Origin of the sequence: Haladaptatus salinisoli (assembly GCF_020614375.1) — an archaeon.
GTDB classification, from domain to species: domain Archaea; phylum Halobacteriota; class Halobacteria; order Halobacteriales; family Haladaptataceae; genus Haladaptatus; species Haladaptatus salinisoli.
The window spans coordinates 285,815-401,157 of record NZ_CP085328.1 but is presented as its reverse complement, the minus strand read 5'-3'; the positions used below and the strand labels follow the sequence as shown (position 1 = coordinate 401,157).

Sequence of the window (115,343 nt, the reverse complement as noted above, 5' to 3'; positions counted from 1 at the left end):
TCTCGATGAGGGTGGTGTGGCTCTCACCGCACCGCGGTTCACCGTCGACTACCAAGAACGATTTCGCACGACAGACACCGCACCGACGCAGGCAGCACTTCTCGACGACCGTCTCATCGAGGCGTGCGAGCGACTCTCGGAGGTCTTCGCTCACGTTGGTGCGACAATACTCCACGTACCGTGCCATGTCACCCCGTTTCTCGGCATCCACAATCAATGTGTGCAAACGAGCGACGTGGTGCGGTCGTAACTCCGTACGACCGCACCTACGACGACGGTGCTATCGCCCTCCGTCTCGCTCCGTGCGCGCTCGGCGAGTCGATTCGCGGTAAGAGAGTTTGCTTTCCGCTCCGGTCGCCGTTTGCTCGGAACGTTTTCCGTCTCGGACTTCCCCTTGCTGAATTCCACAAATGAGTTCTTCATTCAAGAATCGTACGAAAAAACACCAATTTTACGGCGTAATTAGCTCGCCGATGAGTTATTTCATTGATGGTAGATCGATAAGAACAACGCGACGCGTGCTTGCTACTGTTCAGACTAGGTGAACGACTGTTATGGCTGTCTGACTGCTCTGGGAGCTGAATTCCCACGATGATTACAGTTCTATATTTGTAATGGCACTCCGTTTAGTCTTCGAATCTCCCTCGTAGAGCGAACCCGTGACAAACGCTAGCTTGCCGCGGAATCGAGATTGCGAAGCTATTACAGATTTAGGACTGTAATCGGTTCCTTCGACGGTCGCTATCATCGGTGCGATATCCGAAATATCGTCACGTACGGAAGCTCCCGATAGTGACGACGAGGGAGTGTTCATTTAGTCTGAACGCAAGACAACGTCGACCATTGCTATGAAAATCAAGAAAACGGACTGATGAACGATTCTTGCCCCTCTCCGCGTGGAACTCAGGTTTACATTCGAATTTGCTGATAGTGAACGAGAACCGGATATCGGTCGTTAGACTAGGATCAATTATAAGCTGGCGCCGAACCGCTTCCGTGACGGTGGTCCTCGACTAACGCGGTGGCGTTCTTCTCTCCGTCAGGGTTAGCGATGCCGTTTTCAAAACGGCAGTCGTCGCTCACTCTTTTATACAGAAATGCGGTATGCTTCAGAACTTTCCATCGAACCTCAGGCCGATCCTCTTCCGATACTCCGACCGACCCGCAACCAGAGACGCGACGAGACGATCAGGCAGGCGCCGACGAGCCCAATAAGGGCGAATATCACCGCCCATGCGCCAAGCAGGCCCGCCGCGATGTCAGAGATATCGTCGCCGCTCTTGGTCAGAACGAACGACACCCACGTGTCGAGGTACCAGGCGCTGAACACGAGAAGCGCCTCAATTACGACGAAGTAGGTTAACAGACGGTGATTGTCGATGTAATTCCGGACGCTGTCGCCGATTCCGGAACGAGTCGGTTCGTTTCCTGTGTCCATCTCTGTCATACCCGTTTGTGCTGGATCGAATTAAACCTATGTGCCTCGGTCGAATTATCGGGAGGGATCACCCAAGACTCATCCCTGTAACCGGAAGACTGCGGCGAATCCACCGTTCTCCGAGACGTCGATCGAGAACGTGTCCTCGTGCGATAGCTCGCGCTCGTCGTAGGCGAGCGATTCCCCAGTGTCGTCGTCCCGGAACACTTCGACGCGGTACGTCCCGTTCTCGTCGAGGAAGTTGCACGCCACGTCGACGGTGGATGGTTCACCGGCCGTGATGGTTCCGAGGAACCAGCTGTCGCCGCGCCGTCGCGCGACGGTGGCTTCGGTACCGGGGTAGCCTCCTACGAACCGAGTTTCGTCCCACGCGACGGGAACGGCTTCGAGGAACTCCTCGGCCAGTGGTTGGGCCGCGTAACTCTCCACGCTGTCGGCGAAGTGCTGGAGACCGGTTTCGAAGACGGTCGAAAGCGCGAGTTCGTGGCCGACCGTCGTGGTTCGCGTCTCCGCGGAGAACGTAACGGGCGTGTAATCCATCGGTCCGAGCACGTTTCGAGTGAATGGGAGGATGACGTTGTGCTCTGGCGGCACCGTCTTCGGCACCGGGTGATAATTCTCCGCGCCGAAGACCCCTTCGTAGGTGAGCAAGTGCGGCCACCGTCGGCGCAGTCCCTTCGGGGTGATAGAGCCGTGGACGTTTAAGAGTAGCTCGTGATCGGCGGTCGCCGCGGCCAGGTCGTCGTAGAACCGCATCATCTCCTGCGTGTCGGAGTTCATGAAGTCCACTTTGACGCCGGCGACGCCCCAGGCCTTCCACCTCGAAAGACGCACGTCGCGCTTGGCCGGGGTGTCGAGGTCGGACCACCGCGACCAGACCAGTACGTCGACATCTCGTTCGTTCGCGTACTCGACGAGACCGGACAACCATTCTCGTTCCCATCCCTCGTCGACGAGAACGTACTCCCAACCGCGTTCGCTCGCGTAGTCGACGTACTCGCGTTGGGTCTCGCGGTCACCCGGACTGCCGCCGTCGGACCACCACGACCACGCGACGCGCCCCGGTTCGATCCATGACGTGTCCGCGATTCGGCATGGGTCGTTCCCGTAGGACGGCGCGTCGATGACGTCAGTTACGAGATCTGATTCCACGACTGTCGCGAGATCGCCCACGATCGCGACGCGCCACGGCGTCGCGAGTGGTCGCGTCGTGCTCACGTCCTGCGTCTCGGTCGTCATTCGGTGGTTTTCCGAATCCGGGAAGCGAACACGAAACAGCGATTCTTCCGTCTCAGTCTCGAACCGGGACGCGACGTATCGTCCGTCGACGCCCGCCTCGGTCAGGAGCACCCACCGGTCGTCTACTTCGAATAGCGACGGGAAACTGTACTGGCCGTCCGCCTCTGTTGGCGCGGTGGATCGCCATACGTCTTCGTGCTTCTTCTCGAACGGCATCAGCCAACCCCTCGCACCCTCAGGGAGGCGAAAAGCGCTCTCCTCGTCGGTTACCAGAACGGAGTTACAGCCGGGAAGCCGATACCGGTAGGCCGCCCCGTCGGTGGAAACTCGAAGATCAACGCGGATAACCGCGTCGTTGGTGTTGACGAGCATTACAGTTGCCTCGTTCGCCAGCGAATGGTGCATTCGTCGCTTGCCTGCGGGCGTCTCGTACTTCGTCTCCACCATCCGCCGCTCTCGGTGCTTGATCGAAAGACCGTCAACGAACGATTCCTCGAACGTCCGAAGGCCGAGCGGCGACCGCTCGACTACGGTCGTTTCGGCCGAGTGGACGACGAGCGTTGGTTGCCCTTGGTCGGTTAATCCGAACTCGGTCACGACCGAACCGTCGGGGCTCTCGACGCGCATTGAATCAGTGTCCTCCGCCGCGTTCTCGGCGGAGTCGCGTCCGTACAGTTCTCGCTCCGCGATTACGACTGTTGGGCGTGCTGTGGGGCATGTTTACTTGAGTCGTACCGCAGGTTGGCAAAGGACGGTCAAAAATCATACGATACGGAAGCAGCGGCGGCGGTCGTACCCTCTATCAGCGATATCACAACATATACGTGTGTGTGTCCAAATACGTCAGATGTTGAAATGGGAGACAGTACCAAGCTAGTTGATGTCGGTATCGTCGGACTCGGTTCGATGGGCCACTGGCACACGGAACTCGTCCAGAACGCCGGTTGCGAAGTCGTCGCGGGTGCCGACGTGTCACAGGACGCACGGGAGCACTACGAGGAGAAGTGGGGTATCGACACTCACGGTTCGCACGAGGCACTGTTCGAGACCGAAGATCTCGATGCCGTTATCGTATCGACTCCGAACAAGTTCCACGAGTCGGCCGCCGTGGCCGCGTTCGAGGCAGACATCGACTTATTACTGGAGAAACCGCTCGCGCATTCGTTGGAGAGCGCAGAGCGCATCGCAGAGGCGGCCGAATCGTCCAACGCCTTCGGGATGGTCGGATTCCATAACCGGTTCATGAACGCTGCCACCGCGCTCCGGGCGTACGTCGAACGCGGCGATTTGGGCGACGTGACTAGCGTCGAAACGAACTATATCCGCCGACGCGGCGTTCCGGGTCGCGGGTCGTGGTTCACGTCGAAGAACGTCGCGGGCGGGGGAGCGCTCATCGACATCGGTGTCCACATCATCGACCTGACGCTCTACGTCCTCGGCGACCCGGAGGTGACACAAGTCTCCGGCGTCACGCGACGGGAGTTCGGCCATCGCGATGACTACAAGTACCTCGAGATGTGGGGCGAAGATTCCGATGATACTCCGAGTTTCGACGTCGAGGACTCAGCAACGGCGATGATTCAAACGGCTGAGGGTCAAACGATCACCTTCGACATCGCGTGGGCGACGAACGGTAACGAAGAGGAGACCATCGCATTACGCGGCACCGACGCTGGTGCCGAACTCGACAAGCCGGAGAACGCGCTGACGCTTCACGAGACGCGGAACGTCGGCGTCGAACAGCACGTCGACTCGACGGTGACCGTCCCCGACCAAAATCGCAAGGAAGCACAGACCGAGTGCTTCCTCGGTGCCGTGACGTCAGGCACTCCGCCGAGCATCAGCACCATCGAAGAGGCGCTCACGGTCCAACGCGTCATCGAGGGTATCTACCGGTCGAGCGAACACGGTGGTCGGCCTGTCCGGTTCGATTCGAACGATATCGCGGTCGAAGAACCGCTCTCACAGGACTGAGATGCACACTGCTATCCAGTTGTTCACCGTACGAAACGTCGACGAACCGTTCCCTGAACTCGCAGAACGCGTCGCCGACGCGGGTTACGACGGTGTCGAACTCGCGGGGCTTCCCGACGACCCTGCCGCATTTGCGGACGTACTCGACGACTATGGGATTGCTTGTGCCGGTGTCCACGTCAGTCACGAGCGCCTCGATGAGGACGTTAACGCGGTGACCGACGCGGTCGAGAGCCTCGGCTGTGAATCGGTCATCATTCCGTATCTCGACGACGCCCACTTCGAGTCCGTCGACACGGTCGAGTCGACGGCGTTGTATCTCGCGGAGATCGCCGCCCGACTTAGGGCCGACGACTGCCGATTGTTCTATCACAATCACGCTCACGAATTCGTCGATGTCGACAGCCGAACCGCATTCGACCGTCTGATCGATCTCACGCCCTTGTCCGTTAATTACGAGCTCGATGTTGGCTGGGCTCGTGAGGGTGGACGGGACCCCGTCGACCTCCTATCGACGCTCGAGGGTCAATGTCCGCTCGTCCACATCAAGGACGTCCACCTCAACGACGGGTGTCCCGCGGAGATTGGCGAGGGCGACGTAGATCTCGCCGCGTGCATCGACGCCGCCGTCGAGGCAGGGACGGAGTGGTTCATTTACGAGCACGACGAGCCCGACGACCCATTCGACTCACTTCGCACCGGTGCTGAGCAGTTGGACAACTTCCTGAGCCGGTGAAACAGCCTTCCCTCATCTGATAACTCGGCTTCTCGAAGCGAAACCGACTATTCACAAGGATAGATCTGGCACAGCGCTGCGCTGTGCCCTTCCTACCGGTGTTCGGGCGGAAGTCCGTCCTCGATATCCTCGAGCGGATCGCGCTGATCGGCGAACTCCGGATTTGGACCGTCGTCGGGAGCTGCCCAATTGACCGCGTTAGCGATGACCGTGCGGACGTCATCTTGTTTGTATACCGGATACGTCTCGTGGCCCGGCCGGAAGTAGAACACGCGGCCTTCGCCGCGTTGGTAGCAACAACCAGAGCGGAATACCTCGCCGCCTTCAAACCAACTGATGGTGACGAGTGTGTCTGGCGCCGGGATGTCGAAGCGCTCCCCGTACATCTCCGCTTGCGGAATCTCGATATACTCATCGTCGAGCCCGTCGGCGATGGGATGCCCCGGCTCGACGAACCAGACACGTTCGCGCTCGCCGTCCGTTAGGCTCGTGTCGCGCCACTTCAGCGAACCGGTCGTTCCCATGAGTTCCCTGAATATTTTCGCGTAATGGCCAGAATGCAGCACCAAGAGACCCATCCCGTCAAGTACTCGTTCCTTCACTTTCTCGACGATGGCGTCGTCGACCTCGTTGTGAGCCTCGTGGCCCCACCAAAGCATGACGTCTGTCGTTTCGAGAACCTCGTCCGTCAATCCGTGTTCGGGTTCGTCGAGCGTTGCCGTGCGCACGTCGTGACCTTCGTCTTCGAGGATCGCGGCGAGTTCGGCGTGAATCCCGTCCGGGTAGAGTTCGCGTCCGCGTTCATGTTTCGTCTCGCTACGATGTTCGTTCCATACGGTAACCTGAACCATCGTACCCCAACAGGGTTCGTCGGCATGCAAAAAGATATCTATCACCGAGTGATGTGTATACGCGATCCACCTCATTGCGTAATCGCTCATTCGGCAAGAAATAAGTGCGGACACGCTAGAGCGGAGATATGGAACGAGCACTAGCGGTCGTCGATCTGGACGAGCGCTCGAAGGAGATGGTTCGAGAAGCGGGCGAACTCGCGGCTGGCGTCGACGCCGAAGTTGTAATCCTGCACGTAACGACTGAAGAGGAATTCAACGACAATCAAGACCAGCTCGCTGAAGTGACTGAAACATCGGTGTACGGCGTCGAGACGGCCCTCGAGGGTGCGCGGCAGTACGCGGCCAATCTCGCTCAGGAACTGCTGAGCGATCTGGACGTGTCTGTCACGTCAGTCGGTGCTCTCGGAGAGAAGCGCGACGAGATACTGTCGACGGCGCGCAAGCACGACTGCGACTACGTGTTCGTCACCGGTCGGGAGCGGTCACCAACGGGGAAGGCGCTTTTCGGCGACGACACGCAGTCGATCATTCTCAATTTCGACGGTTCCGTCGTCGTTCGAACTGGATGAGGTGAGTTAGTCGACCGTTTGCTGCAGAGTAAAAACGTTTAACACACCGTACGATATTGGTGAACTGTAGCATGGAGAGCACGTACTCAGCCGACGTACCGTTTCGTGCGGGAATTATCGGAACTGGCTTTCTCGGAAAGGCGATGGGACGAGAGTTCCTCCGCCACGACCGGGCGACGGTTAGCGCAATCGCCGAGCTAAATCCGGATATCCTTGCCGAGGCGGGGGACGAACTTGATGTTTCCGAAGGATCGCAGTACGAGGACTACGAGCTAATGTTAGAGGACGAGGATCTCGACGGGTTGGTGATAACGACGCCACACGGCCTCCACCACGAACAGATCGTCGCCGGATTGGAATACGACCTCCACGTCCTCTGTGAGAAGCCGCTGTGTACGTCGCTCGACGACGCGAAGGATCTCGCCCATCGGGTCGAACAGTCGGATCGAACCGTGATGCTCGGTTATCAACGACACCTCGACACTTCCTTCCGGACAGCCCGCGAATACTGGAATGAGCGCGATACGAGTCCTGAGTTCGTCACCGCCGAAATCACCCAAGACTGGATCAACGCCGTCGGCGGGTCCTGGAAGGCCAACCCGGAATTGAGCGGCGGCGGGCAGTTGTACGATTCGGGGAGTCACGTCGTCGACGCGGTGCTGTGGGTGATGGACGAGACGCCGTCTTCGGTAACCGCACAGATGACGTTCCACGACGACGAGGAACGGGTCGATATCCAAGCGGGGCTTACCGTCCAGTTCGAGAACGATAGCGTCGCGTCCATCGCCGTCTCGGGGGACGCGCCGCGCGTGAGCGAGACGTACCGGTTCTGGGGCGATGACGGCGCGACGCTCATCGATGGTCACGAGTGGAACCCGCGGAGGTTCCGCACGGTCGATACCGATGGCGACATCCACACGCCGAACATCAATCTCGGTTCGGAACTCCCGAAAGCTGATGCCTTCATCGAAGCTATCGAAACCGACAGCGAACCGCCGGCCACCGTTCACGATGGCCTGCTGTCGACGGCGGTGACCGAAGCGGCCTACGAGTCCGCCTGGTCCGGAGAACTGGTTGATGTCGACCTTGACTACTGACACTGGAAGACGATGAGCAAGTACAGACACTTCTCCGAAGCGGAGGCGGAGGTGCTCGCCGAGCGTATCGGGATGGAACTCACCGAGGGCGAGGCGAAGTCCGCCGCCGGATACTCAGACGTGGACATCTACGAGACGCTGGAAACGACCCCGATAGATTCGCTCAGAGACCGGGGTGGAGACGGTGACACGTTCATCACATCACCGTACCGCCCGCCGACCGACGATAACCCGTACAATGCTTGGATAACGAGGTTCGAACTGGAGCGCGACGATGCGAGCGGAGTCCTCGCCGGCGTTCGCGTCGGAGTGAAAGATAACATCGCCGTCCACGGCGTCGAGACGACGAACGCCTCGCACGGGTTCGAAGGAATCGTCCCCGGCGAACACGCGACGGTCGTCGACCGACTCCTCGAGGCGGGGGCGCGTCTGCGGGGAAAGACGAACCTCGACGAGATGGCGATGGGACCGACCTCGGAGAGCAGCGCGTACGGTCCGTCGACCAATCCCGTCGATCCGAATCACGTGGCAGGCGGCTCGTCGGGCGGAAGCGGAGCCGCCGTCGCTGCGGGCGATGTGGACTTCGCCCTCGGCTCCGACACGGGCGGCAGTATCCGTATCCCGGCGAGTTACTGCGGCGTCGTTGGCTTGAAACCCACGCACGGACGCGTCCCGAAGCGCGGATTCTTTACGCAGGGCGACTCGCTCGAAGACATCGGCCCGATGGCCGTGGACGTCGAGACGGCGGCGAAGGCGATGGACGTCATCGCTGATGCTCCAGGCGGTAAACGGATAACGAACGAGGGGAATCGGTCGTTTGCGACCGATATCGGAACCGACCTCGGCGACGTGACCGTGGGCGTCCTCGAGAACTATTTCGAAGGGTTTGCGACCGACGCGGTCGCCGCGACGGTGCGCGATGCGGTCGCCGACCTTGAATCGCTCGGCGCTAGCGTGACGTCGGTCGAGATTCCTGAACTCGAACACGTCGGGGCAGCGTGGTGGGGTATCGGGCCCGTGGAGTTTGCCGCCGCGTACCTGACCAACGACGTCGGACTCTGGCGACGCCGCGCCAGCATCGAGAGCCTGACCGCCGGGTTCGAGCGGGTTCGTCGCGGGTCGAGCGCCGACATCGGGACGGTTCCGAAGGAGGTCATCCTCCTCGGTGCGCACCTGCTGTACAACCATGGCGCGCGCCACTACGCCCGAGCACAGAACCTTCGAACCGCTCTCACCGAGGTCGTCGACGAGGTGTTTACTGAGGTGGACGTGCTGGTCGCGCCCTCGACGCCGACAACGGCGCTCGAACTCGGAGCGTTCGGTAACGAGGATATGCCCTCGCCGAACGGCTCGCTCACGCCCGCGAACGTAACCGGTCATCCGGCACTGAGCGTTCCTTGTGGGGAAGTGGAAAACCTCCCCGTCGGGATGCAACTCGTGGGCGCCTGGCACGACGACGGGACACTCCTCGATGTGGCGTACGAGTACAAGCGGAACGCGTGAACTACCCCACCCTACCGCTCGGGCTGACGCCCTCGCGTTTGAGGGTGGGCTTCCTGCTACAACAACGTGCTTTGCAGAAACGGGCGTATCCACAGGGTCACGCGGAGTCCGTACTAGTTAGAAGGCGGTAGACGATTCGGCAGGCGTCACCCCGTGAGAGCTCGTCCGCACCACTCAGACCACAATCGTCCGCCGCGGTGCGAGGCGAGCAGTCATCGGAAATAATCCGCATTCCTCTTCCCTTACACGCTTGTCGAACGTCGTCGATGAATTCTCGGGCGCTCTCGACGTTATTACCGGGCGTCGAAGGGAGAACGCGTGCACGTTCGGTCGCATCTCGAGTGGAGTCGTCCGGGGCGTTCGCGAGAAGCGTAGCGGTCGAACGTGCCCATACTTCGGCCGTGTTCTCGTCCAGTGGGGCCTCCGGTCGGGCTTCGTATCCACGGAAGAACCCTTTCGTGGCGAGGAACTGGACGGCCGGCACCCACGCTTCATCGGTTTTCGCGTCGAAGTCGGCGAAGAACGCGAGCGTGTTCCCGACCTCCACGAGCCGACGCTGTAAGTCGGTCGGATCGAGCGTGCCTGGGACGGTACCGCGTTCGAGCGACTCGGCCGCGGCGATGCCTGCCACCTCTCCGAGTTGGATCCACGTCGGCTCCAGCCGAATTGTCTGAAAGCCGACGTGACTCGCGGATATCGCCATAGGGACGAGGAGGTTGTCGGCGTCTTCGGGGACAATGCATCCGTAGGGAATCTGGGAAGGAACCGTCAGCTCGGTCAGGAAGAATCGACCGTCTGCGGTCGTACCGGTTCGACGAACCGGTCGAACGTCGTGAGCGTCAAGCGGATACTCGGCGATGGCGACCGCGGTCTCGTTGATCGGCGCGCGGTCAAGCCCCTCCGCCAGGAGGGCGTCATGCTCTGTGAAGGTTTCCCGCCCTTTGATCCGGCGCGCTTCGCGGACGTAGAGCTGGAACGGAACGTTATCGTTGTCCTCAAACTCGTCTGCCGCCAGCCCCCACTTGCGAGCTCGTTCCTGCAATCGCGAGGGAACCGCGTCGTCGTTCTGGAGGAAGTAGAGGAACCCGATGACGTAGTCGCGGTGGCGCTTTGCAATCTCTTCGCGCTCGTCCCAATCGGCCTCGGGGTAAGCGTCGGATTCTCCCACGAGGTCGCAGGTGTTCAGATCGTGTTTGTCGTTCGGAAGCTTCCCCCATTCGAAGTCGCCGCCCTGAAACAGCCCCAGCAGTTCTGTTCCAGAACGCTCGAGTAGCGACGTCTGGGCCGGGCAGGGGAGCGATTCGGTCTCGATTGGGTCGACGGGACGATAGGGATCGTCTTCCAGCCGCGTCCACCGGTTCTCGTCGCCGACATCCGGCGGCCCATCGCCTTCCATCCACCGTGTCATGGCGTCTGCTAGGGCGTCCGACGTCCGAGAGCGGAGGCCCGCCGCCATTCCGTCTTCGATACCTCGTTCGTCGAGGTACGCCACCATCTCCTCCCACGATTTTACGATCCAGAGGTACTCCCGTCGGTCGTAGCCGTCCGGCTTCTCGGGATTGCGCCGGTTGTCCGGGTCGCTACACAGGCACAATCGGTAGTTGTACGATTGAACCGCGTCGTCGCCCTCGCCGGTGGTTCCCGGTCGCAGCGAGGCGTCGTTTTCGGTGTCGACGAAGACCCGTCCAGCGAAGCGTTCACCGTACTCCTCGCGGGACTCCCGACCCACCCGGTAGGGGATGCCAGCGATGGCGGCGAGGTCTCCCTCGTAGGTCGCATCGATGAACACCGACGCATCGACCAGCACGGACGGCTCGTCGGCGAATGATTCGAGGGTGACACACCGGACGCGCGAGCCCTCTCGTTCGGCGCTCACCGGATACCGTCGTCGCCGAACCGTGAGTGCCGGCACGTCGACCATCTCCTCGAAGATCCCTTCGGCGACGTGGGGTTCGAAGAACAGTCCCGCATTGCAGTTTCGGTACTGCTCCGACGTGTCACCATAGGTTTCCCGGTAATGCGTTCGAACCCACTCGAAGAACTCGTCCAATAGCGGAGCCCGCGCTTTCCGCGGACTGAGCAGCGTGTCGGTTACGCCTAGCCCGCTGGCCATCATACCGCCGAGGTGGTCGTTAAGCGCCACGAGACACGTCTCCCGACCGGCGCGGGCGGCGTGAACGGCCGCCATTACGCCACCAGGCGTCGCACCGATGACAGCAACGTCGTACGATACCATGTAACATTAACTCGCAGTCTAGATGAGCGTATAAACCTTCTCCTCAAATCGATTTCGCATGCTTCTCGACACCGAAAACGGGTCGACCGGACACCGTTCCGGCGGACGTGAGCTCACCTTCTATGGTATCTTTCGAACCTCAAACTGCCGCCGCCTCGTCGACGGAGCACTTGAGGGCGTCGACGGCGACGTCTCGGTGGTCGGGATTGGTCAGTGCAGGGGTTTGCCATCGGAAACCCCGTCGCGGCGACGTCGAGACCCGCACCGCGGAACGTCTCGACCGCGACATCCGCCGGCTCCGTCTGTCAGTCGAAGTATTCGACGGTAGCCACATCCGTCTCAGCAAGTCCAGTAGTGGTCTCTTCAACGTCGCTGTCCGGGAAGAGAATCGCAAGCGGTACACTCAGTTCGAAAATAGTAATTGCTCACGTGAAGCAGGAATGTAGATTCTGACGGAGTGTTTCTCGGTTTTCCGTACACCACAACCGATAGAGGGAGGAAACGAAGCAGGTGAGAGACGGAACGTCAACGGTGGCGGAGAGAATCGAAGAGGTGCCCGCCCGACACGACGGCGATGAGAGAGAATCTATAAAACCTTGCCCTTAGATAACACGAATCGTTCAGATGAATACTATCGACGAGATATTCGTCGTCCACCACTGTCACACGGACATCGGATACACGCATGACCAGCCCGTCGTCTGGGATCTCCAGCGACGGTTCATCGACAAGGCGATCGATTTGGCGGAACGGAATATCGACCGCCCACAACCCGAAGCGTTTCGATGGACGGTCGAGACGACGGCACCGCTGTTGCGTTGGCTTCGAACTGCGTCAGACGAGAATGTCGCGCGGTTTCGTGCGTTGGAGGAGCGCGGCCGAATCGAGGTGGCGGGGATGTTCGGGAACCTCACACCACTGTACGACCAGTCGGAACTTCTCGAATCACTCCGCCCGGTGCGTCACCTGCGCGAGGAGTACGGGTTCGAGATCCGCACCGGGATGAACGGCGACGTAAACGGTCACAACTGGCCACTGGTCGACCGTCTGCTCGATGCGGGCATCGACGGGTTCTCCATGGCCGTGAACCGCCATTGGGGCGGTGCCCCGTTAGAGCGACCGCTCGCCTTCCGCTGGGAAGGTCCGAGCGGTCGAACCCTGCGAACCTACAACGGGTTCCAATACGGTGGCGGTTACAACATGGGCATCGGTCGAGACGCCGATGATCTTCGTACCCGGTGGCTGCCGCGACTCGAGGACCACTTAGACCGCATCGACTACGACCTGCCAATCCTCATGATCCAGACCACCCATCCGTTTTTCGACAACAACCCGCCGTTCGACACCCTCCCCTCGTTCGTCGCCAAGTGGAACGACGACCCCGCCGTCGCGGGCGGCGACCTCCCGTCGCTGCGACTTGCGACGCCATCCGAGTGGTGGGACGCCGTCGACGACTCCGACGTGACGCTCCCGGTCCACCGTGGCGACTGGACCGACTACTGGAACTTCGGCTCTATTACCAGCGCACGCGAGACGGCGATCAACCGCGAGAGCCGACGCCGACTCGGTACCGCGGATGCTCTGGAGGCCGCACTGACCGCGGCCGGGCGTGGCAAAGGCGAACGGTCTCCCATCCGGCGGAGCGCCCCAGGACGACGCGAACAGGCATGGTGGAGCATTGCAATGTACGACGAGCACACGTGGGGCGCGGACGTCTCAGTCGAACACGCCGAGTCGGACGACACGCGCAGTCAGTGGACTCACAAAGCGAAGCAGGCCTACGACGCTCGAAGTGCGAGTCTCCTACTGCGGCGCGACGCCATCGCCGAACTTACCCGGCACGTGGCCGAGGAGGTGGACGAATGACCGACTACTCGGGGGTTCTCGTCGCGAATCCGCTTCCGTGGGATCGGACGGTCTCCGGCCCCGTCTCGAAGTACGCCATCAACGCTCGGGGACAGCCTGATGACGAACTTTCTGCCCGACACTGGCAAGACCGGGCGTTCAACGACAATGCGTACCTGCTTCCCCGAACCGAAGTCCCAGGGAACGGATACACCGTCGTCCCTGTCGACGAATTACTGTCGAACGAAGGGTGGCCGTCCGACGAACGGCGAACCGTCGAGACCGATGCGTTCCGAATTACGTTCGACCGGGAGCGCGGCGGCATCGGCGGATGGTGGGATAAACACCTTGACTGCGAGTGGGTCGACGAGACGGCCGAGTACCCGGTGGCCGGCGTCGTCCGAGAGCGCTTGGCAGATGAGAACCACGAGGCACCACGGGATCAACTATTTCGCGCTCCGGAGGCTGGGGACGCCAATCCGAACGGTCTCTGGAATGCGGCTCCGGGGCTCGTGGAGGATCGGGGGTTAGAACCGTGGGAGTCCCCTCGATTGGGCTATCAGCCTGACTGGCGAGCGGAGCGGTACGGCCCAGAGCGCGTCACCGCCCACCGAGTCTACCGGACGCCACTAGGGTACGATGTCCGGCAGTCGTTGACGGTATCCGGCCTCGACAGTGCCGTTGATCTCCGGGTGTTCGTTCCCGACGAAGGTCGCAACGTCGTGGTCGAGGCGACCTGGGAGGAGGGTCGGTGCACGCATCCGTCCTCAACGTACCTCGCGTTTCCTCTTTCGCTCTCAGACCCAGAAGCGCACGTTGACGTCGGCGGGCAGGCGATGCGGCCCGGGCGAGACCAGCTTTCGGGTTGTAACCGCGACTTCTACACCGTCCAGCGCTGGACGGAACTGTCGAACGACGAGCGAGGGATGACGGTGGGATGTCCGCTGAATCCCCTCATTCAGTTCGGTGATTTCCACTTCGGGAAGAATCGAGAGGAGTTCTCGCTTGACCAGGCGCTGGTGCTCGGGTGGGTTGCGACGAACTACTATAATACGAACTTCCGCGCACACCAACCGGGCGTCGTCAGGGCGCGGTACCACCTCCGGCCTCACGAGGGTGGCTTCGACGAGGCGCGTGCCCACCGTGCGGGCGCGGAGGCGGATCACTGGAACGTGTTCGCCCAGCCGCTCGTGGAGGGGGGAGCATCGCCGAAGTTCCCTCGTTCCGGCCACTGGTTTGACCTTCCCGAGCCGCCCGTGCTGGTGCTCTTCGTCCGACCAGCGGGGAGGGCGGACGCCTTCCTCGACCCGGACGCGGTCGCCGACGAGACTACCCTCGATGGCCAGGTCGAGGTCGGTCTATTGAACGCGAGCGACGACGCCCGAACCGCGACGGTCGCCTCCGGCGTGCTCGAAATTACGGGCGCGCGAGCAGTGGGGGTGCTAGGCGAAGAGATGGACGGTCCGGCACTCGACGTGGACGACGACTGCGTTGTAGTCGATATCGACCCGCGGACGGTGCGCGTCGTTCGTCTCACCTTTAGGGGGCGAACATGAAGGCGAGCGAGATTCGCGACTACCTGCGGTCGCTCGACGGGGGATGGGTGGACTGGGACGACACGGTTGATACGTTCAAGGCAGGCGACCCGAACGCAGAGGTTGAAGGCGTCGCGGTCGGCTGGATGAGTTACGCGTGGGCCCTCGAACGCTCCGTCGAACTCGGCTGCAACCTCTTCGTCACCCACGAGGGCACGTACTACGATCACGAAGCGGAGCCGATTCGAGAGAACCATCCGCCAAGCGTCGTCGAGTTGATCGACGAGAAGCAAGCGTTCATCGAGAAACACGACCTCGTGATCCTCCGGTGCCACGACCTCTGGGATCAATACCCGAAGATCGGCGTTCCGGACGCATGGGGACACCACCTCGACTTCACGGAAGCCGATGAAGTGACTGCAGGAGAGATGCCGGTGCCGCCCGCAGCGTTTGGGAGCGGCGACTATTACCGCGTTTACGAAGTCGACGAGCGAACCGCCAGAGAGGCGGCTCGCGGAATCGCCAGTTCGGTTCAGGACGTCGGTCAGAATGCGGTAGAACTGCTCGGCGACAGGGAAACTCCCGTCTCGCGAATCGTCGTCGGCACTGGTGCTATCACGCCCTTCCGACACATGTTCGACGCGTACGACCCGGACATGGTCGTCTGCTCCGACGACGGGTTCACCTACTGGCGGGACGGGCACGTCGCGGTCGACGCGGACGTGCCGGTCGTCGTCGTCAATCACGCGACCAGTGAGGTGCGGAGCATCGAATTGCTCGCCGAACACCTCGACGATGCATTCCCCGGTACGCCGGTTCATCACGTCGAGCAGGGCTGCATGTTCGAACTGGTGGAGGGTAGCGAAAGTACTTCGAACGACTGAGACGGCGGTCGGAAGAACTCGTGGAACGCCGCCAATCAAACCGCGGTGGGTGGCGGTCGCCGAGTCGGAGTGGTCGAACCGAGGCGCTTTGAACGGGCCGACCGGAAGTCGGAATCGGCAAGCGCTTTTCGCATTGGAGCGACCGTCTGCGGGAACTACGACAGACCGTGTTCGGCCATCTTCTCGCGGAGGAATCGCGCAGAACGATCAAGATGCTCTTTCCCTTTCTTGGCGTTGTACCCGTCTTCGATGGAAATCCAGCCGTCGAAGCCCGCCTCGTCGAGGAGCGAGAACACGGCGTCATAGTCGATCATCCCCTCGCCGACGACGCCGTGCTGGAGGATGTCGGCGTATCCCTCCCCGCCTTCGGCTTCCATCTCGCGGAGATCCTCGACCGTTCCGCCTTCGAGATATCGGTCGCTAGCGTGCATCGTGACGACGCGTTCTTTGACAGCATCGAGTAGTTCAATCGGATCATCACCGGCGATGATGGCGTTCGAAGGGTCGTAGTTGACACCGAACCATGGGCTCTCGTCGATGCGATCGAGCAGGTCGAGGAACACGTTCATCTGCTGGGCGAACTCGGGGTGGTTCCAGTAGTCGTCTTTGTAGTGATTCTCGAGGACGAGCGTTACCTCGTGGTCGGCAGCGTGAGAGAGCAGTTCGTCGATGCAGTCGCTCACCCACGTCAATCCTTCTTCTCGGGAAACATCGGGTCGTCGCTGCCCCGAGAGCACGCGACAGTAACCGCCACCGAGACGGGCGGTTGCTTCGATGGCTCGTCTTTCTTGTTTGACCTCCTCCCGTCGCACTTCCGGGTCGGGATGTGTGAAGTCCGGAGAGTAGCACATCATCGGAATCGAAAGTCCTCGCTCGCTTGCGGCTGATCTGAGGCGATCGAGTTCTTCACGGTCGTCCGCCGGTGTGATGCCCCAGTAGAACTCGACTCCGTCAACGTCGATGTCGGCGGCGACGTCGAACCATTCCTCGAGACTCATCTCTCCGTCCACCAGCCGGCCGAGGTAGCACTTCGGGAACGCGGCGAGGGGCATGTCAGGCGGGCACCTCCATCGACTCGATTCGTGATTGAGTTCGGCTCATCGGTTCGGGGTCAGGACGCATTTGATGTACTGTCGGTCGTGCATCCCCTCGAAGCACTCGTGCCACTCCTCCAGCGGTGCGACGCGATCGACGATCGGTTCGACATCGAGTTGGCCCGTGTTGAGCAGCGTGAGCACTTTCTCCCACGTCGGCCACGTATGCGAGAAGCTCCCTTGTACCGTGACCGCCTTCTGAACCACCGGGTCCATACTGTACTCCATGGGTTGGGGCCCCCAACCGACCTTCGTGATGTGGCCGTCGGGGCGAACGGCGTCCATCGCCGTCTCGAAGGTTGCGGAGTGACCCGAGGCATCGATCACGGTATCGACGCCGAGACCGTCACCGATACCGGCTATCAGCTCAGACGGGTCGTCGGTTACGGTGTCCGTCGCGCCGAGTTCTTCGGCGACGTCGAGGCGGTCTTCGTCGACCGGCAGGCCGTTGGCGATGACGTGGCTCGCGCCGGAAAGCGATGCCATCTGAACGCAGAGCAGACCGATCGTTCCCGGACCGAGGACGAGGACGCTGTCGCCAGGGTCGATTTCGGCGTTCTGGCAGACGGCGTTGTAGGCGACGCTACACGGTTCGGTCAGTGCGGCTCGTTCGAACGCCAGTCCGTCCGGGACGTGGTGGAGACACCGCACGGGAACCGCGACGTAGCGCGCCATCGCACCGTCATCGCCGTAGCCGAAGCCCAGGCGGTCGGGGTCGAGATTGTACTTCCCCTGACGGCTGAGCGGCGATTTTTCGTCGATGACGGCGGCCGTCTCGCAGACGACCCGATCGCCGAGTTCGAACTCACCGTCGCCGTTTATCTCCTCGATGACGCCGCCGAACTCGTGGCCGAGGGTGACCGGATAGTTGACCCCCCAGCTGTGACTGCCGTGCCACTGGTGGATGTCGCTACCGCAGATTCCCACCGCCTCGACGCGAATTAGCGCCTCGGCTTCGCCGAGGTCGGGCACTTCGACCTCGCGGAGTTCGACCCCCTCCGGTTCGTAATTGACCAGCGCCTGCATCCGATCGGCGCGCTCCTCGACCTGTACGGTCGTTGCTTGCTCACTCATGTCTAGGCCGACAGTTGCTCGCCACAAATAGCTGCTGATTCGAGGGAAGCGTTTCGGTGCTACAGCACGTCTTCGACGGTGGCGTCCTCGAACACCAGTCGTTCGAGTTTGTCCAGCGTTGCAGTCGGGTTCGCCCGCTGCCAGATGTTTCGCCCGACCGTCAGCCCCTTTCCACCGCCGGCCATGAACGTCGCTACGTCGCGGAGAAATGCCTCTTCGCTGACCGACGCACCGCCGCTCATCAGCACCGGAAGTTCGCCCGCGACGCGGACGGCCCACTCGACACCTTCGCGCGTGCCGGGATACTTTATCTTCGCCATATCCGCACCAAGTTCGAGTCCAATCCGCGCTGCGTAGGCGACGGTGTCAGGGGCATTGTGGTCGTTGACGCCTTGTCCGCGCGGGTATGACCAGAGGACGACCGGTAAATCAGCGTCACGAGCGTCTTCGCGGGCGGCGGCGAACTCCGAGAACATGTCCGCCTCGCGGTTCGACCCGGTGTAGACTGTGTAGCCGATCGCGTCGGCGCCCAATTCCGCGGCACTCTCGACCGACCAAATCGGCGGCGAGTAGCGATCGCCCATTACCATACTTGTCTTCCCGTTCAGTTTTGCGACCAGGTTCACCGAGTCGTCGTAAGAGGGATAGTACGTCTCGGCGACCCCCTGATGGACGGCGAGTCCAGTGACGGCGTCGTGGGTCGCGATATCGAACACGGCCGACGGATCAGCACGCTCCGGATTATCTTCGAATACGATCGGTCCTCGTTCGAGACCGTGATCCATTGCAATAATAATTGACCGCCCGTCTCGGCTGATCGGAGTATCGACTACTGAACGCATCTGACGGATGAGCGTTTTGAAGGCAATACTAAAGCCGTTTGGGTTAGTCCCTACCTCACAGTTCGGGGCCCCGACCGGGACGAAGGCGACATTCCCTTTTGTTAGCCGATTGGGGTAGGGATTTCTAGCTTCTTGTCGACATCACCCTTTATATCAAACAGATGAACTTTTGGACGAGAAGGCAACATTGCTGCGAGAGAGCAATAGTTTTGTTACCGCGGCACGATTTCATAGTACCGACTAGTCACTATGGGTATCGATACCGAAACCCGAAATTATATTGACGCCTGTCGTCAGGCTCTGCCGCCATCGTTAGCAGAACAGAAAGTCGCGTTCGGCTTCGATGGTGTCGTCGACCGCATCCGAACGGCGGTGGCAACGCGCTTCGATCCCGACGATTACGAACGAATGGACACGCTCGAGGAATTCGGGACGCGGATCGTCGACGCCGCATCCCTAGATACCTCCTGTAGCATCGAATGGTTCTGCGAGCGCAAACGCGCGGGCGGCCACACAGCGCATCTCGGTCGGGCGATGGAACGCCTCGGCCACCGACCGACGATCATCGGAACGTACGGCGAGCCGCCACGAGAGACGTTCACCCGGGAGTACGAACAGACGAAATTGATCTCGCTCGGCTCGGCTCCGATCACCGACGCCGTCGAGTTCAACGACGGGAAAGTGCTCCTGAGCGACACGCGGCGATTGGCAAAACTCGACTGGGAACACATCTGCTCAGCAGTCGAACTGAACTCGCTGGCCGCGTCGATCGACAGAACGGAACTGCTCGGCCTCGGCTACTGGGCGACGATTCCGAAGATGCCCTCTATATGGGAGGGTCTCCGCCGTGACCTCTGGCCTCGTCTCCGTGATCCGCCGAATCGCATCTTGGTCGACCCGGCGGACGTGCGGCGCCTCTCGTCGGAGACGTTGATTCGAGGCGTGGAGCCGCTATCCGCACTCGACGACGTCGTTCCGGTGACGGTGAGCGCGAACCGCGCCGAGGCGCTTCGGCTTGCGAACGAACTCGACGCTGACGGTGACGCGCTGGTCGACGTCGCCGCCGCACTCCAAGACCGACTCGGGGTCTCGGAAATCATCGTTCACACGGTGTCGGAGTCGGTTCTGGCGACCGCTGACGACCGACATCGCGTCGCGGTTCCGCGCGTCTCAGAACCCGAGATTACGACCAGCGCCGGTGACCATTTCAACGCCGGGTTGGCCATCGCCGAGCTCGCCGACATCGACGGTGGTGCTCGACTCGTTGCCGGGAGCGCCGTCGCCGGGTGGTTCGTACGAAACGGCCACCCGCCAACGTACGATGAATTCCTTGGATTCGTCGACCGCTACGAGGAGCTATTCGGATGGTCGACGCTCTCATAACCAACCGAAAGGAGACCGAACCCGGTACCGCCGTCCCGCGGAACACTGATGATTTTGTCGCCATACATCCGCGATGACTCCTACATCTTGTTCTAAGGGGGTTCAGCGGAACCTGTCGAGGAACTCGGCACCGGTGCGGAGTGATTCGACCGGGTCATCGGGCTCGTCGTGCTCGTAAATGAACCACTCCACTCCCTCGGCGCGGGCAGCGTCGATGCACGCGGCGAGATTCACGTCGCCCGCACCGACCTCGACAGACTTCTTTTCGGCCGTGTCGACGTCCTTAACATGAAGTATCGATAACTCGTCGGCGTGGCGGTGGATGCGTTCGACGGGGTCGTCACCGGCGGCGGCGACCCACCCGACGTCGAGTTCAAGGCCGATCCGATCGTCGAGCGCGTTAAATAGAAGGTCGAACGGCGTTGATTCGTCAAGCGACCGAAACTCCCAGTGATGGTTGTGGTAGAGGACGTCGATATTATATTCCCTGGCTCGATCTGCCAGCGATTCGAGTTGTGAGGCAGTCTTTCGAACCTCCGTCCATGAGTCCAGATGCTCTTCGTCGATGGAGATGGAGAGTGTTGCGCAATCCACGGCATCGTAAATATTTATCGTCGCTTCAAGTTCGTCCGGAAGTCCCGATAGTGGCGTGAACGGGCCAAGGTGAGCACCGGGGACAGCGAGTTCCTGCTCGCCGAGCGTCTGAACGACGGTTTCGGTATCCGCCTCGGGGAGGCGATGAAGGAACTCGACGCCGTCATAGCCCGCATCGGCGACGCGTTCGAGTACGCGAGGGAGTGGTTCGTCGATATCTCTGAGTGTGAAGAGATTTATAGCAGTTCGCATAGGGGAACGATAGCGGCCGGGGCTAATAGTTTTTACCTGGGAACGGCGGTGATCGAACTTCGTACTCCATGTTTAATTCAATGACATTTGCGGTGCTGAGCACAGCTTCGGGGAGATCTGTTCGGTAGCGATCTTCTCGTGTGCGACCGAGTGGGGCCGCGACGCTGACGGCACCGATGGCATTGTTGTCCATGTCTCGAATCGGTGCGGCGACGCCGCGGAGGCCACGGTGCCACTCTTCGTCGTCGTATGAATATCCGTGTTCTCGGACGGCCTCTAGCTCCTCCTCGAGTTCGTCCCTATCTGTGATCGTCTCTCGGGTTTTACTCTCTAACCCATGACTGTTAAGTATCTCGTCGAGTTCGCCGTCGGGAGTATGTGCGAGGATTGCTTTGCCGGCCGACGTTTGGTGTAAGTGAACGCGCTTTCCGACGTGGATGCTTGTGTTCACCGCGTCAGTACCCTTCGCCTGCGAGACATAAACGCCACGCCCGTGCTCTTCAATCATCAGGTGAGCAAGTTCTCTGGTTTCCTCGGCGAGTTTGTCGAGTTCATCCGCCGCGGCTTCGAGTAGCGGAATCCGCTCACGAACGAACTCGCCGAAGTCGAGAAACCGCAGACCGACACGATACTTCTCGCCATCGAAAACGATGAACTCTGACTGTAACAGTGTTTGGAGGTGGTTGTGTACCGTGCTTTTCGGGAGCCCGAGATGTGCCGCCAGTTTCGTTACACCCGCTCCTTCGAGATGTTTGAGCGCCACCACGATTTGAAGAGTGGTAGTCGAGGCCTGGACGATGTTTTTCTGTTCCCCCATGACTGGCGCAGGAGTACACAGGGGAGAAGCAAATATCTGTTCATACGTGGCGAACACAAACCCGGCGATGAATGTCAATCGTTAACAACGGAATACAACTAACTCTCAGAATATTTTTCTTGGTACGTGACCGTCACGCGGACGAGATTCGACCGATAAAACCGAATCTTACATGATAGTTTACCTGTATTATATTTTATACTACCAGTGGAAGTAATCGGTAGACCGCTGAACAGTACTCGTGATCTGCACTAAGTAAACACGTCGTCGTACCGTTATCTGCCTTTCTGACTACGTATTCAGCTAGGGTGAACAAAAACGTTTGAATTCATGATAAATTGTCCCGATATGAAGAAAACCAACTAGACCGAACCGCACTCGTTCTCTGATCGGATACATTGAACCGATCTGGTAACCCGAATACATATGGGACTCTGCTGTGGTAGTTCGTATCAAGAGAGTAATCTACATCGACTGTGATCCACTTCGAGCAGACCACCTAGGATGTTACGGTTACGATCGAGACATATCGCCACACATTGATTCGCTCGCCGCCGAGGGAATGCGGCTCACTAATTACTACGCCTCGGATTTGCCTTGTCTCCCTTCGCGGACGGCGTTGTTCACGGGGCGATTCGGCATTCATACCGGTGTTGTCAATCACGGCGACCTGAACGCCGACATCCGGCCGACCGGTCAGACGCGAGGATTTTCGGGTACAGAGACTTTTCGAACCCTCCCGGCTATCCTCCAAGACGCCGGGCACTACACCGCCCTGATCAGTTCGTTCCCGACGAGACACAGTGCATGGCACGTCCTTGACGAATTTCAGGACTGGCAGGATACCGACCGCCGCGGTTTCGAGCGGGTGGACGACGTCTCCACGTACGCGGAGGCGTGGCTCGAAGACCATGCCACCGAGGAGGACTGGTCGCTCGCTTCTTTCGTGCCGATGATCTCATTCTCGTAGCCAGAGCGATCCCCAGTAAACGGATTGGCCTCAGTGATATCGATTGCGACGATTTCCGCTCGATGGAATTCCTTCGTGTCGGCTACTCGTTCTAACAGTCGGTCGAGGGACTGGTGATACATCTCACGAATCCGGTCAACGGAGAAATTCCGAAGATGTTCGCGGTGAGTGTGTCCCAGCGGTGTCCGGTCACGCTGTGACTCATAGACAAAGCTACGTGCGCCTTCATTCGCTGCCAGATTTTCTCGGAGATCGAGATAGGTCTGGAGGTCCCAGAATGCGTGCTCGTGAATCTCACAGGCTTCGCCCCGATCCAACGAATAGCCCGGAAAGACGATTTGGCCGATGTGTTCTGTGATCTTCTGAACTTGATCGAGAACTGTTCGTCCATCAAGTGTTGGTTCTTCATCTGATTCGTGACGTGTATGGGTATCCGGTGGCTCTCGCGGGATTGTTACGCCCGCTTGGTCGGCCTTGATTAGGATCGTCTTCGCGGCTGTCTTGATCGTGGCTTTGAGGTCCGTGGTAAATCGATACTGCCAGCTTCGCCACAGCGTCGATTGGTCGGGTATCGATTCAAGATTGAGACGATGGCACAGCGATGGTCGCTGCTGGAGATACTCGACGAGTGCTGTCTCGTGATTCCAGCCATGGAGTTCTTTGAGGAGAAATAGCCGCATCAGTAAGACCATGTTGTACTGTGTCGATCCAGTATACCGATCATGGGGCCGGAACTTGACGTACGCCAATGGAAGATCAGACACGAAGCGCTCGATTGCTTTGTGAGCGTCGTGCTCAAACCAGACCTTCGCGACGGTTCGAACGTCCTCTTTGAGAGCACCAAGCGAACTTCGGTCGTACAATGGTGTCAAATCGTAGGCTGGCCACTCACGGTACGATGTCATCGCGATTGTTCGGAAAACCTCACGCCGTGACAATCGTGTCGAGACCATTCGCCCGAAATACGGTTTTGAGGGCTCAAAAATACACTATTCATCCGCAGTCAGACACTCGATCTAGATGCAATGACTCATTTATCTTCGTCACTCGCCTACCGAGATTCGACGCGCATGAAGTTGCGTACCAAGAAGAGGGTGGCTTACCGAAAAAAGCGGTGTACTGAACTCGTGCAAATCTCTTGAGTACTATTCGAAGAGCGTTATCCCTCAAACAACGGATAGAATCAGAAGAGGGCAAAAAAGTATGCCTTGCAAACACTACCGCGAAGAGAACGGGTATTATCTCGACCCGAATTCGTTCGACAGTGCCTCGGCATTTTGCGATATTTCAGTCGATAGCCGCTTGTCAATCGCGTTTTTATCGACACCGGATACATGCCTACAGACGATGTTTCGAAGCCCAACACGACCGCCCGCCGTTCGCGGATCCGCGCTGGTTTCGTACTGGGCGACCTGTTCACCCTCGCACATAACCGTATACTTGCACGGCTTTGAATTCCCCGTCGTCATTTCAACGGAAATGGATTCCTCCAACTCGATGACAACCATGGCTACCACCGAACCTCGTCATCGATGGCGATCGGACCAGACTCGACGACAGTCGCATTAAGCCCACCACGGTGGACGAGCGCTTTCGAGAGTCCCTCCTCTCCGACGAGCGACTGCATATACCCACACGGTTCACACAGCTGGATTCCCTCACAGATGGCGTCACCGACCGTGAATGTTTGGTCCACGAGGTGGTTGAGCGGGACATTTTGTGTCGTCACGTTTCGACGGTGTGCGCCCATCGGAATCTCAATTCCGGCATCCTGTTCGACTGCTGCCAGCGCTTCGGCTTCGATGAAGGTGATATCGCTCGCTTCCTGTACCTCTCGGTTCGGATCCTCGTCGAGAAAGTTCCACAAACCACGCCCCTCGAAATACCGGTCGCCACGGAGTCCGCGTTCGGCGACCGCGTCGACGGTTTCTCGTGCTTGCATCGGTTCACCACTATCGGGAGCAATGTGGAGCTGCGTAACTCTACCAGTTCCCATGAATTTGCTTCGTGAACATAGATGTTATATATTTTGAAAGGAAAAATGAGACATCCGTGATTCGCGAAGCCGATTCAAACCACAGTTGACTCCAGCGAACAAGAGCTAATCTACCACTATCGTATGCAATGAGATTCGCGGTCTCATCTATTGCCGCAGATTGTACTTGTACAGTTCGTGCTTTGCCGACCAAATTGTGGTTTCACCCGCTCGTACTTCTCGTCCAGGACCGCAGCGGCCTCTGGCAGTAGCGCGGCGATGAGATAATCCGCGCGCTCGCTAAAATAGTCGGCGAGCGTCGCGATCCGATGGACGTGATTTCTTCTTCCACGTTCTCAAGATCTGACTCGAACCGTCCGAGTTCGAACTCCAACTGATTCTTCTTCTTATAGATATCTAAGACGACCATCGAATTAATACATTAAACCGACACCTGAAAAGTGCCGTCATTGGCTGTACTGATAGTTAATCGATATCGTACTTGAGGCCTCGCGAACCCTCTGTTGGAGTTGCTCCTGATACGGTTCGTTCTGGACACGGTCGCTCGGCGCAACTATGCTGATGGCGCCCAGAATATCGCCATCGACGAGAATCGGAGCAGCTATAGTACCCATGCCGCTGACTTGTTGATTCCAGTCCATAGCAAATCCATCTGTCCGTATTTCTTCGAGTTCATCCTTGAGGGTTTTAACGCTGGTAATTGTCTGGTCAGTCATTGACTCGAGTCCGTGCCTATCGATAATATCATCAACACGGACTTCGGGGAGGTGCGCCAGGATCACTTTCCCAGCGGCGTGAGTGTGAAGCGGTGTCCGCATTCCAGGATACATACCGAGATCGAGCGATTGTTCGCCACGTTCGTAGTGGAGAATAACTGCCTGTCCGTTATCCTCAACGTTGATGTCCGCCACTTCACCGGTCTCTGCGACTACTTGTTGGAGTTCGCTTTGCGCAACCCTAAACAAACGGCTCCGATACTTGATTCGTCCTCCGATAGTGAGCGGCTTATAGCTCAACCGATATTCTCCATCGACCCGTTTGACGTACCCCATCGACTGAAGAGTTTGAAGATAATCGTAGATGGTGCTTTGTGGCACATCCAACTGTATTGCCAGTTCCGACGGGGTAGCACCGGACTGCCCCCAGAGGATTTCAATGATCTCGAACGCTCTTTGGACTGTTTTGAGCGGTGGAGCGTTGTGCGGCATATGATGATACTATTGAAAAGGTTACTTGTAGTTTGCGATTATTCCGCAATAGGTGGCGTTCTATTCCACCTCAAGCTGGTTTGTATGGCAACAGCACACAAATTTGACGATTTCGACATTACTGGCCACGCTGTAGTACAATGGCGATAAATACGTTAGTGAGTATCACCTCATAAAAGACATAGGTTGCGATTATACCGAAAATTAAGAGAGCGCAACTCCAAGGTCGGAGACTATTGGTTTCTACTGTTTTGATGTTTACAAAGCAGCTTCTGAGTACCATCTTTTGTTTCTAGTAAGTATCCACCAGAAACCATGAATATATGTCGCCATGAAACTATCCTAATAATGATTGATATTTTTATAATTATTTAATTGGAGTGTAAGATAATATCGCTTACAGCACAGTCGCATTACAAACCTATTACTGTAATGCTGGATTTCTAATGACCATAACAAATAGGAAATTTTGTCTTTATCAGATTACGCAGCCGTGTGCTTGCTACCACTGACTTCGATTATCTCGCAAATAGCTTAGAAAAGCAAGAGCAACAGGGAAAGTTCCACCAATCTGGACAGGATTCTGCCCACTCCAAGACAGAATCCTATTGATAGAAGCCCTCGACTGAGATATCGGCGTACCAGGCTCACTGTCGATCAGCCGATGGATCGAAAATAGGACTAACAGATGAAACCGGTTGGTACGGGAAGGCTCCGGAATAGGGCTGTTTCCTGACCGTTAACCTTGCGAAGGGCGGGCGGACAGCAAACACCGTGACGGGCGTCGCCGTCTGTTCTCGCTGCTAAAATTCCTTAGCCGTAGTATTTCTCTAAGCGGGTCGGCGGGTTTCATTCCAGCCATCCGCATGACCGCCTCACTTCTTAAACTGTACTAACTAGTTTTCTGAAATCGAGTCGATGAGCGCTGCAACAGCCTGCGCTCCGCGCTCAGGCGCGTTGAACGTCGGGATTCCGGCGTTCTCCATCTGTCGCCGTTCGTCCTCGAGAGCATGGTCGGGGCCGGCGACCGTGAAAAGAATCGGCTTGCCGACCTCCGTCGAGAGTATCTCTAGCTCGTCTACAGGGTAGCCCAGCGAGTCCTCGTATATCTCGTAGACGAGGACGATATCGACATTGCCGTCGCGCGCGACGGCGTCAACGACCTTTCCGAACTCGGGCATCGGTCTGCCAGTGTCGACAGGGTTCTCTGTGTACGTAATTCCGGGTAAGAGGTTGTTCAGCCGTTCTTGTGTCTCGCTCGTCAGCTCTGGAAAGGTCGCTTCTGTTCCTTTGAGGAAATCCGTAATAATGATCCCTGGCCCAGCCTGGGCCGTCACGATCCCGACGTTCGGGCCGTCAGGCGTTGGCGAGTCGGCCAAGGCTCTACCGGCGTCGATCAATTCAGTCATCGAGGACACAGTCACCAAGCCAGGCTCGTTAAATCCATCCTCGTAGATGGCATTCTCTTGTGCCGGAGCCGCTGTGTGTGCCTGAGCGAAGTCAGCAATGTCGTGTTCGCCGACTTTGAACGCGACAATGGGAGTGTCGGCCGCTTGGCAGACGTCGAAGAGTTCGTCAACGTCCTCCGTCCCCTCAACGTGTATGACGATTGAATCGGTTCGCGAATCGGTATCGAGCATCGGAATTATGTCGGCGAATCCCGTGTTCATCCGATTTCCAAGTCCGAACATCGCCGAGATACCGTAGCCTTCGCGGGTCAGTTGGAAGGACATAGTGATGCCGACGCCGGCACTCTGGGTAACGACGCCGATATTTCCGGTTTGAACCTCGCGAATACGAGGAACGAATGACCCGTATAGATCGAGATGTGGAATCGCGTACCCCGCCGTATTCGGTCCGAGCACGGTAATCTCGTACTCGTTCGCGATCTTCTCGATCGCATCTTGGAGTTCTCGCCCATCGTTACCGGCCTCTGCGAACCCGCCAGCGAAGATCACGGCGGCACTGACGCCCGCTTCGCCGCATTCTTCGAGCACGTCCGGCTGTAGGTGTCCCGGAACGCAACAGAGCGCTAGATCTGCGTCAGTTTCGTGAACTGAGTCGACGAATTCGTACCCGAAAACGGTTCCAGAACTTGAGGGATTTACGGGGTAGATCTCGGTGTCACAAGCTTCGACGTTGGACATCGCATCGTTCCCAAGTTTCCCCGGTGTTTTCGACGCTCCGATGACGGCAATGCCGTCTGGGTCGAATAGAGCTGATACGCTCATGTGAGGAGAGACTGACTGTTGTACTATAAGATTCGGGGTTTTGTATGCCCTCGCCAGTTGAATGTGATTTGGCTAACACAATTCTCGTGGCGATCACCGTGGAAGTGCGTGCGCGAGCAACTCGATCGGGGTCGGGGGTTCATCACGATCGAGTGAGGTACCAGTGAGAGAACTATCAGAGGAGATAGGATCGATCGAACTATCGCCAAGCTGGGTTCGGCAGGACGTACCTGGCGCAGTGACGAAGCTCGTCTTCAAACGTCAACTTGACTACCAATGATGACGATACTACTATGCGCCGACACCAACGTCGAACGAGTATCGAACCAAGTAGCGTCAATCACTACATTGCCGCTCAAAACGGATGACGTTCGAATTCTCGTCTACCACGTCTCCGTGCCGACGGGGACGATTTAGACGCCAGTAGCCTCAAATCTGTTACCCACGCAACTGAGGAACTAGCGGAGGCGGGATTCGACGTCGAGGTAATCCAGTCAAGCGGCGATCCCGTACGGAACGTCCTCGATACGGCTGCCGACGTCGACGCCGACATGATTAGTATCGCCGGTCGAAAACGATCGCCGACGGGGAAAGTCCTTTTCGGTAGCATTGCTCAGCAAGTTACGCTCCGTTCGAAGCTGCCAGTACTGTTCTGCTCTGCGAACGGATAGATCGAACAAGTCAGTTCTTCACCGGCATCTCCTGTACTCGGATAGTCGCTCATGTGGTTGACTCGGAGTACGTTCGACCGAAAGTGAGGCGTTATTTCGAATTATATGAGTCCGACGAATACCGCAGCATGAACTAGGGCTGCAGCGATTGGGATGAGAAGAGCAGTCCGCATCACAAATAATACGAAGAGATCTCGGAATCGAATCGGGATATCGTCGAACATATCCACCATCATCGGAGCCGACGCGGCGAAGAAGATCGCTTGCGCACTCACCACGATTACGACGTAGACCCTCGTAATTAGGGCAGTTCCGACTGCGAACGTTGCGCCGATGAACATCTCCGCACCGCCGAGGATCAGCGACGTAGCGGCCATCTGTGGGTCTGGAATACCGAACGCAGACAGAACGGGAACAAGCGGTGTCGCCAGTACCTCGAATACCGACGTATACTCGTTGAGAACTACGGCAGTCATCCCGACCGTGAGAATCGTACCGAGCATCATCCCGGTCAGTTTTAGCCCGTCAATGAGACCTTCAATCGCAGATCGTGGTATTGAGGCGCCTTCTTCGGCAGTTCTGACGGCCTCGTTGAATGCAAATCGGACGTAGTCAACGACAGGTCCGTTAAATTCCGGTTCCGGATCGGGTTCCGCGACAAATTCATCGGGAACGGTCGAAAGCGGTGGGACTCGAACGAGAATGATCGCCGTAAAGATCACGCTGAGCAGGTACAGGAGGACGACGATCGGAAAGACGTGAAGAATCTCAAGTACAGCGGCGATCGCTCCGATCGTTCCTAAGTTCGCGGTAGCGAAGCAGGTGCAGATGACGAAGACCTCTTGTTTGTTGTATCCGCCGCGGTCGAACACGTTTCGCGTGAGGTAGTAGCCGATACTGAACGAGCCGAGCCACGATGCCGCACTGTCAAGCGCTGCACGGCCGGGCAAATTGAACACCGGCTTCATCACAGGCTGGGAGAGCGTGCCGACGAATTGTAGTCCGCCGAGTTCGGCGAGTAAGTTGACGAACACGGCGCCGATCGGAATCACGAGCGCAATCGTCAACAGGAGACCTCCCCAGACAATACCTGATGTCTTCTCGCTGAGTAGCCATTCAGGACCGCTCCCGACAAGGATAGGTATCGCGAGGAAAACTCCGAGAATCCGGAACGCCCAAAAAATATTCGACGTCTGCCAGTAATCCAGCTCGAATCGATCGACTGTTCCTTCGCCAATCGACACGATCCCGTGATAGTCGACCATCGAGACGGTCGTCAGAACACTGCCAGCGAGTATCAGACCGAACGTAAAGTACTCGATGAGGGTTGGGAACGTTTCCAGAATGATGCTGACTACCACGTCGAGTGGAATCGTAGTTTGACCGTTCCACTGTACCGGGAATAGGAAGAAGAACGAGCCGATGCCGAATGCGAGCACGAATTTCAATACCGGCTTCGGCCGCTTTTTTACGAGGCTAACATCCTTGATGGTTTTCGTGCCTGCTTCAGCGCTATCGCCGGATGCGTGCTCGTCATTCTCCCACGCGGTGCTACCGAACATGATTTGACCGTATTTTTCATGGGCAATAAAAATACCGGTCAAATAGCTAGTTTAGCCTCTGATAGGTACGTTTTAAGGCCTATCATATAAATACATAAAATAAGCATGCCATGTTATCTAACCCTATCTAATGTAATAAAGACGCATCTTCACGAGACGGGTTGGCCTGAAAAGCCACGCTCGCGTGCGTTTTGGAACGGAACCTTTACCGGAAAGCGGGAGACCCGACGGATGTTGTGACCACAACTGTTATGGCTATTTACTCCAACGGTACGCCTATGAGCGGTGAGACGACAGCTGAGCCCGTACTGATAGCCGGTGCTGGCCCGGTTGGGATGACAACGGCATTAGCATTGCACGCGCGCGGAGTGGAGGCGACGATCCTCGAAGCCGAGTCTGAAGATCGTGACCGATCCGGAAGTCGCGCCATATACGTTCATGGGTCAACGCTCCGAACGCTCGAGCGAATTCATCCAGGGCTCGGAACCGACCTCGTCGACGAAGGACTCGTCTGGCCGACGCGACGGACGCTTTTCCGCGGGAAGGAAGTGTTCGATCGGACATACAGCTCACCCGGCGGCTCAGGCGACATCCCTCACTTCACCAGTGTCCCGCAAGTCGTGACCGAAGAGTACATGCATGACGCGCTAAACGAGGCTGGGATCGATATCTACTGGGATGCCGAGGTCGACACGGTGGAGACATCTCCCACCGGCGTCCATGTGGAAACGGTTGACGGTCGCAAGTGGGCGGGCGAATTCTTGGTCGGTGCCGATGGTGGTGGATCAACCGTCCGCAATGAAATTGGCGCAAACTTCGAAGGAGATCAATCCGAGAACGCATTCATCATTGCAGACGTCGGGGAAGTCGACGATGACCCGCTGCCACTCGAGCGAGTGTTCCACTACGATGCCCCGGAGGCCGACGGTCGGAACGTGCTGCTCGTTCCGTTCACCGGCGGCTGGAGGCTCGACATTCAGTGTATCGAAGGTGACGACCCCGAAGAACTCAGCAACGACGAACGGATGCGTAAGTTCGTCCGCGACATCATGGGCGAGCGCTATGAGGATAACCTGCAGTGGGTCTCGAGCTATTACTTCCTCCAGGTGATGGCGGATACCTTCGTGGATGAACACCGCCGTGTCTTACTCGCCGGAGAGGCGGCCCATCTGCTAGCACCGTTCGGCGCTCGCGGTATGAACTCCGGTATTGCCGATGCGGACGAGGCGGCCTCGGCTATTGCGGCCGCGATCAACGCTACAACCGACGCCGTCATCCGTGACGAGGTAGAGCTGTACGCGGCTCGCCGCGAAAAGGCCGCCGAGTTCAATCTCAACGCGGCCGGTCAGGCGCTGGAGTACCTCCAAGGCGACAGCCCGGTGACGATACTGCGGAAGGAAGCAGCCGCCTCGCTGGCGGATCACTTCGAGACCGCCGGCGAGTGGCTTGACGATGCGCCGTACGGTCCTCACGGAACCCCGCCAATCGTTTCGACCGGGAACTACTGAATTACATCCGGTGACGGCTTTTTCTCGCGCTTAAGATAGTGAACCGATCGGTTCGTCAACGAAGACACGACGAATAGAGTAACCAGTTCAGACCAGATCCAATTTCTTGCTAACCCAGTGATCTCGGGCAGCCATCACTAGCGCTTCTTCGTCCTCGAAGTCGGTTGTTTGGGCAACGAACTCGTCCCATGCCTTGTGGGGAACCGTTTCGAGTTCGTCGGCAGAATTGGCATTACTGGGACTCGCTGCGACCAGTTCGTCGAACGATTCGAACTGGGTGTGGCTCTGTACGAACACCGCGTCAAACAGTTCGGTGATGGGAATCTCCTCATTGCGATCGTACACGTCGTCAGCGTCTGGGAGGTCGTTACGCTGCTCGGCGGCCGCTTCGATGTCTGTCTCTGACACCATGAACTCATTCGATGTCGAGACCTTGTAAATCCACCCTCTTCCCGATCGTCAGGACTGTGACGAGGCGAGAGTTTCCCGATGAGAAGATGCATTTCCCCGATCGCACTCCCTCGTTTGTTGGGTGCAGTAGTCGTATCGTTCGCGGGCCACTGTTGAAACGTACTACGGTAGTTTGGGAGTTCTCACCGATTCAGTAGTGACCGTCATAACCTCGGGCATCATCGAATCGACCGTCGAATATTCGTCGCCGACGAAGACTAAAGCCGCGGACTTTCGCCCCATGCTTTTGTAAGCCTTTTTAGGAAGTTATTGAGATTGACTGATAATTACGATTTGAACCGCTGACCGAGATCGACGTAGTGTTCGTGAGTACGCGATATTTGTTCCAATTGATCTTCGGTAAGTGGCTTAGTTTCCGCGGGCGTCCCATACGCCAGATGTCCCTCTGGGATAATTTGATCCTGCAAAACGACGGTGTTCGCAGCGACGATGCAGTTGGATTCCACAATCGCCCCTCGAAGAATGGCGCTCTGCATTCCGACGAGCGAATGGTGCTGAACCGTTGCAAAGTCTACGACCGCGCCGTGACCGACCGTGACTTCGTCTCCCAACTCCGCTCCGTGGAGCATAGTGAACTCTTGGACGTTCGTCTCTTTTCCGACGTGGACGGGAGCACGGTCACCGCGTAAGCAGACGAAGGGCCAGAGGCTAGCTCGGTCGGCGACCGATACCTCGCCGACGAGGTAACCCATCTTCGAAACGAACGCGCTCTCGGCAATCGTCGGGGCCATCCCTTCGAATTCCTCTTGCATGGTCGTCCACATAACTATCCAACGACCTAACTTCACCGACTGCGTCTATATTTCACCGAAACCACCCTCACAGTCGTGACTAAATCGAAGGAGGTGGTCGCAAAAGCGGAGATCGAGGCGGATGCGGCACAATGCGAGAAGGGGTGAAGTGAAACAAAACGCCGCGGGACCGAGCTTCAACTGTCTTTAGGGACACTGTCAGATCGCCAAGACCAAAAAATGGCTTGCGGCGAAGACTACTAACTGGTGGAAGCCCGCGGGCGAGTAGCTCGACACGGCATCCTACAAACCGCCAATTGCGACCGGTGTGAAGTACCGATGAACGGTCGAGTCCTCGATTACTTGTCGAAGGAAATCACGGACGGACCTCGACGCGGTCGTACCGCGTACGGAAGGCGAAGAACAGGCCGTGCCGTCCAGGAATTCGCTCGCACTCCCCGCGTTTCGGGCACTTCCCTTCGTCCCACTGGTTCCATCGGACACCGTTCCGACAGCTCCCCGTAAAATGTTGCATGAGAACATACAACATTTTTCTACGCCCGCTGCGATACCCGACCATGTTCAGTCAGAAGCCATGGCAGACCACCGGCCAGCGAACGTGGAACCGAGACGAAGATCGAGAGGAAGAGAAGACGATTCACGACATCGACGCGACGGAATTCGAGTGGGTTCCCGCGTTGCGATTCCTGTTCGCCTTCGGACTCGGAGTGTTCTTCTTTCTCGTACCCGTCTCGTGGGAGGGTCAGATCACCGTCCCGTTCGACATCGCCGCCGGATTGATCACCGACGCCTTCCCCACCCTCACTGGCGTCGCCGGTCTCATACTAATAACGGCCGGCGGGGTTCTGTCGGCTGTCGCGGAACTACGAAGTCGAGGCGTTATCTCGCTGGACGACCGGTTTGCCGAACGAATCGATCTCCAGTACTGGAAGACGACGCCGCTTTTCTTACTGCTCCGAATACTCGGGGTCTTCTTCGCAGCGCTCCTGTTCTTCGAACTCGGTCCGGCCGTCCTGCACGCTAAACTCGTCGGCGGTCTCGTGTGGGGGACGATCGTCCTGAGTATCGTTGTCATCATCCCGCTCGGGGCGGTGTTCGTGAACCTGCTCGTCGAACTTGGAGGGCTCGAATTCATCGGCACGCTGGCCCGTCCCTTCATGCGCCCGCTGTTCCGACTCCCCGGCCGCGCGGCGCTCGACTCTCTCGCATCCTGGATCGGCGCGTTCACGGTCGGTTACTACGTGACGTACAACGTCTTCCACCGCGGCGGCTACCACAAACGCGACGTGTTCATCATCGCAACCTGCTTCGCGCCGGTGAGTATCGGATTCGTCGGGGTCATCGTCTCGACGGTCGGTCTCCTCCAGATATTCCCGCTCATCCTCCTTTCGTGGGCCGTCGCCGTGATCCTCTGCGGAATCGTCCTCGTCCGCGTTCCGCCACTCAACAACATTCCCGATGAGTACATCGTCGAACCGTCGCCGGAAGACTCCTTCACCGGTTCCCCGACCGACTACGTCCGATTTGCCGTCAGACAGGCGTTGGATGAGGCGGAGGACGAAGGGATCGGTTCGACGGCGATGATAGGACTGATAGACGGGCTGAAGGTTACGGCGATCACCCTCGGCACCGTCGTCGCGATCAGCACCGTTACGCTCCTCCTCGTCGCCCAAACCGACGTGTTCCAGCTCATTGCGATGCCGCTTTCTCCCGTCATCGCCGCCTTCGGGATTCCGGATTCGAACTTAGTCGCGTCCGCGATACTCATCAGCGGCATCGAGCAGGTCTCCGCGGCGGCGGTCGTCGCGAAAACGAGCCCGATAGCCAGATTTTTCGTCACCATCGTGGCGATCTCACAGATAATCTTCTTCGCCGCGTCGGCTCCGATGATGATGGACATGTTCAACGATATTCCCATCCGCTTCCGCGATCTCATCGTCATATTCGCGCTCCGTACGGCGCTCTTGATCCCCATCGCCGCGGTGCTCGCACACACTGCGAACTATCTCGGTCTCCTTCCTTAGAGTAAAGTCGAAATCTAATTCTCCGCCTGACCTCAGTGATCGAGAACTCTACGAATCCCTTCTTCGATGCGAGGCGGATTGGGGAGGTAGTAGTCCTCCATCGAGAGTAGGGGGACAGGGATGTCGAAGCCGGCGATGCGTTCAACGGGCGCTTCAAGGTAGTACAGCGCATCGTCGTTGATGCGAGCGACGAGTTCGGAGCCGAATCCGCCCGTCCGCGCCGCTTCGTGCACCACCAACGCTCGTCCCGTCCGCTTCACCGACTCGACGACCGTTTCGTGGTCGAGCGGCGAGACGGTACGGAGGTCGATCACTTCGGCGTCGACGCCGAGATTCTCCACGGCCGCCATCGTCGGTTCCATCATGGCTCCCCACGACACCACGGTCAGTTCTGTTCCCTCGCGTCGGACCGCAGCCTCTCCAATCGGTTCTTCGTAGGACTCCTCGGGGAGTTCCCCGCTGAACGACCGGTAGATGTACTTGGGTTCCAAGAAGAGTACCGGATCGGGATCGCGGATGGCCGCGATCAGGAGTCCCTTCGCGTCGTGCGGCGTGCTCGGGACGACCACCTTCAATCCGGGAATGTGTCCATACGCTCCCTCTAGGCTTTCTGAGTGGTGTTCGAGCGCCTTGACCCCTGCGCCGTAGGGTGTCCGAACGACGAGCGGTGCGGTCCATTCGCCGCGCGTCCGCCAGCGAATTCGGCTCGCCTGCGTGACGAGTTGGTCGAACGCCGGGGGGAGGAATCCCGAGAACTGGATCTCGGCCACGGGGCGATAGCCGTACATTGCGAGGCCGACCGCGCCGCCGACGATGGCGATCTCCGAGAGGGGCGTGTCGGTGACTCGTTCCTTGCCGAATCGGTCCTTCAGCCCGTCGGTCGCCCGGAAAACGCCGCCGCTTTCGGCGACGTCCTCGCCGAAGACAACCACCCTGTCGTCCGCGGCCATTTCGGCGTGCAGTGCGTCGTTGATCGCGCCGACGATGGTCTCTTGCACAGTTACGTCACCCCTTCACCCGCTGTTGGATGTGGTCGTACGCGTCCGGTCGTTCCTCGAGAAACGCCTTGAACTCGACCAGTTGCCGCCGGAGGTACGGCGGCAGTTCGTCGTACAAGTACTCGAACATCTCGTCGACGCTCCGCTCCTGGAACTCGTCTGCGGCCGCTAGTGCGTCGTCGAACTCCTCGTTTATCTCTTCGACGAGCGCCTCCGGATCGATTTCACTCCACAGTCCCTCCGAGCGGAGGAACGATTCGTACCGCGCTATCGGGTCGCGTTCCTGCCACCGCTCCACCTCAGAGTCGTCGCGATACCGACTCGGGTCGTCGCTGGTCGTGTGGGCGTCGCGACGGTACGTCACCGACTCCACGAGCGTCGGATTCCCGGCGCGGGCGGCCTCGCGCGCTTCGGAGACGGCCTCGTACACGGCCAGCACGTCGTTTCCGTCGACGCGGATGCCATCGATTCCGTATCCGACCGCCCGCTGCGCTATCGAGTAGGCGTTCGTCTGCTTCTCGAATGGGGTCGAGATGGCGTACTGGTTGTTCTGACAGAAGAACACCGCCGGCGCGTCGAGGACACCGGCGAAGTTCACCGCCTCGTGCACCGCGCCGGTACTGCTCGCTCCATCGCCGAAGTACGCCGCCACGACGGAATCGGCGTCGGCGAGCTTCATTCCCCACGCGGCGCCGGTCACGAGCGGGAGGTGCGACCCGATGGAGATGGCTATCATCTGATCACGTTTGGCCATCTCCCGGTTCGCGTCCTCAACACCGCGCCAGAACAGTATCAAATCTCGCATCGGCAGCCCCTGGAGGAACATCGCGCCGGCTTCGCGCCCCATCCCGAGGAGCCAGTCGCCGTCCGCGAGCGCGTACCCGGATCCGATAATGCTCGCCTCTTGCCCGCGGCCGGATCCGAAGGTTCCAATCTGGCCGCGTCGCTGAAGTTTCACCATCCGTTCGTCGAACGTTCGCTCCAAGAGCATCCAGCGGTAGAGCTCTTGGAACGCGTCATCGTCGAGGTTCGGAACCGCCCCGCTGTCGTACGAGCCGTCAGGGTCCAGAATCTGGAACAGTCCCACGTCGAGATCGTTCTGCGAGACTCGCCCTCGTTTCGTTCCAGCCGATACTTCGAATCTACTGTCGTCACCCATGGCTTGTCGATCACCTTTGTTCGGGAATCAAGTGGTCGAGAGATAAATCCATCGGGAACTCCCCTAAACTCGACACGCTCGAACTCGGCGACCGTCCTGAACCGATCACCGTGCTTCGCCGCCGAGGCACCGATTCGCCTTTCGAAGCAGAGACGAACGGGCGACGGACGGCGCGTACCGCCAAGATTTATAACAGTGCTATACACACGGATAACTATGCGATTCGTTCGATTCGACGAGAACAGGCTAGGACTGCTGACCGAGGACAACACCGGAGTCGTCGACCTTACTGACAGGCTGGAACTCGATGCCCGCGACCCACTCTTGGAGTACATCCGCGGCGACTACGATGCGAGCGAGTATACCGACGCAGATCCCGACTACGGGCTGGAAGACGTTTCCGTCGAGGCCCCCGTAAAGCGACCAGGGAAGGTCATCGCCGCACCCCTCAACTACGAAAACCATATCGAGGAGGCCATCGCCGACAAGGACATCACGACGGAGGAGTGGTTCTCTATCGAGGATAAAGGATATTTCCTGAAAGCACCCTCTAGCGTCGTCGGTCCCGACCACGGCGTCGAACTCCCGTTCTCGGATCGACGCGTGGATCACGAGATCGAATTGGCGTTCGTGATGGGAGCAGACGTCAAGGACGTGGACGCCGACGAAGCCTGGGACGAGATCTTTGGATACACCATCCTGCTCGACATCTCGGTTCGCGGCGATCAAGACCGCTCCAACCGGAAGTCCTACGACACGTTCACGGTCATCGGTCCGTGCGTCGTGACGCCGGATGAGGTCGGCGACCCGCAGAGCCTCGACATGGAACTCCAACTCAACGGCGAAACCAAACAGCAGGACAGCACCAGCGACATGGTGTACACCTGTGCCGACATCGTGCAGTACGCCTCGCTCGGAACCACCATCGAGGCCGGAGACGTGATCACGACGGGAACACCCGAAGGCGTGAGCGCCTTGTCGGACGGCGACACCATCGACGCTGAGATCGAGAACGTCGGCTCCATGACCGTCGATGTGACGGCGCGCGACGTTCACTTCGAGGACGTGAATGTCCAGAAGGGCGGTCAGCGCTAGCGCGTCGCTCGTCAGGATTCGTTCGAGGTCCGACTCCTCACAGTTCGCGTTCCTGGCTCGGAAGGTAGGCTTATACGACAGAACCTACATACTACTACCAATCGATGTCACTCCTCGAAATCAACGCTATCGACGTCGCGTACGGAAACATACAGGTACTTTGGGACGTGAGCCTCTCCGTCGAGGAAGGCGAGACGGTCGCCTTACTCGGTGCAAACGGCGCCGGCAAAACGACAGTGTTGAAGACCATCTGCGGTGACCGCTCGCCGTCGTCCGGCGAAGTGCGATTCGAAGGTGAGTCGATCGGCCACCTTTCTCAGGAAGCGGTCGTTCCGAAAGGAGTCGCCCACGTTCCAGAGGGTCGCGAGATCTTCGACGACAGTACCGTCGAAGAGAACCTCAACCTCGGCGCGTACGTCGACCGAGACGACACGGTCGAGCGACGTAAACGAGTCTACGATATCTTCCCCCGGCTAGAAGAACGCTCAAATCAACGCGCTGGAACCCTCTCCGGCGGCGAACAACAGATGCTCGCTATCGGTCGTGGACTGATGAGTGATCCGAAGCTGCTCCTATTAGACGAGGCGAGTTTGGGTCTCGCACCGGTACTCGTGGATAACGTGTTCAACGCAATCGAGCGCATCAACGACGAAGGAACCACCGTATTGCTCGTCGAACAGGATCTCTACAACGCGCTCCGTGTCGCGGACAGGGGGTACGTCCTTGAATCGGGACGTAATTCGCTATCTGGAACCGCGGAGGAGCTCGCCACCGACGAGCGCGTTGAAACCTCGTACTTAGGCGCCTGACTCATCACCGATCAGTACTCGCTCGGGGATTCACAGAGCCGAGTTGGAAAGAAGCTACCGCGATTTCGCAAGCGGTTATCGTTCGTCCGAACCTCCTACGGTCGGTTGTTCAGAACCGACGGGTGGCGACTCGCTTGACTTCTCAAGGAGTCGCTCGCGAACGATCCCATAGAGTCCGTTCGGGAGGAAGATGATGAACAGGATGATTAGGAGTCCTTCCACAGTGGTCGCGAGCGCGCCAACGACTGGGGTCAGGAAGTTGTCGAGACCCAGGAACAGCATTGCACCGAAGATCGGCCCCGCCATCGTCCCCATTCCGCCGAGGATGACGATCAACAGCGTATCGATCGTCCAGACGACACCGAGGGTTGATTCGGCGTTGACGTACAGCGTGTACTGCGCGTAGAGAGCACCCGTGAGGCCGGCAAAGAACGACGATATCACGAATGCGTACATCTTGTACTTGAGCGGATTGACGCCGAGACTGCTCGCTGCCGACTCGTCACTGTGGATCGCCTTCATCCCGAGTCCAAGGGGACTTCGAACAATACGGTAAGTGACAGCCACGGTCAGAACGGTCGCGAGTAGCGCCACGAGAAACATCACCTCCTTGAGCACGTCGCTCTGAACGAAGTAGCCGGTCGATCCACCTGTGAACTGACGTTGGTCGAGCATAACGAGCTGTATAATGGCGGCGAGTGCGAGCGTGCCGATTGCGAAGTAGTGACCGCGTAGTCGGAACATGATAGGCCCGACGACGAGCGCGATGAGCGCCGCCACGAGCGCACCGACTAGCAACGAGACAAGAATCGGCATCTCAAGACTCGCCGGAAGCCCCACTCGCGTGGGCGTCGTTACCCAGGCCGAGGCGAACGCACCCACGCCGAAGAATGCTGCATGACCCAGCGAAATCTGTCCCGCATAACCGGCGAGGAGATTCCACGAAACACCAAGCATGACGAATACCAGTCCGGTGAACGCGATTTCGGTGATTGCGGCGTTCGTCACGAACGGCACGGCGGCGTACAGTAACACGACGACTACGCTCACCGCAACGACTCGGCGACCGCCGAACCGTTGGCCGTTGAAACGATGTTCGGAGTCGCTCATGCGTCACCCCCGCCCGAACCGAACAATCCTTGCGGCCGCAGGAGGAGCACCGCGAGAAAGATGGAAAAGCTGATGACGTCCCGATAGCCACCGCCGAGGTAGAGCGCGCCGAGATTCTCCGAGATCCCCAGCGTCAGCCCCCCGACTAGCGTTCCGATGATGCTCCCGACGCCGCCGAGGACGACGACGGCGAACGCCTTCAACAAGTACGACCAGCCGACGTACGGGTCGATGGGGAATAGCATCGAGAGCAGCGCTCCGGCCGCGCCGGCGAGCGCCGTCCCGATTCCTAGCGTGACGATGTAGATCCGGTCGGTGTCGATGCCCATGTACCGTGCAGCAGTGCGATTCTGTGCGGTCGCTCGGATCGCCGCCCCAGTCGTCGTGTATCGAAGGAAGCCCCACGTCCCGACGATAAGAACCAGCGCGATGACGAAGGTCACCGTCCGCGGAAACGAGAAGAATACGGATCCAACCTTGAAGCCGCTTCCGGGGATCCCAATGTTCGTCGACTGAGAATCACCGCCCAAGAAATACTCCCCGAGGTTCTGCAACACGAGGGCCAGGCCGAACAGCACGATGATCGGCTGTTCGAGTCCTTCGTCGACGACGTGATCGAGCAGAACTTTTTGAAGTGCCATTCCAAAGAGGAACATGAGACCTATCGCGGCGACCATCCCGATGAGCGGCGTAATTCCAACCGCCGTAAAGAGGATGACCGCGACGTAGCCTCCGACCATGAGCATGTGTCCGTGAGCGAGGTTCACGATATCCATGATGCCGAACACAAGTGACAGGCCGAGGGCCGCGACGGCGTAGATTCCTCCGAGGAGGAGCCCGTCGATGAACGTCTGTAGTATCAGTTGATTCGTCGGCATGGTTTGGAAGTTAGGTTGTGGGGAATGTGATTGGAGAGTGAGTTCATCGCTGGTTCCAAGATGGAATTGGATATTTGAAATCGACGGCCCGATTCGAGTCTGCTTGGGGATACGCTAGATGCTGGCCGCCTTGCCACCACTGTCCCGTCGGTGCGGTGAGTTCGCCCTCCGTCGGAAGGCCGTTTTTCTCGAAGCTGAACTGGCCAATGACCGTCTTGAACGTTTCCTGTCGCAGCGCGTTCCGGATGTCTTTTGGGGCGGTGGAACTGGCGGCCTGAACCGCTTGAGTGGCAACCTGGGCGACGTTGTACGAACCGCCGACTGCCACGGGGATGAGGTCGTTCTTGCCGAGGTTGTGTGCTTCGCTGTACGAGTTCCACAGTTCCTTGTTGCCGTTACCCGTCAATCCTGGTACCCAACCGGGACACATCAGTGCGTAGGCTCCGTCCTGTCCAAGAGACGACCACCAGGCCGATGGATCCGCGCCGCGGACAAATTTCAGAACCTTCGGCGACCATCCGTTATCCCGCATCTGTTTGACGGCCGTGATACCGCCTGGAGGCGTCGGGACGGAGAGCAGAATCTCGACTCCGTTGCTCTTCGATTGAGAGATCAACGTCGAGAAGTCCTTCGCCCCAATCTCGAACTTTTTCCGAAGGACAACCTCGTAGCCCTCCTTGGTGAGCGTCTCTTCCCAGGCGTTGGACTGCTCGTTCCCCCACCCCGAGTTAGGCTCCCAGATGCCGACTTTGGTCGGCCGCTCGTTCTCTGGGATGAGTCCGAGGACTCCCTTCGTCGACCGCGCCACGTCGCGCGATTTCGGAAACGGGGAGAACGTCCACTCGTAACCTTCGTTGCGGTGCGGTTGCTCGTAGGCGAAGAACGCGCCGAGGAAAGGGAGGTTCTGATTCTCGGCGTATGCACTCCCGGCGGTCACGAGCAGGCTCGAGAAGCTTCCCCAGATCATCGTCACATCATTGTTACTCGTAATCTGCTGGAGCTGCTTGCGAACCTCCTTAGGGTCGCTTTTGTCATCTTTGAGAATGAGTTTGACTTCCTGATCTAACTGTTCGTTCATCCGCTTGACACCGAGGTTATAGCCACGCTTGAGATCTTGACCAAGCGACGAGAATTGGCCGCTCTCGGGGATGGTGCCTGCGATGACGATCGAATTAGAGCCGCCCTGGCCGCCGCCACCGTTGCCGATACTTTCGAGACACCCTGCGAGGCCACCGAATGCAACAGCCCCAGTAGCGGTGGTCACTTTGAGATAGTTCCGTCTACTCTGCCTGCTACCGTCTGTCATGCTATACTGTTCCAATATGAGCAGCTGATTATAAATGTATGTGAATATCTCGCGAAGGAGCGACGAGTAAAATGATCCGTGGAGCCGCTTCAGTCACGTCCTAAGTTACCCGCCGCGCAAACCAGTAGATGTAGAGAAGAGCGATTCTCTCACAACGGGGGTTTTCAGGACGGTTGGGCCTCGGCGTAGAAGTTGAACGCCTCGAACACCGGACGGTCACTCATACCGAGGAGGATCGCTTCATCTTCGGGTTCGTGATGGTGGATCTCGTCCGGTGGCACGACGAAGATATCCCACTTCCCCCACTCCAACGCCTCGTCACCGACGTGGGTTGCACCTTCCCCTTCGATGACGAAGTACACTTCTGTGGCGTTGTGGAAGTGCGGATCTGTCGGTCCCTCGTTCAACAGTTGCGCACGGAACGACATGGTCGGGAACAGCGGCTCCTTCCCGGTGGCAGGATTGACGTATGCGAGGCTGTACCCGTCGTGCGGGTCGGGGTCGTCATTGTCCGCTCGCTGGCGGAGCGTCTCAAGCATCTCGTCCCAGCCGAAGCGGTACGGCGGTGTCGCCTCGCGGATGCCCTCGAACGGCCCCGGAATTGAACCGTCCGTCTTTTCATTTGCGGGACGGCCGCGACCGTACTGGGAGTCCCAGTAGCCCTGGGTCTTCGTGACGGGTTGGCGTTCGAGTTCGTGGTTCTCGAAGGCCTGTCGCTTGTTCAGCGAGTCCAAGAAGAGCGGTAGGTCGAGGACGTCAAGCCATGCGGCCGTTTCGTCGGAGTCATTGACGTGGTCGTGCCACTCCCACTGGGGCGTCGTGATGAGGTCGTTGTCCTCCATCGGAAACTCCTCGCCCGCAACGACTGTCTTCATCTCCTCGTTTCCGTCGATGGTGAACCGCAGGGCGTTGGCCGAGTGCCGATGAGAGGGAGCGGTTTCCCCCGGAGAGACCGTCTGGACGCCGACGTAGATCGTGTTCGAGATCGCGTTCCCGATTGCAGTATTGATCGGGACTGCGACACGCCGCTGAAAGCCCGGCGGCAGGTCGGCGATCGGGACGTCCTCCTCGATGCTGTCGATGGCGGTCTGGATGTCCTCCCACTTCCAGATGTCCGCTTCGAGGTCGTCGAAGACGTTTCCGAAGTCGTCCTCCACCTCCCAGAGCGGACGTAGACCGTGGTCTTCTAGGATGTTCCGTGTGTCGGAACTCAGCTCCAAGAGTTCTTCTGGTTCTTGCTGAGCCATAGTCAATTATTATCCAGATTCACCATAAGTGTAGTGGACGCGTCTACCCGATCGGGATACGCATCTGCCTACGGGGCCGACGGTCGGCAGGTTGAAAGTGGTCTCCCCGCAGAGCTACGTCTGTGCGTCGAAAATTTCCTTGGAAGGGAAGACAGCTCGACAATCCTCGCAAACCATCTGTCCCTGAATCGCGTACTCCCAGAGCTTCCCTCCGCAGCTCAAGCAGTCAAAGTGTGCTTGGACGAACGGATCTTCCTCGGCATAGATGTTGTCGAATTCGGCCATGTGCATACATTATGATGGAAGTCCTAAAAGCGCATCGTCCACGGCTGTGACTGTCCCCGCCGTCTGACGTGACTAGAGAAGAGCCCAAGCGGTCAACACGGTGATTAGTTGTCGGTGTACGCCTCCATCGCTTTACGGAGATCATCAGGAAGTTCGATCGCACCCTCGCCGCCGGTGCGAGCGCAGACGCGCTGTTCATACCCGGAGAACGCCACCTCTCCGCCGCAACGCGCGACGTATTCGAATTTCACGCTCCGGTTTCCGAGCGTCGGCGTCAGTTCGATGGTGACGTCATCGCCGGCTTCGACAGGACTCTCGAATTCAAAGTTCATCTCTACGAGCGGGAGGCCGAACCCGCGCTCCTGGGATATCTCCCAGAACGGCCAGCCGATCGCTTCCATGAACATGTCGGATGTCTCGTGGATGGCGTCGACGATGCGGGGGTAGTGGGCGATGCCGAAGGGATCGGTGTCCGAAAATCGCACCGTCCAAGTTCGCTCGTACATGGTCACTCCTCCCGAAGAACGACGGCGGCGTCCAATGCTACGGCGCCGGTGTCGGTCGCCAGCACAGGATTGATGTCCACCTCTGCGATCGCTTCGTAATCGACGACGAGATCCCCGATGCGCTTGACGACATCCGCGAGTGCCGATACATCGGCTGGTGGCCTTCCACGGTAGCCGTCGAGGATACGTATTGCCTGTAGTTCTTCGATCGCCGACCGAGCTTCCGCTCGGTCGATCGGCGCGAGACGGTGACTGGTATCCGCAAACACCTCCGTAAAAACGCCGCCGAGGCCTGTCAGTACGACGGGACCGAACGACGGATCTCGCAGACCGCCGACAATGACCTCGGTACCCGCATCCGTATCGTGCGCCGCTTCGACGAGGATGTTCGCCTCGATTTCCGCCGCAGTCGCAGCGTCGAGGATCGTCTGGGCGGCCTCGTGGACTGCGTCTCCGGTCTCCAATCCGAGCGCTACGCCGACGCCGTCGGCCCACTCACTCTTGTGGACGATTGACGAAGCGGAGACTTTGACGACGACGGGATAGCCGATGGCTTTAGCCGACTCGACGGCCGCCGGTGCGTCTTCCACGACGCGGAACGCGGGAGTCGTTACGTCGGCGTTCGCGAGCAGCGACTTACTTTCCGCCTCGGTTAGGATCGTCCGCCCGTCCGCCTGCGCCGTTGTGATGGGATCAGACATTCGCGTTCACCTCCGTTCGATCGGCGGCACCGGAGAGCACGGAGTACTCAGCGAGCAGGGCAGCAGCCTCCGCGCCGCGCTCGGGCGAGGTGAACACAGGGATGTTTGCCGCGCGGAGCGATTCGAGGTCGTCTGCCATATCCTCCTCGATGCCGTCCGTGGCGAACAGGACCGGTTTGTCGACTCTTTCGGCCAAGCCGTCGAGTTTGTCGAGTGGGAAGCCCAACGCCTCCTCGAACAGTTCGTATACGAGGACGATATCAATCTGTTCGTCCTCCGCGACGGCGGACACGACCTCGCCAAACTCCGGCATGGGCCGCCCGGTATCGACGGGATTTCCTGAGTACGTAATTCCGGGGAGGAGCCCTTCAAGACGCTTTTGGGTCGGCGTCGTCAGTTCTGAGAGGTTACCGCCAGCCCGTTGAATGCGGTCAGCGATGATGATTCCAGGGCCGGCTTGTGCCGTCACGACGCCGACGTTCGGTCCAGAGGGGCTGGGCGAGCGTCCGAGCGCGACGCCCGCGTCGATCAGTTCGCTCGTCGATTCGACCGTCAGGGCACCATACTGCTCGAATCCCGCCATATACAGTTCGTGCTCCCCCGTCAGCGCTCCGGTGTGTGACTCGGCGAAGTCGCCGACGTCGGTCTTTCCTACCTTGTAGGCGACCACCGGCGTCTCGGCGTCACGACACGTTTCGAGTAATCCACGTCCGTCGTCTGTGCCCTCAACGTGCAGAAGTATCGCGTCGGTTCGCTTGTTTGCATCGAGATACGAGACGACCTCCCGAAAACCGACGTTGGCGCGATTTCCGAGCCCGACCATCGCCGACAACCCGTAGTTCTCGCGACGAGCCTGGAAGGCGAGAACGTGAGCGACGCCGCCACTTTGAGCGACGACCGCGACGTTTCCTGTTGGTATCCGCTCGACACCGCTCGCGAACGAGGCAAGCAGTTCCTCGCTCGGGACGACGAATCCGCTCGTATTCGGCCCGAGAAGCGCGATATCGTGTTCAGTTGCCACCTCGACGACGCGTTCCTGGAGGCGTTCACCCTCCTCACCGGTCTCGGCGAAGCCGCCGGCGTAGATGACGGCACCTCCGACGTTGGCTTCGCCACACTCTTCGAGCACGTCCGGAACAACAGGCCCGGGAACGCACAGCAAGGCGAGGTCGACGGTGTCATCGATTTCCGTGACTGAGGCGACGAACGATTCGTCGAACACCGTTCCCGACGAAGACGGATTGACGGGGTAGACGGAACCGCTGAACGCAGTCGCATTCGCCATCGCCTCGTAGCCGATCTTTCCCTCGGTCTGTGAGGCCCCGATGACCGCAATACTGTCGGGGTCGAACAGTCTCTGGAGATTCACAGCTACCTCTATTCGGATGACCACCATATCGTTTTCCCCGACTCTCGGACGCAATGTTTCCATCTACGACCGAAACGGATCACTCTCGTCCGCCACGATTCGGGAGTAGGTTTATGCGAATGGGTCGCCAATCGCCCACAGAATGGCGCTACTAGAAGGACAGGGCCTCACGAAACGATTCGGTGGCGTCGTCGCCGTGGACGACGTGACGTTCTCGGTCGAACGCGGCGAGTCCGTCGGACTCATCGGCCCGAACGGGGCCGGAAAGACGACGCTCTTTCGGCTGCTCACCGGCATCCACGACCCGACGGAGGGTCGAGTCATCTTCAACGGCAACGACATCACCGGGATGTCGCCCCACCGGATCTGTCACCGAGGTCTGGTCAAGACTCACCAAATCGTTCGACCGTTCGAGAATCTAACGCTGCTCGAGAACGCCGCCGTCGGGGCGCAGTTCGGCGGACGCAACCCCGACGACCCGGAAGAGCGTGCCTACGAGGCGCTAAAGTTCGTTGGACTCGCCGATGCGGCCCACGAATCACCTGACACCCTCAGCGTCGGTGCACTCAAACGCCTCGAGATCGCGCGCGTCCTCGCTACAGATCCCGATGTGCTCTTGTTCGACGAGGTCGCGGGTGGACTCGATCCGGAGGAAACTGGGGAGATCATCGACCTCATCGCCGATATTAAAGCGCGAGACAAGACCGTCTTCCTTATCGACCACGTCATGCGCGCGTTGATGACCGTCAGTGAACGTATCTTCGTGCTGGACAACGGTCAGCTCATCGCGGAGGGAACCCCGGACGAGATTCAGAACGACGACCGCGTTATCAAGGCGTATCTCGGTGAGAGCGCGAACCGCGACGCCTCGAATCCGATCAACGGCGACTGACGCAGTGTCGTCCGTCCTGTCCACTACGGCTTCCCGTCAAATTCAACGAACGTCGCGATTTTCTCGCTCGCGCCCTCAGTGACGCTCGACCCGTGATACACGAGTCCGGTCTCGAACTCGTAGTCTAGCAACCGGTCGAGGTTTCGATCCGCCGCAGCAAGATCGTCGGAGAAGAAGTCGGTCGGTAAAACGAAATAGCCTGCGGGCAGCCCCCGGGCGTCGGCTCCAAACAGGGCATCACCCAGAACGGCGATACCTTCTTCTTCATCGATTAACACGTGATGATCCGGCGAATGACCGGGAACGTGAACCGCGACGAACCGCCCGATACCGTCGCCATCGCCGTACCGATGATCGGGGACGACGTTCTCGTCGAGTACCGTCTGGTCTGGAACCCAGGTTTCGACGTCGTGCGTCTCGGCGATTTCGGCGAGTCCGCCGACATGATCCGGATCGCCGTGAGTGACGATAACCCGCTTGAGGTCGATTTCGAGTTCGTCGAGCGCCGACCCGACGACGTCGGTCGTATCCTCGAATCCGGTGTCGACGAGCGTCGGTCGCGCTCCGTCGAACAGAAATACGCGGTAGCGGGCGTCGTCTCCCTGTCGAACGGTCACGTCATACACTCCTGAGCGAATCTCCGCTATCATATCCATCGGATGTAGGAGCACATCGACTAAAGCGTTTTTCGACGGGTTCCGCTGGACACTGGTCGCCACTTCCGGAAAAAATAATTGTGGTCGAGTACGAGGTGATACATAATCGGTTTCCAACATGGAACGCTCGTCCACCCTCTCCGCACTCTCGATACCGGCCATCGACAGGTCATGGGTCTCACTTCCGGTGGGAACCGTTGTGGCCGTCGCTGTCCTTCTCTATGCGCCGGTTTCCGGCGACACCGCGGCGATGGTCGCCATAACTGTTTTCTGCGTCAGCCTCTGGATCGGATCTCCCGTCAAACCTTGGTTCACTGGGCTCGTCTGTATCGGTCTCATCGGCGTTACGTTCTCGACGGAGGTTGCCCTTGTCGGCTTCCGGTCACCCGCCACGTGGCTCATCGTACTCGGCATCCTCATCGGGGAAGCGACGCGAACGAGCGGATTAGCAAACCTCATCGAACGATGGACGCTAAGGCGGATGCCGGCGGCCCGATTCGAGAATACCATCGCCGCGTATCGATATCTGCTCGTTACTCTGTCGTTCGCTAGCTTGCTACTCGCCGTCCTGATACCCTCGTCGGTCGTACGCGTGCTCATACTCGGCCCTATCCTGATCTCCATCGGCGAACTGTTTGAGGAACGTCGAGCGAAAGTAGGCATCTTCTTGGGGCCGCTTTTCGCCACCTTCTATGGGTCGTCGGGCGTCCTCACGGGATCGCTCGCGAACATCATCATCACCGGTATCGTCGAGGCGAACGCGGGCGTCACCATTAGCTGGACCGAATGGCTGCTGTGGATGGGGCCGATAATGGGCGTCGGTCGTACCGTTGCGATCATCGCCGTCGCTTATTTTCTCTATCGACCACATAACTCTCGCTCGATCGTTCGACCCGCCGAGTCCGAAGACGCGTTCGAGATATCGTCCGACGAGCGACGAATGTTAGGATTCCTCCTTCTGGGCGTCGCCGTCTGGGCAACCGACTCCTTCCACGGCCTGCATCCGTTATACGGCGCGCTCCTGGTCGCACTCCTGACGTTTGCTCCCAGAATTGGCGTCGTCGGATCTGAGACGCTAGCGGAAGCCGACTTCTCCATCATCTTCTTTCTCGGGGCTATCTTCGCCATCGCCGAAGGGTTGCAACGAACGGCGTTCACCGACCTCGCGGCCAAGGCCATTCTATCGAATCTCTCGGGTGACGCGTCGCTCGTCGTCGTGCTGACGGTCGTTTCGATTGCATCGGTCATCCTCGTCTTCCTGATGGAAGGGCTCGCGGCGGCGAGCGTGCTGACTCCGATACTGACGTCGTTTACTTCCGGCGCCGGCGTTCCCCTCCTCCCGGTCGCGATGGTCGAGGCCGTCGTGTTGAACAGCTACTTCTTCCCGTACCAATCGGCGGTTCTCATCGCCATCCTTGGACTCGATATGGCGGATTCAGGAGAAGTAATCCGGGTGGCGGCGCTGGGATCGATTCTCACGTTCGGCATCCTCCTCCCGATTCAAGCGGTTGCGTTCGCGCTTGTCTTTTGAAGCCGACAGCTTCTGTCAACCGAAGTGTTGCTCGATGATGCGCTCTCGCTGTATCGTTCCGGTATCGGACCGCGGCAGCGTCTCAGTGATGATGGCGTATTGACGCGGGCGCTTGAAGTCGGCCAGCGAGTCGCGATTCTTGCAGAATGCGTCAAGTTCGTCTTCATCGATGGGGTCGTCGGTGACAACGACGGCGCTAATGATCTGTCCCCAGTGGTCGTCGTCCAATCCGACAACGCACACCTCCCTGACGTTGTCGTGAGAGGCCAACGCTCGTTCGACTTCGGTCGGATAGACGTTCTCCCCGCCGCTGATGATCATGTTGTCGACGCGGTCGACGATGTAGAGGAACCCGTCTTCGTCGATTCGAGCGACGTCGCGGGTTCTAAGCCAGTCGCCGAAATACGATCTCCGCTCGGCGCGTTCGTTATCGATGTATCCCTTTGACCGTCCAGGTCCCCGTACGATGATCTCCCCCAACTCACCCGGATCGACAGTTGCTGTTGGATCCGGATGTTCATCCAACGGTACCGTCTCCACCACTCGTAATTCCCAGACGAACGACTCCTTGCCGATCGTTCCGGGATGGTCGTCCTGAACCGACGGGTGAGCGAACGTCAAGTTTGGCCCACCTTCCGTCATCCCGTACGTGTTGTAGACGTTTTCGGTGAGCAGCGCAGCGGTGCGCTCGATCAATTCCTCAGTGACGATTGACCCACCTGTCCTAATATACGAAAGCGAATCGATGTCGTAGTCCGATTCGGCCTGGACATCGTTAAGTCCGTTTAATTGCGTTGGGACGGCGAGCAATCCCGTGATATCGTGTTTCTCGATCAGTTCAAGTGCCTCCGTCGGCTCGAAGCTCGAATGAAGAACGACCGTGGCTCCGGCGAGGAGGTGAGGGTAGAGCCACGCGTCGGACGTTACCATGTGGTACCACGGCGTCGTCACAAGTGCGACGTCAGTCATGTCGATGCCGTGTTCCATGACGACTTGGGTCGCTCCGAGCCACATCTGCTCTTGGTCAAAGCAAACCGCTTTCGGCTGGCTCGTCGTCCCACTCGTGTAGAAGACGGCACACTCATCATCGTCGGGTAACCCGTCCCGTAGCTCCTCGGCCGCCCCCGAGAGTACCGCCTCGTACGATTCGACACCGTCACGAGAGATATTCCGCTGCCCGGCGTGAATGGCTACCTCGAACTCGCCCTGCTCAAGCATCTCGAGTCCGATCTCCGCGTTGGCATCGTCGAAGACCAAGCCTGCCGCGTCCACCGTCTCCGCCATCGAAATCAGTTCGATAGTACTGCCCCTGAAGGGAAGTTGTACGGTGGCTTCGCCGCGCTTCTGTCCGGCGATCATCGATTCTACGGCGGGCAATCCATTGACCGCAAGAACTGCACATCGCTCGGAGGGAATACGCTCGTCGAGAGCGTTTGCCAACTGGGTGCTTCGCCGGTCGAATTCGTCATAGGTGAATTCATCTCCGTCGTCAGTGACGATGGCAGTATCGTTACCGTGCGTCCGGACGGTTCGTTTGAACGCCTCTAGGTATTTCATGATATCGGACGATATGATATAGCATACCCACCTCAGCTATTAATGGTTACGGTCGTCTCGGTGACGGCGGTCGATTTCCACCGAACGTCGCCGTATTGGGCCATCTTTCTGTGACTCAGGCGATCTATAAATCTGAGCCCCTGTCTTCCCCGTTCGCTACCTGGATTCTCGAGCAAGCACGATCAGATTTTTGTGCAGCTCCGCGCAACGATACCTATGTTCACTGAAGGCATCCGTAGGAGCGGCCGGGGGCTCTTGTCGCACGTCAAGCCGGTGTTCCTGATTCCCGCCATCTCAACATCCTTGTTTGGGGGATTGCTCGCCCAGGAGTTCGCTCTCGTTCCGGGGATACTTCACGGGTGGGCCGTCGGACTCGCACTGTATACGGCCCACTTAAAAGATGGATACGTCGACGGCCACGTTCGCGGTGAAGAGCAACCAACCCTGTCTCCTCGGGAGAATCAGGTCGCGATACGGATGGTGAGCGCTGGTTTACTTATAACCATTGTCGCCCTGTGTTGGTACGCGAGTCCCGTCGCTGTACTGTTGACGGTCCCGCTGTGGATACTGGCCCTACTGCACGCGCCGTACCTCGATATGAATCCGGTCACGGTCACCGTCGATTACCCAATAGGCATCGGACTGTCCGTCGTCGGCGGTTATTTCGTCCAGACGGGGCAGCTGCCCGCTAGAATTCTTAGCGTATCGATCCTGTTCGTCGTCCTTCTCTCGGGGATGAAGGTATCCACAGACCAACTCGATTATGCATTCGATCAGTCGATCGGAAAACACACTATTCCAGTTCTTCTCGGAAACGGTGCGGCGAATGTGGTCGCAGCCGCGTTTTTCTTCTCGACTTCATTGCTCGTGGTCGGGTTTGTCAACGCAGGCTTGTTTCCGACTATCACGGCCGTTGCAGGTGTACTCCCGCTGTTAGCCGCCAGTGTAGGGTTCGTCTGGTCCGGACGCAGCATGGTCAGAGTCCAAATGTTTCTCACGTACCCTTTCGCGGTGATCCTCTTTTCGACCTGTTGCTGGTCGACACGTTGTAGCGTGATTCAGTACCTCGATCTTCCGCGATTCGCTCTCATCGGTTTGCTGTAGTACGATACCAGAGGGATTGATTTGCTACTACGTTTCACTGGAACTATTGTTAGGCGATGTCTTACCGATACCGTTTTCTTCTCACAATTTAACCCTCCACCCTATCCTTTTCGCCTAGATTACCGTCGTACTATGGCAGTTCCGACAGATTAACTGGTCACTCGATAAAGCGTTCGCTCTCAGCGAACAATCTCGTTACAGTTCCGACAATTTTTGATCCTATCTACTGAATTTAGTTCAAGAAACCATTGCAACTTTGCCGTGATTCGCGGTTTGTTAATCATACGCACTCCCATTACAGGACTATCCTTGTAATCAGAAGCTCCGAAGAGTTCTTGATACCTTACTAAACAATAGTCATCAAACGTTCGTTGATAGCGAACACTATATGAGGTCGGTGTATTGCTCCCCTAATAACAGTACGTATTCAGCCTTCAATGATGAAAAACGCGAAGGTAGATAGTTCTTCGAAACCGCCGAGCGAGAATCACCCAATCGGTAGAATCCACCAACGTTTAAGTTGAAAACGGCTCATTCGTTAGACGATGGGTGTCAACGCCAACGAAACGAAGCTAGTTAAGTCGGATGAAACGCTGTTCGCTATAATTGAACAGCTGAAAGAATCCGACGGTGCGGGTGTTACCGAACTCGCTGAGCAACTGGATATGGCGAAAAGTTCCGTCCACAAACACCTCTACACGATGGTCAAACACAGGTACGTGGTAAAACGGAATAACACGTACCATCTCGGACTCCAGTTTCTAAACTTCGGCGAGTACGTCAGAGACAGCTACGAGATCTATCATGCTTCTAAGTTAAAAATCCACGAACTCGCGGAGAGAACGGGAGAGATGGTTTGGCTCATCATACCAGAGAACGGTCTCGGCTGGTTTCTGTACGGGGAGAAAGGCGACACCGGAATTAGCGAGGAATCGATTATCGGATCGTGGACGCACCTTCACAACAACTCCGGTGGAAAAGCGATTCTAGCAAATCTCCCGTCGGAGCAGGTTGACCACATCATCGATCAGCATGGGCTTCCATTGAAAACGGAGAACACTATCACAGATAGAGATACGCTGCGGACGGAACTCGAAAGCATCCGTGAACGAGGGTACGCCATAAACCGAGGCGAAGACATCGCAGGGATTCACGCGGTCGGAGTTCCACTGATTTTCGATGGAGAAATCCAAGGAGCGTTGTCGATCGCGGGCGCCGCACACCGTTTCACACAGGATCAACGTGAGCAGGAACTCGCCGAGTATCTCCTCGCCGCCGCGGATGATATCGAGGTTAATCTCGCGTATCAGTAACTCTAGTCCAGTCTCAGCGGTTGACCCATGTCAACGGCTGGCGAAATTTGATGCTTCTGCCATCGTTCTCCATTAGCGAACCAATGTATTCCGAACGTGACCTTGAAGGGAGCCATACATAGCGTGTCAGTAGTAGCAATCAACAGACATATCCGAAATTTCGAGGGTTGAAAGTACAAAACGGTCGAATTTACTGGCGTGACGGTGCGTTTTCCACTAGTAACATTCTGAATCCTCCAAAATCCTTTTATAACGGTCTGTTAGTATTCGTTAGTGATCGTGTTCGCACCCTGGCGAACGTGTCCTATCAATTCGGAGCGATAGGCCGAATCTTTCAGCCTGTCAGTAGGGGTCGCTACAGAGAGGGCACCGAGCACGTTAGCGTTGTTGAGAAGAGGAACTGCAACGACGCACATTCCAGGGATTTGTTGGTTGCAGTCCAAAGCGTAGCCGTCGTCCTGAATCGTTCGTAGTTCTTCTCGCAGGGTTTCCGCGTCCGTGACCGTGTTTTCGGTCACTGGGTCCAATCCGTGTGTATCGAGTATCTCCTCGACATCTTCGTCGGAGAGGTGGGCCAGTATGACCTTTCCGGCAGCGTGTGAATGGAGCGGCGTCCGTCGGCCCGGATATGTGCCTAGGTTCAACGACCGTGACCCGCTTTCGTTGTGGAGAACAATCCATCTACCACGTTCCTCGACGCTGACGGTAGCGAGTTCACCTGTTTCGGAAGCTATCTGCTCTAACACCGGTTTCGCAACGTGGAACAGGCGGTTTCTGTGTTTCAATTGACTACCCATGGCGAGGAACCGGTATCCTACGTGATATTGTCCGTCTCTTCTAACCACGTACCCTGTCGACTCTAGCGTCCGAAGGTAGTCGTGTGCGGTACTCCGAGGCATATCCATCTGTGTGGCCAGATCTGACGGCCCCCTTATGTTCCCCTCCCACAGTAACTCGATGATTTCGAAGGCTCGGACGATCGTTTGAAGCGGGGCGGATGTTCGTTTCATACTACCACTACCGTTTTCGCTCTTATAACCGTTCGGTTATTTCGGACGAATCTGGGGAAGGCTCTTTGGCTTTACAAGCATAGAACTGTAATGAGATATCGTCGATGAAGACTGGGAAAACGCAACGATAATCGGGTATTCACAAAGATTCAGGTTTTATAACCTGTCACGCGGCGTCTCACCGGAACCGTTCGAATATTTCGGACGAACTGTATTCCTCGGATTTCCGCCGGTAATCGGTTGATTATCTCTATTTTCGCGCGACCGAATACCTCCCTTTTGTCCACGATTAGAAGAAAGCGACTATTCTGGCGATGAGCAGCGGTGCAAACGCGCCGATTGACGCGAAGTACCGGTTCCCGACGCCGGCGAGACCGAAGAGATTCGTCGCCATCACAATCGCTCGGCGTGAACCAATTTAATCGACGTAATCCCGGTCGGGAGGCTCAATGGGATCGTAACGGCGAACATGGCGCTCACGGGCCAGTTTACGGTCGATCAATCTATCCCCATGCCAGAACTGATCAGTGGCGCTTTGTTGACGGAAAGATATCGTAGGCCGATACCAGCACCGAGACCGCGAGGAGCGCGATAACGAATACTGGACGATCGAGAAGGTGGAGAGGTGAAGCGTCTTAGCGTGGAAACGAGGATCTGTCACGGGAATCGGCGGACGCCGTCATTTGGAATTCGGATGATGGATCACTCCTCGTCGATTGGAAGCGATCCGTGTTCGGCGGCAAACTCATCGCGCAGCACCTTCTTGTCGAACTTCCCTGTTGTCGTCTTCGGAATCGACTCGATGAAGACGATCTGATCGGGGAGCCACCACTTCGGGAACCGCTCGAGGAGATGCTCTCTAAGTTTGTCCTCGGTGATCTCGCTGCGCTGGACGACGTAGGCGACCGGGCGCTCGTCCCACTTCTCGTGTTCTATGTTGATCACCGTCGCCTCCTCGACATCGTCGTGAGCCATCAACTCGTTCTCAAGTTCGAGCGAGGAGATCCACTCGCCGCCGCTCTTAATGACATCGTCGAGACGGTCGACGACCTCAAGGTACCCGTATTTGTCGATCACGCCGACGTCGCCGGTCTTGAACCAGCCGTCATCGGTGAACGAAGCATCGGTCTCCTCGGAGCGCGCATAGTACTCGTTAATGAGCCACGGCGCCCGCGCCTGAATCTCGCCGGTCGACTCGCCGTCGTGGGGGACGGGTTCACCGTCAGGTGTCCGCAGGCGGATTCGCACGCCGGGTGCCGGAATCCCAGGTTTCATCTGCTGCTGGTACCGTTCGCTCTCCGACAGTTCCCGGACTTCGGTCGTCGTCAGCGTGTTGACGAGGTGGGGTGCCGCCTCTGTCATGCCGTACCCTTGGTGGATCGGCGCATCGATCTCCTTGTCGAACTTCTCCATGAGCCACTCCGGCGGAGAGGTGCCGCCGATGAGAACCCGATCGAGGCTCTCGAATTCGACGTCCTCGTTCTCATCGTAGTACTGTGCCATGTCGAGCCAGACCGTCGTCACGGCGGCGGTGACGGTTACTTCCTCGCGGTCGATGAGACGGGCGATTCCCTCGGCGTCGATGTTTTCGCCCGGTAGGACGAGCTTCGAGCCGGAGAGCGTCGCCGAGTAGGGCAGCCCCCAGCCGTTGACGTGATACATAGGGACGACCGGCATCACGGTATCGTCCTCACCGATCTCGAAGACGTCGATGTGGCCGTGGGTCAGCGAGTGCAGGTAGAGGTCACGATGAGTGTACGCGGCACCCTTCGGCAATCCCGTCGTCCCCGAGGTGTAGCAGATCCCCGCCTCGTCGTCCTCGTCGAGGTCAGGCCAGTCGTACTCAGTATCTTGCCCCTCAAGCAGATCCTCGTAGGCGATCGTGGGCTCGAGGTCCGTCTCGGGAACCTCGTCGTCCAGGATTACGTACTGCTCGACCGTCTCGAACTCGTCGGCGACGTTCTCGACGGTTTCGATGAACTGGGGATCGACGAAGACAACCTCATCTTCGGCCTCGGTGACGATCTCAATTAAGTGCTCGTCCGGAAGCATGTGGTTGGTCATGTGGATACTCCGGCCGCTACACGCGGGGCCGAAGTACAGTTCGTAGTGGCGGTAGTGGTTGATCGCCATCACCGACACGCGGGACCCGGGCTTGACACCGAGATCGTCGAGCGCGTTCGCCAACTGCCCGATCCGGCCGTACGCCTCTTCGTACGTGTACCTGTGGGTCGTTCCGTCGGGCAGTTCCGAAACGATCTCCTTGTGACCGAACAGGTCAGTAGCCCGCTCGAGCATGACCTGTAGCGTGAGTTCATAGTCCTTCATCGCGAATCACCGTCCGCGGGTTCGAAGCGGTAGAAGACGCGTTTCTCGTCCGTCGGGCCGTCGATCTCGACGATCTTCAGCGACACTAGGTCGCCGATTTCGAGGTCGCCGTACGAGGCGTCGTCGACGCGTCCCGAGAGCTTGACGGGTCCGAGGTCGACGACGGCCACCACGTAGGGAACGTCGTGTTCGCGTAGCCCCAGCGGGAGGCCGCCCCGAACCTCGGAGAAGGCGAACAGCTCGCCCTCGTGGGGGAGGTCGACGTACTCGAGGTCGTCGCTCGTACACCCGGGGCAGACGATTCGGGGGGGGAAGTAGATCTCGTCGCAGTCGCGACACTGCGTCGTCGTCAGCTGCCCGTCACGGAGGTTGTCGTAGAACTCGTAAATCTTTGTCTGGTCTTCGGTCTGGAGCTCGTAGAAGTCGAGCAGTCGCGGGAACTCGATCCGGTCGGGAACTGAAACGCGTTCTCGCTCGCCGTCGTCGGAATCGCTGGTGTCTGTTTCGGTCATCGTGGATCACTGTTTAGGATCATCACACTGTGAACCGAGCCGCTGCCGCTCAGGTTGTGGATGAGTCCAGTCGTCGGGTCGTCTACCTGTCGCTCACGCTCCACCTCGCCCTGGAACTGCCGGGTGATTTCGAGGGCTTGCGAGACGCCAGTCGCGCCCAGCGGGTGACCACAGCCGAGCAAGCCGCCCCGGGGATTGACCGCGACGTCGCCATCGATATAGCTGCGGCCGTCCTCGATGAATTGGCCGCCTTCGCCGCGTTCGGCAAAGCCGAGTTCCTCGTATTCGATGATTTCGCTGATCGAGAAGCAGTCGTGGATCTCGGCGACATCTATTTCCTCGAGCGGATCCTCGATTCCAGCCTGCTCGTAGGCGTTCTGTGAGGCCTTGCGGGCTTGGGGCCAGCCGCTGAACGACGGCAAGTTGTTGATCGAGTTGCCCGCCATCGACGATTGGCCGCTACCGGTGATCCAGGCCGCGGTATCGGTGACTTCCCGGGTTTTCTCCTCACTCATCATGATCACACCCGCCGCACCGTCGGTGATACCGCTGCAGTCGTAAAGGTGAAGCGGCGGCGCGATCTCAGCCGACTCGGTGATCTCCTCGGGGTCAATCTCGGAGCGGAACTGGGCGAAGTCGGTCTTGGCGGCGTTGCTCTTGTTCTTCGCCGCGACCAGCGACAATTGATTGCGGGTCGTCCCGTATTCGTGCATGTGGCGCTGGGCGTACCACGCAAAGAACGGCGGGGCGGAGAGTCCGTTGACGCCGTCGAATTCCCGATCGAGCACGTTGGCCATCGACGACTGCATCTCCGGCACATAGTCGCGGCCGAGGTTCATCTTCTCGACACCGAGCACGAGCGCGGTGTCGAGCTGACCGGCTGCGATTGCGAGCCAGGCGTAGCGCAACGCGGCTTGGCCGCTAGCACAGGCCAGTTCGGTACGGGCGGTCATCTCAGTGACTTCGATCCCGAGTAGTTCGGCTACCATTGGTGCAACGTGAGACTGGTAGGAGAACCGCTCGGGCTGGACGGTTCCGACGAACAGTCCCTCGATATCCTCGGGACCAACGCCGGGAGCGCCGTCGAACGTCGCTTTTCCACCTTCCTGGGCGAGATCCTTCCACGTCGCGTCGCGCTCGCCCCACTCCGTGGTGCCGCCGCCGACGATTGCAACGTTACGCGTCGTTGCAGGCACGATTACTCACCCTCGAACTGTGGTTCGCGGTTCTGTCTGAACGCCGTCACACCCTCGAGCATATCGTCGGTCGTCGCCAGCACGGCGAACGATTGCTTCTCCATCGCGAGAGCGGCCTCGAGACTGGCTTCTTGGCCGTCCTGAATGACCCGCTTGGCAGCCTTGAGTGCGACCGGCGGCCCCGAGACCAAGTCGTCGACGATCTCGCCAACGAGATCCTTGAACTCCTCGTCGGGGACGGCATAGTTGACGACGCCCCACTCCTCGGCCCGTTCGGCATCGAACTGCATCCCTCTGTACACCATCTCCTTTGTCCTGGCCTCACCGATGAGGCGGACGAGACGCTGAGTGGCACCGCCGCCGGGAATCACGCCAAGGGTCGTCTCCGGCGTCCCAATCGTCGAGTCCTCGGTCGCCACGCGGATATCGCATGCGAGGGCGAGTTCGAGGCCGGCTCCCAGGCAGAAGCCGTCGATCTTCGCAACCGTCGGTCGAGGGAACTCGTAGACGGTCTGGAACATCTCGTCGACATCCATGATCTCCGCGGGTTCGCCAGCGGTGAAGCCGGTGATGTCGGCGCCGGAACTGAACGCGCGTTCGCCAGCGCCGGTGAAAACGACGCACGAGACCTCGTCGACCTTAACGTCGGTCAGGAGCCGATCGATTTCCATGAACATGTCCTCGGACATCGAGTTCATCCGCTCCTGGCGGTCGAGGGTAATACTGAGGACGCCGTCGTCGTTGAGCTCCCATTCGAGATAGTGGTAAGGTGGATCGACGCGGTAGTCGAAGAAGCCCTTTCCAGCGTCATCACCGGTAAAGCCCTCCTCGACGAGTTCGACGAGGTAGTTGGCGGGCTCGTAGCGCTTCTCGCCGTACTCCTCGTGCAACGATTCGAGTTTCTCGAGGACGACGTCGAGGCCGATACGGTCGCCGCGCCTGCACATCCCCTCGGGGAAGCTGCCACCAAGCCGGAGACCGATATCGATCTCTTCGGGCGTCGCGACATCGTTACCGACGAGCCAGGCGGCATTGTTGATCATCACCGCCTCAGTGCGGAGCGCATCGTAGCCACCGGCATCCTCCGGCTCGTAGTCGACGCCGTTACCGTCCTCGTAATCGTAGAACCCCTTTCCGCTCTTCTTACCGAGATCCTTATTATCGACTTTCTCCTTGATGATTGGCGGGACGGGCTGATCGGACTCATCGCGGAAGTGGTAGGCGATATCGATGCCGCCGAAGTCATTGAGTTCGAACGGGCCCATTGGGTAGCCCCGCTCGTAGACCATCGTCGCGTCGGCTTCGCGAACCGTCGTCTCGCCGTTCGAGAGCATCCACCCCGCCTCCTCCATGAAGGGAACGAGGACGGTGTTGACGACGAATCCGTGGACGTCCTTGCGGACGTAGATCGGCGTCTTGTCGACCGACTCGACCCACTCGTAGGCGAGTTCGGCCGTCTCGTCGGTCGTCGCTTCGCCGTAGATCACCTCGACGAGATCCATCTTTACCGGAGGGTTGAAGAAGTGTAACCCGACGACCTGCTCCGGCCGATCGGTCGCCGAGGCGATGTCCGAGATCGAGAGGCTCGAGGTGTTCGACGCGAGAATCGCGTGGTCGGGCGCGTGCTTGTCGACCGTCGATAACGTGTCTTCTTTGATCTCTAGCTGTTCGGGAACGGCCTCAATGACCAGATCCGCGTCGGAAACGGACTCTTCGAGGTTGACCGACGTCGACACCCGATCGAGGATCGTCTCGGCATCTTCGTCGAGTCGTCCCTTCTCTTCGAGTTTCCCGAGTGACCACTCGATCTTCTCGTATCCGTCTTGGACTAGCTCCTCCTCGATGTCGCGTAACACTACTTCGTACCCAGCCATGGCCGATACTTCTGCGATTCCGTGCCCCATGCTTCCGGCACCGAGGACGGTGACACGGTCTATGGTCTCCGGTAACATCATTCAAGAGATTGTTCACGGTACTTTTGAACATTGTGGTTAGAGCAGTTTGTTTCCGCGAAGACGCCTCTTCTTGCAACGAATGTCATCAGACTTATAGCTACTCCGTAAGATATATATTTCACCTCATCCCGTTAACCGGTAGGATGCGGCATACTAGCAGACGACACGTCCTCAAGCGTATCGGAGCGGCAGGTACGATAGGTATCGCTGGGCTCGCGGGCTGTTCCGGGAATTTCTCGAACGGCGGTTCCAACGGCGGGGGAGCCGACGGCCCATCGTCGTTCACCGTCGGCGTTATGGGGCCGCTCAGTGGCCCGTTCGCTGGGTGGGGTCAGGCTGAAATCGCAGGTGCAAAACTGGCGAAATCAGATCTCGAATCTGAATTCGACGTCAGCATTAACCTCGTGCAAGGAGATACCGAAACGGATCCGAGCGCTGGACTGAAGCGAATAAAGAGCCTCGTAACGAGGGATAACGTCGACTTCGTGCAGGGCGGCGTCTCCTCCGCAGTCTGTACGAAGATGGGTACATGGGCATCCGACAACAGCGTCTCGTACATCGCCTCAGGTGCTTCAGACACCCTTACCGGATCCGCGTGCAAGAAATACATGTACAGCGTTTACTCCTCGAACACGATGCAGGTTCAAGCAGCAGCGCCGGAGATGGCCAAAGAAGCCGACAGCTGGTATCTCCTCTACTCGGATTACACATGGGGCCACACGGGTCAAAAGGTGTTGACGAAAGCCCTCGAAGAGAATGGTGCCTCGGTCGCCGGAAAAGACGCCGTTCCGTTCCCCGCCGATGACTTCACGCAGTACCTTAACAACGTCGCCAACTCCGATGCGTCGGGTGTCGCCCTCATCAATCCCGGTCTAGACGCACGATTGGCGATAAAACAATTGATGAATAAGGGAATGCACCAAGATTTGAAAATAATGGCCCATCAGTTCGAAGATCTCGTCCTTTGGGGTCTCAACAAGGAGGCGGCGGCCGCGCTCGATGTCTCGCCGATGGGATGGTACGCGGGCGTCAAAGGGACCGACAAATTCAACAAACGCATAACGAAAAAAAGCGGGACGGATCCCTTTGTCCGCCACTATATGGGATACACGTCACTCGACCAGCATGTCCGGGCCGCTATTCGCGCAGGTGCAAAAGACGCAGAGGCGATCCGCAAGGAACTAGAGGGTCACAAGGTTTCCAGCTCCGCTGCCGATCTTCAGCCGGGGAAGTGCTACTGGCGCGCCTGTGACCATCAGCTTATTCAGCCAGTACACACTGTCACCGGACGGTCAGTCAAGAAGATGCAAGACGATCCATACAAGCTTTGGTTTGACATCAAATCGACGACGCCCGGAGACAAACTCGCACGAGCCTGTGAGGCGACCGGATGTTCATTCTAGTCCCGTATTCGATTCATCATGAACCGTAGATTGCTCAACGGTCAGCGTTTGTACGGACTCGAAGTCTCTCCTCTCGGAGTAGCTGCCAACGTCTTCGTCGGAGGGCTTCTCGTACTATCACTCGTCGACCATCCCGGACTGTTCGTCGACCAAGCCATCGGCGGTCTCGTTTACGGGATGATTCTCGTACTCATTGCGTTGGGATTGTCGATAATCCTCGGCCTCCTCGGAATCGTCAACTTCGCACACGGAGCATTAGTGATGCTCGGGGCGTACGTCACCTTCGAAATCATGACTCAAATAGGGTTATCATTCTGGGTTGCTCTCGTCATCGCCCCCATCGTCATCGGATTCGTTGGTATCATCATCGAACGGGGTGTGTTGCAGTTCGTCTACGATGAAGATCCTCTCGTCGGCCTTTTGGCCACGTTCGGTCTCTCGTTGATGTTCACAGAGCTGATTCGGGCCCTTTGGGGTGGCGGGCCGAAAGGTGTTCCACTACCACGGGCACTGAGTGCGAGCGCGGACCTCGGAGTAACGACCGTCGCACGCTTCCGGCTTTTTACCGTTTTCGTCGGTGCACTCACCGTCTTCGCCGTATACCTCTTCATCGAACGAACGTCGTTCGGTCTCTCGGTTCGGGCGGGAGTGCTAGACCGAGAAATGGCGGAGTTTCTCGGTATCAATATGCCGATTCGGTTCGTGGCAATGTTTTTCCTGGGATCATTTATTGCCGGTCTCGGAGGTGTTCTTCGAGGAGCGGAGGTCGGCATGGATCTCGGGATGGGTGAACACTTCATCATCCTCGCGTTCGTCGTCGTTGCCGTCGGTGGCATAGGAAGTCTATTTGGGAGTGTCTTCGCCGGACTCCTCATCGGAGAGGCTCAGTATCTAACTCCAGTCGTCCTTCAAACCTTGGCGACTGTGACCGGAATCCAATGGCTCGCCGTTCCCGGTATCGACGGCCTCGTCCCGTATCTCGTGATGATTGTCGTCCTACTCGTGCGTCCACGTGGACTCTTCGGTCAGGAGGGATTCCTCGAATGACTGACGAACCGCGGACGAACGAGACGATCAAGCGAACAGAAAAGGGCTTCGACGTATCTTCGATTCGACGGTTTTCGGTTCCTATCGGACTCTTTCTCATCGTGGGTCTTTTGCGTCCGTTGGTGAGCCATCCGTTGTTACTGGGCTACGGACAGATCGCCACCACGATGCTCATCTGGATGCTATTCGTCGCCTCGTTCAATCTCCTGTTGGGATACACGGGGATGCTCTCGTTCGGTCACGCTATTTTCCTTGGTGCCGGTGCCTACGGAGTGGCCATTGGTATCGCCAAGTTCAGTGCTCCGTATGCCATCGCTGCGCCGGCTGCCATCGTCGGCGCTGGCGTGATCGCCTATCTCATCGCACGACTCATCGTCAGCAAAGGCGAGATTTACTTCGCCATGCTGACGCTCGCGTTTGCGAAAGCCGTTCATTTCCTCGCTAATTACAATCCAATGGGTCTCACCGGTGGTGCACAGGGTCTTTCGGGGGAGACGCTCCCTGCTTTCATCCAGACCTACCGAGGCCAAGTGCTCGTGAACCTCAGTGGATTTTCCGTCAGCTGGTACTACGTGGTCGGGCTCGTCTTCCTCGTCAGTATGCTCGCACTCTGGCAGATCGTCCGATCGCCATTCGGCCGATCGTTGGTCGCGATCCGCGAAAATGAGGAACTTGCGCTGGCGATGGGGATGAATACACGGCGGTACAAAGTGTGGGCGTTCACACTCAGTGGAGTATTCGCCAGTCTTGCAGGTGCACTCATCGAGATTAACAACCAAGGTGCATCGCTGTCGTTACTCTCCGTTCAGACTAGTGGTGATGCCATACTAATGACCGTTCTCGGAGGTGCAAACTACTTTTTTGGACCTCTCGCAGGCGTGTTTATGTGGCTATTTGCCGAGGATTATCTTACCAATTTTGAGACGCTCTACTTACCGCTAGCGGAATTCTCGGTCGTAAGCGTTGAACTTTCAGGTTTGTTGGATTACTGGCAATTCTTACTTGGGTTACTTTTCGTCATCGCGGTTCTCGTCTCACCACGTGAGGGGTTGTGGGGGCTGACAAAGAGCGTTATCGAATCAGCGTACAACTGGCTCAGGAGTCACTAATGACAAATACCACCATCGACACCACGGCTAAACTCAACCCACGCGACGCAGTTCTTGGAACGGTCAGTCTCACTCGCCGGTTTGGCGGTGTAACTGCCGTTGACGAGGTCAACCTCGCCGTTGAGCCCGGAGAACTGCATGCTATCATCGGTCCAAACGGGGCCGGGAAAACGACGTTGTTCAACCTGATCACCCACGTTCTTGCCCCAAGTGAAGGGTCGGTCTGGCTTGAAGGACGAGATATCACCAATCTCCAACAGGAGCGACGCCCACACTTAGGACTCGCGCGATCGTTCCAGTCTAATCAGCTGTTCAACGACCTCACGGTCCTTGAGAACATTCGCGTCGTCGCCCAAACTACTCGAACCGGTACATTCCGGCTCGATCTATTCCGGGATGGCGAACGGCTCTGCGAGGATAAAGCCTACTCTACCCTCGAACGCGTCAATCTCGAGGATCTTCACAAGGAAAAGGCGAGGAACCTATCGCACGGGGACCAGCGACGGCTCGGTATCGCGATGGCGCTCGCAACTGAGCCAAACGTTCTTCTGCTCGACGAACCGACCAGTGGGATGGGGCCGAACGAAACACAGGCGACGGCGGATCTCATCGCCTCGCTCCAATCGGAACTTGACCTCACAGTATTGCTCATCGAACACGACATGAACATCGTCCTCTCAATGAGCGATCGAATCTCGGTTCTTAACCAGGGAGCCATCATCGCCACCGGTTCTCCCGATGAAATACAGGGGAACGAGGACGTTCAGAATGCGTACTTAGGCGGTATGAAGGAGGAGCTATGACGTTACTGGAACTTCGAAATCTCACGGCTGGCTACGAAACAGGTCAGATTCTCTTTGGGATCGATCTAGTCGTCGAAGAAGACGAAATCGTTTCACTGCTTGGACGTAACGGAGCCGGAAAGACGACGACGATGCGCTCCATCGTGGGGGCTGATGAACCAAATGTCAGCGGCGGTTCAATCCTATTCGATGGACAGAATTTACTTGAACGACGTAACTACGAGATATCTAAACTGGGACTTAGCTTCGTTCCGGAAGGACGACGCTGCTTTCGGGAATTAACTGTCATCGAAAACCTCGAGCTTGCGGCCAACTACGCTTCGAACCCGCTTCCTCTTGAACCAGTGTTGGAACAATTTCCCGAATTGAACAAAATGGAAAACCGGCAGGCGAAAAATATGAGCGGCGGTGAACAGCAAATGCTCGCAATTGCCCGGAGTCTTGTCACCAACCCACGGATGATGCTCCTCGACGAACCCTGTGAGGGTCTTGCACCGTACATCGTCCGGCGTATCGAATCCATCATCGAGAATATTAATGCTGAACAGGGCATTACAGTACTACTTGTCGAACAGAACGTGGCGGTTGCGCTTGCGGTCGCTGATCGTCACTACATCCTCGACGAGGGGCGCATCGTCGAAGAAGTCACGAGTGAGCGCCTCCACGAGGATGATACCCTTCGTCAAAGATATCTTAGCATCTAAACCACTGTTCGAGAGGTGGAGGTCTTTCGTTGTCCCAAAATTATTTACTCAAGATTCTCATCGTATTCCGTGATGCCCCTCTTGGAGAACATCTCAACTTCTGAACTCCGGGATGTACCTGATGCAGTGGACGACGTGCACCCAACGAAGTAGCTCATGATCGCGATCGCCCACAAACAAAGCGTTTCTCAGACGGACTTAGCCAAGTTGTACGGGACTCCCTAGGAAGACCATTTATAATTGACTTCTCCACCTTAAGGAAGAGCCAATCTACGACGCAGCTCGAAATAAGGAACGCTCGGGTCGGTCATCGAAATTCGATTGTGCGGAACAATCTAAAGTCACACAAATACTACGTGAACCATCTGTAAACGTTGGCTACACCGCTATAGAATGAAGTCTTCCACTCGTGCTCTGCATTTGGACGAACAGTTCAATATTACCAATTCGCGTACGAGTGCCCACCGACTCTTTCGAATTGCGGGTAAGTTATTTTGAAACTCTTAGCCATCCCTGGACGATGGAGCGACATAACTGCTCTAAAATCCGGACGATTATCACCAGCTCGAATCGTACGTTTGACAACGGGTGCTGGACGCCATTCAGTCCTAGCTTGGATCTCGCTGGTTTGTACCAATTTGATCATGTTAATACATGCGATGATATTAATTTAGGTCAACTAGAACAGTAGCATTTGCCAGTGCTGGTTTGTCATACATCGGCACTAATCGACACACCAGACGAACATCACTGACTAAGAGAGATGAAAGGGATGACCGTGAGCATCACAGCGTTCGTTACGAGCGTCCGAGCTAGGTTGAAGACCTCTTTAATTTTCGCAGCCTTCTAATCCCCCCGCCAATAGGCACGTGAAGTCATCGCCAGCTGTGAGCGCTCGTGGACTTCGTTTGCGAATGCTTTGGTCGTCTCGATTCCACCGATGGCGTTCTGGAGGTGAGTGTTCGGCGTTCCGACTGTCGACCGTCGGTCGTCGTATCGGGCTTAATCAATCGTTTATCCATGAATTGGCTTCAGTAGCACTGAATATGTTTGTTCTTAGCTGCCAGCCGTCGGAACCCATCTGGTCTGAGCAATAGAGCGTACTTTTAGTGATAATCTCGAAGTAAAGAGTCTTAGTTGATCACCATTATGCATTGAGCGCAGCGGTCGCAACTTCTGAACCGATAAAAAAACTCGAAATTGTTAGCGGAAGGTCAGAAACAAAGCGCTCGACTGACTTGTGAGCGTCATGCTCGAACCAAACTTTTGCGATGGTTCGAACCTCCTCTTTGAGAGCGCCAAGTGAACTTCGATCCACTCAGTCTCATGCATCGAGATACTCGGTCTCAACTCATGATCCGTCATCCCGTCCTAATAACCACCACTTTGCGCGTTGCCACGCGGGAGCATCTTGCCGCTCTAATCGCCGCTCTTGAAGGGATTTTTCACGTTCAACATACCGAGTGAGCTGCTGATTCTCCTCACGCTGTTCAAGGATCTGGCGTTTTTCACGGCGAACTCGCTCTAACTCGGTAGTAGATTCGTCTAACTCATTTTGAAGTCGGGTGATTTCATCTTGCAGTCGGTCGAGTTCAGCGTCAACTTCATCCGGTTCATGACGCGACTCAATGAGATTTCGAATGTACTCAGCGCGACTCACTCCGTGATCACTGGCCTCGTTATCCAACTCGTCAACTTTCTCTTCTGCGAGCCGGACAGTGACGTTTTTCCGGGATTGCCCCTGTTGAGTCATCGTCTCTCGGTAGTGACTCACGTCCAAGTCACAAGTAAGTCAGTCAGACGTCTGTGCGACGTATTTCGAGTGGAACACCGTCAATGAGAATATAAATACTGCTTTTTGCTAGATGGGTATCCAATTCGCGATAGAGTGCTGAGTGACAAAGGCGCTGATGGTTAGTATAATGTCCTAACTTTGGGTTCTGATGTCCTTTTGTCCTGTTGAAACCCTCATCGGCTAACTTACCGGCATCAAGTAGATTCTAATTAGAATTTCGTTCCCTAAGGGACTGGCGTATACTGACGGTGTCCTCAGAACCATTTCCCGCACCACCGTCCCCTCTCCAACCGCTAAACAAGGCTGTACTGTGTGCCAGAACTGCAAGAAAGCTTCCGTATCAAATTGTCACAGTCGTCGGTAGAAGCGCCTGTGTGATGACCGTCGAAGTATGGGGACAACGATAGTGAACCGTCGAGGTACTTCGACGAGTGCACTTACAATCGCAAATCGTTGCAACAGATGGGAATCCATGATATGATATCGGATGAAGAACGAACCGGATTGGGGTTGACCAGCTTCGACGCCGCGCAAGTGGATTTCCTCATCCCGAGGCATACCTGCGTACGGTGTACTACACCGGCCGTATGTCGGACAGAGAGCGCACCGAATGGGCGTAGAACTTCTCATTGTACCCTGCAGGCGTTGGTACTGTGCGTGAGCCGTCGCAACCACGGAATTCACTTGACTCTGCATCTCCTACCATCAGTATGGGAGATGGCCACTCGCAGGTGGCACAGAAGGACAAGTACGTCGCCATCATCGACCAAGACAAAGTCACCGACGAGGTTCGGAACATCGCACTGAAGTACGATCCATTGAATCGTGCTGGCCGACGCGAAGGGTTTCACGTGACGGACAATGGAGAACTCCACATCGACGACGAAGCGGTGATAGAAGAGCACAAACTCGTCGCAAACAAGATTCCGAACAATGCGATTAAGATCGTTCGCCTGCCCGCTGAGCGGGGCGAGCTGGTGCACCAGTACGGCGAAAACGGATTTCGGCTCTACGAGTTGCCAGCTCCGGTCGAGGGCACCGTTGGCCTATTGGGACGGAACGGCATCGGGAAATCGACCGCGCTCCGTATCCTCAGTGGCACGCTAAAACCGAACTTCGGGGGCGTCAGTGATGAGCCAGACTGGGAGACTATTATCCGCGAGTTCCGGGGGACTGCCGTTCAGAATTATCTGGAGAAGCTTCGAGACGGCGGGGTCTCGACGGCGTACAAACCCCAGCAGGTAGACCGGATTCCTGACCGTTACGAGGGGACTGTTCGGGAACTCCTGATTGACCGCGACGAGCGGAACCTGCGCGACAAGGCCATCGAACGACTGAATCTCGACCACATCGCCGACGCTTACGTCGATGATCTTTCGGGCGGCGAGTTACAGCGCGTCGCTATCGCGGCCACGCTCGTCGCGGATGTGGATGCGTACCTGCTGGACGAACCGTCCTCATATCTTGACGTCGGCCAGCGGTTGAGCGTCGCACGGGCACTCGAAGAGTTCGTGGAGGGCAAAATGGTTCTAATCGTCGACCATGATCTCGTCACTCTCGATGTCATTTCGGACAACGTTCACATCTTCTACGGCGACCCCGTCGGGTTCGGAGTTGTCTCGCAGCCACTCTCGGCGCGGCGCGGCATCAATCAGTTCTTAGAGGGGAACTTACGGGGCGAAAACGTCCGAATTCGCGACACCCCTATCGATTTCCTTCGCCCGTTCGTGCGACAAGATGCGGATGAGATCCCCGTTCTTGAGTTTCCAGCACTAACGAAAAGGTTTGAATCGTTCTCACTCGAAGTTGAATCGGGAACGATATACGGGGAGGAAATCCTTGGAATCTTTGGTCGGAACGGTTTGGGTAAGACGACGTTCGCCAAACTCCTCGCGGGGGCCCTCGAACCGGACGAAGGTAGGGTGGACGCGGACATCAGCATCTCATACAAACCACAGTACCTCGACTCATCCTTCGACGGGACAGTAAGAGAACTGTTCGGTGGGCAGGTCGACGTGTATACGCGGGCGTTCGAAACGGAGATTCAGCAGCCATTCGACCTCGAACCGCTGTTCGACCTTGTCGTTGGCGAACTTTCGGGTGGCGAATTGCAGCGTGTCAGCATCGCGCTCGCGCTCGCGAGGGACGCCGACATCTACCTGCTAGATGAACCGACTGCGTATCTTGACGTCGAACAGCGAATGTCGTTTGCAGCTACTCTCCGTCGGTTCGTCGCCCGAAACGGAGCGCCGTGTCTCGTCATCGATCACGACTTGCTACTACTAGATTACGTCTCGGATCGGGCCATGGTGTTCGAGGGTGAATCAGGTGTGAGCGGTGTCGGGCGGTCGCCGCAGTCCGTGCGCAAAGGTATCAATCGGTTCCTGAAAATCGTGGACGTGACCTTTCGGAAGGATCCGAACACCGGCCGACCACGGGCGAACAAACCCGGCAGTCAGAAGGATCGCGAACAGAAGGAGTCGGGGAACTATTACGCAGTGTAACACCTAGAAATTTTGGAGACTTCTACTCCCAGCGCTCGTCGTCATGTCCTTTCGAGGGTACTCCAAAATCATCTGAGTACCGATGAAGTCGAAGGACAGCTACTCACGATGCTCTTTGCAGGCTATGAAACGACTGCGGCCGCTCTTGGGTTCGCCTGGTACGCATTGGCCCAAAATCCAGAAATTCAACAGGCATTTCACGAGGAACTCGATGCGGTACTAGGCGACGACCCACCGACACATGCGGACATCACTGACTTGGAACTCATACAGCGGATTATGACCGAGATACTTCGTATGTACCCGCCGGTACACACTATCCCTCGCCAAACAACACGGGATGTGGACGTCGATGGATATCAGATTCCAGCTGATACGCAAGTTCATCTCCCACTGTTAGCGATACACCGCGATGAGCGATTCTACGACGATCCTTCGACATTCCGTCCAAATCGGTGGACAGGAGATTTTGAGGACACGCTGCCTGACTACGCATTTATTCCATTCGGTGGAGGACGTCGGACGTGTATCGGGCGAGAATTTGCGACATTGGAAGCAACGCTTGTGCTAGCGACGATTGGTCAACACTGGACGCTTGAATGGATGGGTGAGGAAGCGGTTTCAATTGAGCCTGAAATGACGATGAAGACAAAAGATGGGCTCCCAATGCAACTTCGACCGCGGTAAGCATATTCGCTGGCTCTTCTATCGGTAGATTCGGTCGCTATGTGAGAAAGACCTATTAACGATCACTAGTCCTCTCACATATGAAGACAGAAGATAATGAGGTGGCAGAAGAGACAGTACTCCCAGATGAATGTGTAGCGAGATTCGAACAGTTACTAGATGAAAAATCCGAGTTGGAGCTCACGGAGACAATGGCCACGGTCTGTGGAGTCCATATAGCAGTATTCCGTGTATACCTCACCGTTCTCGACCATCCCCATAGCACGATCGCTGAAATCGCCGAACTTCTCGACCGCGATCAGAGTACCATTGGGAAACAACTGAAACCGCTGTATGAACAGGACTTGGTCACTCGGTATCCGCGCACTGTTACTAGTGGTGGTGCCAAGTATTTGCATGTCGCTCAATCACTCGCAGAAACCACAGAGTGGCTACAGCAAGAGTTGGATAGATGGACAGCCTCGGTAATGGCCCAACTCACACAGCTTCACGTGACCTGATCATTGAACTACCAAACAACCTGCTAGCGGTGAATCGAAATACATCGGCATGACTCAAGCCGACGCTGATGTTAGTATAGTATACTAACTCAGGGCCTCGGAGCCACTGGCGGTTGTTCTTCTAGTTGTGTCGAATCGACTGCTGGTTTCGAGGATGCGTGTGCAGGCTCGGAAGCCTGCTGACCTGCAACGTCTCGACATCTCTCAGAACACTGGACGCACATGGCAGTTTAAGGGAGTCCTATTCATTCTATTCATACTATTCAAGCTATTCAAACGAGTTATCCTATTCAAGCTATTTAAAATATTCGCACTATTCGTCCTTTCACAACTTCGTTAGATCCAATAATCCGACTTAGAAACCCTTATTCTCGCACTGAAAAAATAGTAGGCTATTCACCCGATTCAGGAATAGCATCGTATCGGGCCTGCTCAAATCGTTCGGCTACTTCATCAACCAAGTCTTCCTCAACAACCGTGCGTAGCAAGGCGTCCGTCATCTCACGAACAACGATATTCTGATAGCCGCGGATACTGAGTTCACGCTCTAGTTCATAGTTCAACCAGGAGTCGAAAGTCTCGATCGTTTCATCACGAGCGTAGAACGGCCGCTGGCTAGCTGCCTCATAGGAAAAGGCAGTATCCTCCATTGGGTCTCGGTCTTCGTCGTTGTCCTCATCCTGAGTTACGCTCTGCCCGGATGTTGAACCGGTAGTCGTCTCAGCCATTTCCTGTGATGACACAGAATCGTCTTGCTCATTTGTGCCATCCAGGGTCTCACCAAGATCGGCAAATGGGTCATCGTCACTCATTGCGAATCACCTCGCCAGCCTCAACAATATGCGCAAGTTCGTCGAAACAGGTCAGTTGGTCACACTCGGGGTCGTAGTCCAACAGCGGTTGTCGTTCGCCGTATGCTTTCGTGATACTGGTTCGGTCGCGGATACCAGGTGTGGGCTTACTGTCGCCCGCGTCAACGGCCTCCCAGTCCGTGATTCGCGCAAAGTTCGGAATGCGGTCTTGTAGGCTGGCGTGGGAGTTCAATCGTTCGAGCAGCTGCCGATCCTGCGTCTGCTGGTCGATACGACCGTTCAGCATATTCGGGACGAGCGCAAGGACGTCAACGTCCATGTGTTTACGCAGCGGGGCAATCTGACGCTCGATGGTGCGTTCCAGCCCAGACATAGCCTCGTTTCCAGGTGCAAGTGGAAGAACGAGATTGGATGTCGCGACGAGTGCGTTGTCGGTCAATCGCGAGCGATAGGCAGGCGAGTCAGTAACGATATAGTCGTACTTGTCACCAAGCAGTGGGTCGACGACCTCACGCTGTAACAGTGCAGAGGGTTGGAAGATATCGCCCACGACGATTTCTCGCTCAACCTGCTCGAGATTTTCGCTCGAAGGAAGGATATCGAATTCGTGGTCGGTATCGTAGATGACTGACACAGGATCCGCATCGTCGAAGAAGACATCGCCGATACTCTCATCCGTGTCGTGATAGTGGTCATCGAACCCAAGACCGACCGAGGCGTGTCCATTCGGGTCGAGATCGATGAGGAGGACATCGTGATCGTGGGTAGCCAGCTGACGCGCGAGGTTCACCGCGATGGTCGACTTCCCGACGCCACCCTTCAGCATACAGACTGAGACGGCTCGTGACGTCCCACTCGTATCGATAGATTCGTACGGGCTATTTGAACTATTTATCCTATCTGTGCTATTCCTACTGTTCGATTCAGCCATGCTATTCTGAAATGGAATCCTCTCGTGACTTATACCTACGGGAAGTGAATAAGCAAAATCGTCCGAATAGCGTACTTTCTGCCGGATTTATAAATGGCATAAATACCTAAAATAGCACGAATAGCATAAATAGCCCAACCACAGTAGTTGCTATCCATCGTGGAAATAGAGTGAATAGTCTCCATAGTGTAAGTCGCGCAAATAGCATAAGGAGTTTAGATAGCATAAATAGGAAGAATCGTAAAAGCCATCAGAATATCGCAAGTGGTGAGAGCAGGCAGAGAATAGCACGAAAAAGAGGGATTGGTTAAATAGAATGCGATTTCAGAATAGAACCCTATTCGAAGATAGCAGTTGATTTCAAAATAGTACTATTCGAAGACATAGCTGGGCATTAGAACTGCGATTCAATTTGACGACGATATCACTTTTCTAGTAAGACCCTCAACCATTCCCGGATATTTGGTAACTGCCAGATGTACGAGGTACTAGACGACACTGGTGCACAGTCATCCTCGGGGTCGAGAGCGGCGACTCGATTCGCCGTCTCGCACACCACCTCCATACTCCATACGAGACGGTGCGACTGGCGGTCAATCGACTCAAAGACGCAGGATATCTCGAGTACGATGGTGGGCTTTCGGTCACCGACGACTGTTGGATGGGCGAGTACCAAGCGGACGTGAACGGGGCGATAAACATCGCAGACCGCTACCTTAGTGGAGAGAGTCGTTCCAGAGAACACCCGAACGACACTGACTCGGCTGAGGATGGGGCGCGTTTGACCGCGCCACAAGACAGCCAAGCCGATGCTGAAACTCAGCAGTTGACGCTTGGAACGTATGCGTCTTGAAACCACAGGGGTCGTTGCACTCGGCTTGAAATCCCATGGCGGAATTCCCGCGTCTTCAGGCGCGGGAGGAGGTCAAGATTTCGTCGGGTGTGAACAGGGAGATATCGTCCCGGTCATCAGCAGCAGCGTGGAGTCCGTCTGAAAATCCAGACCGGCAGAAACAGCAATAGTGGACAGGTGGCTCACCACCCCCGTCTGGCGTCCACTGAATCTGTTCCGCGCTCCGCTCGAGGTCAGCCAAATCACCCTCGGTCATTGTCCGTGATGTGTATTTACACTCACCAGCGACGAGTGTTCCATCACTCGCAAGACCGACGACATCAAGTTCGTGCTGGCGATGCCACCAGTACCCAATCCCCTGGTAGGTCTTCGGCACCAGTGACGGGAGGGCTTCTTGGCAGACAATTTCGAACATCGACCCCATATACTCGGCAAATGATGGTTCGACCAGTTGCTCGTAGGCGTCGTCACCAAGCTGAACGAGTTTTTCCTCCTGGCCGTAGACGTATCGAAACCAAAACCGGAACAGGGGTTCTTTCAAGCGATACCGGCTCTTGCGAGTCGCGTTGGGACTGTCCGTCACAGGAATATCTCGTTCGACCAATCGAAGACGGCGGAGCTTCGAGAGATAGGTGCCAAGTGTGTTCGAATCGACACCTGCAAAGTTTGCAATCTCGTTTGCCTCACGCTTTCCGGTCGCGATCGCCCGAAGGATTGTGTAGTACGTCTGGGGCTCTCGAATACCGAATTCCGTTCGAAGCAGGAACTCCGGCTCATTGTGAAGGACGCCATGTTCTGAAAGGACATGGGAGTGGATATTCTCCGGAAGCGATGCGGACGGTGTGAGTGCCCGCAGGTAGTATGGTGTCCCCCCGAAGACACCCCAGAACTGGATCGTCGTATCAGGATCATCAGTTGGGTAGAACTGGCGAGCATCTGCTAACGAGAGTGGTGGGAGATCGATCGCCGCCGTCCGTCGACCGTAGAGCGGGCTTCCACCACCGAGGACTTTCTCCTCCATGACGCTTATCGACGAGCCCACAAGGACGAGGGTCATCGCTGTGTCTTCGAGGTGGAGATCCCAGACACGCTGGATCTTCGAGGGAAGCGCATCGTCCGATTGGACGAGGTATGGAAACTCATCAAGAACGACAACCGCGTCCTCCCGGCCAAGCGTGCGCAGCAATGCCTCCCAGTCACGCTGGATATCGTCCACAATGGGGAAGACCTCGCTCGCCGTCGCAACGAAGTTAGCGAGCTGTGCTTCCGGTGTCTCTTCAGTTGCCTGCCAATAAACGGCATCGTCGGCGTCTTGAATCGCTTCACGAACCAGTGCGCTCTTGCCGAGTCGTCGACGACCGTAGATGACGAGCAGCTCGGCAGCGTCGCTTCGAAAGCGTGACTGCAACGTATCGAGTTCCGTCTCACGATTGACGAAGCGGGGTTGCACCATGAACCCACTTCGAGACGAAAGTAGATATTCCTGGCGATTATCTAAATCGTGATTTTACTAATCATGATTTTACTAATCTCGATTCTGCTATTGGCCTGATTCTCGTTTAACTGTCAGAATTGGCTGGCCCCTTGTATTTTGACTTGATCTTGTCCCCGTCTCGCCACTGCCAATAGTAGTAGCGGTTATCGTTGATCTCTTTGACCGTGATGGTAGCTTTCGAAGGAACGTCCGCTGGAAGATCGTCCGGGCGATTCATCGTCTCGTCCTCGGTTTCTTCGGATTCAGCGAGTCGCTGCTCACGTTCTTGATGTTCTGCGAGCTGCTCAGCGTAATATGCGATTTGTCGGAGTGTTTTTGGTGATTGGTCGTCGAGACCCTCGACGATATGCGTCGGGATGTCCGAGCCTGGGGATGGGTCGGGGTACGACATGGCTCCAGCCACTTCTAGTTAACCAACAATTGCAATAGGTTTGTTGGTTAAGCTGGGTTCTTACCTTCGTGATTCTCAGCCCATCGTTCCACCGTGGTGGAAAACATGACGTCTGGAGGAAGCGGAAATTAATTCCGTGTTTCTCGTTAGTGCCCAAGATATGGTACTTCTGCAGCCGCTTGTCGGTTGCCTCAAGAGATTTAATCAGTGGTTTGATTTCAACCACCATTTCGAGTCGAGTGTCGGTCTCACAGAGACGAGAACACCAACCCGTACCGGTGCTTCCAACCACGGGTTTCTTTATAACCCCCTCCCACCCCACCGTTTCCAACTTCAGCAATAGACGCGACTCAATGATCGAGGAAAACAACGGAGAAGATAACGTACCAACAACTCTGGCCCTCACTAGCCTCTCGTTTACCGCTAGTGCGGGTATGATTTTACTTACTAATAAATAAATCTTTCCCTTATAACATGCCGATATAGAACTACCCCCACTTGTTCTGCTGGTACAGTTGGAAACAGTGGGGGGAGTGTGTTTTATAAGTAAACGGCCATTTGGAAACGGTGGTGTGGGGTGGAAACGTTGGAAGCGGTGGTTTTATTATGGCTTCCCGTGAGTAAAACTCACATGGGCTACTTTGACGATGATGGATTTCTCGATGAATACATCATCAAGGATCGGAGCGTCCTGAAACCGGAATACAAACCCAAGAAACTGGAAGAACGAGACGAGGAACTCGAAGAGTATGTGAAGCTCCTTCGACCACTGTTGAAAGGCTGGGATCTCGACAATATCTTTCTCTATGGACACTCGGGTGTTGGCAAAACCGTCGCGACCCGGACACTTCTCCCCGACCTGCGAGGGACTGCAGAGGAGCAAGATATCGACGTCGATCTGCTTGAGATCAATTGCTCGTCAGCAAATACCTCGTATCAGTCGACAATCGAACTCATCAATGAGGCACGGAGTCCCGAGTACCCACTGACGACACTCGACCTAGATAAACCCGAATTAAGTAAGACCGGCTACCCCGCTGAACAGGTCTACGATGAGCTTTTCGATGACCTCAACGAGGCCGCGAACAACATCATCCTCGTCCTTGACGAAGTGAATACGCTCGGCAGTGATAGCGAACTCCTCTATCAGCTCACGCGGGCTCAAACGATGCACAAACTCGAGGCTGAACTCTGTATTATCGGCATCAGCAACGACTTCAATTTCAGAGATGATCTTCCTGCTCGGGTCAAAGACACGCTCTGTGAAACCGAGCTTCACTTTCCCGCGTACGAACAGAGCGATCTCATTTCAATTCTGTCCCGCCGAGCCGAACAAGCGTTCTATGAGGGCACGACTGAGACAGGGGTTATCGAACTGTGTGCAGCACTGGCATCTCGTGATCGTGGCTCTGCCCGTCAAGCAATTCGGCTGCTGCGGAAAGCGGCCGAACTGGCAGAGAACGAAGCCGTAGAATCGGATGATCTCGATTGCATCGAAGAGCAGCACGTCCGTAACGCTGAGGAGATTATCGAGCGAAAACTGGTGACTACTGGTATTCGAAAGCTCACCACCCATCGAAAGTACGTCTTGCTCGCTGTAACGAATCTCGCTGCCCAGGGAAAGACGCCTGCACAGACGAGGGACATCTACGAGTACTACAAAACGGTGGCTCGGGAATTCGGTCGTGACCCCCTTACTCGACGTGGAGCGCACGAACACTTACTTGAGATGTGTGATAACGGGATACTGAAAAACGTGAATCGAGATCAGCGCGGCCGAGGCCGACCAAATAAATACAAGCTCGACACGCCACTCGAAACCGTGATTGATGCGCTCGAACAAGAAGAGGACGGTGAAATTGACGACTTAGACAATCTCCGTGAACAGGCGGATAGACAAATGACGCTCGGTGAGTGAGTTGGAAACGGTGGGGTGTCTTCTTTATATACCTCGAAGTCTTGGAAAGGTTCGAAATGGTGGAATACGTGGCTCTGTTGAAACCCTTAAGCGGTGATAGGTTTCAGGAGCCGTGCTGAATACACAGCGCGAATCGGTTACCGAATTTCAGGCGCTAATGTCTCGTCCTCAAGGAGCAACGCAGGCCGGAAGCCGAGTAGCGCAGTAAGGCGGAGGTTAGCGCCTGCATTCAGCTAAACCCACCGGAAGACCCCCCATTCTGGAACGGCTGACCCGGGTTCCAGAACGGCTCGTCGCGGGAAAGATGTCTTTCTCGATTGGGGCCAGCGACAAATCGCCCTGTTTCCGACTGGTCCTGATTCCGGGGATGCCCGGGCTCAAAACAGTGACCTCCAAGAGCGTGAGGGCGACCCGCTAGGCTCCGTCGAGCTCCTCGGCCAACCCGACGATGATGCCTTCGGGGCCGCGTACATAGCAGAGGCGGTACTCGTCTTCATACTGGGCGACTTCGTCCACGAGTTCGGCTCCGTGGGAGCGGAGGCGGTCGAGGACTTCGTCGATGTCGTCGACGGCGAACATGATACGGCGGATCCCCAGGGTGTTCACCGCCGGTTCCTCGGATCCGTCGCGGGTGGCCTTGGGCGTGATGAATTTCGCGAGCTCGACGCGGCCGTGACCGTCGGGGGTCCGCATCATGGCGATGTCGTTCTGGACGTTCTTGAGGCCCACGACGCGGTCAACCCACTCTCCCTCGACGCGCGTCTCGCCTTCCAGCTGCATGCCGAGCTCCGTGAAGAACGCCTTTGCAGCTTCGAGGTCCTCGACCACGATGAGGACGTTGTCCATCCGCTTGATCGCCATAGTCCGAGCAAACTAGGTGAGGGGCGCGCAAATAGGCTTCGCTGGCGAGGGAAGCATGGCGAGGAGTTTCGTCGCGACCGTAGACGATCCGTCTGCTAAGTCGGGCCGGGCGGTCCCAGGCTCTCCTTACGCCCACTCGGGTCGGGGCATCGAAATGCCCTTGATCTATATTCAGCACGAGGTTCCTATCAGCCACTGAGGGTTTCAACAGAGCCGAATACGTGGTTATTTGGTTGGCAGTTGGAAACGGTGGGGTGTCTTGTTTATACCCTTCGAATTATTGGAAGGGTTCGAAGTGGTGGAATCCCAAATAACTTGAGGTAAGTTGGAAACGGTGGGGGGTGACTAACTTAAAGCTTGGAACATATGGTTGGGGTTGGAAACGAAGGTCTGACGTACGTCAGACATATGTTGGAAGTAGTGGGGGGTGCCCATTTATATACTTGGAAGAGACGGTATAGGGTGGTGTAACTGCTACGGAATTCGGCATTTACTTTGAGTATTCACATCATCCCCCTCTATTCTTCGAACGCCCCTTCCCATGGAACTGGTTTTATTTGTACTTCGATGCGGGGGTGTTTTCTCGAGATCGGTCATCATTGGCAATTCGATTGACCGGCTGGATCCGTCTATTCCTTAGTATATACTACTAACCGAGAACGGACGATTTCACACTTGCTCACGCCGAATCGTTACCATATCCGCCGCGATTCGCTCAGATCCCTCCGCTGCAATCACGAGCAGATTTGGCGCTGGTGTACAGGACGCTCGATCACCGACGTGAAACCCTGCCTCTGCAGCACCTGGCAGTTGGACTTGATAGCCATTCCCTGCGATTTGGAGTGAAGTATTTACAACTCGGTGAATTGAAACTGTATCGCGAGCGGCTGAGGTCGTGAGTTCGACGATATTCTCGTCGGTGATACGGTCGATGTCGACGACGAGCAGGAGACCGTCGAATGCGAACACGCGGATGTCTGCTAAACGGGTGGGCTCGTCGTCGGTCTCTTCAACGAGTCCAGCGGCTCGCGCAGGCTTTGTGACCTGGAGAGCAAAGCCATCGCCAGACCGTTTGATCTTGTTGGGCATTGATTGTTAGTATAGCATACTAACCCAAGAATATTCGCCTTGGCGGATACGCTCTCGACTCGGCGTTGTTGGTGAGAAGTGTCGGGTCCGCGAGTCCTCCCATGTATTCAGTTTCACTTCCGCTCTGGTTGGCTGAGGTCTTTGTCGGTCGGGTGCCATGCGTAAAATGCAGTCAGCGTATCTCAGCAGGCGGCGTGGGCTCCCGTACTCATCCCAACCCATCCTCCCACGCCGTGTGCTCATTCCCCTTGTCACAATGAGCTAGGTAACGTCACGAGGAGACTCTGTCCGAGGGTTTACCTATCGCGTCCTCAAATTTGGAATTACGAATGGGTCCAAATGAGACGTCGCCACTCACACCACTTGCGCAAGAGGCGCTTGATGCACTCGCGAGCACTATCCCACCTGGTGGTGAACTCACCTACGAGCAAGCCTATGCCGTTCTGGCTGAGAAAGAAGATCTTGAGCGGCCTGCTGCCGAAGATATCATCGAACGGTTGTACAATAAAGGCCATATTTACGAAGTCGAGGGAAACCTTCGGCTCACTGATTACGGCTCTGAATAGCAAAGACCATCGCTTGTATTTCTCCTACCTCATCTGACGGCTTTCATCGTGAGGCCGTGGTTTTCGGAAGGCTGAATCGGAAGCAACCAAACCGTGTGGAAGTTGCTCATGGTAGCTGGATATTTTTGGAGTGGATTAGCCCATATGTGGGCACGGTAGTTCCGTACAAATCGACCCGTTACCAGTCCAAACCAACCATTATACAGATCGGAATCATGCTTCGCTGTTGCGATCAATAGGACACAGTGTTCGGACTTGTTGACGTCAGTCATTTATCTATTGGAATATTCGGAAGCGACCCTGGCTTGCCTAAGGGTATCTCGGTGGTCGTGTCTATCTGCGATGAGCCACACCAACCAAATCGAGGCAGAATGGGACGAATATCGACGAGCGCTTCGACCGACTGATCAGGCGATCTTTGATCGACTCTTCGAGTATGCCCAGCTGCATACCGATCCCAGCACCGTTCACAAGCCTCTGTTCGTTGAAACACCGATTCTGATCTCGATATTGCTCGAACAGCAGATCCAGATCGACGACTTAGTGGATCGGCTTGACCACGTAGAAGACGACTTGAACGATCGAGGATGAGGACATGGTGTGCAAAATCGACTACGTCGACGACGACGTGCTCAGATGGTCGGTAACTGAGACGGGGGTGGAGTGTGAAGTCGATAAGTCGTATACACCGACGATCTACGTGTCGGTGCACGGTGACGGCGAGTTTTCGATAGCACGTGCTGCACTCCGTGATCATCCTGCCGTTGTTCGGGTTACTGTCGTTGATGAACGCGTGAGCTTTCGCCATAACCCCGAGCAAGTACTCCGAGTGGATGTGGTCGACCTCAGGGCGGTGAATTCGGTAGCGCGAATAGTGAGTAAGTGAGGCTCGCCTGGTAAGTATCGCTGCTATAACTTCGATTTCTCGCGGGAGTTCCGCTACTGTCTCGAAAAAGGAATCGACCTACTGCTGACTCACGACCTCTCACAGATGCAAACTACAAGAAAATGACATCACTGATAACCCATGTGCGACATTCTGATTCTTCATACGGAGACTAGCGATCCGCTGGTTTTTCTCGGCAACTTCCTGTTCGAGTTCGTCGATGAAGTCGGTGAGTATCGTTATCCAGAGGCGGTTTATGTGGAATGGCCGTCGTAGGTTGATCGACTAGAGCGTAAAGCGATTAATCCGAGTGAGCTGGTGAGTACGAATCGGGTTTCGAAAAATGGGAATATTACATGTAGTCGACATGGGGTATACATGCATTACCATCCGATACCTTGTTTTGGCGTCAAAATATCAGGTCCATAGTTTATTGGAGACTTAAACCCGATTATAAAGATATGAAATAATCATAACCGACATAATTTAGGCACTATTACTGCAAAAGAACGATTGAACAGTACCGAGAAACACCGGTCATTCCGACAGAGAATAAGTATATGATTTTACTACCACAACGATGGTTCGATAATGACATGCCTCAATAGTAAAGCAACAGGAGCTTCAAAACCGTCGCGAGTAGCGGAATCGCTACAAGCGAGATCCATAGATCTTCATTCGATACGATGATATTAACGGTTACACCCAATCCTGCAGTGGATCATACGCTCCAACTCGAAGATGACTTGGTTTCAGATACCGTTGCACGAACTGATACCGCACGGCTTGATCCTGGTGGCAAGGGGATCAACGTATCGAAATACCTCGTCGAACTTGACGTCGAAACGGTGGCCACCGGCTACGTTGGTGACTTTTTAGGGCAGTTTTTACAGACGGAGTTGGCTACGCGTGGTATCCCTAATGATTTCGTCGAGATATCCGGGTCTACCCGATTGAACACGACGATCCTCACTCCGCAATCCGAGTACAAAATCAACCAGAATGGCCCTATCATCGACCAGAGCGATGCAGAGCGTATCATCGAGACAATACGGCATCATACACCCGAGATGATCGTCATTGCAGGTAGTCTCCCCTCCGGTATCGATCCAGAAATGATCGACCGAATTGCAGATGCGGGGCCATGGGAAACCGTGATCGATGTCGGTGGCGATGTCCTTCGGGATCTGAAGGCGAGATATACTCTCTGTAAACCCAACCGTCGAGAATTAGAAGCTGCAACTGGGAGAGATGTCGATTCCCTTGATGATGCAATCGCCGCAGTTCGAAGACTCCGGGAGAACGGGTTTGAACGTGTTGTTGCATCTCTCGGCAAAGATGGAGCGATCATGGCGACTCCAGATGCTATTCTTCACACACCCGCACTCGACGTTGAAGTCGTCGACACGGTCGGAGCAGGAGACGCATTGCTTTCTGGCGTCCTTACTGAGCGCCAGAGTGGAGGATCGGATGAGGCTGCACTCCGTACTGGCGTCGCCGTTGCGTCGCGTGTGATTAGTATTTCCGGAACAAGTGTTCCAACATTTGACAACCCAGTTGCAGGCGTCGAAGAATTGCCGGTAACAGCGTATTAGAGAACGATCTAATGAGCACCTACGAAATCAATTACGGCGTTCTCCCCATCAAGCAATGATCAAAATAGGGAATATTTCGAATAGTATGGTACGAAATAATCACATTCGAAGGCATTATTGAATAGTATTATGAACGATAGTGACGGAACTCGACTATGACACGAAGCGACGTGATTGAAGGGGCACTGCGATCACATGTCACCTCTGTAAAAGAACATCTGATGACTGGGGTGTCGTTCATGATTCCGTTCGTAACGATCGGCGGAATTTTCCTCGCATTAGGATACGCACTCTCGACCTTCATGGGTGGGACAGAGGCAACTAAGACGATTTTCGATGCAACCGGCCGTCCCGACTGGTTCCTTGCACAGATCGGCACCGCCGGCCTGACGTTTATGGTCCCGATTTTGGGGGCCTATATCGCGTACGCTATCGCAGATCGTCCAGGGTTGGCACCTGGATTCCTGTTGTCGTATATCATCCAGCAGGGAACCATCCTAAAGGCCGCCGGCAATGTGATCGGCCTCCAAGGCGGCTCGGCCGGTGCAGGCTATCTCGGTGCACTCGTTGCTGGTCTTGCCGCAGGATACGTCGCTCGATGGATAAAGCAACGAAATGTTCCCGATATGATCCAGCCGATGATGCCGGTCCTCATCATCCCCGTACTGACGATGGCTATCCTCTCGCCTATCGTTATTTTCGTAATCGGGGTTCCGGTCGCCATTGCAAACGCGGGTCTGACGTCGTTCCTCCGCGGAATGCAAGGAAGCGAGGCACTGCTTGTCGGCGCCATCCTCGGTGGCATGATGGCGTTCGATATGGGCGGGCCCATCAACAAAGTCGCTTACGTATTCGCGGTCGGATTACTGACCGAGCAGATCTACGAACCGATGGCCGCAGTGATGATTGCCGGGATGATTCCCCCCTTAGGAATGGCATTATCGAATTTCATCGCTCCCCAGAAGTACACCGCTGAAATGTATGAGAACGCGAAGAGTGCGATTCCACTGGGACTCGCCTTTATAACTGAAGGTGCGATTCCCTACGGTGCTTCTGATCCGCTGCGCGTTATCCCGAGTATCGTCGCTGGAAGTGCTGTCGGTGGAGCTGCTTCGATGGCTCTCGGCATCACGATGCCTGCCCCACACGGCGGTATCTTCGTCTTTTTACTATCGAATCACCCCGGTTTATTCCTCGCCTGTGTTGCAATTGGCACAATCATTACCGCCACCATTGCGACACTCCTCAAGAGTGACTTTGAGGAAACAGTCGCTTCGACTGAGACAGCAACTTCGACACAAACAAACGATTAGTCGTTTCAAGAGATCACCGCTACCAAACATATGAATTCAGAAATCGAACAAGACGACATCGATGACCTGCTCCCAGAACCGCATATCTCGCTTAATGACCCACCGAACGAGAAAGACGCCTGTATCGAGTACCTGTTGGACCTCATCGTGAACACCGACCGGGTAAATGATCGAGATGCGGCGCTCGAAGCGTTGTTTGCTCGTGAAGAGGAGACGACCACTGGAGTTGGAATGGGAATTGGAATCCCACACGCGAAGACGGATGCTATAACGCGCCCATCGGTGGCATTTACCCGCTCAACCGATGGTGTCGACTTCGGAGCGATGGACGGTGAGCCCGCAAAACTGTTGTTTATGATTCTCGTCCCTGACTCAGGGGCTGAAGACCACCTTGCAATCCTCAGTTCTCTTTCTCGCGCACTTATGCACGAGGAAGTCCGTGACGACCTGTATGCCGCGGAAACACCTACCGACGTGCAGGTAGCTCTTCGGGAGGCAGTCGCATGAGCGAGCGAGTAGTCGAAATTGTCCCGGAAGCTGGCCTGCATGCACGACCTGCTTCGAAGTTCGTCCAGATGGTCAATGAGTTCGATGCCACGGTCGAAATCGGTTATGTGGATTCCGACAATCTTGTTTCCGCTGCCAGTATGATTGCCATCACTAGTCTTGGAGCAAAATGTGGCGATAACGTCCGTCTCGTTGCCGAAGGTGAAGATGCAGACGAGGCGCTCGATGCGCTGGAACAAGTGTTGAGGACTCCGGAGAGCGAATTGGCCGATACATGAGCGAACAGACGCTTACGGGGGAAGGTGTCACACCTCAAGCGGGGACGGGGACCGTAGTCTGGTATCGACCAGATACCTCGCTCACTGATGCCATCGACGATGAAACGATCCCACCGTCTGATCGGTCGGCTGAACGTGATCGGTTCGAGACCACCCGTCGTCGGGCACGTGAGGAACTCGAAGCCGAACGCGACCGCACGGCAGACCATGTCGGACAAGAGGAGGCTGCCGTCTTCGATGCTCATATCCAGTTCCTCACAGATCCACAAATCGAGGACAGCGTCTCGACCGCGATAGACGCGGGATCTTCGGCTGAGCGTGCAGTACAGACGGCATTCGAAGATCCGATCGCACAGTTTGAGGGAATGGATGGGAAAATGGCGGAACGTGCAGACGACCTTCGAGACGTCCGTGACCGTCTCATTCGGTCGCTTACTGGTAACGAGCGGGTCAATTTAACTACGTTACCGGCCGGATCAGTTCTGTTAGCCGACCGACTAACGCCGAGCGACACCGCTCAGTTGAACCCGAATCAGGTATCTGGGTTCGCCACAGTTACTGGCGGACGTACCTCGCATGCCGCCATCTTTGCCCGTTCGCTCGGCCTGCCCGCAGTCGTCGGCGTCGGTTCGGAACTCAAGAGAATCGAAGAGGGTTCGAACGTCATCATCAACGGGGCGACGGATGAGATCGTCGTCAACCCGAACGATGAGACGCTCGCTGCCATCGATACTGGGACGACCGTCGATGTACGTCCTAACCGCGTGGAGACGACCGACGGTACCGAAATCGAAGTCGCGGCAAACGTTGGACGGCCGACCGAGTTGGCGCGCGCCGTCGAGCAAGGTGCCGACGGCATCGGTCTCTATCGAACGGAGTTTCTCTTCCTTGACAGAGAGACTCCTCCAACCGAACGGGAACAGTACGAGACGTATGTCGAAGCATTAGAAGCGTTTCCGGATGGTCGGGTCGTCGTTCGAACACTCGATATCGGAGGGGACAAACAAATTTCGTATCTCGACTTGCCGGACGAGGAGAATCCGTTCCTCGGGGAACGTGGCATTCGTCGTTCGCTAGGTGTCGACGAAGACCTTTTTGAAACACAGTTACGCGCACTGCTACGAGCAGCGGCAGACACTTCGGGTGGTACGCTGAGCGTAATGTTCCCCCTTGTGTCTACCGTCGCTGAACTCGATGCTGCGCTCGACTACGTCGATACAGTTGCCGGGTCGCTCCAGGCGGAAGGAATCGAGTACGCGATCCCCGAACTCGGTGTCATGATCGAAACGCCGAGCGCCGTTTTTATGGCCGACGAGTTTACCGACCGAGTCGACTTCCTGAGCGTTGGGACGAACGACCTCGCACAATACGTGATGGCTGCGGCCCGAGAAAACGAACGAGTGGCGGACTTACACGATCCCTTGCACCCGCCGGTCCTTCGAGCACTTCATCGGAGTGTTGAGGCGGCACACCGCAGCGATATCTGGATAGGTATGTGTGGGGAAATGGCCGGTGATCTGACCTTCACTGAACTTCTCGTTGGTTTAGGGTTTGACGAACTGAGTATGAGTGCGGTGACGATCCCCAAAGTGAAGTCCAATATCGTAACGACCGAAAAAGCGCGTGCTTCTGACGTTGCAGCACGTGCTCTGACCGCAAATACAAGAAGCGACGTCACGAACATCATCAACAACCAATGAAACTAGTTGCAATCACATCCTGTCCGACCGGAATCGCTCATAGTCAAATGGCCGCGGAAAATCTGCAGACGACTGCTGAACAGATGGGCCACGATATCTCCGTCGAAGTCCAGGGAGCGATGGGTGCCCAAGACGAACTCACTCCCGAAGAAATCGAGGCAGCAGAGGTCGTCATTATCACTGCCGACACCGCTGTGAGCCGCGATCGGTTCGATGGGAAACCGATCATGAAAGGAACCGTTAAAGACGCCGTCAACGACGCCGAGAGCGTGATACGCGAAGCCGTCGCGCTCGCTGAATCGGGATCCACCGAGGAAGTCGGACTGCAAGTGGACGAGACAGAGGAGACGAATTCGGATAATACCCCCGAACCGGAAGAAAAACAACTTGGTGGCGATCCCTCCAAAGGGCTATTCGCTCGACTCAAGCGGCTATTTAGCTGACCGCAGTCTCCAGCACGCTAAATTCTAGAACTAACTCTGACTACGGTCTCAAGAATGAGTTAGAAACCTGGACTCAGGTTGCCGTTCCATCAACGACACGAACAGCAGCATTTTCGAACCACTGACGGTGCTTTTCTGATAACTTCTCGTCCGTGACGAAGACGTTCACGTCCGTGAGTGCCCCAAATTCCTTGAAATTCTGTTGCTCTAATTTTTCAACGGTAGATACTAACACGACTCGCTTTGAATTCTCTATCATCAGCTCCTTCATTCGTGCTTCTTGAGCATTTGCAGTCGTGAGAACGCCCTCTGCATCGATTCCGTTTGTCCCTATGAACGCGACGTCGAAGTTCGATGTTTCCATGAATCGCTCGGCTGTCGATCCGATCAGTGAGAGAGTCCGTTGTCGAAGTGACCCTCCAGTAAGTTGGACTTCGCCATCCCGTTCTCGCAGTTCGAGTGCTATCAATGGGGAGTTTGTAACACCGACAAATGAACCATCTGATGGTGCCTTTTTCGCGACTTCCATCGTTGTCGTTCCGGAATCAAAGAAGACGACATTGCCTTCGTGAATCTCTTCGATAGCTCGCTCGGCGATAGCGATTTTCTTTTGGAGATTCTGGACTTTCTTTTCTCGAAGGTTCTTTTCTCCCCCAACACTCGCAACTGGCAAGGCACCTCCATGGGAACGTTTTATTAGTTCCCTCTCTTCGAGATCGGTCAAGTCTCGCCGAATTGTTGCTGCTGAACACTCCATTTCTTGTGCAAGTTCTTCGACAGAGCAACCATCTTGTGCCGAAATATACTCCACAATTTCTCGTTTTCGTTGTTCTGGTAGCATTCTCTTCGATCTCGTATTTATGATTGATATCCTCTCCTCCTATATTTGTTCATTTTCCTTTATGACCGTTTCTGATTGTGAACATTACGGCAGGGATTAGTGAGATCGTTCACAATATCTACGTGACAATGTTAGAAGGGAAAAACCAGACGTCGCTTTCGTAGCTTGTGACTCAGATACCTGACATGGGAGAAATTCGGCTCGAACACGAAGCCCACTACGACTGGATAGCGTTCGTGCCATTGCATGAATCGGATGTTGGTACGTTGACGAAGTATGTCGGGAAGGTCGCTGGGGGAGATGAGTACAAATATCGCGGCATCGAGTGTCGGCAGCAGAGTTCCCCGGGTATATCGATAACGCGCAGAAAGCGTTGATTCGAGTAGTGGATGCGTGTCGTGATATAGAGGGGTTTGTGAGGAATTGCGGTCGTGGGTTGATCGACTGGAGCGTGGGGCAGTCGATCCGACTGAGTTGGTGATTATGAATCGTGTTTCGAAGAAGAAGGAGGACTACACGCAAGCGACGCGGAATGTAGCGGCGCTGGAACGGGCAGCAGATTTGGGGTTGGGACGTGCGCCTGGACAGAGTGTATCATATGTAGTGGTCGACGATGCAAAGCAGTCGCGTGAGCGGGTGAGGTTGGCACACATGAACCCCCCAGCTCCCATTGGCACCGAACTCGATACAGGAGTCCCCCAAGACTAAGCACCTATAACCATCGCTTTCACCTAGGAACATGCGGGTAGTAGTGGGTAAGCCGCGACGACGGGCGACGGTGGCATGATTTCTGATACCACCCGGCGCAGTTCGCGGGAACTAAATTATCGCGAGGGCACTTATGAATTACTGATAATAATATGCCACGAAGGGTATGAAGCGATCATTCATACCGAGATAACAGCCACTATTGTCGACCCTGTCGTTTGTTCCGTCACGGCAAACGACGACCGCCTACGCGTGCGTTGTGATCCAGTACGAAATCGAATGACGGCAATCGGTCACTTAGTAGGCACCTCACTGCGAGGTCGGATACCCAAACATTCGCCCTTGAGGTGTAGGGACATGGACTAAGAGTGTCCAACCACCTCGTATTCGTAACGAACCACAACGGTAGATTATCATATGACGCAGCAAGAAAACCCCTCCACAGATGGTGTTGCGGACGATGACCTATATCTAGGAACATACAGTGCTCACTCCGACTGGGGAACCGGTAAAACACCTTCGCACAGCGTGATTGAGAGTGTTGCCGCTGCAACCGAGACTAGTCCGGAGTGCATGCAACCGCTCTACGACGTTATTAATCCCGATGCTCTGAATCAGGTCTTTGAACCGGGGTACGAGCGGTATCGGCAGTCTCCAAATGGCTATGTAACGTTTCGATATGAAGGGTGTGACGTCACCGTCCACGCAGATGGCCAGACAACTGTTTCGCTACTGGATGACACCCAGTCATAAAATCCGAATCTCCAGACAATCTCTCGAGAGCGGTTAACGCGGTCATCCTATGCACCATCAAACAAAATAGTGAGGAGTTTGCGCTCGGCTGCGTGAATATGCTCGGAGAACGTCGCTGAGGAGATGTTGAGTTCCTCAGCGATGTCCTTTCCGGTGCATTCACGCGGCCAGTTGTAATACCCGGCGTCGAAGGCGGCTTGGAGAACCTCGCGCTGCCGGTCGGTGAGGTGGGTATGAAGCACTTGCTGGAAGATGGAATGGCTGAATAGGGGCGTGATTGAGTCTTTTTCTCGTTTGGCAGTGAGTTCCGCATCGGGATTTTCTTCGAGGAACGCGTCGATAACCACCGAGGAATCGTATTGTGGTGGAACTTCGGCGACGATGTGACCCTCACCATCTACACTCTGTACTTCCCGTGGAAGCGCACCGAGTTCAGCAAGCGTGATAGCCGGACAATTCCCCGATACGAGGAATTCGAAGAGCCCTCCGTGTTCGTATTCAGTGAGAAGTGAGACATCGACGGTCGCGTTATCGGCTGCAATATCCACAATTCGATTCGGATTCACACCCGTAATGTTGAAGAATTCTGCATACCGTCCATCGTGACGAGGAACCATCTCTGCGAGTTCGAACATGCAGGCTTCTGCTTTGGACACGCCGACGAACGGATATGCCGAGTTCCAGATGGTGAACTCAACCTCGAGCACGGGACACATCTGCTCACTCCGCTTATCTTCGGGCATGGCCAATGCAGCAAGTATACACAATTAGTGGGCTTGGTTCTTTCGCCCAACTAATCAAGCAGTTCCTCGACCCTTGGTTTGTGTCTTGTGTTTGTAGAGAACGACATGGGGAGAAACCTAGTTTCCGCTATTAAACCGCCGAAACAGCATGTGAACTACCCTGCCTTACGCGCTTCGCGCGTTGAGGACGGGGCTTCCTGCTTCCACGACGCGCTTTGCAGGAACCGAAGTGGTTCCCGTATGGAGCGCAGTCTCCACAGGCGTTGATTCGGAGCATCCCGCTCCTACTTTCTTCAGACCGCGAACGAGGATGTTATCCGCCGCGTTCCAGTCCCTCATAAGCGGTGATGAGTCAGGACGGAGAAGTGAGCCAGGTATCAGTGATGACCGTATCTCCGATTCACGGAGAATACTGCCTGATGTTTGTGAAAAACATATTCAATACTGCGGCATCATGCCACACCTATTCATGCCCCTTCCTTCTGGCTCAGATGACTCGAATTCTCGTCCTCACGAGGGCACCGAGACACTCACGGAAGACGCCTTTTTCGAACAGCTCGTTCACAACGCACTTGACGGACTTCTCACTCTCGATGATACTGCGACGATTTGCTTTGCAAATGAGGCAGCGAGCGACATCTTTGGCTACGACATCGATGAACTCGTCGGTCGATCAGTTGACGACCTCTTCCCCGAGCAGTATCGCGACGAATATCTCGCCGAGTTGCACCAGTATATGCATGACGCCGAGACAGTAGTTGAACACACTGATCTTGAGCGTGTTGGGCGATGCAAAGACGGTACCGATGTCCCGCTTTCGTTCTCGCTTCGCGAACATGCGTACCGTGATCAATCCCTCTATACGGCGGTTCTCCGCGATATCTCGGACCAGAAACGACAGCGCGAGCAATTGAACGCGGCGAGAGAGAAGTATCAGACCCTCGTCGAAGCGGCGCCAGATGCGATTTTCGTCGCCGATGCCGAAACGGGTGTCATCCAGGAAGCGAATCACGCCGCCGCTGAACTCCTCGGGAAACCGACGGATGAAATCGAGGGCATGCATCAAATCGACCTCCATCCGTCGGAGGAAGCCGACCGGTACGAACAGCTCTTTCGGGGGCATCGACAGCGTGGCGGTTTGTTCGCACAAAATGACGATCTCAAAGTTGTCACTGCCGATGGCCAGCACATCCCGGTCGCCATCAATTCGAACGTCACCACGCTCCAGGATCGCCGCGTAATCCAAGGGATCTTCCGTGATATCAGCGATCAAAAGCGGCGTGAAGATGCACTTCAATCGTTACATACGACGACCCAGCGGATGCTCGCGACCTCGTCCCGTCAGGAGATCTGCACCGAAGCGGTACAAACGGCAACCGATGTTTTAGAGTTACCAATCACTGGGCTTCACCTCTCCTTAGAAGACGAAACGGCTCTCGAACCGGTCGCCACTTCCGAAGCAGTAACCACCATCTTCGACGGGTCTCCCCCGACAGTCACCCCCGAGGATACGCTAATTTGGGATGTCTTCGAGACGGGCAACTCACAAGTGATTCCCGACCTCCAAGACATTGATGAGCACCAATCACAGGAGACGCCGATTCGAAGTGCGATCATCACCTCGCTCGGTGCGCACGGCGTCTTGATCACGGCATCAACCTCGGTTTACGACTTCGATCGTATTGACTACGGCCTCATGCGTGTCTTGGCTGCGAACACGGAAGCAGCGTTGACACGCGCCGAGCGTGAACGTGCTGTGGCCCGCCAACGCGACGAGTTAGAAACCGTGAATCGCCTCAACGCGATCATTCGCGACATCAACCAGACGCTCGTCGCTGCGCCGACGCGCGAGGAGATCGAACGGACGGTCTGCGAGCGGTTCGCCGCGTCGGACAGCTATCTCGGCGCCCTCATCGGTGATCTTTCCTCTGCGGAGCGCGGGCTGAATCTCCGAACCGCGGCGGGCATCGACGACTCGTATCTCCACACCGTCGATGCCGCAGCGCCGGCGACGGAACAAGGATCGGCGGCGACGACGCTCGAAACCGGTACCCTCACCGTCGTCGAGGATATCGCGACGAGCAACGCGTTCCCCGATGCCGTGAGAGAAGATGCGTTGGCATGCGGGTATCGGGCTGCCGCCTGTATCCCCCTCGGATATGGTAACACGACTTACGGCGTACTGGTCGTATACGCACCAGCGCCGGAGGTGGTCGGCGAGCTCGAACAGGCAGTCTTCGCGGAGTTGGGCGAGACGATCGGCCACGCAATCAACGCCACCGAAAACAAAAAGCTCCTGCACACGGATCAGATTTTGGAGCTCGAATTTTCGCTGGGTGAGACTGATGCGTTCTTCTTCACCGTTTCCGACGAATTGTCGTGTACCATCACGCTCGATGGCGCCGTCCCCTCGTCGGATGGGACGTTGCTGTTTTACGTCACCGCCACCGACGTCGCCCCAGATCAGTTGTTAGAGCGGGCCCAAGCAGCATCGAGAGTCGATCAGGCGCGCTTGATCGCCGAGACAGGGGCGGACAGTTCCTTCGAATTCGTCTTCCAGAGCGCTGAAACGGCCTCCCAGCTACTCATCGAACGGGGAGCCTATATCCAAAGTGGGATGGCATCCCATGGTGAGGGGACGTTGACCATCGAAGTGCCTGCTGATGTCGACGTTCGGTCGTTCGTTGAGGCGGTACAGGATATCTATCCGGCTGCCTCCCTTCACGCCAAACGACAGCGGACGCGGCCAGTCCACTCACGCACCAGCTTTCTGAACGAACTCGAAACAGCGCTCACCGACCGCCAACTCGAAATCCTACAGATGAGCTTTCACAGTGGGTATTTCGAATACCCGCGTGTCAGTACGGGCGAAACGCTCGCGAACACGCTTGATATCGCCTCTCCAACCTTCCACCAGCATATGCAGACGGCACTGCACAAACTACTCACGACTCTCTTTTCCGGCGACAGTGAATCACGCCGGCGCTAACCATCGATGGTTCCTCTCGTACTCCCCCTCAATAGTGAGGCCCACTACTCGTAATCGCTGAGACGCAAAAGGGAACCAGTATGACAAGCGGCAAGCGACCAGATACGCCAACTGTTGGCAATCCGAATACGCCGACACTGAGTCTTGATGCCATCTTCGACCTGCTGAGCAACGAGCACCGCCGCCACGTCCTCTATTACTTTCATGGAGAGTCCCAACCGATCGCGACTGTCGACGAACTCGTCACACATTTCTGCACGCAGTTCGATGTACGGACAGCTGAGGATGCTGACCGCCTCAGAACACAACTCCTCCACGGTCACCTTCCAAAACTGGAGAATCATGGCATTATCGAATACGACGACCGAAGTGAGACCGTCCGCTATCGAAGAGAAGGTGTACTCGAACGGGTGGTCGCCTGTGCACAATTCACCGAAATGGTGGTGTGATGGCCAGTATTCTTCTGTTTCTGCATAGGACTTCTCCTCCGTGCTGAGAAATATCGAGTTGATGCCGAAGGATAAACAACCATTTTATCCATAAATTACCCAGATTAGGTTAACACTTGTAGAACCATTGCTGATAATGCATCCTGTATTTTCATCCGTATCGACACGAGAAACTAATAGCGGTGGAAGATACTTCTCTACCCGAGATTCGCCATGGTTGATCACGAACCATCACCGGGGGAAACCGCACCCCACACAGCAGTCATCCCGACATTGGACACTGCCCGACTAAGCGCGCTGGTTGTCGAGGCAGTTGCCGTGCACGACCAGCGGTCACCAGACGACTTGGAACCAATCTACCAGTCCATCAACCCAGATGCACTCGACAGTCTGTTCACTCCCTTAACTGATGGCACTTCAAGAGCAGATGGCCACGTATCATTTGCGTACTGTGGCTACCATGTAACGATCACCAGTGACGGGACAATCGATCTTGAACCACTAGAGACCACACCACCGTAACGTTCTAGGATACTGAGTTGGTGCAGTAGTGCGTTGTTCTACATCTTCCTAGTTCTACTAGCACTACCAAGGAGGCGTTGTCTGGGCGACAATTTTCCCACGTGGTGGGACCAAAATCTATATACTATGAAGAGCAATATTACGTACGAGGCGCGGATACTGGCGCGAACGTGTGACCACGCCAGAGAAAGGTGGATGAGTTCTTGTCCCGCGCCTTACTCCTTACTCGCCTTACTTACCAGTCAAACCCAACTGTTCCGTCATCATGTTTGTTTGGTATGCGGTTTAGTCGCATCACTAACCGGCTTTAACTGCCAAGGCTTGTGGTGAAAACGGGCTTCTCAGTCAAGTTCTTACACTCTATGAGTTCCAATTGCCGCGATACGCATCAGAGGTGGTGACTTCATCCAGTGAGCATCCGTGACATAATCGTTATCATTTTGGGTGAGCTAGAGGATACGATGGTATCGTTAGATCGAGTCTTTGACCTCCTCGGCAAACGACGGCGACGGTACGCACTGTACTATCTTGAACAACAAGAGGGGCCGGTCACCGTTGATGAGGTCACAGAGCAGGTTGCTGAGTGGGAAACGGACCAGGCATCAGTATCCATCCCCGAGGAAAAATTCGATCGAATCGAAGTTGAGCTCCTGCACACTGATTTGCCAAAAGTCTCCGAAGCAGAGTACATCAGGTACGATTCTGAGGCAGGGACGGTGGAACTCACCGAAGCACCGCCAAAGTTCGACGCCATTCTCTCGGTCGCCAAGATTATAGAACGGCCATAACTCGATCGGAAATGGTTTTTGGATCCTTCCACAACTTGGAAGTATATTATAACCAATTCATCCATAGCAAGTATTGGATCCCAATCGAAGACGGCGAGTACGTCGCCGACCGGTTCCTGGCGCTCCGGGACGCGATGGAGATCGAGGAGAAGCTCCGTGACGTCTGGCAGTGGCTGCCGGTCGAGATGCCGGGCTTCTCCGTCGACCTCTTCGCCGACGCGGTAGTTTCCTACCCCGGGCCCGGGTACCCCTACGAGCCCGTCGAGCGTCTCGGCCAGCTCATCGCGTCGACAGGGTCGTTGCGCGGGTTCGACAACATCGTCTTCAAGTCGACCAACCTCGAGACGGCCTGCGGTGCGGCCCTCGAGGGAATGGCGTTCGAGTACGTGTTCACACCCGAGGTCTTGGAGGGGACGTTCGCCTGGAACCCGGAACGCATCATGGAGGTCGCGGCCTGCGAGAACGCGACCATCCTCGTCCACGACCACCTCCCCGACGGCGACCGCTGCGGCCTCGGCATCGTGGACGACCGGGCCGGCATCTGTTGCCATGACGTCGAGACTGGGGCGCTCGTGGCGGTCATCGACACCGACGCCCCGGAAGCCCGCGACTGGGCCACCTCGGTCTTCGAGCAGGTCCGTGCGGAGGCAACCCCGGTAGACCCCGCCGCCTTCGAGTCCCGCACGCCGTCGTAACGTCACCTGTGACGATCGCCGATGTTGGCGCGGCGAACCGGCCGAGCAGTGCTCACTGTCGCGGCCACGCGTCGACCGAACTCGCGGTTTTCACGCCGTGAAATCCTGCACGAGATATCATGACGATCGTTCGGCGCCAACACTCACCGAGGAACGAGAACATGACCCAACGACACGAGACCGTCGTCATCGGTGGAGGCCAGGCCGGACTGGTGACCGGATACTATCTACAACAGCACGACCAGGACTTCGTCATCCTCGACGCGAGCGACCGGATCGGCGAGGCATGGCGGGCCCGCTGGGACTCCCTCCGTGTGTTTACGCCAGCCCGCTACTCGAGCCTGCCGGGGATGGACTTTCCGGGCTCACTGCACGCCTTCCCCGCGAAGGACGAGGTGGCCGATTACCTGGAGACCTACGCCGAGCGGTTCGACTTGCCCGTCGAGCTCGGCGTCCGCGTCGACGGGCTGGAACGGAACGATGAAGGCTTTCTAGTGAGCGCCGGCGACCGGCGGTTCGAGGCAGACAACGTCGTGGTGGCGATGGCGAGCTACCAGGTTCCGAAGGTCCCGGATTTCGCGGCGGAGCTCTCCGACGACATCGTCCAGCTACACACGAGCGACTACCGCAACCCCGAGCAGCTCCAGGACGGGGACGTGCTCGTCGTCGGAGCGGGCAACTCCGGTGCTGAGATTGCCCTCGACGTCGCCAACGGACACGAGACGTGGCTGTCGGGCCGGGACGTCGGCCACGTGCCGTTCCACATAGACTCGTGGTTCGGCCGTCACTTGGGGGTGCCGTTCGTGATGCGTGTACTCTTTCACCGGATCCTCACGACGGGGACGCCCATCGGGCGCCGGAAGCGCCCGGAGATGCTGTCCCAGGGCATCCAGTTGGTCCGGACTAAACCGGCGGACTTGGCCGCGGCCGGCGTTGAGCGGACGCCTCGAACGACCGGCGTCCGCGACGGCCGCCCCGTCGTCGGAGACGACGATGTCCTCGACGTCGAGAACGTCATTTGGTGTACCGGCTTCCAGCCCGACTTCTCGTGGATCGACCTCCCAATCTTCGACGGGAAAGAACAGCCCAAGGAGCCCGTCCATATGCGCGGCATCGTCCCGGACGCGCCTGGCTTGTACTTCGTCGGCCTGTCCTTCCTCTATGCGATGACGTCGGGGCTGTTCACCGGCGTCGGCCGGGACGCGGAGTACGTCGTCGACCACCTCACGTCGCGGCCGCGGCAGCAGCAGCCTCGTCCGAGCTACACCGGATCGGTGGACGGACTCCAACAATAGTCGTAATCGAGTTCGGCGTTCGCCCCGAGTCAAAGAAAGACCAGTCTCGCGAACGTCGTCATCTCACACGGTATTACTCATCTTACCTTGGAGCCAGATCCCCCGGGGTGCCTGATACACCCTTTGTAGTCAGCATGCCACTCTTGACGGCGTATCGACAGTTTGTTCCGAATGTGCTGAATACAGGACGCGTATCTTGCACGGCCGAAGTTCGCGGATTGGCCGGTAGACAGACCCGCGTAGTTTACAGGTGAAGGTGATCCGTTTCCGTTGATCTGACTGGTGGACTATCCCGCTGCCTGTTTTGGGGTCGGTTTGGTCATCGGAGGCTGTAGTCGACTAGGACGGAGCCGTCGTCGAAACGACGTGTCGTGTTGAGAGCGAGGTCGACCCGCGTTGCGTCGGGGAGGGCTCGGGTTCCCCCACCGACGATCGTCGGGACCAAGCGCAGTACATACCGGTCAACCAGACCTGCCCGGATGGCCTCCGCAGCGAGACCGGGGCCACCGATGGACAGGTCGCGGTCGGCTTGATCTTTCATGACCTGTACCACTTCGGGGTCGAACGTCTGCTCCAGGCGGGTTCGCGGTTCCGGCACGGTGTCCAGGGTGGTTGAGTAGACGACTTTGTCGGTATCCCGCCACGCCTCAGCGAACTCGCGTTCTACCTCGGAGAGGTCGTCAAGGAGAAAGGTGTCCCATACCCTCATCGTCTCATACATGCGACGGCCGATAAGGGAGGTGTCGACCGATCGTTGGAAGTCGTTGAAGAAGGCATGCGCGTCCTCAGATGGCTCTGTCCAGTCGAAGGTGCCGTTCTCGTCGGCGATGTAGCCGTCGAGTGATGAGTTGATGAAGTAGATGAGGTTGGCCATGGAATCCTCTTGATCGTCGCGTCTATTCAATCTGGCGACAAAAGGGCCGGAACCTGATCAGACGGTATGTATCTACGTTGCGCACCTGCTCGAAGGCAGCCACGCTCCCGGATAGGACCGCCGCTATGTGAACTAGGTCTATTTCACCTGTAGATAACACTCTGCTGCATGCATCCTCTCTATATGTCGTACGTATTATCGCTCAAATTCCAATTCAAGAAGTTCAGCCATGATTTTCTTCTCAGCTTTTTGGAGATGATCTGAAACAGTATTAGGGGCACATCCAAGCTGAGCAGCGATCTCTTCGTGGGTCGCCTTCCGGGGATGATCGTAGTATCCAATATTGAATGCAGTCAGCACCGCTTCTCGTTGCCTGTCACTGAGCGTTGACAGAGGCGTCTCACGACTCTGATTAAATTCACCTATTGAATCGATTTTGAGATCCACTTCTGAGGGGAACCGACCAATTGCTGACTGAAGGGCCGATGTACTTCCGACAATACGTGCGTGAACCTGTTTATTGCGGTAGATCACTGGTTTAGCCACGATCATTCCTTCCAGAGTAAGTGCGCCGAACAAATCCTGAAACAGGGGTATTTCTGCAGGATCAAGCGTGACGAGAAGATTGAATCTACCGTCTGTTATCGGTGCTGCTTCAACTGTCTGTAGACCGTTTACTCTGCCAAGTACGTCACGTACCTGATCGATGTTACCATCCACTTCGAAAAGGAGAGTTGGTCTGCCTTGAGGAGAAATATTCAGATCAAAAAGTCGGGTTTCAGTTACAAATGACGATCCTGCCATTACGTGAAAAAGCTCAGGCGCATATTTGGGATCCGGTTCGCCGATTACTCGAATGTATTTCATATTGCATAGGCTAACGTGGAGGTACTTAAATAGAGCGAGTATACTCGTGAGAAGAGCTTACTATATCGACCTCCGATTTCAAGTGATGACTACTGGATTGATCTGGGTTAACCTAGGAAGGAACGAACCCAGAGGCGCTATCAAGGTTGTTTTAGAAGCTAGATTTCCTCAAAACCGGATATTTTGAACATGAGCGACATCCAGATTGATCCAGACAGGGTTGGATACACCCTCTCACTCACCGACAAAACAGCAACTGAGATATCCATAACCGGAGGAAAAGGTTCCAACCTTGCCCAGCTTGTTGATGCAGGTTTTACTGTTCCTGCAGGATTCTGCGTGACAACAGCCGCGTATCAAACACTGGTGGCTGCTGCAGAAACACGCGAGGTGATCACCTCACTAGAAAACCTTGACTCAACAGATACTGAACAAATCGGAGAAATCAGCGCCACAGTACGAGAACGGATTAGAAACACGGAATTCCCCGATACCGTCCGACTGGCGATGGAAGACGCATTGAACGATATTGGCGCTGATTCGGTTGCTGTACGATCGAGTGCGACCGCAGAGGACCTCCCGACGGCGTCGTTTGCGGGACAGCACGAAACGTTCCTTGCAGTCCATAGCAAGACAGCAGTCATTGACCGAGTTCGAGACTGTATGGCGAGCCTTTTCACGGATCGCGCGGTGACCTATCGACTGCGAAACGGTATCCCACATTCAAAGGTGGGAATGGCAGTCGTCGTGCAGGAAATGGTCGAACCGAAGGCCGCGGGTGTCCTCTTCACTGCTGATCCCGTCTCTGGAAATCGTCATATCGCGTCAGTTGATGCGAGTTTTGGACTCGGCGACGCAGTCGTGGCCGGTGACGTGTCACCAGATAATGCTCGCGTGGATAAGCGGACTGGTGGCGTGCTGGACTATGATGTTGGTGAAAAGGCATACGCTATCCGCTCACGCACAGACGAGACTGATGGAACAGAAACTATTGCCGTTTCTCCGGACGAGCAAGCGAGTCGCGTATTGACGGATGCACAGTTGCACACGCTCATCGAACTGGGAATGCAGATTGAAGAGTTATTGGGTGTTCCTCAGGATATCGAGTGGGCATTTGTTGACGGAAAGTTCGTCATGCTCCAATCCCGGCCGATTACTTCGCTGTATCCGCTTCCGTCACCGCGTCCGGATGACGAGTATCTGCACGTCTATTTGAGTATCGGCCACCAGCAGGCGATGGCAGAGGCGCTCCCACCGCTCGTCGTGGATTTCTGGCGGTCGTTCCTTGATGACGCCGCCATGCGCTTCCGGAATCCGGAGAACGGCGGAGTCTCGGCAGAAGCAGGTAACCGTGCATATGCTGATCTGACACCACTGCTTCGAATTGGACCGATTCGTCAGCGACTTCCTGGTGCGTTATCGAAGATAAGTGAACCAGCAGCAACGGGTCTCCAGGAACTTCTCACGGAACGGGAGAATGATATTCCACAACGCGGACGGAGAGAGAGTTTGCTCATCAGCGCACAGATGATTCGACGAGGGAATGAACCGATTCGTTCGGTCGTACCGCGAATCCTATCACAGCTCTCACACTCACTCATCTTTGGTCTTCCAAACCTCGATGTACTGTGGAACTGGAGTCAATCATGGGGCGAGGAACACGCGAGTCTGATTCAGTCACCACAGACGACGCGAGATCGGGTTCAGGCTGCCTTCGACCACGTTAATTTGGTCATCTTCTTGCAAGAGATCGCACCGAGAGGTGGAGCGTTCCTCCCTGGCATCATTGCGGGACGACTGCTTCGAAGAATGTTTCCAGATGCTGATGATGAGCTTGATGCTATCGGGAAAGGATTCAAGGACGAGCTGGTGACACGGATGAACCAGGAGCTTGGGGAGTTAGCTGATTTGGCACGAGATTCTCCCGAAGTCCTGGATGCGCTCGAATCGGGCGCATCGATCAGTGAGATCAGGATGGCAAAGGATGGCGATGCATTCGCGGACGCATTTGAGTTATTCATTGACCGGTTTGGTCACCGCGCTACCGGTGAGATCGATTTGAGCCGGTCACGATGGCGTGACGATCCATCAGTACTTCTTCGAACGGTCTATAGCAACGCGAAAGAAGGATCAGGCGGGAAGCACCGCGAACACCTACACGATCTTGAACGTCGTGCGTCAGAAGCCACGAACCACCTCAAATCCCAGGCTAACCATGGTCTCCTTGGTCCCGTTCGAAAATGGTTCGTCGGTCGCTTGATCGAGAACTATCGAAAAGCTATTTCGATCCGAGAATTCCCCAAGCATGCGATGGCGTACGTCTTTGCGACCGTTCATGAAATCCTGTCGGAGGCGGGTAAGACGCTAGCTGAAAACGGACAGATCGAACAACCAGATGACGTCTGGTTCCTCCGTCGCAATGAGGTCCTTGCTGCATTGAATGGTGAACCCCTCAACGCTGACATTGAATCACGGCGACGAACGCACGATCGCTATGCAGCATTGACTGCACCCCCCTTGCTTACAAGTGAAGGCGAATACCCAACTGGCACACAGAATCAAGAAACGGAGAGGGATACGTTAACCGGAACACCTGTGTCATCAGGTGTTGTCGAAGGGACGGCACGGGTGGTCCATGATCCATCGGAAGCTAGTCTCGAAACAGATGAAATACTCGTCGCCCCATCAACGGACCCGGGGTGGACGCCGCTCTTTCTGAATGCAGGAGGACTCGTGATGGAAGTCGGTGGTCGGATGACGCATGGGGCACTTGTCGCTCGGGAGTACGGTATCCCAGCTGTTGCATCGGTATCGGATGCGACGTCAAAAATTCAAACAGGTGAGCGGATTCGCGTCGATGGGAAGGGGGGCACTGTCGAACTCATTGATCGACCTGACCACTCGGCGTCGACCGAAGATCGCGTCTGAATCAATGGTGAGTATGAGTCGTAGTGGATTATTGGAGCGAGTCAGCCGTGACGAGGTCATGGCTTCGCTTCGGTTTGCTGCGCTTATTTTCGTCCTTTTTCTACTGCCTGACGAAGAGCTAGAGTGTTGTTCGAGTTGAATCCTCAGCGTATCTGGTTGGTCGTCGTGTTTGTCGCTGGGTTGGGTTTCTTCGGCTATCTATTGGCGAGAAACAATGGACGGGAATGTGCCCGTCTTAGGCGAAGAATACGGAGTATAACCACGATGATTGGGACAATCGTGGTCAGCTCGTAAACAAGCCGGACTGATTTGTCACATGGGGGTGGTGAACTCGTTCATCACCCCCTACCGGGTGGAACCCGGTTCTCCAGTACACGGTGAAGAGCAGCCTTCTACCGCATAAACTCCGCAATAACAAGTTTACTCCCAAGTAGTCGAGTTGTCTTTCTCACCTCCGTCCACCGGAGGTGCTCAACCGCCAGCCGTGATCGTGATTTCTTCGGCTGTGTTCGTGGCGGGTGAGACCCGATCGGGGTGATGAACCAGTTCACCCACCTGCCGTGTGTAGCTCAGCAGGTGAACGAGTTCACCCCCCTCCCGGTCTTCCGGGAAGGTTGCTCATCGCACCAAGTCGGGCAATGACCCGCCGAGGGAGTCGAACCCTCGTGCTGACCGTTACGGGTTGGATCGAATCGTCAGTCGTCGTCCCACACGTCGAGATCGATATAGAGCCGCTTGCGTCGGGCGTTCCCGTTATTCTGCTCCGAGGGTGGTTCGTAAGCCTTCCACGTCACACCGTGTTTCTCACCAAAGTCCTCAATGAGATCGAGACAGTATCGCTCACTGAACCCAGTCGCTTGCTGGATGTTGCTCGCGAACAGGACGACGTCGTACCGGCCATCGACACTGACCGTGTTCTCACCTGATGTCCCGTGAAGGTTGTTGGCGGCTTCGACAGTTCGGTTCCACGCATCCTCCTTCCCGTCTGCTTTGCCGTGCCCAACATCCTGGAGCGTTGCTTTGTGCGTTTCGACAGTTCGATAGAGCTCGTTAATCTCGTCGCGAACAGAGGCGAACTTGCTCATGTGTTCGTGGGGTTCTTTCGAGTAATCCTCCACTGCTTCTCCCGAGAGTTCAGCTGCCATCTTCGCGAACGTGTAGCGGAACGTGCTGTTCGATGGCATTCCCTGGACTTTCTCGTGCAGCTCGTCCCGTTCCTGTTCCGCTTGTGCAAGTTGCTTCTTGTAGTGTTGGAGTTCGGAGTTGATTCGCTCTTCGACTTTCTCATCGACCAAGTCGGCAACAACGGTTGCAAGGATATCGTGATCGAGTGACTCGTTATAGTCACTAACCGCCATTAGAAGACGCCTCCATTAAGCGGCCGAGCGGACTCCCTAGAGATACGAACCGATGATGTCGGTATGATTCTACCACTGGACGCTCCGGAAGTAGTGGTGTTACTCATTGGCAGACACCTCTGATTTGACTGCGGTGTCGTCAGTTGGCGTTGAGAGACGCGGAAAGTGCACAATTGTGGTGAGCGTCCCGATACAGCGGGCGGTCGTGTCTGTAGCAGTGTGGGTGTACTCGATGACCGTCATGGGCGAATCAGACGGGCTGGCAGTGCAGTGGTAGGTGGATTGCTGGCTAGTGTCCTGTGCCGTTGTGGTGATCGGCGGAGCCGTCAGTACGAGGTGTGGGACGTAACTTGTCGGCGGGTGCGTCTCTCTCACTGTGAGAATCGTCTGTGGCAACTCGGTCGTCGTGATCCGAACACGGTCACCGGGCGAGAGACGAGTAGTGAGTGCCTCGGTGTCGCGCGGATTCAATGGCTGGGGAACGATCGGACGCTGGTTGGTCGTCACGCTTGCTCACCTCCCTTTGGATTGGTGATACACTCGACACGCGCACCCGTGCGGAGCCAGGAATATCGACCATCTGGTGTTCGGCCGTACCGATCGAGTTTGGCCTCGGTGTGGTCGAGTTCGTCGTAGTAGCTGTACTGCAGCCGATAGAGGTCATGGCAGGGCGTCGCAACGTACAGGACGTGCTCACCGGGTTCTGGTCCACGACAGGAAAGTTCGGGCTCGCGGTGCTCACACTGATAGATGATGCCCGTCAGAGTGCGTTTTTGGGTGTGGATTTGGATTGGGTCAGCGCATTCAAGCGCGAGAACCGTTTCTCGGTCGGTCATTGGTCGGCCTCCCGATTCTGGCGAATGCGTTCACAGCGCTGGCAGGGCGCTTGGAGTTGGTCGTGTGCATCCGCTCGTGCGAGGGTGACGAACGAGTTGTCGGTTCGGGTCGAACAGAGCGGTTTGTCCTCGTTGTTTGGTTCGTGGTAGGCGTAGGCCCTGCTCGTCGGCTGGTCGAGGATGAGCACTGGATCGTCGTCGGGGAAGGGGTTAGCCTCGATGCGACGGCGACGTTCCGACTCATCTGAATGGGGCTGGTATTCGGCTGGTATGCAGGAGTGTGAGCCGTTGCACCGAACGATGTACGTGCCGCAATGGGGACATCGGTCGAACGCCGCTTCGATCTCGTCGGTGGTGATCTCCTCGTCTGGTGACCACGAATGGTCGTCGGAGGTAGTCGTGGCGGGGGGCGTGTTGCAGTTATGGTCGCCCATCAGCACCACCTCCGATCGTGCCGGTAGATGTGCTGGATTATGGTCCGGGCGGTGTTATGGTCGGTGGCGCGGTCGCAGCAGCTGGAGTGACGTCTTGGGGTGGGGTTCCGGGTTGTATGTTTCATGGGATGGAACCAGGTGATTTTGGGTGGGTGCTTCCATACGGTACTGGAGGACACCAGGTCATGCTCTCGTCTTAGGATTGACGAGGAGGCCCGGTGGGTCAAATGGATGTCATACCATACAGTCCCACCCAGAAAGTGAGGGGTAATTAATTTAACGCACACAACACCATTAATTTGAAATAACATATTCCGGCGGCTGAATGTGCATCCGTCGTGATCTACTAGCCTGCCGACAGCTAGCGCTGGTCGGCGAGGGCGTTCAGTGGGGTGCATTTACGCGCGCACCTCGGTTGTGGTGGTGTGGGTGGTGGCGTCGATGTCGTAGCACCGTGCGAGGATGTGCTGATAGTGTGCGCGGGTTTCCGCTTGGGTTTCGCCAGGTGGTGTGGAGGGGAGGTTCGGGTTGCCCGTTTTTGTGGTGGCGACCGAACGGTAGGTCTCGGTGTCCTCGGGAATCTGGAAGCCTTGCTCGCCGTAGTCGATCGGGCAGCGCCGTTCGAAGAAACGTTGGCAGTTCGGCGTGGCGTAGATGCAGTACAGGTAGGGGTCTTGGCTGGTGGTCTTGGTTCGGGTTTGAAAGCCCACGCGGAGTTCGACGAGGTACACGCGGGTGATCGGCTCGTCAGTGTCGGGTGTGGGTTGGTCGGGGTCCTGTGCGGCGGTGTCGGGAGTGGGTTCGAGGCGTTTGACTGGGTGGAAGGTTTTTGTACCGAATTGGGCCTCGAGTGAGAGCAGTCCGCCGTTGGGTTTCTCGTCGAAGGACGCCATTAGTACAGTCCTCCGGAGAAGAGTGATTGATAGTCGATGCGTTTTTCTACGGAAGGGGTATTGCTAGTCATGCTTCTGTAGCTCAGAAGCGCGGTCGGTGTCCCAACACCGGCCTTTCTGCGAAGGCATCCCGCGCTTCTCAGCTAACGCTACCTCTCCTATTGTATTAAATGTTAGGATATTTCCTAACGTTAGGAAATATCCTAACTGCTTAGTATGTCGATGACTTAGGAAATATTGTAATGGTAAACGTTGAATCATGGAATGTGGCTAAGCAACGTGCTCTACTGACGGCTACCGAACGAGAACAGATAGCTGGTGAACACGGTTCAGAGCGGAAATATCAGGCAACCTCGCGTGTCCGTCGCCGTCTGAAAGAAGAACTCACTCGTGATGTTGAGGTGCTTGATGAACACAGCGACATGCTACTCGCCGAGTTACGGGAAATCGTCTGTGAAAATTCAAATGAGTAGTTCTTTGAATATCTGAGCAGAAAACGAATTCCCCTCGGAGGTGCAACTGCAATAGATATTCATAGAGATAAGTTTGTGCAATTTAATCTTGTTCTGAATTTTCACACCACTCAAACACTTTCGAACGGACCTATGTCACTGGCAATCAACTACGAATCTGTGACCGGATATTCTTGGGATCCTCGACGAGGCTACATTGCGATTCTGACTCTTCTACTGGCTCCTCACCAAATTGTTCCGGTGACACAGAGTCCTTCATGTCATTAAGTTTGAATCGGAGCTCACCGGTTGTCGACTGAATGAGCTCTCTATCCGGCCATGAATGGATTTGAAGCCCTCCAATCTCGTCTGCGAGCCGCTGAACTAGGTCGATCTGTTCGATTGCATATTCTATCCAGTTCTGATGATTTGTGAGCTTTTCCAGTTCGTCGGCAAGTGCATCACGGCCAGCTTCCTTGGCTGCTCGGAGGCACATTTGGAAGTTCTCTCCACGTGGATTGATAGGTTCATGAAAGATAACCTCTGGGTCTAAAGCTTTGAGGAAGGTTAAAACGTTCCAGAACTCGTCCTCTCCCATCGTTGGATAGGTTGGGGACATCGATACGAAACGACGAACTCCTTCCTTTCTAAGTCGGTCTAACGTTTCCCATCGAGCAGAGGGTGGTGGAGCGTTCGGCTCCATTGTACGAACCAGGTCATCATCCAGTGATGGGATTGAAGAACCAACCGTAATCAGGTCTTTGTATTCTTTGAAAAGATCGATGTCGCGGACGACTGCAGGACTCCGAGTGAGAATCCGGACTGGCCGACCGTGTTGGGCGAGTTCCGCGATGCAACCACGTGTGATTTGAGCTGCTCGTCGGTCTTGATAGCAGTCTGTACCAGACGATAGCATCACTACTCCTCGTCCTCCTTCCGTATGTTTCCAGTAGTCCTTGGTTTCGAGTTCGGTGTGGAGACGCTCTGGAAGGTCGTCGCGGTAGAGCAAGTAACTTCCCCAGTCACGCTGAACATCTTCAACTTCTGCGCGTTCGTCCAACATATCGCCACGGGCGGAGACTCCGGGTGTGGATGGAACATAACAGAATTTGCATCCGTGTCTGCAGCCGGTCGCGACGTTAACCACGTAATCACACAGGCTCTTTTCGTGGAGGTGTGATTCGCTGATGGTTGCTTTTGTCGGATCCGTATTGACGGTTAGTTGGTTCTCTTCGTCACTCTGTGCATCGATTGCACATTCCCAACAGAGCAAATCTCCACTCGGTGTTGAGCCGAACCGACCATTGATTTCGTTTCCACAATCTGAGCAAAGGAGACCAGCCTGCCAAAGATCGATTCGTTCCCCGTATTCCTGTTCGGCGTTACGTAGTGTAATAAGAGAAGGGTTACTTCCGAGAGACTCAACGGTATTTTCTTTCTCGTCCACCAGAGAGAACTCGCGGTCGAACCAGCCTCCCGTTTGCTCCCAAGTGAGACGCATAAGTGCACTTACCCAGAGATACAAACCTCAACCCCAAATAGATCAGGTAAGTGGAGTGAAAGTGATTTAGGTTGGGAGCGGAACATCTGGGATTATCTCGCCAGATGGACGTTTTCGCTGGTTTCGAAGTTCTGTCTCCGTTTCTGAGTCAACAGACGTTATGACTTGTTTGTCAGGCCAGATATGGACGTTTACGCCATACTCATCTCCCAACTCTTCTGCCCACCTCATTTGTTTCAATGAATAGTCAACCCAATATTCCCGGTCACGGAGTTTTGCTAATTCGTTCGCTAACTCAGTCTCTCCTGCTTCCCGTGCTGCTTCGACCGTCATATCAAAATTTGCACCACGAGGATTTATTGGCTCATGAAATACGACCTCCGGATCTAACTGGGCGAATTTCTGTATGAGCGATTCGAAGTCATCTCGATCCTGAGTCGGATACGTAGGAGACATTGAGACGTATACCGGTACACCAGCATCACTCAGTTTTTGTAGGGCATTGAGCCTGGCAGATGGTACTGGTGCACGGGGTTCGATGGCCCGCACTTGTTCTTCTTCAAGACATGGTATCGACGAACCTACGCGAACTAACATGCCATCGTCGGTCAGCTCGGTTGCTCTCTGATAGAGGTCAATATCTCGGCATACTGCTGGGCTTCTCGTAAGGATTCGAACGGGGATTCGGTGTTCAACGAGTTCAGCAACGCAGCCGCGTGTGATTTGTGCAGTTCGCCGGTCCTGATAACAGTCAGTACCGCTAGAGAGCATGACGACGCCTTGACCGCGTTCGGTCCACTTCCACTTTCGTTTTCGTTCTAACTTCCGTCCAAGACGCTCTGGAAGGTCGTCGCGGTAGAGCAAGTAACCTCCCCAGTCACGCTGAACATCTTCGACATCTGCGCGTTCGCCCAACATATCGCCACGGGCGGAGACTCCGGGTGTGGACGGAACGTAACAGAACTTGCATCCATGCGTACAGCCGGTAGCAACGTTGATCACATAGTCACACAGACTTTTATGAAATAGATTTGACTTACTGAGGACTACTTTCGCAGAATCCGTCGTTCGAGTGATTTCATTGGTTGTGTCTGCTGTATCACTCATCGCGCATTGCCAGCAGAGGAGCTGCCCGTTCATTGCCGCACTGAACCGTTCGGTGAGTTCTGATCCGCATTTGGAACAGTTCAGGTTCGCATCGAGTATGTCGAGGCGGTCCAATGGATCACCGTGTTTTCGGTCCGCTTCCCGTAAAGTATCGAGAGTTGGCGATGAACCTAGATTGTCTTGGGCTTCACCGGAGAGGAGATAGTGGCTTCCGTTCGATTCCTGTTGGAGTCTCATACTTTGAGTGTTTTAGCACCAGTCAGTTAAACTACGCTGGTCTTCGTCTTTGTTGTTTCCGCCAAGGAGAGACTCATCGATCTCGGCGTTCTTCGGAAGGAAATCCTCCATAACCGATTGATTTCCATTTATTACTTCGATCATGTCCTCGACATCCCGACCATCGAAGTTCTCAACGAACTCTTTAACGTACTTTACGGCATCAACGTAGCCGCTTCCGTTCTTGGTTTCTCTGGTTCCATAGACGACATCGTAGTCGTAGCTTTTCCGCCCACTGTATATTTTGGTCGGGATCTGAATAGAGTCAGAGTTGAAGAGGCTCCGCATTTGTTTGATGTACGTTTGCTTATAGTCCTCTCGGGTTTCCAATCCGTGATCCCACAGGTTTCGTCCGAAGTGGTCCTTCAGTTTGCCTCTGTGAGTAGCTTCGATGTTGATGTTCATCCCGACCGCTTGTGCGCCCTGGTACGTTACGAGGAAGTCGGTGCTCAACTCGGCCATCTTTTCCATGGAGACCCAGTCGAAGTCCATTGCCTGATTGTCCACGAAAGTGAGTGTGTGGAATTTCGCTCCCGGTGACCGTTGTCGCCAGATGTCGGTTACTACGTCGTCAATGCGTTCGTTTGTGTCACCGGGTAGGACTTCCCAGTCCTCTGGCTCCTGCACGTCAAAGTATGAGTCATTGAAAGCTAATTCCAGTCGGGCTTCCAGGGCCTCTGCGTTATTGGTGTCGCCCTCAATGAAGTACATCTTTTTAAAAGGTTCTGCAGCGGATTTTGACGCGAGAATTGGTGATCCGAGAAAACAGTCGCCGTTTTCATATTCGGATAATCCCGTCCCGGCGAGAGCATCTACATAGTAGAATTCATCGAATGGACTATTCTCACCTGACATCACTTTTGTGTACATGTTGACCGTGGCCGAATGGAGGATTAGTTTTAGTGCAGACCACGGACCAAACGAGTTACAGACTTCTGGATGAATTTCTTTGAGTCGTGCGGGACCATCTCCAGTGAGACTATCGACTCGTTCTTGAATCCATTGTCTCTCGCCGTTCGACATTACTTGTTTATAGATTATTTGGTGGTGACATAACCTTTTTGCTTGGAAGTGTTATCAGCACTTAATGCCCCGAACATTATTCGAACTCCCCCGGCTCTATTTAACATAGATGGACGTAACTCAGGTTTGTGCCCATAATGAATAGTATTATTTCATGATAGTGTTTTTATGGAGTCGTCATGGGAAATTATCCGAACCTTCGACCATACCAGGTGAACGCTTTATCATCAATCCAGGATACTGAGTCCCAGCACAAATCTTTGGTAATGCCAACGGGGAGTGGTAAAACACGAGTAGCGTTGAAATTTGCACAAGAGAAAATGGATGAGGGAGATTCTGTCGCATATATTGTGAAATCTGATGCCCACGCTGAGCAGGTACTTAGGGAGGCAAACAAAGTAAATATCGAAGCTAGACACATTCCTGGAAGCAGTAGTGAAAAAGCTTACGAGGGTGGTTCAAATCAAAGAGAAATTGATATTGAAGATTATGATATCGGGTTTCATGTCGGTGTATTCTCTTATAACGGATACTTTCTAGGTAGCGGGGTACATAGAGCTAATGCTCTAATAATTGATGATGCTCATGCCCTTGTCGGTCAGGAGCTTTCTTATTCGTCTATTGAACTCACAAGACACGATTGGGGGCGGAAATTCAAGAAAATACGGAATCTGATTAAAGATCACAATCCTCGACTACAGGATCAGATAGAAGGTATAGAGAAACCTATCCATCGAGGTGGGAAGGCGGTTTTAATGCCACCTCCTTCATCAGAGGAGGCGGCAGAGACAATAAAAAAAGCCGTCCGTGCTCTAAGTCAGGGTACAGGTTGGTCTAGGTACTTCCTAGATGAGCGTCTCAGCGCCTCTCCTGAGTTCGTATACTGGCCATGCATTATTACTCACAACTCGATTTGCTGGAGACCATTTATCCCTCCCTTTGAGTCATTTGGAGCTGCTCCTCATCGGAAAATGAGTGAGAATGAGATTCTGTTGATGACCTCGACGAAGGAGTCAGTAGAGTTCTTACGAGAAAGACTTGGTCTTTCAGATCCACTTACACAGGTTGAACTGGACGACCAGCCCCCAGAGATGGGTTCCAGAATTGCGATTTCGTATCCCGATCTTGGATCCTATTCTCCACCTTCGGAGGCTCAGGTTAATATAATTAAACAGTGGGCGAAGAAATTCGGCTCAGTCCTTGTTTCGACTTCGTCCGAAAGTACATACGCAGCGGTATCATCCAAAATGATTGATGATATCAGTGTTATTAGGTATCAAGGAGATCAGAGTATAGATGATCTTAAAGAATTACCGGAACCCCGTATACTTGTTTTGGTGAACCGGCCCTCTGGTATTGACATTCATCCCTCTATTTGTCGGGTGGGAATTCATCTAGATTTACCATATTCCACCTCTGGGCATGAAGTCATTGCAGGTGACCTCCAAAAATCGGGTACAGTAGCAGATGCGAGTTTGGCGGTTCGTCTTTCTCAATTATTGGGGAGATTAAACAGAAATCCTGACGATAGAAGTGTACATCTTCTGCTTGCGGATAAATTACCGATCTCCAGAGGATCGGTATTTTCAAAATCTCTTGATCCGGCTGTACTTTTGGATCTCTTGATTGGGCAGAGAGGGATAAAAAGAGAATATTCACTTCCTGTTGAAGAAGGATTACTGGATGAACTTGCATCATTCTTAGATGGAGATGACAGCGTTCGAGACCAATATGTTGACCGCCAAGAGCGTGTTCGTGGTCGACTATTGGATAGCAGAATTGATGATTTCAATCCTATCGCTGAAGACTTGATTGAGGCAAACTTGCTAGCATCCCGTGGGAACTTCTCAGAAGCAGCGAGAAAATTCGCGTCATCTGCTAGGGATGCGGAAGAAGGAGATTATATGGCACATGCATCGTTCTTTGACTTTCAGGCTCTCTGTTACTCAATAGCCGAGGAAGAAAGCGCCAATAAAATCATGGGTAGGTCAATTGAATCTGCCATAGATCGGGCTCTACAACGTAATCCTCCTAGCGGGTCTTTAGTGAACGCATTCAGGCAAATGCGGACAAATGTGACAGAAAATGATGTTGAACCAAGTGAGGAAATCATACACATTGAGTTGAAGAAACAATCTGTCACTCAGTTTGGTTATTGGTCTGAAGAGCATCATGATGAAATCCCAGAAGAGGAAAAGAGGAGTAACATAGATGCTTGGAAAACGTATTGGAGAAGTAGACTAACATCAGCAGATCATGAAGACCTCTTAGATTCATATATCGATGCTTTTGAACTGCTAGGGACAAACACACCAAGACGTGAATTGAAAGATAATGATGCAAGTGTGTCCTGGGATATCTCGTCCGATGAAGTACTCACTTTAGCTGTTGAGATCAAAGGTTGGGATAATAATAACCGCAACAAAGCATCCGAATTGAAGGTCGACCATATTATCCAAGCAAGAGAGAATGCAGAAAAAATAGACGCAAATGTGGTTTTATTGGCTACATCGAGAAAAGGTTGGGAGAGGGAGGTACCTAGAAAATCTAAACAACGAAGTGTGTCATTTATAACACACCAATCTGCACTTGCATTTGCTGATATTCTTGCGGAACAGTGTAAAATCTTGTATGAGGTTGACGCTGGTGCAAAAAGTATAGATGACGTACCTATTGACGCAATTTCACTAAACCCTCTGCTTAAGCAGGGCGGTGGAGAGGTTGATTCACAAGATTTGCGAGACTTAGTTGATCGGTGAGTATGTTGAGTAAACTCCGGCGATTTTCCCACTGATGGCGCTACGATGACCGAGAGTGGATCGGTTAAAATCTAGTTCTACGACAAAAGGGTTACCATCTATAATCATTACTTTAATGATAGTACCTATGAGATAATAGAGGGTAGCTCCTCTTGCCTACTTGATCCGGTTGGGATTCTGGTCGTCTTCATCGTTCTGGTAGTCAATTTCAACGGTAAGGTCGATTTCTGCGTCAATGACTTCGCCTGCGAATCCGCTTTCATATTCTTTGAGTTTAAGGGCGGTAATGTTCCAGTCTTGGCTCGAATCAATTCGATGAGTTTATTCTGATCGTTGACTGTCTGGTCTTTCACTGATGACACTCAGCGAGCCGATCTCGCTGAAGTACGCCCAGACGTGAGTGTAAGCCACTGAATTAGGTTCATGTGCATATGATAATTGTAGTACGCTCTTGTGTAGCACATTGCTGATGAACCGCTGTCTTTCGATTTGTCGTTGCGAGTGGTGTATAATAACTCAGTTTTAGGGGGCACTTAGAACGCCGATTAGCACTCCAACTCAATCGACCGCACCTGAATCAACAATCTCCTACACAAGAGCAATACTTCATTGTGCCATCCCATAATTAGTAACTCACTTATTCTGAACGAAGCAATCAGTTGATGAGCGAAGGTTGTCGAGCCAGGCTTACAGTGGTAGGCTTAAGACTCGCTTACGTAGGCGTCATGGGTTCTGACTTTGGACTACGCCGTTTCAGTACGTTCCCCCCCGATTAGGATGAACCCATCTTCGTTAAAACGGTACCAGACCATCAAGATGATATCGTCGTCCAGATCGTTGTTGAGGAGCGTCTGTGGCCAGAATGTCGAGATATCCCGTGAAAATTACTTCCGAGCGACTGCGTGAGTTCCACTCATCGGTTGGGGTTCCTCAACGAACATCTGGCCGATATCGAGATAAACTCCATCCCCACTCCGTTCGATTCGGACGCGGAACTCTAGATCGTCGACGAACCGACCATCGAGGATAAATTGCACAGCATCCATCGGCCCGAACGACCGGCTCTTTCGAAGCGTTTGCCGAAGATCGCCGAGAATCAACTCCCGTTCGTCTTCTGCAGCATCGTATAGCAGGTCGTCGAGTCCCGTAACCGAGACTGGTGTCTCCACGTTCTCGTCGGCAGCGACCCGCCTGAAAAACTCCAACGCTGCCAGCTCGTTTTCGGTCTCAGCCACCGATTCCGTCACAAGGTTGTATCCTGGTCGAAGCATGATTAGAATTGGCTGAGGCTCATCTCCATCACGTTTTCGTAGCGCTCGTCGCCGGTCACCTCGGACAGGAACTCGGCGAGTTCTTGGAGGTCATCGTTTTTCCACTCCTTCAGGTACTCTGCCGTATTTTGGTCAGTCTTGTAGAGATGGTAAAGGTACTGTATTTTGTCGATGTCCAGCAACTCCACTGCCCCTATTCCATTCCCATTTAGCTTCTTTTCGATATGTGTAATTCTCTCATCTGCGGAGATGGGCTGTTTGTCCTTGCGGCCTCCCTTTACCAACCTCTCATCTTCCAAGTCATCTACGTTCAGATTCTTGGCCAGTAAGTGCTTCTGTAGCGAATTGGCATCTTCTGGAGCGCGGCGTATGAACGCGGCATAGGCTCTCGTAATTGAGTCTAAATCCTTTGGTAGATTTGTCGACCCTTCTATGACCTGCTCAATAATGCCGTCAACGGTTTCCAATACTTCTTCTACACCGACTTTCTCTCCGTCGGAGTAGACTTCAGGATAGTGCTTGGAGTAGTAGTACAAGCACTTGCCGCGCAGTACGACGCCAAGGTCTGCTTGTGATAGATTTTGATGCCGCTCTTGCTCCTCGTTGACAATATCCTGTAGTTCGAAGAAGAGGTTCTGTTGAAGCTCAGATAGTGTAATTTCGTCTTCTGCTTCGTCTTTGTTAGCGAATATCAGAATATCATACTCTGCGTTCTCCAATGAGGAGATAGTCATACTACTTGGCATCTCCGATTGCACTGGATAAGCTCCCGTAATCGTAAATCCGCTATCAACGAGAGCTTGGAGGATGACTCCCCAAGCCTCATTCTCATTGTGATGGTATGTGAACATCAGTTCACCATCTTCTTTCAAAACTCGGTGGCTCTCCTTGAATACATTCGTGAGGCTCTCAATGAAGAAGTCCTCTCCTTTTCCCGTACGAGAGTTCGCCACGATTTCTCGTGCAGTTGGAACATGTTCTGGTGCAAATTCGTCATACTCGTCGCCCAGAACTTGGTGTAGCCAAGAGTAGAAGTATCCCGCCAATTCGCTATACTGTACGTTGTCGTAGTATGGCGGGTCTGTGATGACGAAATCAACGCTTTCGTCGTCTAAGTTCAACCTCTCGGACGTTTTGCATTCCAATTGACGCCTACGGCTTTGACTTACAGATTCGTTCTGTACGTAGTGTGGGACGACTTTTCCATTCTCTTTCATTTTTTCGAATGGTCGTTCACAGTACTCCTTGGCTTCAACTACGTTTATTAAGAAATTCTCGACAGCAACAATATTTCCGTCACTATTGAGTGGATTCCCTTCAACCGGTTGTGCCCGAGGAATATAGGACTGGCGAGGAAAGACACTGCTTCCTTTGTTGTCGCTGAAATCCCATCTAATAAGCAGGCTTCCTCGTTTGAGAGCGTGTGATATTCCAGTAACTAGGAATTCTCCGATATTGTCGTTTTCCACTTCTCTAGCTCTGTTAAACAGAGTACCATAGGTGAGTAAGTGCCTATCCGAGAATAACTCGTGATACCTTTCGTAGTTTCTAGCAGTAAGACGGGAAGTCTTATCACCAGACGGAATTTTTTGGGTCGGAATCGGTAGCTGGTCGAATTTCTGTTCAAGTTGCTTTGACGCCTTCTCTGCCTTCTTCCGGTCTTCGTCATCAAAGCTTTTGAACCGTCTCTCTCCCTGTGGGGTAACGTACTGAATCGCGTAGTACTCAAATTCTGGCTTCGAGTTCTGCCGATTCAGAGTCTCTTTAATGTCGTGCTTGTGGCCATTGCTACAGGTATACTTCGCGCGAGTAGTGTTTCCATCGCTGGGATCAAATTCGGTTCCACATGCCGAACATTCGAATTGATCTGGTATCTCTTGGTTCAGTTCGTGAACGCGGTCGTCACAGTCTGGAT

At 55.7% G+C, this 115,343-nt stretch carries 101 protein-coding genes and 4 pseudogenes (2 of these 105 running past the window's edge); 49 read left to right on the top strand and 56 right to left on the bottom strand.

Annotation, left to right across the window (positions count from 1 at the left end; genetic code table 11):
• The 3 genes from LIX00_RS17630 to LIX00_RS17620 all read right to left on the bottom strand — a co-directional run.
• A protein-coding gene (locus LIX00_RS17630) for a DUF1450 domain-containing protein (RefSeq protein WP_227355853.1) crosses the window boundary here: on the bottom strand, nt 1-187 show its 5' portion. Its footprint begins 23 nt before the window's first position; only the first 187 of its 210 coding nucleotides appear in the window; it begins with the start codon at nt 185-187; its stop codon lies beyond the left edge, outside the window.
• A gap of 942 nt (nt 188-1,129) precedes the next feature.
• On the bottom strand, nt 1,130-1,447 hold the full coding sequence (locus LIX00_RS17625) for a hypothetical protein (RefSeq protein ID WP_227355852.1): 318 nt from the start codon (nt 1,445-1,447) through the stop codon (nt 1,130-1,132).
• Between the two features lie 69 nt (nt 1,448-1,516).
• Nucleotides 1,517-3,304: a glycoside hydrolase family 97 protein gene (locus tag LIX00_RS17620; RefSeq protein WP_227355851.1), complete on the bottom strand. Its 1,788-nt coding sequence runs from the start codon at nt 3,302-3,304 to the stop codon at nt 1,517-1,519.
• Between the two features lie 228 nt (nt 3,305-3,532).
• On the opposite strand from LIX00_RS17620, the gene LIX00_RS17615 reads away from it, so the two are divergent.
• Nucleotides 3,533-4,651, top strand: coding sequence for a Gfo/Idh/MocA family protein (locus LIX00_RS17615; RefSeq protein WP_227355850.1), 1,119 nt, complete (start codon nt 3,533-3,535; stop codon nt 4,649-4,651).
• Nucleotides 4,587-5,387: a sugar phosphate isomerase/epimerase family protein gene (locus LIX00_RS17610; RefSeq protein ID WP_227355849.1), complete on the top strand. Its 801-nt coding sequence runs from the start codon at nt 4,587-4,589 to the stop codon at nt 5,385-5,387. The genes LIX00_RS17615 and LIX00_RS17610 overlap by 65 nt, the downstream gene beginning before the upstream one ends.
• A gap of 92 nt (nt 5,388-5,479) precedes the next feature.
• Here the strand turns inward: LIX00_RS17610 and LIX00_RS17605 are convergent, their stop codons facing one another.
• Nucleotides 5,480-6,238: a ThuA domain-containing protein gene (locus LIX00_RS17605; protein ID WP_227356170.1), complete on the bottom strand. Its 759-nt coding sequence runs from the start codon at nt 6,236-6,238 to the stop codon at nt 5,480-5,482.
• 128 nt (nt 6,239-6,366) lie between these two features.
• Here LIX00_RS17605 and LIX00_RS17600 point away from each other — a divergent pair, with 128 nt between their 5' ends.
• The 3 genes from LIX00_RS17600 (at nt 6,367) to LIX00_RS17590 (ending at nt 9,410) form a co-directional block, all read left to right on the top strand.
• Complete coding sequence (locus tag LIX00_RS17600; protein ID WP_227355848.1) at nt 6,367-6,810, top strand: universal stress protein; 444 nt, start codon at nt 6,367-6,369, stop codon at nt 6,808-6,810.
• 71 nt (nt 6,811-6,881) lie between these two features.
• Nucleotides 6,882-7,907, top strand: a complete 1,026-nt coding sequence (locus LIX00_RS17595; RefSeq protein ID WP_227355847.1) for a Gfo/Idh/MocA family protein — start codon at nt 6,882-6,884, stop codon at nt 7,905-7,907.
• A 12-nt stretch (nt 7,908-7,919) separates the two neighbouring features.
• Nucleotides 7,920-9,410, top strand: coding sequence for an amidase (locus tag LIX00_RS17590; RefSeq protein WP_227355846.1), 1,491 nt, complete (start codon nt 7,920-7,922; stop codon nt 9,408-9,410).
• 97 nt (nt 9,411-9,507) lie between these two features.
• Here the strand turns inward: LIX00_RS17590 and LIX00_RS17585 are convergent, their stop codons facing one another.
• Nucleotides 9,508-11,646, bottom strand: a complete 2,139-nt coding sequence (locus LIX00_RS17585; protein WP_227355845.1) for an FAD-dependent oxidoreductase — start codon at nt 11,644-11,646, stop codon at nt 9,508-9,510.
• Between the two features lie 624 nt (nt 11,647-12,270).
• On the opposite strand from LIX00_RS17585, the gene LIX00_RS17580 reads away from it, so the two are divergent.
• The 3 genes from LIX00_RS17580 to LIX00_RS17570 are packed head-to-tail and all read left to right on the top strand — an operon-like array spanning nt 12,271 to nt 15,910.
• Nucleotides 12,271-13,512 (top strand): glycoside hydrolase family 38 N-terminal domain-containing protein, encoded by a 1,242-nt coding sequence (locus tag LIX00_RS17580; RefSeq protein WP_227355844.1) that lies wholly within the window; start codon nt 12,271-12,273, stop codon nt 13,510-13,512.
• A complete protein-coding gene (locus LIX00_RS17575) occupies nt 13,509-15,047 on the top strand; it encodes an alpha-mannosidase (protein ID WP_227355843.1) in 1,539 nt (512 codons plus the stop codon). Before LIX00_RS17580 ends, LIX00_RS17575 begins: the two co-directional genes overlap by 4 nt.
• Nucleotides 15,044-15,910, top strand: a complete 867-nt coding sequence (locus LIX00_RS17570; protein WP_227355842.1) for a Nif3-like dinuclear metal center hexameric protein — start codon at nt 15,044-15,046, stop codon at nt 15,908-15,910. The genes LIX00_RS17575 and LIX00_RS17570 overlap by 4 nt, the downstream gene beginning before the upstream one ends.
• Before the next feature lie 155 nt (nt 15,911-16,065).
• On the opposite strand, the gene LIX00_RS17565 is transcribed toward LIX00_RS17570, so the two are convergent.
• The 3 genes from LIX00_RS17565 to LIX00_RS17555 all read right to left on the bottom strand — a co-directional run bounded on the left by LIX00_RS17565 (nt 16,066) and on the right by LIX00_RS17555 (nt 18,920).
• Complete coding sequence (locus LIX00_RS17565) at nt 16,066-16,908, bottom strand: sugar phosphate isomerase/epimerase family protein (RefSeq protein WP_438267080.1); 843 nt, start codon at nt 16,906-16,908, stop codon at nt 16,066-16,068.
• A 99-nt stretch (nt 16,909-17,007) separates the two neighbouring features.
• A complete protein-coding gene (locus tag LIX00_RS17560; RefSeq protein ID WP_227355840.1) occupies nt 17,008-18,078 on the bottom strand; it encodes a zinc-binding dehydrogenase in 1,071 nt (356 codons plus the stop codon).
• 59 nt (nt 18,079-18,137) lie between these two features.
• Entirely contained in the window at nt 18,138-18,920 is a 783-nt protein-coding gene (locus LIX00_RS17555) for a class I fructose-bisphosphate aldolase (RefSeq protein WP_227355839.1), read from the bottom strand.
• Between the two features lie 249 nt (nt 18,921-19,169).
• Here LIX00_RS17555 and LIX00_RS17550 point away from each other — a divergent pair, with 249 nt between their 5' ends.
• On the top strand, nt 19,170-20,303 hold the full coding sequence (locus LIX00_RS17550; RefSeq protein ID WP_438267079.1) for a hypothetical protein: 1,134 nt from the start codon (nt 19,170-19,172) through the stop codon (nt 20,301-20,303).
• Between the two features lie 102 nt (nt 20,304-20,405).
• Here LIX00_RS17550 and LIX00_RS17545 read toward each other — a convergent pair whose 3' ends face one another.
• Nucleotides 20,406-21,149, bottom strand: a complete 744-nt coding sequence (locus LIX00_RS17545; protein WP_227355837.1) for a sugar phosphate isomerase/epimerase family protein — start codon at nt 21,147-21,149, stop codon at nt 20,406-20,408.
• A 22-nt stretch (nt 21,150-21,171) separates the two neighbouring features.
• On the bottom strand, nt 21,172-21,966 hold the full coding sequence (locus LIX00_RS17540; RefSeq protein ID WP_227355836.1) for an IclR family transcriptional regulator: 795 nt from the start codon (nt 21,964-21,966) through the stop codon (nt 21,172-21,174).
• A gap of 439 nt (nt 21,967-22,405) precedes the next feature.
• Here LIX00_RS17540 and LIX00_RS17535 point away from each other — a divergent pair.
• A pseudogene (locus LIX00_RS17535) lies at nt 22,406-22,795 on the top strand (sulfatase-like hydrolase/transferase); the annotation flags it as partial.
• On the opposite strand, the gene LIX00_RS17530 reads toward LIX00_RS17535, so the two are convergent.
• From LIX00_RS17530 to LIX00_RS17510, 5 genes are all read right to left on the bottom strand, one after another.
• Nucleotides 22,795-23,889 (bottom strand): transposase, encoded by a 1,095-nt coding sequence (locus LIX00_RS17530; protein ID WP_368410758.1) that lies wholly within the window; start codon nt 23,887-23,889, stop codon nt 22,795-22,797. The pseudogene LIX00_RS17535 and the gene LIX00_RS17530 sit on opposite strands and share 1 nt — an antisense overlap.
• A gap of 285 nt (nt 23,890-24,174) precedes the next feature.
• Complete coding sequence (locus LIX00_RS17525) at nt 24,175-24,444, bottom strand: hypothetical protein (RefSeq protein ID WP_227355834.1); 270 nt, start codon at nt 24,442-24,444, stop codon at nt 24,175-24,177.
• Between the two features lie 2 nt (nt 24,445-24,446).
• A complete protein-coding gene (locus LIX00_RS17520) occupies nt 24,447-24,878 on the bottom strand; it encodes an MOSC domain-containing protein (protein WP_227355833.1) in 432 nt (143 codons plus the stop codon).
• A 500-nt stretch (nt 24,879-25,378) separates the two neighbouring features.
• The gene (locus tag LIX00_RS17515) at nt 25,379-26,140 is read right to left on the bottom strand and encodes an IclR family transcriptional regulator (RefSeq protein ID WP_227355832.1); all 762 of its coding nucleotides are present in this window, start codon (nt 26,138-26,140) and stop codon (nt 25,379-25,381) included.
• Between the two features lie 896 nt (nt 26,141-27,036).
• Nucleotides 27,037-28,371: a CoA-binding protein gene (locus LIX00_RS17510; RefSeq protein WP_227355831.1), complete on the bottom strand. Its 1,335-nt coding sequence runs from the start codon at nt 28,369-28,371 to the stop codon at nt 27,037-27,039.
• Nucleotides 28,372-28,859: 488 nt separating this feature from the next.
• Here LIX00_RS17510 and LIX00_RS17505 point away from each other — a divergent pair, with 488 nt between their 5' ends.
• Entirely contained in the window at nt 28,860-29,042 is a 183-nt protein-coding gene (locus LIX00_RS17505; protein ID WP_227356169.1) for a universal stress protein, read from the top strand.
• Nucleotides 29,043-29,143: 101 nt separating this feature from the next.
• Here the strand turns inward: LIX00_RS17505 and LIX00_RS17500 are convergent, their stop codons facing one another.
• Nucleotides 29,144-30,604, bottom strand: a complete 1,461-nt coding sequence (locus tag LIX00_RS17500) for a YjiH family protein (protein ID WP_227355830.1) — start codon at nt 30,602-30,604, stop codon at nt 29,144-29,146.
• Between the two features lie 278 nt (nt 30,605-30,882).
• On the opposite strand from LIX00_RS17500, the gene LIX00_RS17495 reads away from it, so the two are divergent.
• Nucleotides 30,883-32,112 carry an FAD-dependent monooxygenase gene (locus LIX00_RS17495; RefSeq protein ID WP_227355829.1) on the top strand — a complete coding sequence of 410 codons (1,230 nt, stop codon included), beginning with the start codon at nt 30,883-30,885 and terminating at the stop codon, nt 32,110-32,112.
• Nucleotides 32,113-32,199: 87 nt separating this feature from the next.
• Here LIX00_RS17495 and LIX00_RS17490 read toward each other — a convergent pair whose 3' ends face one another.
• Both LIX00_RS17490 and LIX00_RS17485 read right to left on the bottom strand, forming a co-directional pair.
• The gene (locus LIX00_RS17490) at nt 32,200-32,523 is read right to left on the bottom strand and encodes a hypothetical protein (RefSeq protein ID WP_227355828.1); all 324 of its coding nucleotides are present in this window, start codon (nt 32,521-32,523) and stop codon (nt 32,200-32,202) included.
• 326 nt (nt 32,524-32,849) lie between these two features.
• Nucleotides 32,850-33,335, bottom strand: coding sequence for a gamma carbonic anhydrase family protein (locus LIX00_RS17485; protein WP_227355827.1), 486 nt, complete (start codon nt 33,333-33,335; stop codon nt 32,850-32,852).
• Between the two features lie 557 nt (nt 33,336-33,892).
• Between LIX00_RS17485 and LIX00_RS17480 the strand changes: the two genes are divergently transcribed.
• Nucleotides 33,893-35,359 (top strand): YjiH family protein, encoded by a 1,467-nt coding sequence (locus LIX00_RS17480; RefSeq protein WP_227355826.1) that lies wholly within the window; start codon nt 33,893-33,895, stop codon nt 35,357-35,359.
• Nucleotides 35,360-35,391: 32 nt separating this feature from the next.
• On the opposite strand, the gene LIX00_RS17475 is transcribed toward LIX00_RS17480, so the two are convergent.
• Both LIX00_RS17475 and LIX00_RS17470 read right to left on the bottom strand, forming a co-directional pair.
• Entirely contained in the window at nt 35,392-36,357 is a 966-nt protein-coding gene (locus LIX00_RS17475; RefSeq protein ID WP_227355825.1) for an alpha-ketoacid dehydrogenase subunit beta, read from the bottom strand.
• Nucleotides 36,358-36,364: 7 nt separating this feature from the next.
• Nucleotides 36,365-37,516 carry a thiamine pyrophosphate-dependent dehydrogenase E1 component subunit alpha gene (locus LIX00_RS17470; RefSeq protein WP_227355824.1) on the bottom strand — a complete coding sequence of 384 codons (1,152 nt, stop codon included), beginning with the start codon at nt 37,514-37,516 and terminating at the stop codon, nt 36,365-36,367.
• Nucleotides 37,517-37,732: 216 nt separating this feature from the next.
• Between LIX00_RS17470 and LIX00_RS17465 the strand changes: the two genes are divergently transcribed.
• Nucleotides 37,733-38,611 carry a fumarylacetoacetate hydrolase family protein gene (locus LIX00_RS17465; RefSeq protein ID WP_227355823.1) on the top strand — a complete coding sequence of 293 codons (879 nt, stop codon included), beginning with the start codon at nt 37,733-37,735 and terminating at the stop codon, nt 38,609-38,611.
• A gap of 104 nt (nt 38,612-38,715) precedes the next feature.
• Nucleotides 38,716-39,420, top strand: coding sequence for an ABC transporter ATP-binding protein (locus LIX00_RS17460; protein WP_227355822.1), 705 nt, complete (start codon nt 38,716-38,718; stop codon nt 39,418-39,420).
• Between the two features lie 75 nt (nt 39,421-39,495).
• Here LIX00_RS17460 and LIX00_RS17455 read toward each other — a convergent pair whose 3' ends face one another.
• The 8 genes from LIX00_RS17455 to LIX00_RS17420 all read right to left on the bottom strand — a co-directional run bounded on the left by LIX00_RS17455 (nt 39,496) and on the right by LIX00_RS17420 (nt 46,849).
• The gene (locus tag LIX00_RS17455) at nt 39,496-40,530 is read right to left on the bottom strand and encodes a branched-chain amino acid ABC transporter permease (protein WP_227355821.1); all 1,035 of its coding nucleotides are present in this window, start codon (nt 40,528-40,530) and stop codon (nt 39,496-39,498) included.
• Nucleotides 40,527-41,408 carry a branched-chain amino acid ABC transporter permease gene (locus LIX00_RS17450; RefSeq protein WP_227355820.1) on the bottom strand — a complete coding sequence of 294 codons (882 nt, stop codon included), beginning with the start codon at nt 41,406-41,408 and terminating at the stop codon, nt 40,527-40,529. Before LIX00_RS17450 ends, LIX00_RS17455 begins: the two co-directional genes overlap by 4 nt.
• Nucleotides 41,409-41,451: 43 nt before the next feature.
• Complete coding sequence (locus LIX00_RS17445) at nt 41,452-42,714, bottom strand: amino acid ABC transporter substrate-binding protein (RefSeq protein WP_227355819.1); 1,263 nt, start codon at nt 42,712-42,714, stop codon at nt 41,452-41,454.
• Between the two features lie 164 nt (nt 42,715-42,878).
• The gene (locus LIX00_RS17440) at nt 42,879-43,961 is read right to left on the bottom strand and encodes a cupin domain-containing protein (RefSeq protein WP_227355818.1); all 1,083 of its coding nucleotides are present in this window, start codon (nt 43,959-43,961) and stop codon (nt 42,879-42,881) included.
• A 114-nt stretch (nt 43,962-44,075) separates the two neighbouring features.
• Nucleotides 44,076-44,246 (bottom strand): hypothetical protein, encoded by a 171-nt coding sequence (locus LIX00_RS17435; protein ID WP_227355817.1) that lies wholly within the window; start codon nt 44,244-44,246, stop codon nt 44,076-44,078.
• Nucleotides 44,247-44,350: 104 nt separating this feature from the next.
• Entirely contained in the window at nt 44,351-44,752 is a 402-nt protein-coding gene (locus LIX00_RS17430) for an acyl-CoA thioesterase (RefSeq protein WP_227355816.1), read from the bottom strand.
• Nucleotides 44,753-44,754: 2 nt separating this feature from the next.
• Nucleotides 44,755-45,453, bottom strand: a complete 699-nt coding sequence (locus LIX00_RS17425; protein ID WP_227355815.1) for an acetate--CoA ligase family protein — start codon at nt 45,451-45,453, stop codon at nt 44,755-44,757.
• Nucleotides 45,446-46,849: a CoA-binding protein gene (locus tag LIX00_RS17420; RefSeq protein WP_227355814.1), complete on the bottom strand. Its 1,404-nt coding sequence runs from the start codon at nt 46,847-46,849 to the stop codon at nt 45,446-45,448. The genes LIX00_RS17425 and LIX00_RS17420 overlap by 8 nt, the downstream gene beginning before the upstream one ends.
• A 115-nt stretch (nt 46,850-46,964) precedes the next feature.
• Between LIX00_RS17420 and LIX00_RS17415 the strand changes: the two genes are divergently transcribed.
• Nucleotides 46,965-47,714, top strand: coding sequence for an ABC transporter ATP-binding protein (locus LIX00_RS17415; protein ID WP_227355813.1), 750 nt, complete (start codon nt 46,965-46,967; stop codon nt 47,712-47,714).
• 23 nt (nt 47,715-47,737) lie between these two features.
• On the opposite strand, the gene LIX00_RS17410 is transcribed toward LIX00_RS17415, so the two are convergent.
• On the bottom strand, nt 47,738-48,331 hold the full coding sequence (locus LIX00_RS17410) for an MBL fold metallo-hydrolase (RefSeq protein WP_227355812.1): 594 nt from the start codon (nt 48,329-48,331) through the stop codon (nt 47,738-47,740).
• Between the two features lie 238 nt (nt 48,332-48,569).
• Between LIX00_RS17410 and LIX00_RS17405 the strand changes: the two genes are divergently transcribed.
• The gene (locus LIX00_RS17405) at nt 48,570-49,901 is read left to right on the top strand and encodes an SLC13 family permease (RefSeq protein WP_227355811.1); all 1,332 of its coding nucleotides are present in this window, start codon (nt 48,570-48,572) and stop codon (nt 49,899-49,901) included.
• 15 nt (nt 49,902-49,916) lie between these two features.
• On the opposite strand, the gene LIX00_RS17400 is transcribed toward LIX00_RS17405, so the two are convergent.
• Complete coding sequence (locus tag LIX00_RS17400; RefSeq protein WP_227355810.1) at nt 49,917-51,458, bottom strand: class I adenylate-forming enzyme family protein; 1,542 nt, start codon at nt 51,456-51,458, stop codon at nt 49,917-49,919.
• 216 nt (nt 51,459-51,674) lie between these two features.
• Here LIX00_RS17400 and LIX00_RS17395 point away from each other — a divergent pair, with 216 nt between their 5' ends.
• On the top strand, nt 51,675-52,562 hold the full coding sequence (locus tag LIX00_RS17395) for a UbiA family prenyltransferase (protein WP_227355809.1): 888 nt from the start codon (nt 51,675-51,677) through the stop codon (nt 52,560-52,562).
• Between the two features lie 545 nt (nt 52,563-53,107).
• On the top strand, nt 53,108-53,875 hold the full coding sequence (locus LIX00_RS17390) for an IclR family transcriptional regulator (RefSeq protein ID WP_227355808.1): 768 nt from the start codon (nt 53,108-53,110) through the stop codon (nt 53,873-53,875).
• A gap of 260 nt (nt 53,876-54,135) precedes the next feature.
• On the opposite strand, the gene LIX00_RS17385 is transcribed toward LIX00_RS17390, so the two are convergent.
• The 5 genes from LIX00_RS17385 to LIX00_RS17365 all read right to left on the bottom strand — a co-directional run bounded on the left by LIX00_RS17385 (nt 54,136) and on the right by LIX00_RS17365 (nt 60,873).
• Entirely contained in the window at nt 54,136-54,885 is a 750-nt protein-coding gene (locus LIX00_RS17385) for an IclR family transcriptional regulator (protein WP_227355807.1), read from the bottom strand.
• Nucleotides 54,886-55,587: 702 nt separating this feature from the next.
• Nucleotides 55,588-57,213 carry a long-chain-fatty-acid--CoA ligase gene (locus LIX00_RS17380; protein WP_227355806.1) on the bottom strand — a complete coding sequence of 542 codons (1,626 nt, stop codon included), beginning with the start codon at nt 57,211-57,213 and terminating at the stop codon, nt 55,588-55,590.
• Nucleotides 57,210-57,725 (bottom strand): Zn-ribbon domain-containing OB-fold protein, encoded by a 516-nt coding sequence (locus LIX00_RS17375; RefSeq protein ID WP_227355805.1) that lies wholly within the window; start codon nt 57,723-57,725, stop codon nt 57,210-57,212. The genes LIX00_RS17380 and LIX00_RS17375 overlap by 4 nt, the downstream gene beginning before the upstream one ends.
• Nucleotides 57,722-58,921: a thiolase C-terminal domain-containing protein gene (locus LIX00_RS17370; RefSeq protein WP_227355804.1), complete on the bottom strand. Its 1,200-nt coding sequence runs from the start codon at nt 58,919-58,921 to the stop codon at nt 57,722-57,724. Before LIX00_RS17370 ends, LIX00_RS17375 begins: the two co-directional genes overlap by 4 nt.
• Nucleotides 58,922-58,923: 2 nt before the next feature.
• Nucleotides 58,924-60,873 carry a 3-hydroxyacyl-CoA dehydrogenase/enoyl-CoA hydratase family protein gene (locus tag LIX00_RS17365; RefSeq protein ID WP_227355803.1) on the bottom strand — a complete coding sequence of 650 codons (1,950 nt, stop codon included), beginning with the start codon at nt 60,871-60,873 and terminating at the stop codon, nt 58,924-58,926.
• 146 nt (nt 60,874-61,019) lie between these two features.
• Here LIX00_RS17365 and LIX00_RS17360 point away from each other — a divergent pair, with 146 nt between their 5' ends.
• The 5 genes from LIX00_RS17360 to LIX00_RS17340 are packed head-to-tail and all read left to right on the top strand — an operon-like array spanning nt 61,020 to nt 65,942.
• Entirely contained in the window at nt 61,020-62,279 is a 1,260-nt protein-coding gene (locus tag LIX00_RS17360) for an ABC transporter substrate-binding protein (protein WP_227355802.1), read from the top strand.
• A 48-nt stretch (nt 62,280-62,327) separates the two neighbouring features.
• On the top strand, nt 62,328-63,326 hold the full coding sequence (locus LIX00_RS17355) for a branched-chain amino acid ABC transporter permease (RefSeq protein ID WP_227355801.1): 999 nt from the start codon (nt 62,328-62,330) through the stop codon (nt 63,324-63,326).
• Nucleotides 63,323-64,435, top strand: coding sequence for a branched-chain amino acid ABC transporter permease (locus LIX00_RS17350; protein WP_227355800.1), 1,113 nt, complete (start codon nt 63,323-63,325; stop codon nt 64,433-64,435). Before LIX00_RS17355 ends, LIX00_RS17350 begins: the two co-directional genes overlap by 4 nt.
• Nucleotides 64,435-65,238, top strand: a complete 804-nt coding sequence (locus LIX00_RS17345; protein WP_227355799.1) for an ABC transporter ATP-binding protein — start codon at nt 64,435-64,437, stop codon at nt 65,236-65,238. The genes LIX00_RS17350 and LIX00_RS17345 overlap by 1 nt, the downstream gene beginning before the upstream one ends.
• Nucleotides 65,235-65,942, top strand: coding sequence for an ABC transporter ATP-binding protein (locus tag LIX00_RS17340; RefSeq protein WP_227355798.1), 708 nt, complete (start codon nt 65,235-65,237; stop codon nt 65,940-65,942). Before LIX00_RS17345 ends, LIX00_RS17340 begins: the two co-directional genes overlap by 4 nt.
• Nucleotides 65,943-67,293: 1,351 nt before the next feature.
• Here LIX00_RS17340 and LIX00_RS17335 read toward each other — a convergent pair.
• Nucleotides 67,294-67,695, bottom strand: a complete 402-nt coding sequence (locus LIX00_RS17335) for a plasmid mobilization protein (RefSeq protein ID WP_227355797.1) — start codon at nt 67,693-67,695, stop codon at nt 67,294-67,296.
• A 773-nt stretch (nt 67,696-68,468) separates the two neighbouring features.
• On the opposite strand from LIX00_RS17335, the gene LIX00_RS17330 reads away from it, so the two are divergent.
• The 3 genes from LIX00_RS17330 (at nt 68,469) to LIX00_RS17320 (ending at nt 71,428) form a co-directional block, all read left to right on the top strand.
• Nucleotides 68,469-70,241 (top strand): ribosome biogenesis/translation initiation ATPase RLI, encoded by a 1,773-nt coding sequence (locus LIX00_RS17330; protein ID WP_303659902.1) that lies wholly within the window; start codon nt 68,469-68,471, stop codon nt 70,239-70,241.
• Nucleotides 70,242-70,253: 12 nt separating this feature from the next.
• Nucleotides 70,254-70,928: a cytochrome P450 gene (locus tag LIX00_RS17325; RefSeq protein WP_227355795.1), complete on the top strand. Its 675-nt coding sequence runs from the start codon at nt 70,254-70,256 to the stop codon at nt 70,926-70,928.
• Between the two features lie 80 nt (nt 70,929-71,008).
• Complete coding sequence (locus LIX00_RS17320; protein ID WP_227355794.1) at nt 71,009-71,428, top strand: helix-turn-helix domain-containing protein; 420 nt, start codon at nt 71,009-71,011, stop codon at nt 71,426-71,428.
• Between the two features lie 392 nt (nt 71,429-71,820).
• Here the strand turns inward: LIX00_RS17320 and LIX00_RS17315 are convergent, their stop codons facing one another.
• Together LIX00_RS17315 and LIX00_RS17310 are read right to left on the bottom strand one after the other, a co-directional pair.
• The gene (locus LIX00_RS17315; protein ID WP_227355793.1) at nt 71,821-72,240 is read right to left on the bottom strand and encodes a DUF7970 domain-containing protein; all 420 of its coding nucleotides are present in this window, start codon (nt 72,238-72,240) and stop codon (nt 71,821-71,823) included.
• On the bottom strand, nt 72,233-73,171 hold the full coding sequence (locus LIX00_RS17310; RefSeq protein WP_227355792.1) for a ParA family protein: 939 nt from the start codon (nt 73,169-73,171) through the stop codon (nt 72,233-72,235). Before LIX00_RS17310 ends, LIX00_RS17315 begins: the two co-directional genes overlap by 8 nt.
• A 476-nt stretch (nt 73,172-73,647) precedes the next feature.
• On the opposite strand from LIX00_RS17310, the pseudogene LIX00_RS17305 reads away from it, so the two are divergent.
• A pseudogene (locus LIX00_RS17305) lies at nt 73,648-73,826 on the top strand (RNA polymerase subunit sigma-70); the annotation flags it as partial.
• Nucleotides 73,821-74,024: pseudogene (locus tag LIX00_RS17300) on the top strand (RNA-guided endonuclease TnpB family protein); the annotation flags it as partial. The pseudogenes LIX00_RS17305 and LIX00_RS17300, both read left to right, overlap by 6 nt.
• Before the next feature lie 55 nt (nt 74,025-74,079).
• On the opposite strand, the gene LIX00_RS17295 reads toward LIX00_RS17300, so the two are convergent.
• Both LIX00_RS17295 and LIX00_RS17290 read right to left on the bottom strand, forming a co-directional pair.
• Nucleotides 74,080-75,477 (bottom strand): ATP-binding protein, encoded by a 1,398-nt coding sequence (locus LIX00_RS17295; protein WP_227355791.1) that lies wholly within the window; start codon nt 75,475-75,477, stop codon nt 74,080-74,082.
• Between the two features lie 106 nt (nt 75,478-75,583).
• Complete coding sequence (locus LIX00_RS17290) at nt 75,584-75,910, bottom strand: DUF6788 family protein (RefSeq protein ID WP_227355790.1); 327 nt, start codon at nt 75,908-75,910, stop codon at nt 75,584-75,586.
• Nucleotides 75,911-76,487: 577 nt separating this feature from the next.
• Here LIX00_RS17290 and LIX00_RS17285 point away from each other — a divergent pair.
• Nucleotides 76,488-77,828, top strand: coding sequence for a Cdc6/Cdc18 family protein (locus LIX00_RS17285; RefSeq protein WP_227355789.1), 1,341 nt, complete (start codon nt 76,488-76,490; stop codon nt 77,826-77,828).
• Nucleotides 77,829-78,242: 414 nt separating this feature from the next.
• Here the strand turns inward: LIX00_RS17285 and LIX00_RS17280 are convergent, their stop codons facing one another.
• Together LIX00_RS17280 and LIX00_RS17275 are read right to left on the bottom strand one after the other, a co-directional pair.
• Nucleotides 78,243-78,689: a VOC family protein gene (locus LIX00_RS17280; protein WP_227355788.1), complete on the bottom strand. Its 447-nt coding sequence runs from the start codon at nt 78,687-78,689 to the stop codon at nt 78,243-78,245.
• 669 nt (nt 78,690-79,358) lie between these two features.
• On the bottom strand, nt 79,359-79,778 hold the full coding sequence (locus LIX00_RS17275; protein ID WP_227355787.1) for a hypothetical protein: 420 nt from the start codon (nt 79,776-79,778) through the stop codon (nt 79,359-79,361).
• Between the two features lie 329 nt (nt 79,779-80,107).
• Between LIX00_RS17275 and LIX00_RS17270 the strand changes: the two genes are divergently transcribed.
• The 9 genes from LIX00_RS17270 to LIX00_RS17230 all read left to right on the top strand — a co-directional run bounded on the left by LIX00_RS17270 (nt 80,108) and on the right by LIX00_RS17230 (nt 87,066).
• The gene (locus LIX00_RS17270; RefSeq protein WP_227355786.1) at nt 80,108-80,344 is read left to right on the top strand and encodes a hypothetical protein; all 237 of its coding nucleotides are present in this window, start codon (nt 80,108-80,110) and stop codon (nt 80,342-80,344) included.
• A 342-nt stretch (nt 80,345-80,686) separates the two neighbouring features.
• Nucleotides 80,687-80,935, top strand: a complete 249-nt coding sequence (locus tag LIX00_RS17265; RefSeq protein ID WP_227355785.1) for a DUF8156 family protein — start codon at nt 80,687-80,689, stop codon at nt 80,933-80,935.
• 4 nt (nt 80,936-80,939) lie between these two features.
• Entirely contained in the window at nt 80,940-81,230 is a 291-nt protein-coding gene (locus tag LIX00_RS17260) for a hypothetical protein (RefSeq protein WP_227355784.1), read from the top strand.
• Between the two features lie 686 nt (nt 81,231-81,916).
• Entirely contained in the window at nt 81,917-82,825 is a 909-nt protein-coding gene (gene pfkB / locus LIX00_RS17255) for a 1-phosphofructokinase (RefSeq protein WP_227355783.1), read from the top strand.
• A 155-nt stretch (nt 82,826-82,980) separates the two neighbouring features.
• Complete coding sequence (locus LIX00_RS17250; protein ID WP_227355782.1) at nt 82,981-84,138, top strand: PTS fructose transporter subunit IIC; 1,158 nt, start codon at nt 82,981-82,983, stop codon at nt 84,136-84,138.
• Nucleotides 84,139-84,168: 30 nt separating this feature from the next.
• Nucleotides 84,169-84,645 (top strand): PTS sugar transporter subunit IIA, encoded by a 477-nt coding sequence (locus LIX00_RS17245; protein WP_227355781.1) that lies wholly within the window; start codon nt 84,169-84,171, stop codon nt 84,643-84,645.
• Nucleotides 84,642-84,923, top strand: a complete 282-nt coding sequence (locus LIX00_RS17240; protein WP_227355780.1) for an HPr family phosphocarrier protein — start codon at nt 84,642-84,644, stop codon at nt 84,921-84,923. Before LIX00_RS17245 ends, LIX00_RS17240 begins: the two co-directional genes overlap by 4 nt.
• Nucleotides 84,920-86,623 (top strand): phosphoenolpyruvate--protein phosphotransferase, encoded by a 1,704-nt coding sequence (gene ptsP / locus LIX00_RS17235; protein ID WP_227355779.1) that lies wholly within the window; start codon nt 84,920-84,922, stop codon nt 86,621-86,623. The genes LIX00_RS17240 and ptsP overlap by 4 nt, the downstream gene beginning before the upstream one ends.
• Nucleotides 86,620-87,066: a PTS fructose transporter subunit IIB gene (locus tag LIX00_RS17230; RefSeq protein ID WP_227355778.1), complete on the top strand. Its 447-nt coding sequence runs from the start codon at nt 86,620-86,622 to the stop codon at nt 87,064-87,066. The genes ptsP and LIX00_RS17230 overlap by 4 nt, the downstream gene beginning before the upstream one ends.
• Nucleotides 87,067-87,139: 73 nt before the next feature.
• Here LIX00_RS17230 and glpR read toward each other — a convergent pair whose 3' ends face one another.
• Nucleotides 87,140-87,907 carry an HTH-type transcriptional regulator GlpR gene (gene glpR, locus LIX00_RS17225; protein ID WP_227355777.1) on the bottom strand — a complete coding sequence of 256 codons (768 nt, stop codon included), beginning with the start codon at nt 87,905-87,907 and terminating at the stop codon, nt 87,140-87,142.
• A gap of 1,125 nt (nt 87,908-89,032) precedes the next feature.
• Here glpR and ddfA (LIX00_RS17220) point away from each other — a divergent pair.
• A complete protein-coding gene (gene ddfA / locus LIX00_RS17220) occupies nt 89,033-89,368 on the top strand; it encodes a DdfA family disk-determining factor (protein ID WP_227355776.1) in 336 nt (111 codons plus the stop codon).
• 47 nt (nt 89,369-89,415) lie between these two features.
• On the opposite strand, the gene LIX00_RS17215 is transcribed toward ddfA (LIX00_RS17220), so the two are convergent.
• The gene (locus LIX00_RS17215) at nt 89,416-90,111 is read right to left on the bottom strand and encodes a helix-turn-helix domain-containing protein (RefSeq protein WP_227355775.1); all 696 of its coding nucleotides are present in this window, start codon (nt 90,109-90,111) and stop codon (nt 89,416-89,418) included.
• A gap of 165 nt (nt 90,112-90,276) precedes the next feature.
• A pseudogene (locus tag LIX00_RS17210) lies at nt 90,277-90,447 on the bottom strand (RNA-guided endonuclease TnpB family protein); the annotation flags it as partial.
• A gap of 133 nt (nt 90,448-90,580) precedes the next feature.
• Between LIX00_RS17210 and LIX00_RS17205 the strand changes: the two are divergent.
• From LIX00_RS17205 to LIX00_RS17180, 6 genes are all read left to right on the top strand, one after another.
• Complete coding sequence (locus LIX00_RS17205; protein ID WP_227355774.1) at nt 90,581-93,100, top strand: bacterio-opsin activator domain-containing protein; 2,520 nt, start codon at nt 90,581-90,583, stop codon at nt 93,098-93,100.
• An 80-nt stretch (nt 93,101-93,180) separates the two neighbouring features.
• Complete coding sequence (locus LIX00_RS17200) at nt 93,181-93,549, top strand: DUF7344 domain-containing protein (RefSeq protein WP_227355773.1); 369 nt, start codon at nt 93,181-93,183, stop codon at nt 93,547-93,549.
• Nucleotides 93,550-93,762: 213 nt separating this feature from the next.
• Complete coding sequence (ddfA, locus tag LIX00_RS17195; protein ID WP_227355772.1) at nt 93,763-94,071, top strand: DdfA family disk-determining factor; 309 nt, start codon at nt 93,763-93,765, stop codon at nt 94,069-94,071.
• 410 nt (nt 94,072-94,481) lie between these two features.
• Entirely contained in the window at nt 94,482-94,859 is a 378-nt protein-coding gene (locus LIX00_RS17190) for a DUF7344 domain-containing protein (RefSeq protein ID WP_227355771.1), read from the top strand.
• A gap of 11 nt (nt 94,860-94,870) precedes the next feature.
• Nucleotides 94,871-95,554, top strand: a complete 684-nt coding sequence (locus LIX00_RS17185) for a helix-turn-helix transcriptional regulator (protein WP_227355770.1) — start codon at nt 94,871-94,873, stop codon at nt 95,552-95,554.
• A 161-nt stretch (nt 95,555-95,715) separates the two neighbouring features.
• A complete protein-coding gene (locus LIX00_RS17180; protein ID WP_227355769.1) occupies nt 95,716-96,849 on the top strand; it encodes a flavin-containing monooxygenase in 1,134 nt (377 codons plus the stop codon).
• 319 nt (nt 96,850-97,168) lie between these two features.
• On the opposite strand, the gene LIX00_RS17175 is transcribed toward LIX00_RS17180, so the two are convergent.
• Nucleotides 97,169-97,723: a dihydrofolate reductase family protein gene (locus LIX00_RS17175; RefSeq protein ID WP_227355768.1), complete on the bottom strand. Its 555-nt coding sequence runs from the start codon at nt 97,721-97,723 to the stop codon at nt 97,169-97,171.
• Nucleotides 97,724-97,918: 195 nt separating this feature from the next.
• Nucleotides 97,919-98,590, bottom strand: a complete 672-nt coding sequence (locus LIX00_RS17170; protein ID WP_227355767.1) for a helix-turn-helix domain-containing protein — start codon at nt 98,588-98,590, stop codon at nt 97,919-97,921.
• A gap of 189 nt (nt 98,591-98,779) precedes the next feature.
• Here LIX00_RS17170 and LIX00_RS17165 point away from each other — a divergent pair, with 189 nt between their 5' ends.
• Entirely contained in the window at nt 98,780-101,518 is a 2,739-nt protein-coding gene (locus LIX00_RS17165) for a PEP/pyruvate-binding domain-containing protein (RefSeq protein ID WP_227355766.1), read from the top strand.
• A 695-nt stretch (nt 101,519-102,213) separates the two neighbouring features.
• Here LIX00_RS17165 and LIX00_RS17160 read toward each other — a convergent pair.
• The 4 genes from LIX00_RS17160 to LIX00_RS17145 form a co-directional block, all read right to left on the bottom strand.
• Entirely contained in the window at nt 102,214-102,876 is a 663-nt protein-coding gene (locus tag LIX00_RS17160) for a hypothetical protein (RefSeq protein ID WP_227355765.1), read from the bottom strand.
• 503 nt (nt 102,877-103,379) lie between these two features.
• The gene (locus LIX00_RS17155; protein ID WP_227355764.1) at nt 103,380-103,712 is read right to left on the bottom strand and encodes a hypothetical protein; all 333 of its coding nucleotides are present in this window, start codon (nt 103,710-103,712) and stop codon (nt 103,380-103,382) included.
• Nucleotides 103,709-104,146, bottom strand: coding sequence for a hypothetical protein (locus tag LIX00_RS17150; RefSeq protein WP_227355763.1), 438 nt, complete (start codon nt 104,144-104,146; stop codon nt 103,709-103,711). The genes LIX00_RS17155 and LIX00_RS17150 overlap by 4 nt, the downstream gene beginning before the upstream one ends.
• Before the next feature lie 398 nt (nt 104,147-104,544).
• Entirely contained in the window at nt 104,545-105,039 is a 495-nt protein-coding gene (locus LIX00_RS17145) for a hypothetical protein (protein ID WP_227355762.1), read from the bottom strand.
• Nucleotides 105,040-105,305: 266 nt separating this feature from the next.
• Between LIX00_RS17145 and LIX00_RS17140 the strand changes: the two genes are divergently transcribed.
• The gene (locus LIX00_RS17140; RefSeq protein ID WP_227356168.1) at nt 105,306-105,512 is read left to right on the top strand and encodes a hypothetical protein; all 207 of its coding nucleotides are present in this window, start codon (nt 105,306-105,308) and stop codon (nt 105,510-105,512) included.
• Nucleotides 105,513-105,657: 145 nt separating this feature from the next.
• Here the strand turns inward: LIX00_RS17140 and LIX00_RS17135 are convergent, their stop codons facing one another.
• From LIX00_RS17135 to tcmP, 3 genes are all read right to left on the bottom strand, one after another.
• A complete protein-coding gene (locus tag LIX00_RS17135; protein WP_438267078.1) occupies nt 105,658-106,938 on the bottom strand; it encodes an SPL family radical SAM protein in 1,281 nt (426 codons plus the stop codon).
• Between the two features lie 120 nt (nt 106,939-107,058).
• Complete coding sequence (locus LIX00_RS17130; RefSeq protein ID WP_227355761.1) at nt 107,059-108,336, bottom strand: SPL family radical SAM protein; 1,278 nt, start codon at nt 108,334-108,336, stop codon at nt 107,059-107,061.
• A gap of 12 nt (nt 108,337-108,348) precedes the next feature.
• Entirely contained in the window at nt 108,349-109,398 is a 1,050-nt protein-coding gene (gene tcmP, locus LIX00_RS17125) for a three-Cys-motif partner protein TcmP (protein WP_227355760.1), read from the bottom strand.
• 179 nt (nt 109,399-109,577) lie between these two features.
• On the opposite strand from tcmP, the gene LIX00_RS17120 reads away from it, so the two are divergent.
• On the top strand, nt 109,578-112,157 hold the full coding sequence (locus LIX00_RS17120) for a DEAD/DEAH box helicase family protein (protein ID WP_227355759.1): 2,580 nt from the start codon (nt 109,578-109,580) through the stop codon (nt 112,155-112,157).
• Between the two features lie 884 nt (nt 112,158-113,041).
• On the opposite strand, the gene LIX00_RS17115 is transcribed toward LIX00_RS17120, so the two are convergent.
• Together LIX00_RS17115 and LIX00_RS17110 are read right to left on the bottom strand one after the other, a co-directional pair.
• A complete protein-coding gene (locus tag LIX00_RS17115; protein WP_227355758.1) occupies nt 113,042-113,428 on the bottom strand; it encodes a DUF8076 family protein in 387 nt (128 codons plus the stop codon).
• A gap of 2 nt (nt 113,429-113,430) precedes the next feature.
• Nucleotides 113,431-115,343 carry the 3' portion of a DUF1156 domain-containing protein gene (locus tag LIX00_RS17110; protein ID WP_227355757.1) on the bottom strand. It continues 622 nt past the right edge of the window, so only the last 1,913 of its 2,535 coding nucleotides appear in the window; the start codon falls outside the window, past its right edge — the gene reads right to left on this strand; it ends in the stop codon at nt 113,431-113,433.

Bases quoted from the DNA above. Each gene is read 5' to 3' on its own strand.
- LIX00_RS17625 (WP_227355852.1), bottom strand. From the start codon at position 1,447: ATGACAGAGATGGACACAGGAAACGAACCGACTCGTTCCGGAATCGGC.
- LIX00_RS17620 (WP_227355851.1), bottom strand. From the start codon at position 3,304: ATGCGCGTCGAGAGCCCCGACGGTTCGGTCGTGACCGAGTTCGGATTA.
- LIX00_RS17615 (WP_227355850.1), top strand. From the start codon at position 3,533: ATGGGAGACAGTACCAAGCTAGTTGATGTCGGTATCGTCGGACTCGGT.
- LIX00_RS17605 (WP_227356170.1), bottom strand. From the start codon at position 6,238: ATGGTTCAGGTTACCGTATGGAACGAACATCGTAGCGAGACGAAACAT.
- LIX00_RS17600 (WP_227355848.1), top strand. From the start codon at position 6,367: ATGGAACGAGCACTAGCGGTCGTCGATCTGGACGAGCGCTCGAAGGAG.
- LIX00_RS17595 (WP_227355847.1), top strand. From the start codon at position 6,882: ATGGAGAGCACGTACTCAGCCGACGTACCGTTTCGTGCGGGAATTATC.
- LIX00_RS17590 (WP_227355846.1), top strand. From the start codon at position 7,920: ATGAGCAAGTACAGACACTTCTCCGAAGCGGAGGCGGAGGTGCTCGCC.
- LIX00_RS17585 (WP_227355845.1), bottom strand. From the start codon at position 11,646: ATGGTATCGTACGACGTTGCTGTCATCGGTGCGACGCCTGGTGGCGTA.
- LIX00_RS17580 (WP_227355844.1), top strand. From the start codon at position 12,271: ATGAATACTATCGACGAGATATTCGTCGTCCACCACTGTCACACGGAC.
- LIX00_RS17575 (WP_227355843.1), top strand. From the start codon at position 13,509: ATGACCGACTACTCGGGGGTTCTCGTCGCGAATCCGCTTCCGTGGGAT.
- LIX00_RS17570 (WP_227355842.1), top strand. From the start codon at position 15,044: ATGAAGGCGAGCGAGATTCGCGACTACCTGCGGTCGCTCGACGGGGGA.
- LIX00_RS17565 (WP_438267080.1), bottom strand. From the start codon at position 16,908: ATGAGTCTCGAGGAATGGTTCGACGTCGCCGCCGACATCGACGTTGAC.
- LIX00_RS17560 (WP_227355840.1), bottom strand. From the start codon at position 18,078: ATGAGTGAGCAAGCAACGACCGTACAGGTCGAGGAGCGCGCCGATCGG.
- LIX00_RS17555 (WP_227355839.1), bottom strand. From the start codon at position 18,920: ATGCGTTCAGTAGTCGATACTCCGATCAGCCGAGACGGGCGGTCAATT.
- LIX00_RS17550 (WP_438267079.1), top strand. From the start codon at position 19,170: ATGGGTATCGATACCGAAACCCGAAATTATATTGACGCCTGTCGTCAG.
- LIX00_RS17545 (WP_227355837.1), bottom strand. From the start codon at position 21,149: ATGCGAACTGCTATAAATCTCTTCACACTCAGAGATATCGACGAACCA.
- LIX00_RS17540 (WP_227355836.1), bottom strand. From the start codon at position 21,966: ATGGGGGAACAGAAAAACATCGTCCAGGCCTCGACTACCACTCTTCAA.
- LIX00_RS17530 (WP_368410758.1), bottom strand. From the start codon at position 23,889: ATGGTCTCGACACGATTGTCACGGCGTGAGGTTTTCCGAACAATCGCG.
- LIX00_RS17525 (WP_227355834.1), bottom strand. From the start codon at position 24,444: ATGGTTGTCATCGAGTTGGAGGAATCCATTTCCGTTGAAATGACGACG.
- LIX00_RS17520 (WP_227355833.1), bottom strand. From the start codon at position 24,878: ATGCAAGCACGAGAAACCGTCGACGCGGTCGCCGAACGCGGACTCCGT.
- LIX00_RS17515 (WP_227355832.1), bottom strand. From the start codon at position 26,140: ATGCCGCACAACGCTCCACCGCTCAAAACAGTCCAAAGAGCGTTCGAG.
- LIX00_RS17510 (WP_227355831.1), bottom strand. From the start codon at position 28,371: ATGAGCGTATCAGCTCTATTCGACCCAGACGGCATTGCCGTCATCGGA.
- LIX00_RS17500 (WP_227355830.1), bottom strand. From the start codon at position 30,604: ATGTTCGGTAGCACCGCGTGGGAGAATGACGAGCACGCATCCGGCGAT.
- LIX00_RS17495 (WP_227355829.1), top strand. From the start codon at position 30,883: ATGAGCGGTGAGACGACAGCTGAGCCCGTACTGATAGCCGGTGCTGGC.
- LIX00_RS17490 (WP_227355828.1), bottom strand. From the start codon at position 32,523: ATGGTGTCAGAGACAGACATCGAAGCGGCCGCCGAGCAGCGTAACGAC.
- LIX00_RS17485 (WP_227355827.1), bottom strand. From the start codon at position 33,335: ATGCAAGAGGAATTCGAAGGGATGGCCCCGACGATTGCCGAGAGCGCG.
- LIX00_RS17480 (WP_227355826.1), top strand. From the start codon at position 33,893: ATGTTCAGTCAGAAGCCATGGCAGACCACCGGCCAGCGAACGTGGAAC.
- LIX00_RS17470 (WP_227355824.1), bottom strand. From the start codon at position 37,516: ATGGGTGACGACAGTAGATTCGAAGTATCGGCTGGAACGAAACGAGGG.
- LIX00_RS17465 (WP_227355823.1), top strand. From the start codon at position 37,733: ATGCGATTCGTTCGATTCGACGAGAACAGGCTAGGACTGCTGACCGAG.
- LIX00_RS17460 (WP_227355822.1), top strand. From the start codon at position 38,716: ATGTCACTCCTCGAAATCAACGCTATCGACGTCGCGTACGGAAACATA.
- LIX00_RS17455 (WP_227355821.1), bottom strand. From the start codon at position 40,530: ATGAGCGACTCCGAACATCGTTTCAACGGCCAACGGTTCGGCGGTCGC.
- LIX00_RS17450 (WP_227355820.1), bottom strand. From the start codon at position 41,408: ATGCCGACGAATCAACTGATACTACAGACGTTCATCGACGGGCTCCTC.
- LIX00_RS17445 (WP_227355819.1), bottom strand. From the start codon at position 42,714: ATGACAGACGGTAGCAGGCAGAGTAGACGGAACTATCTCAAAGTGACC.
- LIX00_RS17440 (WP_227355818.1), bottom strand. From the start codon at position 43,961: ATGGCTCAGCAAGAACCAGAAGAACTCTTGGAGCTGAGTTCCGACACA.
- LIX00_RS17435 (WP_227355817.1), bottom strand. From the start codon at position 44,246: ATGGCCGAATTCGACAACATCTATGCCGAGGAAGATCCGTTCGTCCAA.
- LIX00_RS17430 (WP_227355816.1), bottom strand. From the start codon at position 44,752: ATGTACGAGCGAACTTGGACGGTGCGATTTTCGGACACCGATCCCTTC.
- LIX00_RS17425 (WP_227355815.1), bottom strand. From the start codon at position 45,453: ATGTCTGATCCCATCACAACGGCGCAGGCGGACGGGCGGACGATCCTA.
- LIX00_RS17420 (WP_227355814.1), bottom strand. From the start codon at position 46,849: ATGGTGGTCATCCGAATAGAGGTAGCTGTGAATCTCCAGAGACTGTTC.
- LIX00_RS17415 (WP_227355813.1), top strand. From the start codon at position 46,965: ATGGCGCTACTAGAAGGACAGGGCCTCACGAAACGATTCGGTGGCGTC.
- LIX00_RS17400 (WP_227355810.1), bottom strand. From the start codon at position 51,458: ATGAAATACCTAGAGGCGTTCAAACGAACCGTCCGGACGCACGGTAAC.
- LIX00_RS17395 (WP_227355809.1), top strand. From the start codon at position 51,675: ATGTTCACTGAAGGCATCCGTAGGAGCGGCCGGGGGCTCTTGTCGCAC.
- LIX00_RS17390 (WP_227355808.1), top strand. From the start codon at position 53,108: ATGGGTGTCAACGCCAACGAAACGAAGCTAGTTAAGTCGGATGAAACG.
- LIX00_RS17385 (WP_227355807.1), bottom strand. From the start codon at position 54,885: ATGAAACGAACATCCGCCCCGCTTCAAACGATCGTCCGAGCCTTCGAA.
- LIX00_RS17380 (WP_227355806.1), bottom strand. From the start codon at position 57,213: ATGAAGGACTATGAACTCACGCTACAGGTCATGCTCGAGCGGGCTACT.
- LIX00_RS17375 (WP_227355805.1), bottom strand. From the start codon at position 57,725: ATGACCGAAACAGACACCAGCGATTCCGACGACGGCGAGCGAGAACGC.
- LIX00_RS17365 (WP_227355803.1), bottom strand. From the start codon at position 60,873: ATGTTACCGGAGACCATAGACCGTGTCACCGTCCTCGGTGCCGGAAGC.
- LIX00_RS17360 (WP_227355802.1), top strand. From the start codon at position 61,020: ATGCGGCATACTAGCAGACGACACGTCCTCAAGCGTATCGGAGCGGCA.
- LIX00_RS17350 (WP_227355800.1), top strand. From the start codon at position 63,323: ATGACTGACGAACCGCGGACGAACGAGACGATCAAGCGAACAGAAAAG.
- LIX00_RS17345 (WP_227355799.1), top strand. From the start codon at position 64,435: ATGACAAATACCACCATCGACACCACGGCTAAACTCAACCCACGCGAC.
- LIX00_RS17340 (WP_227355798.1), top strand. From the start codon at position 65,235: ATGACGTTACTGGAACTTCGAAATCTCACGGCTGGCTACGAAACAGGT.
- LIX00_RS17335 (WP_227355797.1), bottom strand. From the start codon at position 67,695: ATGACTCAACAGGGGCAATCCCGGAAAAACGTCACTGTCCGGCTCGCA.
- LIX00_RS17320 (WP_227355794.1), top strand. From the start codon at position 71,009: ATGAAGACAGAAGATAATGAGGTGGCAGAAGAGACAGTACTCCCAGAT.
- LIX00_RS17315 (WP_227355793.1), bottom strand. From the start codon at position 72,240: ATGAGTGACGATGACCCATTTGCCGATCTTGGTGAGACCCTGGATGGC.
- LIX00_RS17310 (WP_227355792.1), bottom strand. From the start codon at position 73,171: ATGGCTGAATCGAACAGTAGGAATAGCACAGATAGGATAAATAGTTCA.
- LIX00_RS17295 (WP_227355791.1), bottom strand. From the start codon at position 75,477: ATGGTGCAACCCCGCTTCGTCAATCGTGAGACGGAACTCGATACGTTG.
- LIX00_RS17290 (WP_227355790.1), bottom strand. From the start codon at position 75,910: ATGTCGTACCCCGACCCATCCCCAGGCTCGGACATCCCGACGCATATC.
- LIX00_RS17280 (WP_227355788.1), bottom strand. From the start codon at position 78,689: ATGGCGATCAAGCGGATGGACAACGTCCTCATCGTGGTCGAGGACCTC.
- LIX00_RS17275 (WP_227355787.1), bottom strand. From the start codon at position 79,778: ATGCCCAACAAGATCAAACGGTCTGGCGATGGCTTTGCTCTCCAGGTC.
- LIX00_RS17270 (WP_227355786.1), top strand. From the start codon at position 80,108: ATGGGTCCAAATGAGACGTCGCCACTCACACCACTTGCGCAAGAGGCG.
- LIX00_RS17265 (WP_227355785.1), top strand. From the start codon at position 80,687: ATGAGCCACACCAACCAAATCGAGGCAGAATGGGACGAATATCGACGA.
- LIX00_RS17260 (WP_227355784.1), top strand. From the start codon at position 80,940: ATGGTGTGCAAAATCGACTACGTCGACGACGACGTGCTCAGATGGTCG.
- pfkB (WP_227355783.1), top strand. From the start codon at position 81,917: ATGATATTAACGGTTACACCCAATCCTGCAGTGGATCATACGCTCCAA.
- LIX00_RS17250 (WP_227355782.1), top strand. From the start codon at position 82,981: ATGACACGAAGCGACGTGATTGAAGGGGCACTGCGATCACATGTCACC.
- LIX00_RS17245 (WP_227355781.1), top strand. From the start codon at position 84,169: ATGAATTCAGAAATCGAACAAGACGACATCGATGACCTGCTCCCAGAA.
- LIX00_RS17240 (WP_227355780.1), top strand. From the start codon at position 84,642: ATGAGCGAGCGAGTAGTCGAAATTGTCCCGGAAGCTGGCCTGCATGCA.
- ptsP (WP_227355779.1), top strand. From the start codon at position 84,920: ATGAGCGAACAGACGCTTACGGGGGAAGGTGTCACACCTCAAGCGGGG.
- LIX00_RS17230 (WP_227355778.1), top strand. From the start codon at position 86,620: ATGAAACTAGTTGCAATCACATCCTGTCCGACCGGAATCGCTCATAGT.
- glpR (WP_227355777.1), bottom strand. From the start codon at position 87,907: ATGCTACCAGAACAACGAAAACGAGAAATTGTGGAGTATATTTCGGCA.
- ddfA (WP_227355776.1), top strand. From the start codon at position 89,033: ATGACGCAGCAAGAAAACCCCTCCACAGATGGTGTTGCGGACGATGAC.
- LIX00_RS17215 (WP_227355775.1), bottom strand. From the start codon at position 90,111: ATGCCCGAAGATAAGCGGAGTGAGCAGATGTGTCCCGTGCTCGAGGTT.
- LIX00_RS17205 (WP_227355774.1), top strand. From the start codon at position 90,581: ATGCCCCTTCCTTCTGGCTCAGATGACTCGAATTCTCGTCCTCACGAG.
- LIX00_RS17200 (WP_227355773.1), top strand. From the start codon at position 93,181: ATGACAAGCGGCAAGCGACCAGATACGCCAACTGTTGGCAATCCGAAT.
- ddfA (WP_227355772.1), top strand. From the start codon at position 93,763: ATGGTTGATCACGAACCATCACCGGGGGAAACCGCACCCCACACAGCA.
- LIX00_RS17185 (WP_227355770.1), top strand. From the start codon at position 94,871: ATGGTTTTTGGATCCTTCCACAACTTGGAAGTATATTATAACCAATTC.
- LIX00_RS17180 (WP_227355769.1), top strand. From the start codon at position 95,716: ATGACCCAACGACACGAGACCGTCGTCATCGGTGGAGGCCAGGCCGGA.
- LIX00_RS17175 (WP_227355768.1), bottom strand. From the start codon at position 97,723: ATGGCCAACCTCATCTACTTCATCAACTCATCACTCGACGGCTACATC.
- LIX00_RS17170 (WP_227355767.1), bottom strand. From the start codon at position 98,590: ATGAAATACATTCGAGTAATCGGCGAACCGGATCCCAAATATGCGCCT.
- LIX00_RS17165 (WP_227355766.1), top strand. From the start codon at position 98,780: ATGAGCGACATCCAGATTGATCCAGACAGGGTTGGATACACCCTCTCA.
- LIX00_RS17160 (WP_227355765.1), bottom strand. From the start codon at position 102,876: ATGGCGGTTAGTGACTATAACGAGTCACTCGATCACGATATCCTTGCA.
- LIX00_RS17155 (WP_227355764.1), bottom strand. From the start codon at position 103,712: ATGACCGACCGAGAAACGGTTCTCGCGCTTGAATGCGCTGACCCAATC.
- LIX00_RS17150 (WP_227355763.1), bottom strand. From the start codon at position 104,146: ATGGGCGACCATAACTGCAACACGCCCCCCGCCACGACTACCTCCGAC.
- LIX00_RS17145 (WP_227355762.1), bottom strand. From the start codon at position 105,039: ATGGCGTCCTTCGACGAGAAACCCAACGGCGGACTGCTCTCACTCGAG.
- LIX00_RS17130 (WP_227355761.1), bottom strand. From the start codon at position 108,336: ATGAGACTCCAACAGGAATCGAACGGAAGCCACTATCTCCTCTCCGGT.
- tcmP (WP_227355760.1), bottom strand. From the start codon at position 109,398: ATGTCGAACGGCGAGAGACAATGGATTCAAGAACGAGTCGATAGTCTC.
- LIX00_RS17120 (WP_227355759.1), top strand. From the start codon at position 109,578: ATGGGAAATTATCCGAACCTTCGACCATACCAGGTGAACGCTTTATCA.
- LIX00_RS17115 (WP_227355758.1), bottom strand. From the start codon at position 113,428: ATGCTTCGACCAGGATACAACCTTGTGACGGAATCGGTGGCTGAGACC.